This is a genomic window from Fictibacillus fluitans (assembly GCF_030418125.1).
Taxonomy (GTDB): Bacteria; Bacillota; Bacilli; order Bacillales; family Fictibacillaceae; genus Fictibacillus_C; species Fictibacillus_C fluitans.
Window position 1 is genome coordinate 287,847 of record NZ_JAUHTR010000001.1, and the last position, 115,343, is coordinate 403,189.

Below are 115,343 nucleotides of genomic sequence, written 5' to 3' on the forward strand. Positions count from 1 at the left end.
TTCATTGAAAGTCTGGAAACACTGGTGAGGTGTTCTCCAAACCTGTTCCGGCCTTCTCCCGTGAGGACAAAGAAACGCCAGGGATAGGTGCGGTGATGATTTGGCGCGTACATTCCGGCTTCTAAAATTTTTTCAATAAATTCTTGTGGTACGGGTTCATCTTTCACTTTCCCGATACTCCGTCTTGTTTTTATTGCATCAAAAATGTCCATGAAGCTTCACCCTTTTTACTTGAACTTATGTCTTTTTCCATACCATTATAACGCAACACCTCTTTTCCAGGCTAAAGGTGTGCTTTCTTACATCTATCCCATGCCTGTGCAAGCGCATCAATCTCTTTCGCCAAAGCATGTTTCCCCTCAATGTATGAGGTGATGTCCCATGGATATTTTCTGGCGAGCTCTCCTTTAAGCTGGCTATATTCTTCCGCTTTCTGTGGATGACTGATCAAATAATCCCTGAAATTAAGGTGCCGTTCAATTTCGGGATCACCCGATTCATAGATATGTACATGGTGAGTGCGCATATCCCCTCCTTTTTGAAAATAACGCCGGCCTTCGATTCCATTTTCTCCTTTTGGTTCATAACCGATCTCTATAAGCTTTTCGTTATAATCATCCACAAGGGAAAGATCAGTGACAACAGGAAGTAGATCGATGACTGGCTTTGCTGCAAGGCCGCGAACCGAAGTGCTTCCTATATGATGGATATCGATGAGCAAGCGGTCCAATATATCAGCCAGCCTGCTGCTTTCTTTCTTATATTCTGTTTCCCATGATGGTGAGTAGGGCAGAACCTCCACTTTTCTCATGCCATCCCTCCTTATACTATGTATACCGCTTCATTATACTGCAGTAAAATGAATGCACGCACCCATTTTCGGAAACCTTAAATAACGGACAGCGAATCGCTGTTCAACTTTATACGGAGGTGTTGCAGCATGGCAAGAAACAAACTTTTGGTACCGGGTTCTGAAAATGCTTTAGGGCAGATGAAAGAGGAAATTGCCAATGAGTTTGGAGTAAAGCTTGGTGCAGACACAACCTCAAGAGCGAATGGTTCTGTCGGCGGCGAAATGACGAAACGTCTTGTCGCAATGGGAGAACAGCAGCTCAGAAATCAGCCCCGCTAAGGCAGGATTTCAAAAAAAAAGGGACCCTGATGGGTCTCTTTTTAATTATCGGTGATTCATATTGCGTCCAAAATAGATTTCTTCCATTTCTTCCGTAATCCTTGAAGTGATAGCTGTTTTTTCCTCTTCACTAAGTGTTTCACTTTTATAACCGAACAAATAATTGTTCAAGTCAAATTCTTTCAGTTTGCATTTGGTATGAAAAATATTTTCCTGATAGATATTGGAATCAATCATGTCAAATTGTTCTTTATGTTCCTCATCTATAAAATTCTGGATGGAATGGATATCATGGTCGATAAAAAGCTTTCTTCCTTTGAAGTCCCGTGTAAAGCCTCTTACGCGGTAATCGATTGTCATAATGTCTGTATCAAATGAATCAATCAGGTGATTCAGCGCTTTTAACGGGGATATCTCCCCGCAGGTGGATACATCAATATCCGCCCTGAACGTACTGATTCCCTCTTCCGGATGGTATTCCGGATACGTATGAACGGTCAGATGGCTTTTATCGAGCTGCATGACGACAGATTCCGGCATCGCAGCCGGTGTTTCTTCAAGATGTTCGGTTGGCACTTCCACCACCGGTCCCTCTGATACTAATAAAGTAACGCTCGCTCCCTGAGGCACATAATCCTGCTTGGCGATGTTTAACACATGTGCTCCAATCCGGTCGGACACTCCCTGCAGAATGCGGGTTAAACGCTCTGCGCTGTATTCTTCATCAATGTATGCGATGTACGCCTCCCTTTCTTCTCTCGTTTTCGTGTAACAGATATCATACATATTAAAACTTAATGACTTTGTCAGGTTATTGAAACCATGCAATTGTATCCGCTGATTTGGTATTATGCTCATGAAAGATGTCCCCTTATTTTCCGATAGTTTTTGATGAAAGGTCCTTTAAATAGTTTTAAGATACCCTCCATTGTGCATAAAAAAACAGCTTCCTTATTTCAAGGAAGCCGTATCATGGTCAAAACATGCTCAAATCATACTTTTTTGACAGCATTTCAAGTATTTTCACCCCTGCAATGCTGTTTCCCTTATCATCTAGTGCCGCACCAAAAATTCCAATGCCAAACCGGTTGGGAACGGATCCCATAATGCCTCCGGAAACCCCGCTTTTTGCGGGTATTCCCACGCGGACTGCAAACTCCCCGGATGCATTATACATCCCGCATGTCACCATAAACGTTTTGCAGATTCGTGCCACGGAAACCGGAATAAGCTGTTCTTTGGTTAAAGGCTCAAACCCGTCAAGCGCAAACACCAGCCCGATTCGCGCAAGATCCAGGCAGTTCATTTCGATCGCGCATTGTTTCGTGTACAGGTATATGAGATTCTCCACATCTTCATTAATAATGCTGTGCTGCTTCATAAAATAACACAGGGAACGGTTGAGATGTGCAGTCTCGAATTCCGAGGCAGCTATTTCCTCACAATACGAAATGGAGGGATTGCCTGCGAGCTTCCTTACGAAATAAAGCAAACGTTCAATTCTTTCCTGAACGGATTCACCTTTAATCAAATGGGTAACAGCAAGAGCCCCGGCATTGATCATTGGATTAAGGGGTTTGGAAGGTTTGCTGATTTCCAGCTTTATGATCGAATTGAATGGATCCCCCGTTGGCTCGTATCCGACCTTGGAAAACACATGATCTTCTCCCCGGTCCATCAATGCCAAAGCAAGAGCCAGGACTTTTGAAATGCTTTGGAGTGAGAGCTTCATCCTCACATCACCCGCGGAGACACAGTTGCCTTCAGGATGAGAAATGGCAACTGACAAATTGTCAGGATCTGCCTGATTTAAAGCCGGGATATAGTCGGCCACCTTCCCATACTGAGTATAAACTCTTGCTTGCATCATGATCTGCTTCAATTCTTCGCTTGATGTACATGGCATAAACATTTCTCCGTTTCTGTTTCCTGGAATTAGTTTTCACCTGATCGCCTGCTTCATACAGAAAACGGAAGAAATTAATAATAAGAATAGGTTGAACATAAGGTAGTATAAATACAGTGACAGGGATGGCGTAACGATGAATAAATTAATCGCGATCGGCTGCGGAAGCACGTTGATGGGAATCGGAATCAATGGTTTTATTCTGCCTCAGCATATATTGAACGGAGGTTTTATCGGCCTTGCTCTGCTGCTCAAATACACCGCCGGATTTCAGGTGGGCTTCTCGATCATCTGTCTTAGTGCTCCCGTCTTTATCATGGCATTCTTCTATAATAAAATCTATTTTTTGAACAGCCTTATGGGAATGCTTCTCTCCTCGCTGCTGATCGACAGAATGTTTCCTCTGCAGAAACTGTTCCAAGTTCCCATTTGGGGAAGTGCCTGTATCGGCGGGGCGTTAATCGGGGCAGGGGTCGGGATAATGATGAGATATAATACATGCGTCGGAGGACTTGATCTGCTGGCACTCCTGATGTCCAAATGGTTTCGATTCAATCCGGGCCTTCTCATGATTTTCCTGGATGCGATTATCATTACAGCCGGTATGGTTCTCCTGCAGGATCCTTATTTGCTGTTTTCCTTTGTCACCATCCTGATTGCCGGGACCGTAACAGCGCTTTTAACTTCTTATCAATCGGTTGATTTGTTTTTACCATAAAATAACCCCATCACATGCTGACGATGTGATGGGGTTTTCATTACCTTTATTCTACAGCCAATTTCATCTTTGTACCGGATGGATCGGTCACATAATAGCCGGTTTCTGACTGTGCTGAAACATATCCTGCTTGTTCAAGGCGCATGACAGCCTCTCTTCTCGCTTCATTCGTTGGATACACAACCGTGAATTCATGGATACCCACGGCATTGGAAGCAGGAGCAGGTGCTCCTTTTCCACTCCAGATATTCAGTCCCAGATGATGATGATAGTTGCCGGTTGAAATGAAAAGCGCCTGGTTGCCGAGACGCTGGACAACCTCAAACCCGAGTCCGCTGCAATAGAAAGCTTCCGCCTCTTCCAAATCGGCAACATGAAGATGCAGATGGCCCATGATGGTTCCCTTTGGCAAGCCTTCATAATTTGTATCTACACTTTCAGCGAGGAGTCCTTCCGCATCAAGTGGTTCGGTTGTCATTACGACTTGTCCATTGTCCCACTGCCAATCCGCTGAATCACGGTCCCGGTAAATTTCAATCCCGTTGCCGTCCGGGTCAGCTAGATACAACGCTTCACTTACAAGGTGATCGGCTGCTCCCTGAAGAGGATAGCCGATATTGAGCAGATGCCGCAGAACCCTGGCCAATTCCTTCCGGGAGGGAACGAGCAAGGCAAAATGGTATAAGCCGGCAGTGCGCGGCTGTTTCGGCTGGGCATTGTAAGGCTGTTCAATCGTTAAAAGGGAGGTGGTGCCATCAAGTGTAAGATCAATTTTTTTTTCGCTTTTATTCAGGATGGACAACCCCAAAATATCCTGATAAAACGATAATGAACGGTTTAAATCCTCAACCATTAAATGAACGTGCTCAACAAAGGTTTTCGGTGCAGTATGAAAATTCATGAGATTCTCCTTTAACTTTTGTTACATACAAAAAGTAAGTTTGTTACTATATATTATATACACCTTCATTCGAAAAGCAAGAAAAAGTTTTAAAGAAACAGCAAAGCAGACACCGTACACTCACTTTGATACACTTAAAGATAATCGTACATAACTATATTGGCTCTAATTAGAACCTTTTATTGATTGTAGTGGAAGGTGCGAGACTCCAGCAGGAGGTGCGGAAAGCGAGCATCCTGAAACGAAAATCAATGGCTTCCAAAGGCGACGGGTTACGAGCTAAAAAACGGGAGGCTCTTATGAAAGCACTTATTCATCAAAAGCAAAAAGGAATGGAAGGACTTCTTTTTTCGGAAATGGAAACACCCTCACCCAAAGCTGGAGAAGTAAGGGTCAAGCTAAAAACCGCAGGACTGAACCATCGGGATCTGTTTGTTCTTCAAAGACATCAACCCGAAGATCCACCATTGGTCATTGGTTCTGACGGTGCCGGAATTGTGGATGCCGTCGGTGAAAATGTTACAAACGTGCAGGTCGGAGATGAAGTGATCATCAACCCCGGAACTGGCTGGAGAAACACAAGTGACGCACCACCCAAGGGATTTGAAACGCTTGGACTTCCATACCATGGCACATTCGCCGAAAAAATTGTGATTCCTGAGGAAAACGCCCTCCCAAAACCTTCCCACCTGTCATGGGAGGAGGCTGGTGTCTTATCCCTTGCTGCTCTTACTGCCTATCGGGTTTTGTTTACGAGAGCAAAAATCCAGGAAAATCAAAAGGTTTTGATCCCGGGTATTGGCAGCGGAGTTGCAACCTTTTTACTGCAGTTTGCCATAGCGGTTGGAGCTGAAGTCTATGTAACCTCCCGCTCAAAAGAAAAAGGAGAGGCCGCCATCAAACTCGGAGCAGTAAAAGCGATTGACAGCAACGGCGACTGGAACGGCCAGTTGGAGAATCAGAAGATGGATCTCGTGATTGAAAGCGTTGGGGCTGCAACATTTAATAAGTCGCTTGATCAGTTGAGAACCGGAGGAACAATGGTTGCGTTTGGTGCCTCTGCAGGCGACGAAGTGAAGCTAAATATCAGGAAATTCTTTTACGGACAATTCAACTTATTGGGTTCAACCATGGGCAGTGGTGAAGAATACAGAGAAATGCTTCAATTCATTGAGCAATACAACATCAAACCGGTTGTTGATAAAGTGTATGGCCTGTCACAGTTTAAAGAGGCCTTTAACCGTATGGAGAACGCTTCTCAATTTGGGAAAATTGGTTTTAAGATCGTTTGATACACAAAAACATCCCGACAAAACTCGGGATGTTTTTTATAGGGGTGGCAAAGGCGGTGCTGTGAACTCACTTATCAGCTGGCCTTGTGCGTTATACAATACAGCGGCATCTCCGTTGTTGTTCCATACATTAGCAGTCGTCCACTTCAAATATGTCGGCGGGTCATCAATGGCTAAAGCACCGGATGTAACATAAACCGTAGCTCCCGGCTGAAGGATATATCCCGCAGGGAACGTAAATACCTGTCCTCCTCTTGTGCTTCTGATCGTCCAGCCTGTCATATCCACTGGAGCGATACCAAAGTTCTGGATTTGTACATACTCAAGCTGATCCTCCACGCCCCTTTGGCCCAAATTCAAGTTGGTAATCAGAACCCCTGTTGGCACATTGCCAGGGGGCAAATAAACCCCTCCAAGGTCGCCAGTTTCCAATACAACAATGGCACCACCGGATGTCGAAACCGTCAAACAGCCTTTCTTGGGATCAAAAGCAATAAATTGAAAACCCGCCGGTAAAGGTCCCACTCCTATAAGAATGGCCTGAAAATTCGTTCCAGGAGCCATTCGGTTAAAAACATTGCACTTACTAATTCCAGTCTTCATATAATCTGCACTCCTGTTTAGTAGGATGCTATCATGGTATGAAACTGCAATAAATTTAGATTGGATGCTTATCCACAACAAAGCCCCTTTTTGGATCAGTCCAAAAAAGGGGCTTCATTTTTTATTGATTGTCCTCAACAGGGAACCACCCTGGAGCGTTTATAATTGCCTGCCATAGTGGATCCGGTACTACAAGCTCTTGTTGAGCGTCTTTTCTCAACTTCGTTTTTATCTCGGAGGCACGGCCTTCTTCAATTTTTTGAACCCAGTCAGGATCGATGATCAATTCCCTGCCGATCGCAATAAGCGGAACTCCGGTTTGGATTGCCTTAAGGGCATCATCTGCTGAATAGATGGAACCAACACCGATCACGGGAACCTGACTGCCCACTCTTTCCTGGATAATTTCCATGCGTGATCGCGTATCATCCACGCCTCTTCTAGGGACGGACCAGAAATCCATCAATGACACATGCAGGTAATCTAATTTCTTTTTTGCCAGTTCATCCAACAGCAACAACGTTTCATCCATTGTAATTCCCGGAGTTTCTGGCTCTTCCGGTGAAAACCGGTAACCGACCAAAAATGGCTCTTTTGCATGGTTTTTCACTACTCGCTTCACTTCATCAACCACAGCAAGCGGGAACGCCATACGCTGTTCAATCGTTCCTCCCCATCTGTCTGTACGCTGGTTTGAATGCGGAGAAAAGAATTGCTGAATCAGATAGCCGTTGGCTCCATGAATCTCAATTCCATCAAAACCTGCTTCAATGGCCCTTCTGGCCGATTCGCCAAAGTCATTGATAATGGACTGGATCTCTTCATCGGTAAGCTCACGGGGCAGCGGCTGCTCTCCGGTTGGTGTCTGCTGCTCAGGAGCCACAGCACTAGCACTGACTACATCACCGCCTGGCACCAATTCGGGAGGACACATGCGGCCGCCATGAAACACTTGAAGAACGGCTTTAGCACCTTCTTTTTTGATGCTCTCAGCCAGTTTTCTGAGGCTAGGGATCATTTCGTCACTGTGGCTGCCAAATTCACCCGGAAATCCTTTTCCGCTTGGACTTACATATGCACAGGCTGTTATAACCATTCCCGCTCCCTTGGATCTGCGGATGTAATAGTTCACTTCACTGTCAGAAACCGTCCCATCTTCGTTGGAAGCAAAATTGGTCATGGGAGCCATAACCACACGGTTTTTCAAAGAAATCCTATTTTCAAAAGTAAAACCTTCCAATAAAGGCTGATATTGATTTTTCATAGAAAACACTCCTTTTTTTCTCTGTCTGCTTTCCATCATACTTTCATAAAGTAATTTAAGCACGAAAAGTGCTCAACTCTTTTTTTCTTGTCACAACAGTTTAAGCTTCCCATCATGAACCAGAAGTATCACATTGCCAGCACTCTATGTATGGGTTTTTCCAATTGTGAAATACTATGGACGTCTTTAAAGAAAGCATATTTTGAAAGGAGCAGTAACATGAAGCGTTCCCCGATTATTTTGTCAGCCTTTACGATCATTCTTTTACTTGCAGGCTGCAATAATGTCAATAAGGATGAACTTCGCAGCGATGAGAAAAATAAAAAGTCGTTGTCAGGCCAAAAAACGATTAAAACAAGCAATGGTTATCTCACATCGGAAAACCAGCCGTATCGCTCATCAACAGGGCATAAAACAACATCAAAATCAAAAAAAGAAAACATTTCATACAATAATCCTGATACCCAAATGGATACCAATCCGGATATAAACGAGGCCGTTCCGCCAGCTGCCCCTCCTTCCGGCAATCAGGGATACAGCCAGGAAATGATTCAGCAGGTAATCGAACTCACCAACCAGGAACGCCGGAAGCATGGACTTTCGGACCTGAAATACGATCCGCAGCTGACCAATATGGCACAATCCAAAGCAAATGACATGGACAACAATGATTATTTTTCGCACAACAGCCCCACGCAGGGTTCTCCTTTTGACCAAATGGAAAAGATGGACATTGATTATGATTCGGCTGGTGAAAACATCGCCATCGGCCAGCAGTCTCCTGAACAAGTTGTCAATGACTGGATGAACAGCGAGGGACACCGCAAGAACATTCTTAACCCCGATTACACCCATATTGGTATCGGTTATACCGGCAATGATGATTGCTGGACACAGGAATTTATCGAAAAATAAAAAGAAGCCGGAATGACCGGCTTCTTTACTCATTTTTACAGAAGGTTAAATGCATCTGTGAGTACAGGTACAATTTGTTTCTTTCGGGATACAACCCCTTCAAGTACAGCAGTATTGTCCTCCAGCTTAACATTATAAGCCTTTTCCACAACCGCTGCCTTGTTTCCAAGAGCCAGGCCAGTCGAATCATTGGTCAGAATGTCTGTGGCAACGAACAGGAATAAATCAAGGCCTTTTTCCTGTACAACACTGTTGATCGCATCTTCAATCTCTTGTTTTCTTTCAAAAACTTCATCGGTATCCACGGTGTTTACCTGGGCAATTTCAACCTTGCTGTCTCCCATTTGGAATTCTTTCGCATCAAGTGTGATCAGCTGGCTGACTGATTTATCACTGAGATCAGCACCCGCCTTCAGCATTTCCAATCCATAGCTTTCAGCATCCACACCCGCAATTTCAGCAAGCTCTTTCGCTGCAGCAATGTCCTGATCGGTACATGTTGGAGATTTAAACAGCAGGGAATCAGAAATAATGGCGGAAAGCATAAGACCTGCAATGTTCTTTTCCACAGCTACGCCGTTTTCTTTGTACATTTTATTCAGGATCGTTGCCGTACATCCAACCGGCTCCGCACGATAATACAATGGGTCACTTGTTTCAAAGTTAGCGATTCTGTGGTGATCGATCACTTCTAATACTTGTACTGAAGCAATATCGGTAGCACTCTGCTGGAATTCATTGTGGTCGACCAAAATAACCTTGTCCGCTTCGTTGGCAACTGTATCAACAAGACGTGGAGCAGCTGCGCCAAATTGATCAAGAGCATATTGGGTTTCCCCATTTACTTCTCCAAGACGAACTGCCTCTGCTTGAAGGCCAAGCTTAGTTTTCAGATCAGCATAAACAATCGCTGAACAAATTGTGTCTGTATCCGGGTTTTTGTGTCCAAAAATCAATACTTTTTCCATACGTATACTTCTTCTCCTTTGTCCTGTCAAAATGTATGTTCCAGGTAAAACAGTACTAGAACAGATTGCCATCCACTGTTTCACTCATCGTTATTATTTTAGCACTTACTGAAGCTGGGGTAAAACAGAACTTTCGGACATATACTTAACCATACCCTTAATCCAGCAAGCCACACGCATGACCTTAGCCCTCGTTTCTATCGGGAATTAAAGATGCACTAGTCCTATTGTCGCGTTTTCAAAATAATCTATAACAGATATTGACGTTATCGAACTGTTATAATACAATGTGTTTAACAGAAAACAGGAGGTAATGCTGAATGTTGACATTGGAATTTTATCGTAACTTGCCTGAGAAACAATGCCGGGAATGCGGAAAGAAGATGGATGAACAACATGAGTGCTATGTTCAGGAATGCGAACGTTGCACAGCACAGCAAAAAGCCTAGTCGATAACAAGCAAAACAGCCGACATTCACTGTCGGCTGTTTTTTTTATGCAAGCACTGTGCTTCCCATCAGGTATTTATCCACTTCTCTTGCGGCTTCACGGCCTTCCTGGATGGCCCATACAATGAGGCTTTGCCCTCTTCTGGCATCACCTGCCGCAAATACACCATCTACGTTGGTGCGATAATCCCCGTGCTTCGCCTCAATTATTTGATTGGTTGCTTTTACTCCAAATTGATGGAGCAGGGGCTGTTCAGTCCCCTCAAAGCCAATGGCGATGAAGACTAATTGCGCGGGCCACACCTTTTCTGTTCCCGGCACTTCCTTTAGTACAGCCTTTCCTTCTTCATCAGTCGTGAATACAGTCTGCACCGTATGCAGCTCTTTCAGATTCCCTTCCTTATCTGAAACCAGCTTTTTCGTCTGAACTGTATACTGCCTTGGATCCTTGCCAAACTTGGCTTCTGCTTCCTCATAAGCATAGTCCATCGTGAAAATGTTAGGAAGCTCGGGCCACATGTTATCAGGTGTTCTCGCTTCCGGAAGCTTCGGATACTTACCGAATTGAGTAATACTTCTGCAATTCTGGCGGAGAGCAGTAGCCACACAGTCTGCGCCTGTATCTCCTCCTCCGATAACAATCACATCTTTGTCCCTTGCATCGATTTGCTGGTGAGCCGGTACATTTTCGTTCAGAAGACCGCGTGTCGATCCTGTGAGGTAGTCCATAGCGTAATGGACGCCTTTTGCTTCACGGCCTTCCAATACCAAATCTCTTTGCTTCTGGGCACCGACACAGAGGATAACAGAATCATATTGTTCTTTCAGCTGATCAGCGGTAATATCTTTTCCAACTTCAGTAGAGTACACAAAGTCGATGCCTTCCTGTGTCAGCAGTTGAATGCGCCGTTCCACAATCTCTTTTTCAAGCTTCATGTTCGGTATCCCATAGGTTAACAATCCGCCAGCACGTTCTGCTCTTTCATACACGGTAACCGAATGTCCCGCCTGGTTTAACTGGTCGGCAGCCGCCAGTCCGGCAGGACCGGAACCAACGATTGCTATTTTCTTGCCCGTTCGGATTGCAGGGATCCGTGGAGTTATCCATCCATTTTCAAACCCTTTATCAATAATGGCCTGTTCAATATTTTTAATAGTAACCGCCGGTGAAGAAATCTCCACGGTACAAGAACCTTCACATGGTGCAGGGCATACCCGTCCTGTAAATTCAGGAAAATTATTGGTTTTCATCAATCGTTCCAATGCATCTTTCCATTTTCCGCGGTAAACCAGATCATTCCATTCAGGGATCAGGTTATGGATGGGACAACCTGAAGTCATCCCGCCAATATCCATGCCAATGTGGCAAAACGGTGTCGCACAGTCCATGCACCTTGCACTCTGCTCGTGAAGAGTTTTATCATCCATCTGTTCGGTATGCTCTTTCCAGTCGTTTAAGCGAGTGAGAGGATTACGTTCTTTAGCTTCTTCTCTCTCATATTCCAAAAATCCTGTTGTCTTACCCATGTGTCCTCTCCCCTTTCCTAATTAAGAATTAGCTGATTTCTCTTTGCTGAAGGACTTTTTTTTAAAGGTGATGATTCAAGAAAAGCATTCATAACGGCTTCCTCATGGCTTATTCCGGTGTTTTCCTGCTCTGCAATCCTTTGGATCATCTGCTTGTAATCTTTAGGAATGACTTTTACAAACTGGGAAGCATGTTCCTCCCAGTTGCTCAGGATGATGGCTGCCTTTGAACTGAGGGTGTAATGATAATGACTCAGAACCATCTGTCTTACCTCTTCTTCTTCCTCATGTGTGGCAAAGGATTCAAATTCTACACTCTCTTTATTGCAAAGTGATAAGAAGGCTTCTTTATCGGTGGCAAGAATATAAGCCACTCCGCCTGACATGCCTGCTGCAAAGTTCTTTCCGGTTTCCCCAAGCACAACCACTTTTCCGCCTGTCATATATTCGCAACCGTGGTCTCCGATTCCTTCTGTTACAATATTCGCACCGCTGTTTCTGACTGCAAACCGTTCACCGGCTGCCCCATTAATATAGGCTTCTCCGCTTGTTGCGCCGTAAAACGCAACATTTCCGGCAATTACGTTTGTGTCAGATAAAAAGTCGGATTCTTTTGGTGCAGTAACGATAATTTTACCGCCTGACAGACCTTTGCCCACGTAATCGTTGGCATCTCCCGTTAAATACAGGCTCATTCCTTTAGGAATAAAAGCTCCAAAGGATTGACCGGCAGATCCGTTAAATTGAAGATTAATTGTATCTTCAGGAAGACCTTTTTCACCATACCGCTTGGAAACTTCACTTCCGCAAATCGTTCCGGTCACACGGTTTGTGTTATTGAGGCTGTAAGACAGATAAACTCGTTCCTGATCTTCCAGCGCTTGTTCAATCGCCGGAAGGATGGTTGTAATATCAAGCGATTCGTCAATTTTATGATTCTGCGGCGTTTGGAACGTTCTTACTGAACCATCCACTGTATGAATCAAGTTATTTAAGTTTAATTGTTTTGCTTTCCAATGCTGCTTTGTGCGTTCCCCTACCTGTAGAATATCACTGCGCCCTACCATTTCATCCATTGTTCTGAAACCCAGCTCTGCCATAATCTCGCGGACTTCCTGTGCAACAAAGCGCATGAAGTTAACCACATGATCCGGATCTCCCATAAACTTTTTACGCAGTTCAGGGTTTTGTGTAGCGACACCTACCGGACACGTGTCCAAGTGACAGGCGCGCATCATGACACAGCCCAGAACCACAAGCGGTGCAGTTGCAAAACCGTACTCTTCAGCGCCAAGCAAAGCGGCAAGAACCACATCTTTACCTGTCATCAGCTTTCCGTCGGTTTCCAAAACAACCCGGTCACGCAATCCGTTCAGCATTAATGTCTGATGAGCTTCAGCAAGCCCGAGCTCCCATGGCAGTCCGGTATGCTTGATACTGGTTTTAGGTGAAGCGCCGGTTCCTCCGTCATATCCGCTGATCACAATAACATCAGCAGCACCTTTGGCCACACCGGCAGCGATTGTGCCAACGCCCGCTTTGGCCACCAATTTGACAGAAATGCGCGCGTCACGGTTTGAGTTCTTTAAATCATGGATCAATTGCGCCAAATCCTCAATGGAATAAATATCATGGTGAGGTGGCGGTGAGATTAGTCCAACACCAGGAGTTGACCCACGCACATCAGCCACCCAAGGATATACCTTGTTGCCCGGAAGCTGGCCGCCTTCTCCAGGTTTTGCTCCTTGTGCCATTTTAATTTGCAATTCATCAGCATTTACAAGGTAATGGCTTTTAACTCCGAAGCGTCCAGAAGCGATCTGCTTGATGGCACTGCGGCGGAAATCGCCATTTTCATCCGGGATATAACGCAATGCGTCTTCGCCGCCTTCTCCGCTGTTGCTTTTGCCGCCTAAACGGTTCATGGCAATCGCCAGTGCTTCATGAGCTTCACCGCTCAATGAACCAAAAGACATGGCCCCTGTTTTAAACCTCTTGACAATTTCCTCCACCGACTCGACTTCTTCAATCGGAATCGACTGGCCGGAAGGAAACGAAAAGAGATTGCGCAAGAAATTCAGTCGCTCTTCGTTTGCAGCATCGGTATATTGTTTAAACAAATCGTAATCATTTCTTCGGCAAGCCCACTGAAGTGTATGGATTGTTTTCGGGTTAAAGGCGTGATGCTCACCTGATTTCCTCCATTGAAATTCACTTCCGGAATCCAGCGCCTCAGCTTCCCTCTTATTGTAGGCTTCACTATGGCGCTGTAATGCTTCCTGAGCAATGGTCGGCAAATTAATGCCATCGATTTGTGAAGCTGTACCGGTAAAGTAGCGGTCAATTACAGATTCGCCGATTCCCACCGCTTCAAAAATTTGCGCGCCACGGTAACTTTGGATCGTCGAGATTCCCATTTTGGACATAACTTTCACCACGCCGTCTGTAACACCCTTAATATATTTCTTCACGGCGGCATCATAGGACATTTCAAGATGTCCATCAAGAATAGCCTGCTGGTATGTCGCGTAGGCTAGGTATGGATGAATGGCATCTGCTCCATAACCGATAAGAGCGGCATAATGGTGAACTTCCCGCGTTTCTCCTGAATCAACAATCAAGCTTACTTTTGTACGCAGCCCTGCACGCACAAGATGATGGTGAAGGCCGCTTGTAGCGAGCAATACAGGCATCGGTGTTAGTTTTTCATCCATTCCCCGGTCTGTAAGAATGAGGAGAGTATGACCTTCTTCAATTGCTTTCTCTGCTTCGTTAAATAAAGCATTTAATGCTGATTCCAAATCTTCAGAAAATAAAGTGTGAAGTGTTTTGCTTTTGAATTCAGGCAATAAATTTTGTTGCAGCAATTCGAGTGTGCTGCCTGGTAAAATAGGCGTATCAAGCTGGATGCGGCGGCAATTCGACGCTTCCGTTTGAAGGAGGTTGCCTTCTGCTCCCAAGTAACTGACCGTCGATGTAACTACCTGTTCACGTAAGGAATCAATCGGCGGGTTGGTTACTTGTGCAAATAATTGTTTAAAATAGTTGAATAATGATTGGGAACGATCAGATAAAACTGCTAATGGAGTATCATTCCCCATGGATCCGACAGGATCTTTTCCTTCATTTATAATAGGAATCAAATATTTTTGAACATCTTCATATGTGTACCCGAACGCTTTTTGGCGGAGGATAAGGTTATCCACCCTGTCAGGTGCTTCCGGCTGCCCTTCGTCATCAAGACGGATCATACCCTCATCGAGCCATTTGCGGTAAGGGTTAGCCATGGAAAGCTCAGTTTTGATTTCCTTATCAGAAACAATTCTGCCCTTCTCCAAATCAATCAGGAGCATTTTCCCCGGACTAAGACGATCTTTGTATAAAACATTTTCCGGCTCTACATCAATTACCCCGACTTCTGAGGAAAAGATGATATAGTCGTCCTTTGTCACATAATAACGCGCCGGGCGGAGCCCGTTACGATCGAGAATCGCTCCAATCTGACGTCCGTTGGTAAAGGAAATGGCCGTAGGCCCATCCCAAGGCTCCATTAACGTACTGTGGTATTCATAAAAAGCTTTCTTTTCCTCTGTCATATGCGGATTATTCTCAGACCAAGGTTCCGGAATAAGCATCATTGCTGCATGAGCCAGCTCCCTGCCTGCCAGAACAAAAAACTCCAGAGCATTATCGAGTACAGCTGAATCGCTGCCTTCAGTATCGAGAATCGGAAGAAGTTTTGGCAAGTCATCGCCAAATGCTTCTGTAGCAAATTGCTGTTCCCTGGCCTTCATCCAATTGATATTGCCGCGCAATGTATTTATTTCTCCATTATGAATCAAGTACCGGTTTGGATGTGCGCGCTCCCAGCTAGGAAATGTATTTGTACTAAAGCGGGAATGGACTAAAGCAAAAGCCGATACAAAAGCATCATCCTGAAGGTCCACATAGAAAGTATCCACTTGTTCCGGTGTCAGCAGCCCTTTGTATACAATGGTTTCAGATGAAAGACTTGTAAAATAAAAACGCAGTTCTTTTTCCTTGCCCCAGTTTTCCGCTTGTTTACGGATCAAGTATAATTTACGTTCAAAAGGCAAACCGCTTTTCACATCATCAGAAGCCTGAATAAACACTTGATGAATGGATGGACAGCTTTCCTGAGCCAGTATTCCGATTTTTTCGTCAATTACAGGTACACTTCTCCATCCCAATACGATTTGATCTTCCTGTTCAATCAGGCGATTGATTTTATCCTTAATGATTAGCTGTTCTTCTTCGTCCTGCGGCAGGAATATCATCCCGACTCCATAGCTACCTTTTTCGGGTAGAGAAAATCCCTTGCAGTTTTGACGGAAAAACTCGTCTGGCAGTTGAACCATAAGACCGGCGCCGTCACCGGTAAGTGGATCACTTCCCTGTCCTCCTCGATGGTCCAGCTGGCAAAGCATGCTTAAACCTTTCTTCACGATATCATGGGTAGCTAGTCCTTTTATATGGGCGTATAAGCCAATACCGCATGCGTCATGTTCAAATTCGGGACGGTAGAGGCCCTGTCGTTTTGGTAATTGATGAAATGTCATTGTTCGCTCCCCCGTTTCAGTTGTCTTTTTTATAGTGTAGGTTTTATAATTCATCCAAACAATATATAATTTAGATAAGATTGATCTAATTTTGAGAATAATACGAAATTATTACTGGAGGGTTGACAAATGGAGCTGCGCCAATTGCAGTATTTTATAGAGGTGGCAGAACGTGAACATGTATCTGAGGCTGCACAGCATTTACATGTTGCACAGTCTGCCGTCAGCAGGCAGATTGCCAACCTCGAGGCAGAATTAAATGTAGAATTGTTTGAGAGAGAAGGAAGGAATGTTAAATTAACCCCTGTTGGAAAACTTTTTTTAACTCACGCTGCAACTGCGCTTAAGGCCATCGACTATGCAAAAAAGCAGATTGATGAATATTTGGATCCTGAACGCGGCACCATAAAAATTGGATTCCCCACCAGTTTGGCAAGCCACTTGCTCCCGACGATTATTTCGGCATTTAAAGAAGAACATCCAAACATTGCGTTTCATTTGAGGCAAGGATCATACCATTTTTTAATAGACGCTGTAAAAAAGGGAGACATTGACCTGGCTTTTTTGGGTCCGGTTCCAGCTAATCAAACCGATGTGGAAGGGCATATCCTGTTCACGGAAAGAATTTCAGCCCTTTTGCAGGCTGATCACCCTCTTGCTGATAAAAGGAGCCTAATGCTCAGTGATTTAAGAAACGATTCATTTGTCCTATTTCCGAAAGGATATGTGCTGCAAGAGGTGGTTGTTAATGCCTGCAAAGAGGCGGGCTTCACTCCGAAAATATCTTCCGAAGGTGAAGACATGGATGCAATCAAAGGCTTAGTAACCGCCGGAATAGGTGTTACTCTTTTACCCGATAGTTCATTTTATGAAACAACTCCCCGGTACACCGTCAAAAAGCCGATCGAATTCCCCATTGTGCAGCGCACGGTAGGACTAATTAAGCCGAAAAGGCGGGAACTGGCGCCGGCTGAAAATGTATTCTATGATTTTGTTATTGATTTCTTCTCAAAACTTGAGCAATATCAATAAAAAAGCCTTGAAAAAGCACCGGGCACCATGCTTTTTCAAGGCTTTTTATTATGTGGAATCAGGAAGCAGCTCTTTGTTCTTTTTGAAGCAAAGCAACAGCGTACAAAAGCAGATACCTCTCACGGGGAGTGAGCCGAAGCCAGTCTTTTACTTTGTACTTCATGTCAGTTCCTCCTTTTATTTTCCTGACTTTCCTATGAATCATCTATAATTTTACCCTTATTTTTTGAGCGTATCTTTATATTACCACCTCCTAAAATTAGCAAACATAACTAACACATTTACTTTTCTCTTTTGTTCTCTTAAAATCAACAAAAAAATCTCTGATTCTGATTGTCCATTATTAAAAGATAGGTAGTATGCACCATTTCCCTTCTCATTTTGTCGAAAAATGGCGAAGGAAAAACAAAAAAACTCTCCATTATTATGGAGAGCTTTCTTCTTATTTCATTAGCCAAAGGTTTAACCCAGGTTTTTCCCTGTATCACTTCTTTGAACACTAAATTCTTCTGTTTGTCGTTCTTTTGCCTCGGTTTCTTCGCCCATTCCCTTTAAAAAGGACATCAATAGAGTAATCGCCCGATTGATCTCAGGATCCTTCAGCGCACGAACCAGGCTGAAATAACTTGTCTTCTCTTCCGTATCGTTCATCTCTGCCACCCTGGCGACTCCGGCATTCACCTTGAGAAGCAGCGGTTCTATTTGTTTAACATTCAGCGTTCCCAGCACCCCTGTCAATAACAGGAGATTTTTAAGTGTATTTGATGTCTCTGGAGTATCCGCCGTTTTGACCAGTATATTCAGCACTTTGTCACCCTGGCCGAAGAGTCCGTTTAAAAGAGGAAGAACCCCCCGTTCATGCATGTGATTCAAAACACTTAGCGATTCGAGCAGAGCATCTTTATTTTGAATGAGGGCATCCTCTACTTCCCTTAAATCCTTATTGCGCAATTCTTCTTCAGTGAACTCCTGCCGATAGATGGTTTTTGTCGCTTTGGCCATCTTATTTCATCTCCTTTTTCACGAGATCTCCAGGGAATATATAATCTTTTCTTGCCCACTTCTTCTGAACATTAACGCCAATTTGCGGCTGTGGATTACCGTTTCTGTGATTGTTACTTGGCAATGGATCAACGCCCTCATACTGCAAGATTTCCATTTTGGCCATGGTTTCCTTATAGGCCGGCGTATCCGTATCTTTGTCTGCATAACTGCTTGTCAGCAAGTTGATTGCTGCATCCCCGTTATCATTCATCGGCAGATAGACTTCCTTCCCTTGTACACGGTCAGTAATATGGCATTTCACTTTTACATTGCCATACGGTGAAGTCAGACGGACAAGAGATCCATTTTTCAATCCTCTTTCAGATGCGAGCTCAGGAGATACCTCAAGGAAAACACTCGGCGTTTTTGACGTGATTCCTTTTGCTTTATAGGTTAAGTTTCCTTCATGGAAATGTTCAAGCAAACGTCCATTATTTACATGAATGTCATATTCTTCTCCAAAATGTACAGGCTTGGTCCACTGAAGCGGAAACACGATGGCTTTTCCATCAGGAAACGGGAAATCTTCCATGAATAAGTTTGGCGTGTCTGTTCCATCTTCAGCAACTGGCCACTGAAGACTTTTAAAGCCCTCAAGGCGCTCATACGTCACGCCGGCAAATAACGGTGTTAGCTGAGCAGCTTCTTCCATGATTTCGCTTGGATGCTGATAGTCCCAGTTGGCGCCGACAGAATTAGCAACATCCTGGATAATCTGCCAATCCGGCTTAGAGTCCCCAAGTGGCTCGAGTACCTGATAAAGACGTTGAATTCGCCGTTCGGTGTTTGTGAAAGTTCCTTCTTTTTCAAGACTTGGGCTTGCAGGAAGTACAACATCAGCAAATTCTGCCGTTCTTGACAGGAAGATATCCTGAACAACGAAAAAGTCCAGTTTTTCAAATCCGGCATGGACATGGTTAATGTTGGAGTCAACAATTCCCATATCTTCACCTTTCAAGTACATAGCCTTGAGAGTACCGGAGTGCATGCCTTCTACCATTTCATGATTGTTCAAGCCCGGTTTCTCCGGAATTTTCACTCCCCATCCTTGTTCGAAATTTTTACGTACACGTTCTTCTTCAATGTGCTGGTATCCCGGAAGCCTGTTTGGCATGCTGCCAAAATCACTTGCCCCCTGCACATTATTATGTCCGCGAAGCGGATAGGTACCTGCTCCGGGTTTTCCGTAATTTCCAGTAATCAGCATCAGATTTGAAATGGCCGTGCTTGTATCACTTCCCCCGCTATGCTGAGTGACACCCATGGCCCACAGGACACAAACGGTTTTCGCTTCATGAATCATTTCCGCGATGCGAATAAGCTCTTCTTTGGAAAGACCCGTTTCCTGTTCGGCGAATTCCAAAGTAAACGGAGCGAGGCTTTCTACGTAATTGCCGAAGCCATTCACCCGGTTCTGAATAAACTCTTCATCTGCCCAGCCCTGATCGATAATATATTTAGCAACAGCCGAAATCCAGACGAGATCGGACCCTGGTGCTGGCCGAACAAAAAGATCTGCTCTCTGTGCCATTTCATGCTTGCGCAAATCCGCCACGATCAGCTTCTGCCCTCTAAGTTTTTGTGCACGCTTGATTCTTGTAGCAAGTACCGGATGTGATTCCGCTGTATTTGTACCGACCCCAATGACCAAATCCGAGTTTTGAATATCCTTGATGCCGCCGGAATCTCCTCCATGGCCTACCGTTCTAAAAAGGCCAAGCGTAGCCGGGGTCTGACAGTATCTTGAACAGTTGTCAATATTGTTAGTACCAATTATACCTCTGCCGAGCTTCTGCATTAAATAGGCTTCCTCGTTGGTACATTTGGATGAGCTGATAAATCCGAATGCGTCAGGACCATAATTGTTTTTAATTTCACCAAATTTGCGGGCAATCAGCGAAAGAGCTTCATCCCATTCGGCCTCCCTGAAGGCATTTCCTTCGCGAATCAGCGGCTTTGTAAGTCGTTCTTCACTGTTAACAAATTCCCAGCCGAATTTGCCTTTTACACATGTGGAAATACCATTCGCAGGGGCTTCGGCATGTGGTTCCACTTTAAGAATTTCACGGCCCTTCGTCCAGACTTCAAAGCTGCAGCCTACCCCGCAGTATGTGCAGACGGTTTTTGTTTTATCAATCCGTTCATCCCGCATGGCTGACTCCATGTCGGAGATCGCCAGGATGGAACCGTACCCAGTTTCAACGGCTTTTGTAATTTCAATCATGGGACGAAGCGTATCCCTTTCAATTCCGGTCATATACCCCGCTTCACCTTCCATGCCTTTTTCCATCATGGCATTACAAGGACATACAGTTGAACAATGTCCGCAAGATACGCAGGAGGACTCGTTAATAGGTACGTCATTATCCCATATTACCCGCGGGCGTTCTCGGTCCCAGTCAATTGTCAGCGTTTCGGTAACCTGAACATCCTGGCATGCCTCCACACAGCGTCCACACAGGATGCATTGATCCGGATCGTACCGGTAATACGGATGAGATCTGTCGGCTTCATATGGTTTCTTAGGTTCAAAAGGAATGCTCTGGTGATTGACTTTCATTTCCTTGACAGTATTGTGCACTTCGCAATTTCCGTTATTATAATCACAGACGGTGCAATATAATTCATGGTTATGTAATATCCGGTCCATACCGATTACTTGAGCTTTTCTTACCTCTTCGGAAGCCGTTTCAACAACGTCTCCATCTTTCAGGCCTGTAGAACAAGACCGGACAAGATCGCCATTGACACTGACTATACACGTGTCACACGTTTCAATAGCTCCCAGGCTGGGATGATAGCAAACATGGGGAACTTCAAGATCACTTGCTGTCAAATGCTGAAGTACGGATGATTTTTCTGATGCTTCTGTTTCTACACCATTCACTGTTACTCTGATTGACATATACTTCACCGCTTTTCATTAATTTAATCCTCTCTCAAACTCATTCCCTAACCTTTTATCTTTAAACGTATAAATGTGCATTAAAAAAGCAGGCAGCCCTTATAGGGCATACCTGCTGATCGCCTGTGTCATTCAGTTTGGAAAACGGCCGTTTTCCGAATTTAACGCTTCAAGACCTTTTGCAAAGTCCACAGCAGTGGAAATGTTTTTCATCGAGATTCCCATTTCATTCAAAGTAATGGCGACAGAAGGCTGAACACCTGTCAGTACCACCTTCGCCCCCATTAAATCGGACATTCTCACCATGTCCCCAATTACTTTGGCTATAAAGGAATCTACCAAATCCACAAGCGATAAATCAACCACTACCCCGGTAGCGTTTGTTGCCTGAATTTTGTTAAGCAAATCCTCCTGCAAACCAAGAGCTGATTGGTCATCCAATTCCTCTTGTATGGATATAAGCAATGATTGATTGACTTTTAAAATAGGAATACTCATCAGAAAAACCTCCCTGCGTAATAAACTGCTTTTTTTTAATAATTAATGAAGAATTATATTATCTTTTTGTTGCGGATTATATTCCAAATCAATCTGTATAAACTCATCCAGATTTCTCAGAAAATACGTTTTATCATATATGTCTTTGTTTTTTAAATAGGAAGCATGGCTCGGCTTTAACCCTATAACATAGCAGACGACTCCGACCAGGTTCAGACTGTGAATGAGTTCTTTAAGTGATGTCAGTCCATCGGTTGTGAGTTTGCCTAAATTGCTGAAATCGAAGAACACTATGCTGAATTCACCTTTATGAGCCGCGTTTGTCAGCGATAAATGGTTTTCCTGGATAAGCTGTGGTGACAGTTCACCAGTAAGCGGCACTAAACCAGCATGCTCCGATAAGCGGATAAAGTTAGCCGACAGTTCCAATACACGTTTTAATGATTGTTCAAGCTGCTCTTTTTGTTCCAGCAATTCGAAGTCGGTTTCAGCCAGCCTTTTGCACTGCTGCTCCACTTTGCTTTCCAATGCTTTAAGTTTTCCTGTCTGCTCAATACAAACCAGGTGGCCGACACCGTCGTCCCAGTTAATAGAACAACTGAAAAGGGAATAGGGCGAATTTAACGTTTGAAGGACTAGTTCTATTTCATGTGTCAGTTTTTCGGAAACAAGAAGGAAAATGGCTTTCTCCCTGCTTTCCAGATCCACCAGATCCAAAAAGTTTTCTTTGGTGGTGAACGTTTCACACGATTTATCAGAGCGGGACAAAATATTCAATTGCTCGTCAATCTCAAAATACGGTATTGGCATATGTTTAATGCTGGAGCCAAGTATATTTTTCATCATGCACCTCCTAGTCCTTCAAATTTGTAAAAAGGGTATGAAAAAAGCGCGGAATGTTGTGCGCTGTTCCCCGCTGCAAGTCTGTATAACATTTTAATAATAAACTTATACATAAATTATATCACAAATAGTCGTTCTTTTCAATATAATTCCTACGTTTATCCCTTCTAAAACATACAATTCTGACCTGAGCAATATGGTTTAAATCTCATTGATTTTAGTATAAAATAATTAATGGTATAAATTAAATATTCAGGAGTTGATTTGATGGGGATGACAGCAAATGCTCTTCCGAAAAAAACGGAGGCTGTCCCAAATAAAAGTAAGAATGGTTTAGGCTTGCCACAGCGAAAGATAGTAATTGCTGCTATCGTTGCTGCGGTGATCCTTAGTATATTTGCGATCAAGATCGGCGGAATGGAGCAGGGACTTCTGCTTTGGCTGGGACTTCTGCTTGGATTTACGCTCTTTCATGCAAGGTTTGGTTTTACATCTGCCTTCAGAAGGTTTATGGCAGTCGGCAATGGTGAAGCGATCCGGGCACACATGCTGATGCTTGCTGTAGCCAGCACGTTATTCGCTATCATATTTTCCTTAAATACTACGCTGTTCGGCGGCCAGCCTGCTGGAAATGTGTCACCAGTCGGCACAAGCCTCATTGTAGGGGCTTTTCTATTTGGTATTGGCATGCAGCTTGGCGGAGGCTGTGCTTCAGGAACACTGTACGCAGTCGGCGGCGGACGATCAGAAATGTTTTTAACATTATTTGCTTTTATCGCAGGCTCTGTTTTAGGCGCATGGCATTATGGATTTTGGATGAATGATACACCATCCTTTCAGGCATTTTCACTTATTAAAGACAGCGGCCTTGGGCTCTTTGGCGGCTGGGTGCTGCAAATGATTATACTTGGTGCCATCACTATGCTGACCATTGTCGTTGAGAAGCGGAGACGTTCTCCGAAATTGGCAGCACTTCCTACAGCTTCCGGCTGGAAACGAATCTTTTTGGGTTCTTGGCCGCTTATGGCCGCAGCCGTTGTACTTGCGGTTTTGAATGCAGCAACTCTTTATGTAAAAGGATCTCCATGGGGAATCACCTCAGGATTTACTTTGTGGGGTTCAAAAGCAGCGATGGCCCTTGGAATTGATGTGACACAATGGAGCTATTGGGCTGGAGAAAAAGCAGCTCCTCTTCATCAGTCCGTATTTACAGATGCTACCTCAGTGATGAACTTCGGAGTGATTGTTGGTGCTCTTTTGGCTTCCACATTGGGCGGACTCTTTGTAATGAAAAGAATTCCGATGAAGCGTGCGATGGCCGCCATTATTGGTGGTTTACTGATGGGTTATGGTGCACGGCTCGCATTCGGCTGTAACATTGGTGCTTATTTCAGCGGGATTGCCTCCTTCAGCCTTCACGGGTATGTATGGGGAATCATGGCTATGCTTGGCACCTACACAGCATTGTATTTGAGGCCATTGTTCGGAATGTCGGTTCCTAAATCCACTGATCATTTTTGCTAAACCAAATTAAAGGACGCTTTTAATTTAAAAAGGCGTTCTTTTTTTTGCATTTTTTCTCCAATAAAAAAGGAGAGCTTTAAGCTCTCCACTCGATGTAACCCGTCCTGGTCTCGGTGTTTACTTCAATTTCAAAATCATGTTTTTCATAAAAATGAATAAGACGGTCCACATGATCCCAATCCCTCGGTGCAATATCTCCCCGAATAATGGGAATGTTATGATCAACTGCCAGGTCTTTCAAATACTGTATACAGATTGATCCATATCCCTTATTTGAAGGGCCTCTGATATCGCCAATAAAGATACTCTCATCATTGTTATATACCGCATCAATTGAGAAATCCCAAATTCCCTGAAAAGAAGTGGAGCAGTCATTCAGCATGATCTTGCACTGGTGTTTGTTTTCATCCTTGTACACGATGGTTAAGTTTTCTTCCTTCGTTTGTTCAACACCAACAACATCCCACTTTTTCGCAATTTCCCTCATATCGTTTTGCATGCGCAGCACCTGAAATTCCAAACTGTCCCGTCCGGTTCCCTGTTCTGGTCGTTCCAATAAGGTTTGCATCCTGACCCTCCCTTCTGTTCATCCATTTTAAAACCCTCATCTTTCACACAGTTTGCCATTTTACTAGCAATGACGTTTTTTTTCAACCCTTATGGCATAAAAAAAGCCCTGATTTTTTGAATCAGGACTTTTCCATCTTATATTTTCTAATTGCACGTTCCAGCCGGTTCATTCCTTCTTTTAATGTAGCCAAAGGACAGGCGATGTTAATTCGTTCAAATCCTTCGCCTTCTTCTCCAAAAATATATCCTTCATCAAACGCAATCTTCGCTTCATCCTGCATAAAGGCTTCCAGCTTTTTGTGATCCATGTCCAGCTTTTTACAGTCTAACCATACAAGATAGGTTCCCTCTGGTTCAATCACTTTAATTTCGGGGAGCTTTTCAGAAATAAAACGTTTCAGATAAGTAAGGTTTTCATCCAAATAATCCATCAGACCGTCAAGCCACTCTGCGCCATGCTGATAGGCGGCTTCTGCTGCAATTATTCCCATAGATCCCGGAGAAAAGAAGCCGATTTTCGCAAGATAGGTGTTAAATCGATTCCGCAGCCGTTCATTTGGAATGATTATGGTGGAGAACTGCAGGCCCGCAAGGTTGAACGTCTTGCTCGGCGCAATACCGGTAATGGTCCGATTTTGTATTTCATTTGAAAGAGTAGAGATCAAAGTATGCTTATACCTTTTATAAATCAAATCAAAATGAATATCATCGGAAAAAAGAAGAACATCATAGGTAATGCATAGTTCCGCAAGCTTTTCTAATTCTTCTGCCTGCCATACCCGCCCCACGGGATTATGCGGGTTGCATAAAAGCATCAATTTTATATCATCGTTCTTAAACTGATTCTCCAAGTCGTTGAAATCCATTTCATAGTTGCCGTTATGATATAGCAGGGAGTTCTTGTACAGCTTCCGGCCGTTCTTTCTTACCATATCCCCAAACGGATAATAGACCGGGGATTGAATCAGCACCCCGTCTCCCGGTTCGGTATATGTATTAATGGCTGCTGAAATGGCAGGTACGACACCAGGTGTATACACAATCCAATCACTTTCAATCTCCCAATTATGGCGAGTATTCAGCCAATGCTTTACCGTCTCATTTGTTTCTTCCGTTGCTTTGGAATAGCCAAATACCCCGTGGTCAAGGCGTGCTTTCATGGCATCAATAACTTCTTGTGGTGCTTTAAAGTCCATATCTGCCACCCACATGGGCAGCAGATCTTCTTTCCCAAATATCTCTTTTGTATGGTCCCATTTCACGGAATGGGTGTTTAACCGTTCGATCTGTGTATTAAAATCGTTCATTGTTCCCTCCTGCGCAATTCTTTCTGAATCCAGATTGAGGCTTGAACCCCATCTCCCATAGCGATCGTCACCTGTTCAGAATGGGCAGCAACATCTCCGGCCGCCCAGATATTTTTAATATTGGTTTCTTTTGTCCTTGCATTTACTATAATATGCTTCTTCTCCAGTTGTACACCAAGCTGCTCAGCAAGTTCGGTATGCACACGGTTTCCTCCGAAAGCAGCGAATGCGCGTTCACCCTTGATCGTCGTTCCATCCTCTAAAACCACACCCTCAAAAATGGCCTCGTCTTTCACAAGAACCTCGGATATCCCTTTTTGGACATGTTCAATGCCCAGTTTGGAAAGCTCATTCTCTGTGGAATCCTCAAGCTTTTTTTGTTCATGATTGATATATATAATAGAAGGAGTCCAATAGTGCAAGGTGGATGCCATATTAGCACCTGCTTCTCCGGACCCGAGAACAATCACCTTTTTATCCTTCACTTCATAGCCATCGCAATCAGGGCAAATAAACATCGTTGCTCCAAGGCAGGTTTTTATGTTTTTAATTTCGGGGAGGCGGTCCATTACCCCCGTCGCAATCAACAGGGTTTTTCCTATAAGGGTTTCTCTGGCAACGGTCGTTATGGCAAAACCATTGCTCTGATTTTCTGCTTTTATGGCTTTTTGGTTTAAAAACTGCACACCGACACGCTCTGCATGAATCCTCCCTTTTTGCCTGAGGTCTTCACCGCTGATGCCATCGGGCCAGCCTAAAATATTACGGTAATTCCTACAAAGGTTGGATCTTCCCTCATTGGCATCCAGAATAACAGTTTTGCGGTTATATCTCCCAAGCTGTATGCCCGCCTGCAGGCCGGCTATTCCTCCCCCAACAATAATACAATCGAATTCGCGTTCCATTTGGTCTCCCCCGTTTCATGGTGACTATCATTTCTTAATTTTTCACTTTCATTGAGGGTATTAAACCCATTTTCCTGATTTATCCAAAAAAAATAAGGGGAGTAAACAAGACCACAGGAAATTTATTGAGGAATGTCCTCCGCTAAACGAAATCCGCTGAATTGCCACCTTTTTTCCGGCTGAAAAAAGTTTCTGTATGTCGGCCTGATATGAGAGGAAGGCGTTGCACAGGAACCACCGCGAAGCACCATTTGGTTACACATGAATTTGGCGTTGTATTCTCCCAGTGTTCCTTCATAGGGTTTGTTTCCGGGATAGGATACATACGGGCTTTTCGTCCATTCCCATACATCGCCAAAGATCTGCAAAAATGGTTCATCCGTACGCTGTGCGGTTTGCGGATGAAATCTTCCTGTATCGGCCAGGTTTCCTTCGATATTCTGGGTACAGCAGGCATACTCCCACTCTTCTTCGGTGGGAAGGCGTTTTCCAGACCATCTTGCAAAAGCATCCGCTTCATAAAAACTGACATGGCAAACCGGCTCATTTGGATGTAACCGTTGTTCTCCGGCAAGCGTAAAGGTACACCAGCCTTCTTTCCGCTTAAACCAATAAAGGGGAGCTTCCCATTTATTTTTACAAACCGTACTCCATCCGTCACTAAGCCAGTACTGGGGCTTACTGTACCCGCCATCGTCAATGAATGCACAATACTCAGCATTGGTTACAGGCCTTGAAGCCAGCCGGTAGGAATTCAGCCACACTTTATGGACCGGTTTTTCATTATCAAAGCAAAATGACTCACCATTGTTTCCGGTTTCTATAAGTCCGCCCTCGATTTCTATGTATGTGACAGGTTCCGGTTCACGTTCTGTTTCCTTTTTTTCTCTTGTTTGATAGGCAGGCAGAAGCGGGTTTCTCGATAAATTATATTTTATATCGGTAAGCAGGAGCTCCTGGTGCTGCTGCTCATGATTTAATCCAATCTCAATTAGGCTTTTGATTTCTTCTCCCTGATCGTCCATTCTGCCTGAAGTAAGCAATTCTTTTATGTAATGATCAACATGCTTCCGGTAACCAAACACTTCTTCCACAGACGGACGGGTGATCAGCCCCCGCTCAATCCTCGGATGAAACGGTCCTGCTGTTTCATAATAGGAATTAAACAGATAGTCGAATTGAATGTTAAATTCATTGTAGTCTGCCAGATACCCTTTCAATAAAAATCGCTCGAAGAACCATGTGGTATGAGCCAGGTGCCATTTAGGAGGGCTTGCATCTTCCATGGATTGTATGATAAAATCCTCCGGGTTTAAAGGCTTTACCACCTTTTCTGTAAAGGAGCGCACGGCTGCATACTCATTTACCAGCTTTTGTTGATCAATTTTTTGGATGCTCATTATCTTCCCCCTAGAAAGGTTTTCGTTTCTCAGAGACTCTTCCCTAAATCCATTTCATTCTAAACGATTTAAGATTGGACAGGGACAAAATAGTCATTTTTTCGGTAAGCGAGCGCTTCCATAACCGCCAAAAGTTGTCCCCCGCTTTCTACCCGTATGTAGTACCAGGCTGTACGGTTGTTTTTCTTTTCTTCCACAGCTTTTGCCTTTATTGTCGATCCTGCTTTCCCGGCTTCCATATAATTCATGGTGGTCGATAAACCCACTGATGTTTTGCCATACGAATTACAAGCTGCTGCAAACACAAAATCAGCCAACGCAAACAGCACTGCACCATGTGCTGTACCGTGAGAATTCAACATATGTCCTTTAACTTCGATTTCCGCTTCTGCAGTGCCCGCTCCCAAATCTGTCAGCCTGATTCCCAAAAACCTGGCATAAGGTTCATTTTCAAACAGCTCAAAAATTTCTTTTTTATACCGTTCATGCAAATTTTGCTCTGTAAGATTCGGTTTCATATTCTTTCCCCTTTTTGTTTTCCGATTATTTTGAATGATCGATAAATTCATCATAACATATAAAAACAGCCATCTCTTGAATGAGATGACTGTGCTATTCAGCCTTTTACGGATCCTGCCAGCAGCCCTTTTACAAAAAATTTACCTAAAAAGATGTAAACGAGCAAGGTTGGCAGTGCGGCAAGCAAAGCACCTGCCATTTGGACGTTCCATTGCACGATTTGGCTGCCTGACAGATTTTGGAGCGCAACCATGATCGGCTGCTGGGAAGATGTTGTAATGGTTACAGCAAATAAAAACTCATTCCAGATGTTGGTGAACTGCCAAATTCCCACAACCACAAATCCCGTGATGGATAAGGGAATAATGATATGCTGATAGATTTTGAAAATCCCGGCTCCATCAATTTTGGCAGACTCAATCATTTCCTCAGGGATGCTGGCGTAAAAATTTCTGAACATCAGCGTCGTAATGGGAATGCCATACACGACATGAACAAAAATGAGTCCCGGGATGGTATTGTACAGCCCGGCTTCTCTTAAAAATTGGATAAGCGGAATCAAAATACTCTGATATGGAATAAACATCCCGAACAGCAGCGCCGTGAAAATCCAGTCGGACCCGCGGAATTTCCATTTGGAAAGAACATAGCCATTCAAAGAGCCAAGCAATGCGGAAAGCAGGGTGGCTGGAATTACAAGATAGATGCTGTTCATGAAATTTGGTGCAAGCTTTTCAAAAGCCAGCTGATAGCTGCTTAAATCAAGACTGTGCGGAAGCTGCCACATTTCACTCAGCGAAATTTGATCCAACGGCTTAAGGCTCGTGATCAGCATGACATACACCGGCATGAGGTAAAAAAGGCTGAGCGCGATCAGCAGCAAATACAATACGGTCCTTGAAACGGTCCGGATGGCCATCAGGACTCCCCCTTTCTGCTCGAAATCAAGTACGGGACGATAAAGATGGCAACCGACAGCAGCATGATGATGGAAATGGCTGCGCCGTTGGCATAATAGTTGCCCCGGAAGGTTGTCTCAAACATGTAAACACCCGGAACATCGGTGACGAAGTTGGCACCCGGACCTGTCATCGCATAAATCAAATCAAAAATTTTAAGCGATATATGGGCCATAATGATAACCACGCTGACGGTAATCGGAGCAACCATTGGAAAGATGATTTTACGATAAATTTGAAACTCGCCGGCACCGTCCATCCGGGCGGCTTCCCGTATTTCCTCCGGTATCGCACGGAGTCCTGCGAGGTACATGGCGACTGAAAATCCTGTCATCTGCCAGGCTGCAGCTATGACCACGGCAATAACGGCCACCGGGACGCCAAACTGTATTTTGCTCCATTGAATGCCGGGGATTACGGTGACTGACGTGTACCATAGTGAATCAAGCCCGATTTTTTTCAGGAACAGGTTAACTCCGGTCGCCGGATTTAACAGCCATTGCCAGATGACGCCTGTTACGACAAACGATAACGCCATTGGAAAAAAGAAAATGTTCCGGAACAGGCTTTCCCCCCGTATTTTTTGATCGAGAAAGACCGCAAGCATCAGCCCCATAAACAAAACAGCAAGAATAAAAAACAATGTGAAGAAGAGGGTATTCCGCAAATCCGCCTGAAAGCGGAAATCCTTAAACAAAAACAGATAGTTTTTCAGGCCGGCAAACGATAAATCCGGCACTAGCGAGTTCCAATTGGAAAGGGACACATAGCCAGACCAGGCAATAAAGCCGTACACAAATACCGCAACAGCGATGACAGAAGGCAGAATAAAAGCAAATGAGAGCCAGTGATCAACATTCCATTTTCTCCGTTTCTTCGCTGAAACGGCCAATGAAGAGCCGGATTGAAGTGAAGGCAAAACTTTGGGTTCCATTAAAACCGTTCCTCCTTAAGTTTTGATTGGTGATAAGAGAAAAGAGGAAGATTGTTCTCCTCCTCTTTTTCAAGCTTTTACTTTTTCAATTCGCTGCTTGCCTGATTCAAGGAATCGATCAGCTGACCCACGTTTTTCTGGGTAACAAAAATGTTTACTGCCTGGTTCGCTTTCGTTACAAAGCCCTCCGGCGCTGCGGAACCGTGCGCGAGGCTTGGAGCGAGCTTGGCTTCTTTAAATTCTTTCATCGTTTGTTTTCCGTACTCATCATACTTGGATTCATCGGCGTCCGTTCTTGCCGGAATGGACCCTTTCAACGGATTGAATGCATCCTGTCCTTCTACAGAACCAAGCAAAGATAAAAATTGTTTAACGTCTTTTGTGTTTTTTACTCCCTTAGGAAGACCGAATGTATCGGTAATAATCATAAATTGTCCCTCGGAGCCGGGAGTTGCCACCCAGCCAAAATCTTCATTTACTTTCAGCTTCAAATCGTTGACAAAGTAACCTTTCGCCCAGTCACCCATGATGTTCATTGCCGCGTCTCCCTTGGCAACGAGCTGGGAAGCATCCTGCCAGTTTCTTGAGCTGTGGTCATCATTCACATAGGAGAGCATCTTTTTAAATGATTCAGCCGCTTTTTTAACCTTGGGATCATCAAATTTCAAATCACCGGTCCAGAGCTTCTGGTAATCTTCGTTGCCGAGCGTACCAAGAAGAATGTTTTCAAATATCATCGTCGCCGTCCATGGTTCTTTATCTCCAAGGGCAAGAGGAGTGATTCCCTTTGCTTTCAGCTTGTCGGCCACTTTAAAAAATTCATCAAGGGTTTTTGGTGCCTGTAAATTATTATCCGCAAATACTTTTTTGTTGTACCAAAGCACATTGCCGCGGTGAATATCCACGGGAACCGAATAAATTTTTCCGTCTTTAGACACCATATCGATCAATTGTTTTGGAAACTTGTCATTCCATTTTTCTTTATCATACAAGTCATTCAGCGGTTCCATTTTGTCCGCTGCCACCCAGCCGTCGTTCAGCTCTGCACCACCATGAACCTGAAACGTGGCGGGCGGATCATTTCCCTGCATCCTGCTCGCCAGAACAGCTTTTGCATTGGTTCCGGCTCCACCTGCGACTGCCGCATTCTCAACCGGAATGTCTGGATTCTTTTCTTTGAACAATTTAATGAGTGCCTTCAGCCCGTCCTCTTCACCTGCTCCGGTCCACCAGCTGAAGATCTCCAGTTTTCCAGAATTCTTCTTATTGTTCGTGTCGTCGCTTGAGCTCGATTGGCTGCAGGCGGAAAGAAGCAGTGTAAACGCGAGTGCGATAAATAACAAGGCTTTCTTTTTCACATGTACTCCCCCTTTGTTTTGTTAACGCTTACAAATAAAGTATATAAATGAAAGTCATTCATGTGGGGAGCTAATTTCTGTACTTTTTTATCTTTATCTTCACTTTTTTAAGGTGCAGCCCATCCCTTTCTGTACTGGCTGAGCGCTTTCTCTCTGATATACTGCTTCGGTGAGAGCAAAAACTGCTTTTTAAACACACGGCTGAAATAATTAGGATCCTTATACCCCACCATGAAGCAAATCTCTTTCAGGCTGTACTGGTTCTTGTTTAACAGTGTAACCGCCTTATTCAGCCGGACATCTGTTAAAAATTCGATAAAGGTCACATTGGTTTCCTCTTTAAAAAGTTTGGTAAAATAAGTCGGGCTGAGGCCTACCATTTCAGCAATCTGCTCCAGTGAAAGGGGTTCATGCGAATGCTCATCTATATATTTCCTGGCGAGCGCCACCGGATCCTTTGCCCGCCGGACATCCTGTATCATCTGGCACAGTCCATGGATAAGTTCCTCCCATGCCTGTGTGGTCTGTGGAAATTGAAGATGAGCAGTATCTATGCTTTCATGAATAAGCTGTTCTTTCAGCTCAATATAAAGATCTGCTGTTCTTTCCTGATTGATAATCATGCCAAGCATGGCGGAGGCCTCGAAAGGCTGATTATGAAAAATGGCAGAAATAATGTCGCCAAATGGAATTTCACGCGCTGGATCAGCGTCGGAGAACAATGCATAACGAAGGCTGTCCTGTCTTTTCAGATGCATAACTGTATACAGTGCTTCTTCATAGGACCTTCTTACTTTATTTACCTGGGGATATGGCGCTCCGATGCCAATTCTCCATTTTTCAAAACTGGCGGACAACAGTCTTTTCGCAAGAAGAAGGGCATCATCCGAAGGATCATGCTTTTCGCTGATAAATAGGACCACCAGCTGGTTTCCGTGGGGAACAGCGATGAAGGGAGAAGATGAAAGTTCGTTCAACCGCCCTTTAATGTGGTCTGCGGGAAGATCGCCCTCTCCTTCCATCACTGTAATGTACGCATTCACCATGCGGGGATACAGGCGCTGCAGCATTTGACTGGGTTCATCCTGCAGCTCGTGCTGCAGGATTTTCAGCAAAATATTTTCCAATACAACAGAAGTGGACTCGCTAAACAGAAGTTCCCGCTCCTTTTCCTCCGAAATGGACCGGCATACTCTGTGGATGGCCGCTGTTGTTTCATCCTGGGTGCTCGGCTTTAATAAGTATTCTCTTACTCCCAGTTTCATGGCTTCCTTGGCATAATCAAAAGATTCATAGGCGGTGACCATGATAAACTGTGTTTGTGGCAGTTTTTTGTGTATTTTCCTGATCGCTTCAATTCCGTTCATACCCGGCATTTTAATATCTACCGTCATGAGCTCCGGCTGGTGCTTTTCTGCCAGCTCCACCGCCATTTTGCCATTGGCCGCTTCCGCTGCAATCTCGAGCTCGGGGAACCGGCTTTCAATGATTTTTCGTAATGCCTTTCTTTCAATCGATTCATCATCCACAATAATTGCTTTCAAGTGAAGCACCCTCCTCCATGGGAAAGATTAATTTGACACTTGTGCCCTTACCTTTTGCAGAAGAGACCGTTACGAGATTATCAGCTTGATAAAAAAGCTCCATCCTTCTCATTACGTTCTGCAGGCCAATTCCCGTTGAATGGCCGACATGCTGACTGTTTTTTTCCTGATGGTTGGTAATCATGGCAACAAGTTCTTCAGGCATGCCTGCTCCATTATCACTGATCCGGACAACGGCCCTTCCTCTCTCCGCAAAAATAGCCAGCGATATATTCCCGCCTTCCTCCATCCCCTCGACACCGTGGATAAATGCATTTTCCACGATGGGCTGAAGAATCAGACGGGGCACCATAATTTTCATGCACTCTTCCTCGATGTTGACAGTAAAAGTGATACGGTCGGAAAAGCGGGTTTTCTGAATATAAAAGTACTCTGTTACAACCTTTACTTCTTCACGCAAAAGAACCGATTGGTTAATATTGCCCAAGCTGTACCGGAGAAGTGTGGAAACCGCATGGATGAGCTTGGATGTTTCTTCTGCATTCTCAAAATAGGCTGTTCTGGAGATCGTATTCAGGGTATTAAACAAAAAATGAGGATTGATCTGGTTTTGCAGATGTTTCAGCTCCAATTCTTTCAATAGGGAATCCAGCTCTGACTTTTCTTCTATTTCTGAAATATACTGACGGATGTTTTTTCTCATCAGGTTAAATGTTTCTCCCAAAAGTTTAAGTTCATCGTTTGAATCAATATGTATGACATGCCCATCCAATTTTCCGGCTGACACTTCCGAAGCCGCTTTAGACAGGATTTGAACCGGCTTGTTTATTCCTTTTGAAAACCATAGTGCAAAAAACACAGCCAGTAAAACGGTAGTATTGAACAAAAATAAGGCAAACCACAGAAAGGAACCGTTTCTTCGTTCCAAATCATCATAAAAGGATTGGTAATCTGTTAATTTCAAGTCGATCAAGGACATGGTCGTATCCTGAAGGTAGGAAGAAGTATTGCGTGCTTCCTTAATATGCAGGGAATACTGGTCGATGTCATCCCTGATCGCAAATCCGATTGACATTTCGCATTCCTGGATTAAGGTGTCAATCATATGGATATAGGATTTCACCTGAATATTTTCGAGTCCTTTCTCGTTTTGAAGCTGCCCCGTTTTTCCTTTTAATTTCACCCTCAGCTGCTGAAATTCATTCAGTACACCCTGATTCCTGCTGAGCACAAACTGGTTTGCTTTTTCATAAAGCTGATTGGATGTTTGAGAGATCTGATTGAGCAGCAGAAACTGCCGAAAACTGGAATCATATTCCTGGAGGAAGGATCGGCTGCTGAAAAAAATAGAGATGGAAACCACATTAAAAAGGACGACAAAAGCAAAAAAATACAAAAGAAGCTTGCTTCGTATTGTTTTCATCAATGCCCCCCCTTCAAATTTGTTATAATATCGGTTTTTGTATATTGAAGAGGGCCTGGATTTGTCCCTTTCTTCAAGGCGAAAAGGGTTTCAACTGCCCTCTCTCCCATGACAAATGGATACTGCGCGACGGTTGCATCAATCTTATGCTTATTTAGAAGGGTTAAAGTCTCGGGGAGGGTGTCGAAAGCCACAATAAACGGCCTTTTCTTTTGCTGATACAGGGATGCGACCTGGCTGATTCCAAGTCCATCAAGAGCGCTTGTGCCATAAAAGGCAGTAATGTTCCGATGGCTTTTCAGCAATTCATACGTTGCCTGGATCGCACCGCTTTTTGTAATATTGGATTCCCCTATTCCGGCAATCTGGATGCGTGAAACGTGTGATACGGCGTCTTTAAACCCTTTCACGCGAAGCTGCTGATTAGAGGCATCGAACCGTCCGGTCACGATTCCTACTTTTTGCTGTCCCGTGGTTTGCTTGACCATCGTCTCACCCGCAAGTTTTCCTGCAAGGTAATTGTCTGAACCGACATATGCCTGGCGGACACTGTCGGGAGCATCGGTATCGACAGTGATAAGGGGGATGCCTTTTTGAATGGATTTGTTGACGAGGTAACTGAATGTGTCACTCGCAACCCCCTGGGTCATGATGCCATCCACTTTACTCGCGATCGCTTTGTCAATAAACGTAAGCTGTTCTTCGTTGTTCGCCTGCTTTGGCCCCCAATAATCCAGATGAACATTATGTTTTCTTGATGCAGCTTCGGCTCCTTTTTCTACGAGTCGCCAGTACTCATTGTCCACCTCTTCGGAAATCAAAACAAAATGATACGTAGAGCGGGGAGGCTGCTGGGCGTTTGAAGTAACCTGGAATGTTTCCCTGCCAAAATAAAGCATTAAGCCTGCATTCAGCACAAAAAAAGCCAAAAAACAGATAACTCCCACTTTTTTTAACACATGCATTCCCCTTGTAAGCGTTTTTATTCTTATCTTAATGGATTACGTTTCAGTTGAATACCCTGTTTTTACCTAATTCTTCAAAAAGGAGTGCTTCTTTGTTTGATTATGGCGGAAAATAACAGATAAAGAAGATGCAAGCCCAGATAAGAGGCTGAAGTGATAAAGACCGGGTTTAAAAAGATTCGATGGACAGTTGTCATGAACACACGGTGAGTTACGATTATGTCATACACCGTAAGAGAAGCAATGATTGAAAAAGCCAAAAAACTAAAGTAGGCAAGGCATGTAAAAACAGTTGCCATGGGAGCGAACTTCTCTTTAAGTGCGTACATAAAAACCGGCAGGAACAGGATGATAAGGACCATTACAATTTTTAGCATATTTTCTTCCTTTCGTTAACACGTTTTCTTCCATATTTCCCTTCCCCTTCCTTTTATACACCATTTAACTCTTTTTCTGCTCGTTCCCTCGCCTGTCCCATTACCAGTTCAAAAAAAAACCGGCTCCATCTAGAACAGAGCCGGCATATCAAGCGCTTAAATTATTCCTGATCTGAAACAAATACCCGGTGATCCTGGAAGAAGGCACCGAGATCCTTGCCGCTCTCTCTTTCCATAATGCGGATAAAATCTTTTGTTGTGGTTACGCCAAACTTCTTTTCTTTGAAATAGGCTTTCATAGCTGAATAGAACACTTTGTCACCCAGTTTCACCCGCAGATCATTCAAGGTGCGTGAACCATAACCATAGATCATCTGGTAATAGGCATCCACACCTTCATCCCCATAGGCAGTAAAGGCGGAGACAGGTGAAGAAAGATGGAACTCCTTGTTCGCTACTGGAGGAGTCGTCAACTGGTTTAGTTTATTATCATGCAGAGCTGCTGCAAAAGTTGCAAAAGATTCGTCTAGCCACGGCTCATCGTATTCGTTGTCGCCGATAATGCCATAAAACCACTGATGGCCGATTTCATGCGCAGTCACGGATTGAACCCATTCCTGGGAGCGGGCACCCGCAATACTGATCATAACCAGCTGAGGGTATTCCATTCCCCCGAACCATCCTTCCATACCGACAATATCAAGCTCTGGCCATGGATAGGTTCCAAAGTGGTCACTGAAAAGATCGATGCTTTTCAGGCCGGAAGCAAGCATAGAGTCAGCATAAGCGGCTTGTTCTGCGGTATAGTAAACATTAATTTTAACATTGTTGACCATTCCTTTTTTCACTTTATAGGTAGGGTCCATCTCCATCGCAAAATCTCTTACATCATGTGCTTTGTACCTGTGAACGGCCATATTTCCTGCTTTTTGGGGTTTGCCGATTTCTTCCCCTGTTGCTGCGATTACTTGTTTTTTATCTGTTGTCAGCGTTACATCATAGTCGCCGGTTAAGGAATAGAACGATTCACCTGCATTGAAATAAGGATCGACATTCCATCCTTCTTTGTCATAGACAGCCAGAATAGGAAACCAGTTGCCAAGAGAAACAGTATTTTTAAACCAGCCGAACCGGTCCTGCTGGTGAGGTACAGACACAGTGAAATTCATACTTACAGAAGCAGAGCTTCCTTTTTTGATTTTCACCGAAGGAATATGTAACGCCGTTCCGTCCACATTGTAAACAGCCCGTTTACCGTTAACTTTCACATTGCTAACATCTGCGCCACCGCCATTGCCCGCAAAATCTTCGGCATTCGCCCAGACATTAAAATAAAGTTCATTCAGATTCTTTTTCAGGTTGTTTTTAAACTTGACCGTCATTTTTCCCGAGATCTGGTGTTTTTTACTGTCGTAAAAAACATTCATTTTGTAGCTCGGCTTCGATGGTCCCATTACATCCTGGCCGTTTCCCTTTTTAGCCATACCTTGAAACGGTACTTTAGGCACACTGAACGCTTTGCTGGCTGAATGGTAGGCTCCTGGAATCTGGGAAGGCGGGGAATGCTGCCCTTGTGCCGCAGCTGCTGCCGACCCCGTAAATAAACCGGCTGCAATCAGTGCTGCAGTTGATGCTTTTAAGGCTTTGTTTGGTGTTTTTTTCATTACAAATCCTCCTTGATCATCATTGAATTACCTTTACCTATTTCTGGTTAGAATGTTTGACTCCTTGCGCCAAAAGAAGGAAATATTCGACAATTCAGGATAAAAAAGAGGAATATTCACACAGGACTTTGGACTAAAAGAGATGAATCATGTCTAAAATTGCACTTTTCCTGTGTTGAAAAAGGGGATCGGGCGGCACATGACGAAAGTAGTAAAAGCAGTGATGCCAAAATGAATTCGAGGGGGAGATGAAAATAAAAATCAAGTCCAATTATGTGCCAAAAGCCAAAGTAACTTATGTCACCGCAGATACCTCTATTGCTGACAGCCGAAAACAGCTGATTGAATCGGGATACAGGTGCATCCCGGTTCTTGATGAAACTCACCAGACATTCAGGGGCTTGATCTACAAAGAAGCCACGTCCGATTATATAATTGAAGGTAACGGACCGCTCTCTGATCCTGTGAGTATGCTGCTGAAAGATGAAAGTGCCTTTGTCTATGAAAATACTCCCTTCTTTAAAGTTCTTTTTACCATCAGACGCCTTCCTTTTCTTGCCGTCCTTAACCAAAACGGAGAGTTTCAGGGAATTGTCACCCACTCAAAAGTGATGGATATTCTTGAAGACTCGTATGGCATAAAAAAAGGCGGATATTCGCTGACTGTTTCCACAACCGAAGGAAAGGGCTCCCTTAAAAAGTTGTTTTCCTCCATCGGGGAAGAATACAATATTGAAGGAGTGTTTACCCAGGATGCGGGAAAACAGTTTGTGCGAAGAATTATCATCACCCTTAACCGTTCCGTTACGGAAGACCAAATAAAACAGCTCGTCCACAAACTGGAACATAGCGGTTTTAAAGTAGCGGAAGTGGAAGATTTGCGAGAATATGAATCGGCATTATAAATATATAAAGAAGACGCATGGGCTTTCCATGCGTCTTCTTTATTATTTTCGGTTATTCAACGTAACACCAATAGCCGCCCCATTCCGGCTGGAATCGGCCACTCCTTTAAAATATCCCTCTTTGCTGTCGATAAAGATACTTTGAACATTTCCTATTTCATCACCGGGCTGTCCGAAAGCATGCCCTTTATTTTTCAATGCGGAAATGATGTCGGCTGGAATTCCTTTTTCGTATTGATAGTTGTTTACATTATTCGTATAGATCCTCGGTTCTTCCACAGCAGCTTTCAATTCCATATCATACTCAAGAGAGTGGAGAATGGTTTGTAATACTGAAGTGATAATGGTTGGCCCGCCCGGTGAGCCAACTGTCAGATAAGGCTTATCATTTTTGAAGATGATGGTTGGCGTCATGCTGCTGAGCGGCCGCTTATCGGGTTGGACCTCATTGGCTCCCCCAGGAACCGCATCAAAGTCAGTCAGCTCATTATTAAGCATAAATCCATAGCCCGGAACCATGATCCCTGTTCCGAATACCTGCTCGATGGTCGTTGTATACGATACAACATTTCCCCACCGGTCAGCTACTGTAAAATGAGTGGTCTGTCCTGTTTTTTTGTTGTCGTTTTGGTTAACAACCTTATAATTTGGTGTGTCATTTTCATATTTCCACGGGTTTCCGGCTTTAACTGTTTTATTCATGTGATCCAGTCCCATGAGAGCCTGGCGCTCTTTAATATATTCCGGATGCAGCAGCCCTTTAACTGGCACCTTTACAAATTCCGGGTCTCCTGCATATGCCGCACGGTCCGCATATGAAAGGTGCATTGCTTCCGCAAGAAGGTGATACTTTTGCCACGACTTGACGTCATACTGTGATAAATGGTAGCTGTCGAGCACCTTCAGCATCTGCAAGAGGAAAACCCCGCCTGAACTCGGCGGCGGCATGCTGGCTACCCGGTATCCTTTATAATCTCCCCATACCGGCTGATCGACGGTCACGTGATAGTTTTTAAGATCTGCCTGCTTGATAGTTCCTCCTCTTTCCTGCACGGCACGCGCAAGCGCACGTCCGGCTTCGCCGCTGTAAAGCACATCAGGGCCGTCCTTGCGGATCAGGCGGAAGGTTCTGGCCAAATCCTTTTGAACGAGCTTATCTCCTTCTTTCAATGCCTTTCCATGGGGAAGGAACACCTTTTTGGCATCCGACATTGATAGCTTATCTTTGCTTTCCTCAATTGATCTTGCAAGAACTGAATCAACCGGAAAACCATGCTGTGCCAGGCCAATTGCGGGGTTGATAAGCAGGCTCATCGGCTTTGTGCCCCATTTATCCAGTGCTTTTTGCAGTCCGGCCAACGTTCCCGGAACACCAACCGCGGTCCCCTGAGTGACTCTTTTTTCAAAAGGAATTGGTTTTTCATCCGCACCAAGAAACATATCAGGTTTAGCGCCTGCAGGAGCACGTTCCCGGCTGTCAATGATTGATGTTTTTTTGGTCCGGGCATCATAGACCATCATGAAGCCACCTCCACCAATCCCCGACATCATCGGCTCTGTGACGTTAAGGGCAAACTGGACAGCAACGGCTGCGTCAACCGCATTGCCGCCACTTCTCAGCACGTCCGCGCCAATTTTTGAAGCGAGCGGGGTAGCGCTGGCTACCATGCCGTCCTGTCCATAGGCAACTTGTGAATAATTGTCGTTTTTACCTTGGGTCTGTGAAGCCTTCGCTAATCCTGCACCGGGTTGAAATGCAACAAAAAAACTGAGCATCATGATTAAAAAAATTGCAAATTTCCGTTTCATGTGTAACCTCCCTGATTTTTGAATTTTTAGATAATTTACCGATATATGTATACCCTTTGAGTTTGTTTGCAAACGTTCCCTTGCAATTGGGCATACTGGTAGACACCGGCAATCAGGAAGGGAAGATAAATTATGAACGGAAATCTCCCGGTGATCGGGATTACAGTTTCTTCGACCATGCATCAGGACAACCTGAGTTCAATATTAAATACGGCCTACAGCAAAGCCATGATTCAAGCAGGAGGCTTGCCTTTACTAATACCGACCGTAGACGTTGAAGCAGCCCGGAGAACCCTGGATCTTTGTGACGGTCTCCTGCTTCCTGGAGGTGATGACATCGATCCATCCTTTTTTGGTGAAGATCCAATACCTCTCCTTGGAAAAGTAAATCCACTGCAGGACGAATGTGAAATCGGTGTGCTGAAAGCAGCATTAGATAAGAACAAGCCCATTTTAGGCATCTGCCGGGGAATGGGCATTATCAACATCGCACTTGGCGGCACGATGATACAGCATGTGGACATCGAGATCACAAATCCGATCAAACACCATCAAGAGGCGGCCCGAAGTATGCCCACTCATTCGATTACTGTTGAGGAAAATTCCCTGCTGTATGATCTTACAGAGAGAAAGACCGAGTTAAAGGTTAACAGTTTTCACCATCAGGCGGTTAAAAAGGCTCCCTCCAGACTCCGCCCTGTGGCTTATGCCTCCGATGGTGTGATTGAAGCCATCGAATCAATGGAGAAAGGTCAATTTATCCTCGGTGTCCAATGGCATCCAGAAGAACTGAATAGTTTCCTGCCACATACAGCATTGCTGGATAAGTTCATTAATGCCTGCAGGTCCAACAAAAAAAGGCTTCAGTAAGCAAATACTGAAAGCCTTTTTGCATTATTCGTCATTCAATTTTGTCAGCGGATCAACAGCCGGCCCTTCCACAACTTCTCCTTCATAGGAAAACCTTGAACCATGACAAGGACAATCCCACGTCCGTTCGGCGTTGTTCCAGGCCACTTCACAGCCCAAATGAGTGCAGGTGGTATCCACCACATAAAGCTGGCCGCGCTCATCCTTATAGGCACCCGCTCTTTTTCCATTATAGGTAACTGGAGCACCTTCATCCGGTCCAAGCTCTGCCGGCGTACGGTCAGGCATCTCCAATTTTCCTTCTACCAAATGTTTGGCAACGTCAGCATTTTCAACAACAAGCGTTTTCAAGCCTGGATCCGCTTTAAATCTCTGGGGAGTAAAGACTTCCCGGTACGGATTTTCCCGGTCCAAAATTAAATCTCTCACCAGCATTCCTGCGAAAATTCCGTTGGTCATCCCCCATTTTCTGTAGCCTGTGGCAACCAGTATATTGCTATGGACAGAGGTAATGGGCCCGATGTAAGGGATTTTATCCAGCGTTACCAAATCCTGAGCAGACCAGCGGTACGGTATATCAGTGGCTGCCAGCACGTCTTCGCTGAATTTGCGAAGCGCCTCATAGTGTTTTTCAGTATTATCATCCTGTCCGGTCTTATGGCTTTCACCGCCGACAATAAGTAACTTTTCACCGTTACTTTCAGTGTATCTGATTGACCGGGTCGGACTGTCTGCGCTTAAGTACATTCCTCCCGGATACTCCATTGCGGTTTTCACACCAATGGAGTAGGAGCGTTCGGGATGCATTCTCGCAAAGTAAAATCCTGCTCCGTCATAAAATGGGAAGTGGGAAGCAACAACTGCATGGTGGCAACGAACCTTATGCCCTTCTCTTGTAACGACAACCGGCTGTGGTCCGGTTTCGATGTCAGATGCAGTGGTTCCTTCAAATATTCTACCCCCGCTTTTTACAAATTCATCGGCCAGTGCTGCCAAATATTTTACCGGATGAAACTGGCCCTGCTTTTTCATGGAAACGGCGCCAAGAACCGGAATATTCAATGGAATGGAATCCAGATATTCACAATCGATCCCAAGTCTTTGATAAGCATCATATTCTTTTTTCACCTGTTCCAGGTACTGCTCGGATTCTGCATAAATAATGGCATCCTGTTCGGAAAAGTCACAGTCAATTCCATGTTCCTGAATGGTTGATTTAACAAAATTCAGTGCTTCATTATTGGCTTCATAATATTGCCTTGTCACTTCCTCACCAAAGTGCTGAATCAATTCATTATAAATGACACCATGCTGGCTCGTGACTTTTGCTGTTGTATGGCCTGTCGTCCCATTTAACAGCTTTCCTCCTTCAAGCAGGATAACATTTTGTCCCTCTTTGCTTAATAGATAAGCGGTGGTAATTCCGCTAATTCCGCCTCCAATAACAACGACATCCGCTTCGTCGTCAGCTCTCAATTGTTCATATTCCTTCACTGTAAAGGAATCTCTCCAATAGGATTCGGAAAAATGCGGCAGTTTACTGTTTGTCATATTGTTCATTCCCTCCTGTCTTACCTATTTTTCCCTGTTTTTCTTTTTTCATGTCATCATTGCCTTACTTTTACTCATATACCCAATTATCGGGAAAATAAAAAAACCGTGGAACTCATAATGAGTTCCACGGTTTTCCTGATTAGATTCGCTTTGCTCCCAAATAGCGTGCCTTCCAATAACTGTTGTCCATGGAAACAATCGCAACACCATTGGAGGAAGTTGCAGAAATAAACTGATTGCTTCCAACATAAATGCCGACATGTGAAGCACCTGTGGTATAGGTTGTAAAGAAAACAAGATCTCCTGCCTGCAGGGTCGTAACTTTTGTGCCCTGCTTGTACATGTCTGCGGTTGTTCTTGGAAGTGTAATTCCTGCTGATTTGTTAAACACATAATCAACATAGCCACTGCAGTCAAAACCGGATGGTGATGTACCGCCCCATACGTAAGGTACACCTATGTATTGTTTTGCTGTTGAAACAATATGTGAGGCATTGTATGAATTCGTTACGCCCAATGCCTTGAATGTTGCAGGTCCGGCAATTCCATCAGCCGAAAGACCCTTTGCTTTTTGAAAACTCATGACAGCGCTTTGCGTGTAGGTTCCAAAATAGGTAGTCGGTGTTCCGCTGTAGGAAAAATAGCCTTTTGTTTTTAAAGTTTGCTGTAAATCTCTTACTTCAGAATGTGTCATACCGTATTTCAACGTGTGATCTCCGAGTGCAGCTTCTCCAACAATTGGATTTGCAGCTAATATGCCTGCAATTCCTAACCCCATAAGTAATTTTTTCAACTCGTGCTTTCCCCCTAAAATTTTCTTGCAATACCAATAAATCTATCTTATAAAAATTTCTTAACAAAACTATTTTAGTAAGGTTACAGTTATGTTACAAATTTCTACATGTTTCCCCCGTTCCCACCATTTTACTTCATTTCACGTCGAAAAATGCATGAAACTTCTTTGTGAATTTCTGCAGGTTTTAGCCGATTGTAGTATAATTAATCATTGTCTGCTTTCAAAGGCAGCCGTTTTACTCTCTCTTTTTTGGAAAGGAGATTTTATGCTTAATCTTGCACAGCAAATATTAGAACGTCATTTCGGCTATCCTTCCTTTCGTCCTGGACAGGAAGCGGTAATTAAAAGCATTTTTAAAGGAAAGAACACGCTTGGCATCATGCCGACAGGAGGCGGAAAATCACTCTGCTACCAAGTGCCGGCCATGCTGCTCGAAGGCGTTACGCTCGTTATTTCACCTCTGATTTCCCTTATGAAGGACCAGGTGGATTCCCTGGAAAACGCAGGAATACCCTCTACATATATTAATAGTTCATTATCGGATATGGAAATTCAGGAGCGTTTGCAGAATGCTCAAAAAGGCGCATATCAGCTGATTTATGTTGCCCCTGAGCGGCTTGAAGCCCACAGTTTCAGAAGATTAATCGGCCAGATCCGTGTTTCGATGATTGCCATTGATGAAGCCCACTGTATCTCACAATGGGGACATGACTTTCGTCCAAGCTATCTTCGAATTAAAGATATGCTCGGAAGTCTGTATCCCCGCCCTGTCATCGTTGCCCTGACAGCTACGGCAACTAAGGAAGTGACAGAAGATATCTGCTCACAGCTGAATATTGAAGAAACAGTAGTGACCGGCTTTGGAAGGGAAAACCTTACCTTTTCTATTATCAAGGATGAAGTGAAACGCGACTTTCTATTAAAATACATTGAAAAAAATCAATCCAGCCCGGGTATCATTTACGCCGCTACACGAAATGAGGTGGATCAGCTTCACGGACTGCTGATTAAACAAGGGTATCGAACGTCAAAATATCATGCAGGACTGTCTGAAGAGGAACGTGCTGAATCCCAAAACCAGTTTATCTACGATGATACTTCAATCATGGTGGCAACCAATGCATTCGGAATGGGAATTAACAAAACCAATGTCCGGTTTGTCATTCATTACAACCTGCCACGCAATCTCGAAGCCTATTATCAGGAAGCCGGACGTGCGGGAAGGGATGGCGAACCAAGCGAATGTCTGCTGTTCTTCTCACCCCGGGATGTACAGCTCCAAAAGTTTCTGATTGAACAAAGCACACAGGATGAAACGAGAAAAGGCAGCGAATACAAAAAGCTTCAGTTGATGACAGACTATTGCCATACCGAACAATGCCTCCAGCGGTTTATCGTGGAATATTTCGGGGATGAACCCGCCGCGAATTGCGGCAAATGCGGCAACTGTACAGACGAGCGTGATCAAAAGGAGATCACTACGCAGGCGCAGATGGTTTTTTCCTGCGTCAAGCGGATGAATGAACGGTTTGGGAAAACCGCTGTTGCCCAGGTACTCAACGGTTCCCGGACTAAACGGCTGCAGGAGCTTGGACTCACCTCCCTGTCCACCTATGGACTGATGAAGGATGTTTCCCAAAAAGAAATCATGCAGCTGATTGACTATCTAACCGCTGAAGGATTGCTTCAATTATCCGACAGTCAGTATCCAGTGTTAATGCTTACCCAGCAGGCCATACATGTTCTCAAGGGAGAAGAAAAGGTGTACCGGAAGGAAAAGCGGAAGATGGTTGTCAGGGTTGCACAAAACAATGAACTGTTTGAACACCTCAGAGCTTTGCGAAAGGAACTGGCAGATCAGGAAAACGTCCCTCCATATGTTGTATTTGCTGACAGTGCATTGAAAGAAATGAGTGAAAAAATTCCTCAGACGGAAGAGGAAATGCTGACGATCAAAGGGGTCGGCCAGGTCAAATTTGAACGCTATGGTGCCCTCTTTCTTGAAGCGTTAAAAGGACAGGCAGCAGAGAAAGCAGTTACCGAGAAAAGGGCTGAAACAAATCAAAAAAACAGTCATCTCGAATCCTATGCCCTTTTCAATGAAAATCACACCATTGACCGCATTGCGCAAATCAGAAACCTTTCTGAACAGACGGTAGAAAACCATCTGCTGCGATGTGCGGAAGAAGATATGTCCTTCGACTGGAGCCGGATTATCCCCGATGGACAGGAAGAAAAAATACTGAATGCGATTGAAAAGCTGGGGTCTGAAAAATTAAAGCCATTAAAAGATGAACTTGGTGAGGAAACATCCTATTTTGCCATCAAAGCAGTAATGGCAAAACATCGCACACAGCCAATCCATTAAAAAAGGAAGCCATGAAGGCTTCCTTTTGTTATACTTCAACACCTCTTTGTCTCTGGTCCAGATAAAATTTGGTCGCCCAAAGACTAATGAGCAGAATAAGCTCAAAGGCATTGGTTACAGCTGTGCTGTTCAAATTAAGTGGTATGGCGCTGCCTGCCGTCATAATCACCGCTCCGGCGAGCATCCAGATCCAATGCTGCCGTTTTAAAATATAAAAACCGGCTGCCAGCAATGGAATTATGGTAATCAGCACCATAAGCGGCGGACCGCCCGATTCGGCATTCACGTACCGAAGTGCGCCAAATTTTTCTTCCACTTTCAATTTAACATCCTTGGTTTCCGTCACAAATTCCAGTACGATCAGCACGAAGGTGAATACAAGAAAGGAACGCTTGGCATTTTTGGTTTTCGCCCACCTTACCCCGGATTCCCTTATGACATAGTAAGAAAACATAACAAGCATTGGTGTGAAAAGTGCATGGAAAATAAAGCGGTAATAACTTAATTTTTCAAGAAAAGAGCCGCTCCCTATCCATTTTCCAATGGCAATCACTCCATTGTCATACACAAGTCCCAACGTTACAAAAACGAGCAGATTGCCAAGCGTAAATAATCCGGTTTGGTTGGCCCGGTAAAACCCGATCAAAAGCAAAGCCACGTATCCTATTGTAAAAAAAGCATAAATCAAAGAATCCATCCTTTTCTCCCTTCAATGAAAATTTTACTGGCAATGAAAAAAGCAATGAGCACTCCGCTCATTGCACCTCTTGAAAGTAATCTTTATAAAACCCGCCAATCTTGCCTGAATTGTCCAATACAAAATAGAATTCCTCGGTTTCATTTTTCACTTCATAGGTTTTGCCTTCTGTAAGCACACGATTTACCATATACTTTGCAGCGTTCGTATGTACACATTTTACCTTTTTAACGGTTTCCTTGTTATTCCAAGTTTGATGAATCATTTTTCTGCCTCCTTATCTGCTTGCTTATTATTTTAAAGGAATATGTTCTTTTTTTAAAGGGATGCAAACAAAAAGAAAAGCCCGAGGTAAATCAGGCCTTTCTATTCGAAATCATCAGGATTTTTATCTTCTTTTCTTTTTTCAGATTTATCAGGGTCACGTTGAGGATCAATATCCTGATGTCTCGTTTCTTTTTCTTTTTGTTCGACAGACTCATTGTTTGTTTCGTTATTGTTTTCTGGCATGTCCATCCCTCCCTGTCAATAAAATTACTGTACCCTTTTTAACATGATTTAAACGGTTTTAATCTCAGGGAAAACAAACTTATTCAGCAAATAAAAATCGTCTGGCAGACGAACAAAACCGCTTAAAAGATGAGGAAAATCAACGGAGATAGAAAAAAGCGCCTGAGGGCGCTTTTTTATTATGCAGTTTTACTTGCCATTTCGAGATCAAGTACCGCTTGTTCGCTCTGTTTCTCATCGAATTCATTCTCGCTTTTGGAAACCACGATTGTAGCAATCCCATTACCGATCAAGTTTACAATCGCACGGGCTTCACTCATAAAGCGGTCAACTCCAAGAAGCAATGCCAGCCCTTCAACAGGAATGACCTGCATGGCGGAAAGGGTTGACGCCAGGACTATAAATCCTCCTCCTGTTACAGCAGCAGCTCCTTTGGATGTAAGCATAAGCACGGCAATGATGGTTAATTGCTGTGTCAGACTTAAATCTACATTGAAAACTTGAGCCAGAAAAACAACAGCCATGGAAAGGTAGATGGAGGTTCCATCCAGGTTAAACGAATAACCCGTTGGAATGACAAGTCCTACTACTGATTTAGAGCAGCCGAACTTTTCCATTTTGTTCATCATGCGCGGAAGTACAGATTCCGATGAACTTGTTCCAAGAACAATCAGAATTTCATCTTTAATGTATCTCAGGTATTTCCATAAACTAAAGCCATACATCTTACAAATGATATTCAATACAACTACTACGAATAAGAACATGGTGGTATATACTGAAATCATCAATTTTCCTAGCGGCAAAAGAGAAGCAAGTCCGAAGTTGCCGATTGTAAATGCCATCGCGCCAAATGCGCCAATAGGTGCCGCTTTCATAATGTAGCCTACTACATTAAAGAAAACCGTAAGCAGCTTATCAAAGAAATCAATAACAGGTTTTCCTTTGTCTCTCAAGGCTGTCAGCCCCACCCCAAACAGAATGGAAAAGAACAGAACCTGCAGGATATCACCTTTCGCAAACGCATCAACCATATTGCTCGGAACGATATGGGTGAAGAAGTCGAGCCAGTTGATGCCGCCTTCTCCCCCTTCGGATGTGAACTGCGAAACATCCCCTTTTTGCAGCTTATCAAAGTCCAGTCCAGCTCCAGGCTTAATAAGGTTAACAACAATGAGGCCGATCACCAGGGCAAAGGTTGTTACTACTTCAAAATAGATAAAAGCTTTTCCTCCGACTTTCCCTACCTTCTTCATGTCTCCCATTTTTGCAATCCCTAAAACAATGGTAAGAAAAATAATCGGGGCAATGACCATTTTAACGGCATTGATAAATGTATCACCGAGCGGTTTCATTTGCTTGCCCGCATCCGGCCAGATCAGCCCTACTGTAATACCAAGAATAATCGCAATTACGACTTGAAAGGTCAGGTTTTTAAACAATGGTTTCATGGTTTTCCTCCTTATGAAAAACTGAAAGCGTTATCACCGATAAAACGATGATAACGCTTTCTGAAAATTTAGTGAATATTTAGGTGATATTGTCCTTTTTGGTCTTTTTGGTCTTCCTCGCTAATTCTCCCGGTTTTTCATCAAGTAACGGTTAATCGGCCTGCCCACTCCTCCATATTGTACATCGAGCTTAATTTCACCGGTCTTCTCCAGATACTCAAGATACCTTCTGGCGGTTACCCTGGCAATACCGACTCCTTCAGCTACTTCTTCGGATGATCTCCCTCCCGATTGGTCTTTTAAAAATCCGATGATCTGCATGAGTGTGTTTTGGCTCAGCCCTTTTGGTATGTCCTCTTGTTTGCGGTCCGGCACCGCTCCCACTGACAGAAGTGCATCCACCTCTTTTTGGGACATATCCCCCTGCATATAAAGCTGCAGCCGGTATTGCTTGTACCGTTCCAGTGCCTGCTGGATTCTCTCGAATTTGAACGGCTTGATAATATAATCTACCGCGCCCTGCTGCAGCATCGTTTGTATAGTCTGCCTGTCATTTGCAGCGGAAATCACGATGACATCTACTCTAGACTGCTGTTTTCGAATCTCATGGATGGTATGTATTCCGTCGTGCTTAGGCATATAAATATCAAGGACGACAAGATCGGGCTGCAATTTATTGATCTGTTTTATTCCCTCCGCTCCATTTGCGGCCATTCCAGCCACTTTAAAGCCGGGAACCTTTTCAATAAATGCCCGGTTGATTTCCAAAACCATAGGATCATCTTCTATTAACAGTACGTTTATATTATTGTTTCTCATTGCATTTCTCCTTTATTTCATAGGAAATGTGATATAAAAGCTGGTTCCGCCGCCCGGGAAGGATGATAGCGAGATTTCTCCTTTCCCCTTGCTCACGATATCTTTTATGAGATAAAGCCCGAGCCCGAGTCCCTTGTCTCCCTTGGTGGTGATTCCTTTTTCAAAGATAGAAGGAAGAAGATCTTCAGAAATTCCAGGTCCGTTATCTTCAACAAGCAGCGCACATATTTCATGATCCTGTTCGATACTGACGTCGATTCTTTTAGAAAAAGAGTCGGTTTCATTCAGGGCATAAAATGAGTTTTCAATTAAATTTCCCAGAATAATAACGAAATCATGCTCATTCAGATGGGAAGGAAGATACTCCAGATGGCTTTGACTGTCAATATTAACCTCTATTTGCAGTTCTTTTCCTCTGCTGACTTTGCTTAACAGCAAACCGGCAATGCTGTCGTTCCGAATGTTCTTTGTAACCAGCCGGGTTAAGTTTTCCTGCTGTTTCGTAATATCAAAGACATATTGCAGGGCTTGATTTTTTTTGTTCAGCTGAATAAGTCCGGCTATCGTATGCAGTTTATTCAAATGTTCATGATTTTGAATGCGCAGAGCTTCCACAAACGCCTTTACCCCCGTCAGCTCTTCCGCCATTTTCGCCACTTCTGTCCGGTCCTGGAAAATGGCAACCGCTCCAATTACGGATTTTTCCACTTTAATGGGGATCCTGTTACTCATAATAATGTTACCGCTCACATTAATTTCCTGATTAAACACGGCTTTTCCGTATTCAATAATCTCGGGCAAACGGGTATCCGGAATAACGCTCCGTATCGGCCTTCCAAGAAGATGGCCCCTCACATTGAAAATCTCTTTTGCCCTTTCATTAAAAATAGTAATCGTTTCATTCATATCTATGGCAATTACACCCTCATGCATGGCATGAAATGCAGCAGTGCTTTCTTCATACATGCGCACAATCTGATGGGGTTCAAGTTCGAACATCTGCTGTTTAATGTGCCGTGCAAGCATCCATGAACCTAAAAGGCCAAAAAGAAGCGTCAGAAACATAATGAGTGCAATCTGTGTTTTCAATCCCTGGAGTATTTCCAGATAACCTGGCAGAATGCTCCCGACAATGACCACACCAACCTGTTCAAGCTTTTCATTCTTTATCGGCATAAAAGCCCGGACCGCGATTCCAAGGTCTCCTTTCGCTTTTGAAAGATAGGTGTGATCCGCAAAAGCAGGACCTTCGTCCGCACCTGAAGACTCCGTGCCAATTAATCGTTGAACCGGATGTGAGTAGCGGATGCCATCCATGTTTAAAACAACAATATAATCGGTGTTATTGATCACGCGGATGTTTTCGACTATAGGATTGATCACTGCCGCGCCATTCTTTCTTTGAATTTGTTTTTGTACATCCGGCAACTGTGCCACCGTTCTGGCGGTGATCATTCCCCTCTTTCCCAGCTCATCTTCTCTCATATCAACAATTTTTCCGGTAATAATAATCCCGCCAATCAAAAGGGAGAAGAGAACGATTCCAAAAGAGAGAAAAATAATCTTCCACCGGATGGGCAATTTCAGAACATTCATGACCGTCTTCCTTCCGTAAATTCTACAGAACATTGTATCATGGTTTTTAAGATATGCTAGACTGTAAAGAGGAAATAAAAGCCTTATGGAAAACTAAAGGACGCGGAGAATAGAAAAGCATGAAAACGTTTATAGGAATTGCCTTATTTCTTGTCACAGGACTTTTGCTTTCATTTTATATTGGTTTTCACTTTGATTTTTCTGAGCGAAAGCTGGTTTCCGATGATGACCAGGAAGGCATTAAAGAACAGATCGTTATTAAATTCAGTCATGTGGTTGCAGAAAATACGCCGAAAGGGCTGGCTGCCCGAAAATTTGCCGAGCTGGTGGACCAAAAATCGAACCATAAAGTCAAGGTGGAGGTATTTCCAAACGGCAGCCTTTACTCGGACAAAGAAGAACTCCAGGCCCTGCAGGACGGGGACGTCCAAATGATTGCTCCCGCGACATCAAAGCTCGGGAGCATCTCTCCCAAATGGCAGGCCCTTGATCTTCCGTTTGCATTCCCTACCGAAGATGCCATTAATGAAGGGCTGGACGGAACCATTGGAAAAACACTGCTGTCCTCACTCAGCAGCCATAACATTAAAGGGCTGGGATTCTGGGTGAACGGGTTAAAGCAGATTACCAACAAAAACCACGCCATCATCTCTACTGATGATTTTAAAGGACGTAAATTCAGAATTATGTCGAGCTCAGTTCTGGAAAAACAATTCGATCTTCTTGGCAGCCAAAGCGTACCAATGGATTTTAATGAAACGTACAAAGGCTTGGAATCCGGGGAAGTGGATGGAGAGGAAAATACAATTTCCAATATCTATTCCAAAAAATATTACAGGGTGCAAAATCACATGACAATCAGCAACCATGGATTCCTTGGATATGCCATACTGATCAACCACAAGTACTGGAACTCCCTGCCTAGAGATGTGCAAACAATCATCCAGGACGCCATCAAAGAAACGGTAGTGTGGAATCAAAAGCATTATATCTCCATGAATAAAAAACAGCTGAACTCGATCAAAAAGGAATCCGATATTCAGATTCATACGCTGAGTGCGGGAGAGAAACAGAAGTGGACAGAAAAACTCCAGCCTCTTTATCAACAGTATGAACCTGCTGCCGGAAAATCGCTGATCCGAAAAATTGAGCAACTACAGCGCAAATACCAGTAAAAAAACGCCTCTCAAAAGAGGCGTTTTTACTTTTAGAGAACGCCCCTTAAAGGCGTTCTAATTTGGAAGCACCAGTTGTTCCTGCTGCAGAAATTGGATGGTTTCTTTGTCGTTGGAGGTTGGAAGCTGGAATCTTTGCTTGTAGGTTTCCTGCCCCTTCCCTGTAACAAAAACCCAATCGCCGTCCTTCGCTTCTTTCCAGGCGTGTTCTATTGCTTTTGTACGATCAGTAATAATGATCACATTATCCTTCGCATTATCTTCTTTCAACCGTTCCAGTTCACCAATCATTTCTTCCGCCGGGACTTCATTCAAATCATCAAAGGTAAGGATCAGGTGATCGCATTCAGAGGAGCAAAGATCAACAATTTCACGTCGTTTTGTTACATCCCTGTTGCCTCTAAATCCTAAAATATGAATGATCCGCTCTGCGTTCTCCCGTTTGGCGGTCTGATAGCAATACTCAATCGCATCTTTCGTGTGTGCATAATCCACGATAAATGTAGCTCCAAAAGAATGGCTGTATGTTTCAAACCGGCCGGGTACACCAGGGAACTTATCCAATGAAGCAATCACTGTCTCAAGCGGAAGCTTCATTTTCGAAATGGTCAGCAGTGCACCGATTGTATTCCATACATTATGAAGTCCGGGCAGCGGCAATTGAAAGATGTATTCATTCAACTCATGCTTCATTTTAATCACGGGAAAGTATTCAGTACAAACATTGACCAGTTTTAGGTCATCATGATTATTGGTTCCAAACGACGAAACATCATGACCGGATGCTTCAACCTGTTGTATGAGCTTTCTTCCCCATTCGTTATGTGAAGCAATGACAGCTGCTCCATTGTTCTTCATTTGTTTGAAAAGCTTGGATTTCACATTGAAATATTCTTCAAGACTTTCATGATAGTCCAGATGGTCATGGCCGAGGTTGGTAAACAGCGCATAATCGAACAATATTCCTTCCACTCGCTGCTGCTCAATGCCATGTGAAGATACTTCCATAATCACAACTTCATCCCGGCTTTCGGCAAGGAGGGCCTGCAATTCAAGAGGATCAGGTGTTGTATTTTTTGATACAATCTTTTCGTTGTTCACAATGTTATGAACGGTCCCAATCAAAGAGCATGTTTTTCCTGCTTTTTCGATCATGTGCTTTAACAAATAAGCAGTAGTGGTTTTACCGTTTGTTCCTGTAATTCCGATCATTACATGATTTTGATAAGGGTGGCCAAAATACTGGCTTGCGAGATGAGCCAGTGCTTTTCTTGAATCCGGCGTCTGATAGTAAGGAATATCCAGGTCGGCTGGAGGCTGTTCACCGATAACAGCCACAGCACCTTTATCAATCGCCTGCTGGATATACCGGTGACCGTCCGCGGCAAACCCCTTGATTGCTACAAACAGGTCACCGGGACCGATTTTTTTTGAATTAAAATGGATGGCGTTGATCGAAATGGAAGGAAGATGATTTACACGGTCTGTGATGGTTATTTCTTTTAGCAGTTCGTCCAATATCATGCATGTGTGCTCCCCTTTTTTACTGTAGATTGAGCTCTATACATATCATTTCGCTAAAAGGGAGATTTTATCGTACTTCCATTCGACATCTTTCGATTTTGTTTGGATTAATTTACTGTATTCAAGTCGAGCAATTCGTAAGTTAGCTCGGTCTGGCCGTTCTTCCAGGTCATTTCATTTATTTTCGCAATCGCCACCGGCTTTGTTTCTTTTGTTTTACGGATTTCGAGCGGAATATCCAACGGGTACAGGCGGTACCCTTCTTTTGTCAGCGTGTAAAGATTTGAGGATTTCAACCGGATTTCTTTATTCTTTGTCACAATCATCGTATTCAATTCCATCGGCATACCCATTGAAACAGCCCCTTTGTTTTTTATTTTCTCCGTCTTTATTGTAATGCGGGAACAAACTTTTGCCTATATATTTGCAAACAAAAAAGCCGGGGAAATATTTTCCCCGGCCAAATTAAAATCAGCCTTGAAGCAATAGTGATTCAGGATCTTCCAGCATTTCTTTAACTTTTGCAAGGAAGCTTACTGCCTCACGTCCATCCACGATACGGTGATCATAAGAAAGGGCAATATACATCATCGGACGGTTCTCCATTCGCTCTGCATCAATAGCTACAGGGCGTAATTTAATGCCGTGCATTCCAAGAATACCAACTTGCGGGGCATTCAAAATCGGAGTGGACATTAAGGAACCAAAGATTCCGCCGTTTGTAATTGTGAACGTTCCGCCTTGAAGTTCGGAAAGCGTCAATTTATTGTCTCTGGCTTTTTTACCAAGAGAGAGGATTTCTTTTTCGATACCTGCAAATGAAAGCTTGTCAGCATCACGTACTACAGGAACGACAAGACCTTCTTCAGCTCCAACTGCAATTCCGATGTCATAAAACTTTTTAAGAAGAACTTCATCTCCCTGAATTTCAGCGTTAAGAAGCGGGAACTGCTTCAATGCGCCGACAACGGCTTTAGTAAAGAATGACATGAAGCCAAGCTTTACGTCGTTTTGCTGAAGGAAAGCATCTTTTCTGCGTTTGCGGATGTCGTTGATCGCTGTCATGTCGACTTCGTTGAACGTGGTCAGCATTGCAGCCGTTTGCTGTACCTCAACAAGACGCTTGGCAATGGTTTGACGGCGGCGGGAAAGCTTTACCCGTTCTACCGGTTTTCCTGGAACATCCGCAGTTTTTGGAGCACTTGCCGGCTTTTTCTCAGGTGCCTTCGATGCTTTTTGTTCAGGCTGAGCCGCTTTTTCAGAAGCTGCTTTTACATCTTCAGGGCGTACACGTCCGAGCGGGTCACGGGCTTCAACCTTGGAAAGGTCAATGCCGAGCTCACGGGCAAGCTTGCGTGCTGCCGGAGATGCCAAAGGACGGTCTGTTTCTTTGCGCTCTTCAGTCTGCTGGACTTCCTGCGGCTGCTTTTCCTGTGCTGTTCCAATTGGTTCAACTGCAGGCTGTTTTTCTTCCGCTTTGCTTGCAGGTGCTTCTGCCGCTGGAGTTGCTTCTCCGCCGGCTTCGCCATTTTCTTTCAATACAGCAATAACGTCTCCCACTTCAACGGTATCGCCTTCTTCACGAAGAACTTCCTGGATAATACCATCATAGTCAGCGCTGATTTCAATATTAACTTTGTCGGTTTCAAGCTCGACGATATTATCGCCTTTCTTAACATTGTCACCAACATTTTTTAGCCATTGTGCGATTGTGCCTTCTGAGATGGATTCTGCTAATTCTGGTACTTTAATTTCAATCACGTTCATTGCCTCCCTCTTGAGTTACCGATTTTGCTTGCTCAGCTCGCAAAGCGACTGTTACAATACGTTCTTGTTCTTTTTTATGGATTTCAGGATCTCCGCCTGAAGGACTGGACCGGTCGGGACGTCCAATATACTTAACAGTGCCGCCAGCCGGTGTAAGGGCACGCAATTTGGATTCAATGTAGGCCCATGATCCCATGTTTTTCGGCTCTTCCTGTACCCATGCGACTTCCTCAAGATGAGGGTAGCGTTCAAAAATAGCTTTGATATCATTTTTCGGGAACGGATACAGCTGCTCAACTCGCAATACATGCAGGTGATCCAGTTCTTCGGTTTTACCATCTGCTTCTGCAGCAAGGTCAATAGCCACTTTACCCGTTGCCAGCACAATGCGTTTTACCTTATCCGCATTCTTTCCAAGTCCCTCTTGTTCAATAACAGGATTGAACTTGCCGTTGCCAAGAAGCTCTCCATTAGAAGAAGTTCTTGGGTTTCTGAGCAGGCTCTTCGGTGTCATAATGACAAGCGGACGAACCTCTTCTTTACCAAGAATGGCCGCTTGTCGGCGAAGGATGTGGAAATACTGTGCAGCACTTGAAAGGTTTGCTACTGTCCAGTTGTTTTCTGCAGCCAATTGAAGGAAACGTTCAATACGGCCGCTGGAGTGTTCTGGTCCTTGTCCTTCATAACCATGAGGCAGAAGAAGTACAAGTCCTGACTTTTGACCCCATTTAGCTCTTCCTGCAGATACAAACTGGTCGAATAAAACTTGCGCCGCGTTGGCAAAATCGCCATACTGTGCTTCCCAAAGTACAAGCGTTTCCGGAGCAAACACGTTGTATCCGTACTCAAAACCAACAACGGATGCTTCTGAAAGCGGACTGTTATGAATGCCGAAAGATGCTTTTACCTGCGGGATATGGTGAAGCGGTGAAAACAGCTTTCCGTCTTTGCTGTCATGCAATACAAGATGACGCTGTGCAAATGTTCCGCGCTCTGAATCCTGTCCGGTAATCCGGATTGGTGTACCGTCGCTCAGAATGGAAGCAAACGCAAGGGTTTCAGCCAAAGCCCAATCGACCTTGTTGCCTTCATCCAGTGCATTTACCCTTCTTGCCAGAATTCTTTCGAGTTTCGGATAAACAGTAAATCCTTCCGGCCGCTCAAGAAGCGCCTTATTGATCTCTTTCAGCTGATCCAAAGGAACGGCGGTATCAACAGCAGGAATCCCTTTAACGATGGACTCAGGAACCTCTATGTCTTTTACTTCTCCGTCTTTTGACACGCCTTTAACCTTTTCATATTCTGCCTGAAGCTGCTGCTGGACTTCATTATCCATCTCGTCGCCTTTGCCTTCAGGAATAACGCCTTCTGCTTCTAATTGCTTGGCGAACAGGGCACGGACGGTTGGATGGCTGTTTACTTTGGCATATTTCCCAGGCTGGGTAACAGCTGGATCATCCATTTCGTTGTGGCCAAAACGTCTGTAACCAATTAAGTCAATCAGGAAGTCTTTTTGGAACTTCATACGATATTGATAAGCGAGTGCCACAGCTGCCATACAAGCAATTGGATCGTCAGCGTTCACGTGAACAATCGGGATTTCATATCCTTTTGCAAGGTCACTCGAATATTTCGTAGAACGTGAGTCAGCACTCTCTGTTGTAAATCCAATCATATTGTTGGCGATGATATGAACCGAACCGCCTGTTTGGTACCCTCTCAGCCTGCTGAGGTTAAGGGTTTCAGCAACGATTCCCTCACCAGGAAAAGCTGCATCTCCATGAATGGAAATAGCAAATGATTTATTGACATCCTGTTTTGGATAGCCCGGCTCTGTACGGACTTCCTGAGCTGCTCTTGTGTAACCGCAAACAACCGGATTAACAAATTCAAGATGGGATGGGTTATTTGCCAGTGTTAGCGTGGCTGCTGCGCTGGATTCCTCGATGGAACGGTCAGCACCCAGGTGATATTTCACATCTCCGGTCCAGCCAAAGTTAATGCCTCTGGAACCTTCAGAAGGGATAAGCTCTTTATTCGGCGAATGATGAAATTCTGCAAAGATCTTCTCGTACGGCTTCCCTAATGTATGGGCAAGCACATTCAGGCGTCCGCGGTGAGCCATGCCGATCATGACATTGCTGGTGCCGCCCTTCACGCTTTGATGAATCATTTCATCAAGCATAGGTACAAGAATGTCCAGTCCCTCAATGGAGAAACGTTTTTGTCCTACAAATGTTTTGTGCAAAAACTTCTCAAAGCCTTCCACTTCAGTCAGGCGCTGCAATAATTCAATCTTTTCTTCGTTAGTCATTTCAGGATAAATGTATCCTGATTCCACCATATTATTTAACCAGGTTTGTTCTTCCTCTACATGTACATGGCTGAATTCGTATGCCATGGACTTAGTATAGATTTCCTTCAAACGCAGGATGGCTTCAAGGCCATTTTGAACATCTCTTGGTGCTTCCGCCCAGATTAAAGAGGCTGGAATCGTTTTCAAGTCCGCCTCACTCAGTCCATAATTGGATGGATTAAGTAGTTTAATGTCTTTAGACACTTCTTCAAGGGGATGAATTTCAGCTGCCAAATGTCCGTAAATACGGATATTTTCAGCGAGTTTTGAAGCTGCCACGATTTTGCTGATGGAAGTTCCGCTTGGAGCCTGTTGAATGTCGGCAGTTTCTTGATTTGCTTCATCAGAAGATGGTGGCGGACCCCACTCTTCAAACTGTTTTCTTAGTTCCTCGTCAACTGAACCGGGATCAGCAGAATACTGCTCAAACAGCTCAATGACATAACCAAGGTTCGGTCCGTAGAATCCCTGCCAAGGAGAATCCTGGCTTGGACGGTTTGTACTCATCGGTTGATACCCCCTGCTGCATTTTAATTGCAAATTTTAACATCTTAAATAGGAGAACGACAAGAAGTTCTCAAAATGCCTGTTTTTAAACGCAAAAGCAAACCTAATTCATTGAATTACATCCCCTGAATGATCAACAACAAAACGATTTTTTACAAATCTCGGTAAATTTCTCTCTTTTGCATTAAAGCGAAGGTATATGTTGAACTTCTGTATTAAACGTTTTCATGGTTATTTTAGCACAGTCTGAGCGTAGGTCAAAAGTAAAGTTACAAGAAAAATGACCGCTAGTTGCGAATTCCGCCCGAAAATTGTCACATTCCGTATGTTTTCTGCTTATTTTTAGCCTGTAAGCGGGTCAGCCACCTTGTTTTGGAAAATGAAAAGATAATAAGCGCCAGCCATATCAGGACAAAAGAAAAAAGACGGGTTCTCGAAAATTCCTCATGATAAAGGAAAACTCCCAAAATAAGCATGATTGTAGGTGCGATATATTGGAGAAACCCGATCATGGAAAGCGAGATACGTTTCGCTGCCTGAGCAAAGCATAGCAATGGGATTGCTGTTACAACCCCCGCTCCCATTAATAACAGGGTCACTGTGCTGCTTTGTGCGGCAAAGGCTTCTGTACCCCTTTGCTGTGCGAAAAAGATATAGACGAGCGCCAGAGGGGTCACAAACATTGTTTCATACGTCAGGCCGGTGACAGAATCGAAGCTTCCCACCTTTTTGGCCAGTCCGTACAAACCAAAGCTTAATGCAAGCGATAGTGCGACCCATGGAAAACGGCCATACTGAAACGTCAAGAGGCCAACTCCAGCCAGTGCCACAACAAAAGAGACCACCTGCCATGCATTCAGCTTTTCTTTTAAAACGATGATGCCTAAAAGAACGCTGATAAGCGGATTAATATAATACCCAAGGCTTGCCTCAACCACATGATTGGAGTTGACAGCCCAAATGTAAATCAGCCAGTTGGCGCTAATCAGCAGCGAAGAGGCCAGCACGGCAAAGAAATTTTTTTTATCCAAAAACAACCTCCGTAAATTTCCCGTAAATCCAGAGGTTCTTTTCATAAACACAATGATCAGCAGCATAAATGCAAAGGACCAAATAATGCGGTGGGCTAAAACATCCCCTGAACTTGCAGATTGCAGCGGTTTCCAGTATAACGGCAAAAATCCCCACATCAAATAAGAAAGTGCCGCGTACCAGATGCCGGCCGTTTGTTCATTTTGACTTTTCATGGCAGTAACCCCTATTCTCAAACAATTTTCTTATTCAATTATAGTGCTGCAGCACCCAAAGGCAAAATACTTTGCCCAAAACAAAGGAGCCGCTCAAATTGCTTAGCGGCTCCTTGTTGATTTCTATTACACTGTAAGTTTTTCCAGCTGATTTTTGACACTGCGGTTCACGGATTGCCAAAGCTCTTGATCACTCGTCAGTTTTTCTTTAAAGCTTCTGTACATCTCCTGCTGTTTTTGCTCAAATGCAGGATCATCTTTGAAAGGAAGCTTTCCCCTCTCCTGATCAATCAGGGTTTGCACTTCTGGCGATCGTGGCCCCCATACCGCTTTCTCATTTCCGTCCTGATCCATAAAGATAAACTTCGGAATGGCCCGGGAGGTCCCGTTGGTCAAATACTGGTCCATGAGCTCTAGATTTTCGTCCCTGATCAAATACCGCAATTCAATTCCGGCATACTCGGCGATCCGCTCTATGATGGGTACGCAGAGCATGGCATCCCCGCACCAGTCCGCTGTCAGAACAACCGCCTTGAGCTCCAGTACCGGCAGGCTCTGGTAAAAGTCTCTGTCTTCGTCGGAAAGTGTAAAACGGTCATAGATGGACTGCAGTTCCTCCTTATTGACGGTCATGCTGCCCCCATACTCTTCTTTCGTTAAACCATCGTTAAACCAATCGTTTAATCTTTTCATCCTGTTACCACCTTTATTAAAGTTTTATACAGGCTACAAATTCATAAACGTCAGTACGCCCATTACTGCCATCCCAATGGCTATGACAGCACCGAACAGTGTCATCCAAAGGGGATGCTTGTAAGAACCTACGATTTTTTTATTATAAGCTGCAACGAGCATTACTCCAAGAGTAATCGGTAGAATCAGCCCGTTTAATGCGCCGACGAATACAAGTAATTTTACTGGTTTCCCGATTATGATGTTGAGGATCGTGGACAAAAGGATAAATGTCACGATAAGCAGGTTACCATGCTTTTCAAGCTTCGGATGAAAGGTACGGATAAATGAAATTGACGTATAAGCTGCTCCAATAATTGAAGTTACAGCTGCCGACCACATGACAATCCCGAAAATCTTGTAGCCGATATTTCCTGCCGCATACTTAAACACCGATGCTGGTGGATTTCCCGGATCAAGGGTTACGCCGCTTGCGACGACTCCAAGCGCTGCCAGAAAAAGAAATATGCGCATGATTGAAGCGATACCAATGGCAGAGACTGCACTCTTATTCACTTCCCCAAGAGCTTTTTCTCCCTTTACTCCAGCATCCAACAGCCTGTGCCCGCCTGCAAAGGTAATGTACCCCCCAACAGTTCCTCCTACCAGCGTCACAATGGCGGTAAAATCAATTTTATCAGGAGCAAACGTTTTGGCAACCGCCTCACCAACCGGTGGAGACGAAGTTATTGCCACATAAACCGTGAGCGCAACCATGACAAAGCCGGCGACCAGAGAAAAACGGTCCATCGCTTTGCCCGCTTCCTTTACCAGGAAGATGGAGATCGCAATCGCCCCACTGATGGCTGCTCCAGCTTGCGGGGACAATCCGCCAAATATAACGTTTAAACCGAGTCCCGCACCGCCTACATTTCCGATATTAAACGCAAACCCACCGATTACGACAAGAAGGGCGATAAAAAAACCGAGCCCAGGCAAAAGCGTATTCGCAATATCCTGAGCTTTTCGTTCAGAAACGGCAATGATTCTCCATACATTGAGCTGTGCTCCTATATCAAGAAGAATGGATATTAAAATAACAAAACCAAAACTTGCAAGCAATGATTGTGTAAAGACTGTTGTTTGTACTAAAAATCCCGGTCCTATGGCGGACGTTGCCATCAGGAATGCCGCTCCCAACAGGAGCTGCCAATTGCTTTTTTGCTTCATCTGATTTCCTCGTTTCATCCGTAATTTATGCGTTGAATTCCTTCTTTCTCAAATGCCGAATTGATTTTCTCAGCAAACGAAAGTGCGTGCTCACCGTCTCCGTGAATACAAATAGTCTCCGCCTTTATGGAAATATCGCCAGCCGGGGTGTTCACCGTTCCTTGTTTGACCATTGTAATGACCTGGCTCACGGCATCTTCATCGTTTGTCAGCAAGCTGTCAGGCTGACTTCTTGGCGTAAGTGTCCCGTCCGGCTGATAGGTCCTGTCTGCGAACACTTCACTGCATGTCTGAAGCCCCGCTTCATCACCGGCATTAACCAGCTCACTTCCCGCCAGCCCGAAAAGAATGATCTCAGGATTCAGACTGTAAACAGCTTCAGCAATTCCCCTGGCAAGTTCCTTATTCACAGCTGCCATATTATAAAGTGCTCCATGCGGCTTAACATGGCGGATTTTTCCGCCTTCTGCCTGTACAAACGCATGCAATGCGCCTGTCTGGTAAAGTACATAGTCATAGGCTTCCTGCGGTGTAAGGGAAAAATTCCTGCGGCCAAAACCAATCAGGTCCGGGAGACCGGGGTGGGCGCCAACCGCCACGTTATTTTCCAGGGCAAGCCTGACCGTCTCCTTCATGATGGAAGGATCCCCCGCATGAAATCCACACGCAATATTTGCCGAAGAAATATGCTCCATCATTTCTTTATCATGACCAATTTTATAACGGCCAAAACTCTCTCCCATGTCACAGTTTATATCTACCAAAAATTGCATATTCTCACCCTTCTCTGTTTTTAAGACGGATTCCCGTCTGCAAGTAGTTGAGCTGTATTTTTTGAATGATATAGTTTATCTGCGCTTCCTCTTCGGAAATCTCCTGAAACACGACCTTGTCTCCCGGCTTGGCCTGTGCCAGCTTCGGCAAATCCACAAAAGCGGTCTGGGCGATTTTAGGATAACCTCCAGTCGTTTGCCGGTCAGCCATCAATATGATAGGGTTTCCTTCAGCCGGTACCTGTACAGTGCCAAATAAAACGGGTTCTGACAAAATTTCTTCTTTCCGTTCCAATTGAAGGGTTGTCCCTTCTGCACGATAACCCATTCTGTCTGATTTAGTGGTGATGGTAAATTCTTTTTCAAAAAAAGCGTTTTGGCTTTCCGATGTGAAGTAATCGAAATGCCTGCCTTTTACCGCGCGAATACGCCCCATATTTTCATAGACCGTCCGCAAGCCGCGGCTCATCAGCCACTTTAAGGACACAGGCTTAAAGGTTGATGTAAAAGAACCTGTTTTCAGACGGTCTCCTTCTTTAAGTGCCCTTCCCTGATGACCCCCGATGCCTGCACGGAGATATGTGCTTTTGCTTCCCATTACGGGCTCCGTATCAAATCCCCCAGCAACTGCTATATATGCTCTGCAGCCCCATCTGCACTTGCCGAATTCGAGTACATCATTCGGATTAATTTTATATGTCCGCCAGTTTTGAATCGGTTTGCCATTTAAAGAAGGTGTCAGGTCGGCTCCGCCTACCGCGATATACGTTTCGGCTTCGAATGTTAAACGTGGTCCCAAAAGGGTCGCTTCCAGCGTTGCTTCATTTGCCGGATTCCCGACAAGGAGGTTGGCCGCTGTATGGGCGAAAGGGTCCATAGCACCGCTCGCAATTACACCAAATTGCTGATAGGAAAACCTTCCCAGATCCTGAAGGCTTGTCAACATGCCCGGTTTATCAATCGTGATGCTCATGTTCAGCCTCCCATGCATGATATTCTTCTGGTGTAATTTGATAAAATTTCACCTGATCCCCTGCTTGTAACAATACGGGGTGATCCTGATCCGGCGTAAAAAGCTTTGTCGGTGTTCTGCCGATCAACTGCCAGCCCCCCGGAGTTTCAATGGGATAAATGCCGGTCTGCTCTCCTGCAATACCAACGCTTCCTTTAGGAATGGACAGCCGGGGAGATGAAAGTCGCGGAGCAGCAATTTCCTTCGCCATACCTCCCAGAAACGGAAAACCTGGTGCAAAACCAAGCATATACACATAATACGTTTTTTCAGTATGTATTGAGATGACTTCCTGTGGGCTTATCCCGTTTATGCTGGCAACGTTTTCAAGATCCGGGCCAAAATCACCGCCATAACAAACAGGAATTTCAATGGTCCGGCCGACAGAACTGTTTTCGTCCGGCATTGATTCTAACTTATTTCTTATTTGTTCTACTGCCAGTTCAAACGCTGACTTTTTAAAATGGATAAATTTCATAGGATCATATAAGACAGTCAGTGTGGTGTAGGCAGGAACTGTTTCGATAAATCCGTCAAAAGGATGATCATTCAGCCATTTCGCTGTTTTATGAATTTGAAGATTTATCTCTTTGTCCATTACAGAACCAAATTCAAGGAGAATTCCTGCTTCTCCAAAGCTTAAATATTTAATATCTTGAAACATTGCAGCATCCTTTCCCAATCCATTTAAACCACACTATACATAGAAACCGGATAAAAAACAATAGAATTCAGACAATGGGAAATACTTCAATTCTTTCGCTATTATTCCCCGTCCACCGGTTTATTTCATTTTCTGATGGATTATTTCCCACTATTTTTCCCTTTTTATTTTAGAATCAATCCCGAAAAAAACAAAAACGGCCTGAACGGCCGTTTTGTTTATTGATACATGGTTTCTCTTTGCTTTTGTAATTCTGTATTTTCCAGGAATTCATCATACGTCATCTGCTTGTCAAGAAGACCGTTCGGCGTAATTTCAATGATTCGGTTGGCAATCGTCTGCACAAATTGATGGTCATGGGAAGTGAACAATAATGATCCTTTATAATTGATCAGTCCGTTGTTCAGCGCTGTAATGGATTCTAGATCCAGATGGTTGGTCGGATCGTCAAGCAATAGCACATTGCTTCCACTAAGCATCATTTTGGACAGCATGCAGCGTACTTTTTCCCCACCTGACAGAACTTTTGCCTTTTTCATCACTTCTTCGCCGGAAAACAGCATGCGTCCCAAGAAACCACGCAAAAAGCTTTCCGACTGATCAGCCGGCGAATATTGTCGGAGCCAGTCCACAAGATTGAGTTCGTTATTTTCAAAGTAGGAACTGTTGTCCTTCGGGAAAAAGGCTTGCGAGGTCGTTACTCCCCATTTGAAGCTTCCACTGTCTGCTTCCATTTCACCCATCAAAATTTTGAAAAGAACAGTTGCTGCCATTTCATTTTTCCCTGTGAAAGCAATTTTGTCCCCTTTATTCATCGTAAAGCTGACATTATTAAGCACTTGTTCGCCCTCAATGGTCTTACTCAAACCTTCGACACTAAGAAGATCATTTCCGATTTCACGGTCAATCGAAAAATTAACATAAGGATATTTACGGGTTGATGGACGAATGTCATCAAGTGAAATTTTCTCAAGCAATTTCTTTCTGGAAGTGGCTTGTTTAGACTTTGAAGCGTTGGCGCTAAAGCGTGCCACAAAATTTTGCAGTTCCTTGATTTTTTCTTCTTTCTTTTTGTTCTGTTCTTGTGCCATTTTCTGTGCCAGCTGGCTTGATTCATACCAGAAATCATAGTTGCCCACATACAGCTGGATTTTGCCAAAATCAAGGTCCGCCATGTGTGTACAAACCTTGTTCAAGAAGTGACGGTCATGCGAAACAACAATAACGGTGTTCTCAAAATTGATTAAAAACTCTTCTAGCCACTTGATTGCACGAAGATCCAGATGGTTGGTCGGCTCATCCAGTAGAAGGATGTCCGGTTTTCCAAACAAAGCCTGTGCAAGAAGAACTTTTACCTTCTCAGAGCCTGAAAGCTCAGCCAGCTTTTTATAATGAAGGTCTTCTCCAATTCCCAATCCTTTTAGAAGGATGGCAGCTTCTGATTCAGCTTCCCAGCCGTTCAATTCCGCAAACTCTCCCTCAAGCTCTGCGGCTTTAATGCCGTCTTCATCGGAGAAATCGGGTTTCATGTAGATTGCGTCTTTTTCCTGCATGATTTCATACAGGCGGGCATGCCCCATGATGACGGTTTGCAGAACTTCATTTTCTTCGTATTCGAAGTGGTTTTGCTTCAAAACGGCCCGGCGTTCTCCTGGTGTTATATGAACATCACCGGTTTGTGCTTCGATTTCACCGGATAAAATTTTGATAAAGGTGGATTTTCCGGCACCGTTTGCTCCGATTAAACCGTAGCAGTTGCCGGGTGTGAATTTAATATTCACGTCTTCAAATAATTTTCGGTCTCCGTATCTTAGACCAACGTTCGTAACTGTAATCATAAATTTTTATTTCTCCTTCGCTGATTCCATAATCTCAATGATTGTATCATACCATACTCTGCTGTCCACCGTGCAAGTGGATTTCAACAGCTTTTTCCACGAAAAAGAGCGGAGAAGAATTCCACTCCTCCGCAGTTTATGCTGTTCTGAAATTTTTTCTACTATTATATTAGGTTTGATGTAAAATCCATATAGCCGTACTATACTCCGATGTTTTCTTTTTGCAGCTGCTCAAGCTGTTCGAAGAAGTTAGGATAAGAGACGGTAACGGCCTGGCTGTCTGAGAGTGAGGTTTCTCCTTCACTGAGACACGCTGCAATCGCGAGCATCATTCCTATTCTGTGGTCTCCGTGGCTGTGAGTTTCGGCTCCTTGCAGACGGTCCGTTTTCTTGATAATCATCCCGTCTGCTGTAGCGGTAATGTCCGCACCGAACTTTTTCAATTCATTAACGACCGTATCAATGCGGTTCGTCTCTTTTACTTTTAGTTCAGCCGCATCCTTGATTACTGTCGTGCCGGAAGCTTGTGTTGCGGCGAGTGCAATGATTGGAATTTCATCAATCAAGCGCGGTATGATTTCTCCGCCGATTTCAATTCCTTTAAGTTCTGACGTGCGAACCGTAATGTCGGCATATGGTTCTGAGTCCTCTCCTTCAACTGCTGAGATGGTCAGGTCCGCTCCCATTTGCTGAAGAACATCGATGATACCTGTCCTTGTAGAATTCATGCCCACTTTTTTCAAAGTGATTTCACTGTTGGGTATGATTGCCCCGGCTACCAGAAAAAACGCGGCGGAGGAAATATCGCCGGGAACCTCTATATGGGTTCCCTTTAGAGACTGTCCACCCTTCAAACTGGCAGTTTTGCCGCTTACCTGCACCTCGCAGCCGAATGCTCTCAACATACGTTCGGTATGATCCCTGGAGGTATAGGGCTCAGTTACAGAAGTCGTTCCTTCTGCTTTTAAACCGGACAGCAGCACAGCGGACTTTACCTGTGCACTGGCAACGGGCGAGTTGTAATGATAGGTTTGTGTGTTTCCGCCCCGGATGGAGAGCGGAACAAAGTTTCCATCTTCTCTTCCGTCAATGGCCACTCCTCTTTCCCGCAATGGAGCGGTTACCCTTTTCATGGGCCGCTTCGCAATCGAAGCATCTCCAATCAGACACGCATGAAAAGGTGTATTGGCAAGTATGCCAAGCATCAGGCGGATTGTCGTTCCTGAGTTCCCGACATCCAGTATTTCAGAAGGTTCTGTCAGACCATCCAGCCCTTTTCCTTCTATTTTAACTGTATCATCGCTCTGCTCGATGGATACTCCCATTTTCCTGAAGCAGTCAATAGTGCTTAAACAATCATCCCCAGGAAGAAACCCATTAACCGTCGTTGTCCCTTCGGCGATGGATCCGAACATTACTGCACGGTGGGAAATGGATTTATCTCCGGGAACCCTCAGGCTCCCCTGTAAACCTGATACTGCCCGCAATGTTTTCAACATGTTTATACCTCCTTATTCACATGGCAATGTATGTGGTGAATTGCAATTCCTCCAGGCTTTCTTTCGCAGAATCCCTGTCATCCTCTGACTGAAAACTGATCCTGAGCACCCCATAGATATCCTCTCTTGCTTCGATGACACGGATATTGGTAATGCTGAGCTTGTTCTCAGCAAGGATTGAAGTGACACGGGAAATGACACCAATGTCATCAATGATGTCAACATAAAGGTCATAAAAGGAGGTAATTGCCCCTTTTGCTTTAATCGGCAATGCATCGCGATACGTTTTTGCTCCCGAAAAATAATCGTAAAGCCCCTGGTCATTCCCGCTTTTAACCAAATCTTTAACGTGTTCCATTTCATAGGCCCACTCATCAATCAGGTGCAGAATATTCTCTTTATTATGCTTAATGATATCCTTCCACATGGCCGGACTGCTCGAAGCAATCCGGGTAATGTCTTTAAACCCTCCGGCAGCCAAGTCATTGATCTGGGCGTGAGAATGAGCATATTGCTCTACCTGCCGCACGAGACTTGCGGCAACAACATGTGGAAAATGACTGACAACACCTGTAAGCAAATCATGCTTTTCGGCATCCATTACAATAAACTTGGCATGTGTTCCTTTTAGCCATTCCTTCAGTTCATTGATCTGGTCATCTTGTGTTGAAGGTGTCGGGGTAATCATATAGAAAGCATTCTCAAACAGATGAGCCTTCGCACTTCCCGGACCGGACTTATGGGAACCGGCCATCGGGTGGCCGCCAATGAAATGAATGCCCTGGTCCTGCAGCTTTTGGGCTTTCTCCATAATTTTGCTTTTGGTGCTGCCCACATCGGTGATCAGCGCTTTGGGCGGGTTTTCAAAGGAAGCAAACCAATCGAGTAAGCGTTCCGTTTCCTCCACTGGTGTTGCCAGGATAATAAGATCGGCAGCTGCTGCTTCTTTTTCAAGATCGTTGCTGATCTCGTCTACAATCTGCAGCCGCTTGGCCAAATTTTCGTGATCTGGAGATATGTCGTTGCCAACAATTATACATTCGTGTTCTTTTTTAACTGCCATGGCTATGGATCCGCCGATAAGGCCTAATCCGATCAGCAGTACCCGTTTTTTCACCATTATTTCTCCTTGTCTGTCATTAAGAATTTCTTCAGCGCGTTCAGCAAAGTGCAATCCTCCACCTCTTTTACATACGGCTGTCCGATTGCTTCAAGCAGCACCATTTTCACCCGGCCCGATGTTGATTTTTTATCACGCTTCATCGCGCCAAGCAGCCGCTCTGCATCGAGTTTTGATGGAACGGATGGATAATTGAAATGTTTTAGCCAATTGGAGATCTCCTTATAATGAAGGTTTGTGTCTCCAAGCTCCTCGCTCAGCTGCAGTGCAAACCTCATGCCGATCGCCACAGCATCACCGTGCGAGATCGTCCCGTATCCGGATTCACTCTCAATAGCATGGCCAAGTGTATGACCGAAATTTAAAATGGCGCGAAGTCCTTTTTCTTTTTCATCCTGCGATACCACTTTTGCTTTAATCGAAATCCCCTTTTTTAAAATATAGGAAAGCTTTTCCGGCGGGATATCGGATAAATCAGAGATTTCTCCCTTTAAATAATCGTAGAATTCTTCATCCTGAATCAATGCATGTTTGATCACTTCTGCAAAACCGGAACGAATTTCCGGAAGCGGCAAAGAATCCAGAAAATCAATAGAATAAAATACTGCTTCCGGCTGATGAAACACACCAACCATGTTTTTGCCGAGCGGATGATTAATCCCTGTCTTTCCCCCTACCGCACTGTCGTGGGCAAGAAGGGTGGTGGGCAGCTGGATGAAACGGATGCCCCGCATATACGTTCCTGCCACAAATCCTGCCAAATCTCCGATCATACCGCCGCCAAGCGCAACAATGAGCGAATTTCGGTCCAATCCTTTTTCCAGTGCAAACGTAAGACTATTATAATAGTTGGAAAATGATTTTTCGCCATCCCCGCCAGGTACAACAAAGGTGTGCACCGGCTGATTTAACCCTTTAAGAGATTCAACCGCTTTATCCATATAGAGCGCGCCCACCGTTTCGTCCGAAAGGATCAGCACACTTGTTACTGCCGGCTTTAATTCTTCTATTAAAGGAGACAGATCTGTAATGATCTTATTGCCGATGAGAACCGGATATTGCTTTGTATCCGTTTGAACATGCAGCGTTTCCATTTAAAACTCACTCGCCTGCTGGTTATGGCGTGCAATGTTTTCCTTCATGCGCTCGATGTTGTCTGAGCCAAACTGCTCTGCAAGGGCAGCGGCAAGTTCCCAGGCGACAACCGCTTCTGCCACAACGCTAGCAGCAGGAACAGCGCAGCTGTCCGAACGCTCTATGCTTGCCTGGAATGCTTCCTTGGAATCAATATCAACACTTTGCAGTGGTTTATATAATGTAGGAATGGGCTTCATTACGCCTCTCACTACAACCGGCATTCCTGTGGTCATGCCGCCTTCAAATCCTCCGGCATTGTTTGTTTTTCTTGAGTAGCCCTTCTCTTTGTCCCATGTGATTTCATCATGGACAAGGCTGCCGGGTTTATGGGCCGCTTCAAACCCGATACCGATTTCCACTCCTTTAAAAGCATTAATGCTCATCACAGCGGCGGCAAGTTTCGCATCCAGTTTACGGTCATAATGTACATAGCTGCCAACACCGACCGGCATGCCTTCCACAATGACTTCTACAATACCGCCGATTGAATCTCCGTTTTCCTTTGCATCGTCAATGGCTTTCATCATCTTAAGTCCGGCTTCTTCATCAAGACAGCGGACCGGAGATGCTTCCGTTCTTTCCTGAAGATCTTTGAGTGAGTCAAACTCCATTTTTTCAGCAACGATCCCGCCGATCTCGATGACATGACCGCCCACTTGGATACCAAGCTCATTTAAGAGCTGTTTGGCGACAGCCCCTGCTGCCACTCTTACCGTCGTTTCCCTCGCTGAGGAACGCTCCAGTACATTTCTCATGTCACGATGATTGTATTTGATGGCTCCATTTAAATCCGCATGACCCGGACGGGGGCGCGTAATTTGGCGTTTCACTTCTTCACTGTCGTCTTCAAGAGGCTCTGCACCCATAATCTTTGTCCAGTGTTTGAAGTCGCGGTTTTCCACCGTCAGTGTAATCGGCGATCCCAGTGTATAGCCATGGCGAACACCGCTGTTGATAATAGCCTGATCTTTTTCGATCTGCATTCTTCGGCCGCGTCCGTGCCCTTTTTGTCTGCGGGACAGTTCCTCATTGATGACTTGTGCTGGTAAAGATAGTCCTGATGGCACTCCTTCCAAAATAGTGGTTAGCTGTGGTCCGTGTGATTCTCCGGCTGTTAGATATCTCATGTTACATTTCCTCCTGTTTCTCTTATTGAAATATAAAAAAAGCCCCTGCTAAAAAAATAGCAGGGACGAATTTATTCGCGGTACCACCCTCATTGCGGACAACTATCATCCGCCTCTTCATTCAGGATAACGGTAATTAACCGTCCTTTTTACTGATCAGATCAACCAATCATTCAAAAAGGAAGCTCGAGGGTGTAATTCGCATTCTCCTTTGTACTGATTCTCACCGTCCATCAGCTCTCTTTATAACAGGGAGAAGAATACTACTGTTGCCTGTCATTGCATTTCAAGATTGTATTATATCAAGTTTTAACACGGTTGGCGCGGATTGTAAAGGGGATGTGGTGAATTTTTATAATTTTACAGTTTCTCTGAAAAAATCTGAAAATAACACCTTGACAAGATACACTGACATGCTTTAAAGTAGCAAACAATACTCAATAAAATTTATTCGGAGCTGTTTTTTACGGAAGGCCGAAATTGGTATCGGAACAAGAGCCTGGTAATTCCTATTAACAGCCGTGGATTGATTTTCAATTAAGAGGAGGAGCTTAAATGTCTAAAGAACTAGCAGAATTAAGAAGTGAGATTGAAGAGGTCGACGAACAGATTCTGGCTTTACTGAACAACCGTGCGACCATTGTAAAAGAAATCGGAAAACTAAAAGAAATGCAGGGTGTTAAGCGTTTTGATCCAGTCCGTGAACGCAAACTGCTGGATTTGATCGAAGACAGAAATGAAGGACCATTTGAGACCTCTACTCTTCAATATATCTTTAAGCAAATCTTCAAAGCCAGCCTTGAACTGCAGGAAGATGACAACCGTAAGGCACTCTTGGTATCCCGTAAAAAGAAACCGGATGATACAATTATCAATATTAAAGGAGAGCAAATCGGAACAGGCGAACAGCATTTCGTGATGGGACCTTGTGCGGTTGAAAGCTACGAACAAGTGAAGCAAGTGGCAAAAGCACTTAAAGATCAGGGCTTAACGCTTATGCGTGGCGGCGCTTTTAAACCGCGGACCTCTCCATATGATTTCCAGGGTCTTGGAATGGAAGGTCTTAAGATTCTTCGCAGAGTGGCCGATGAGGAAAATTTGGCTGTCATCAGCGAAATCCTGAACCCTAACGATCTTGAAGAAGCACTTGATTATGTTGATGTGGTTCAAATCGGTGCACGCAACATGCAAAACTTCGAACTGCTGAAAGCGGCCGGTTCCATCCGCAAACCAGTGCTTTTAAAACGCGGACTCTCAGCAACCATTGAAGAATTCATGTACGCGGCTGAATACATCCTGGCCCAGGGAAATGACCAAATTATCCTTTGTGAGCGCGGCATTCGCACCTATGAAAAAGCTACTCGCAATACACTTGATATTTCTGCCGTACCAATCTTAAAACAAGAAACACATCTTCCGGTGATGGTTGATGTAACACATTCTACAGGAAGAAAAGATCTCCTGCTTCCTGCAGCAAAAGCAGCGCTTGCTATCGGCGCGGACGGCGTAATGGCCGAGGTTCATCCGGATCCTGCCGTCGCATTGTCAGACTCTGCACAGCAGATGAACATCCCTCAGTTCCATGAATTCATGAATGAAATTAAAAAACACGCAGCTGTATACACAGCGTAACTTAAAAAAGGTGGTCCTTCAAAGGACCATCTTTTTTTGTTGCAAACACCACTGATTCCTTCCTTTTCCTGTGGTATACTTTCCGTATTGCAGTAATTAGGAAAAGGATCTAGCTTATGGAAAAAACTCAAACTCTTCAACAAAAAGCATCACTATTTTGGCGGTTGGTTTTCCCCGTTTTAATCACCCAGCTTGGCATTTATGCCATGAATTTTTTGGATACCGTAATGTCCGGACATTCAGGAGCCTCACAGCTGGCCGGAGTCGCAATCGGATCGAGTATATGGGTACCGGTTTTTACAGGCTTGAGCGGAATTTTAATGGCGTTGACACCGATTGTTTCACAGTTCAACGGCGCTGGAAAAAAGGACAGAGTTCCAGACGCCGTGATACAAAGTCTGTATTTGGGGCTTACGTTGGCAGCTGCCGTCATTCTGGCAGGATATTTTGTTCTTGACCCCATTCTTAACGCCATGCACTTGGATACAACAGTCAGTCATGTGGCCAAAGGTTATTTAATTGCACTGTCAACGGGAATCATACCTCTTTTTTTATACAATGTTCTCAGGTCATTCATTGATGCTCTGGGAAGAACCCGTGTGTCCATGTTCGTGACCCTGGCTGCTCTCCCGGTCAATGCGCTGTTCAATTATCTGCTGATCTTCGGGAAATGGGGATTTCCTGAACTCGGGGGAATCGGTGCTGGTTACGCAACATGTATTACCTATTGGTTCATCGCGATACTAACGTTTACCATTGTTCATAAGATCGAACCCTTTTCGTTATACAACGTCTTTCGCCGATTTCCTGCAGTATCAATCACCGCCTGGAAAGATCAACTGAAAATCGGCATTCCAATCGGCTTTGCCATCTTTTTTGAAACAAGTATCTTCGCAGCGGTTACATTGCTTATGAGCTCTTTCAATACGGCAACAATCGCGGCACATCAATCGGCCATTAACTTTGCCTCATTTCTTTACATGCTGCCACTCAGCATTTCACTGGCCCTTACGATCGCGGTTGGTTATGAGGTTGGTGCCAAGCGCTATGCTGACGCAAAACAATACAGCTATCTCGGGATGGTAACCGCAGTCATATTGGCGCTGGTTTGTGCAGGCGGGCTTTTACTTTTCCGGGAACAGGTTGCCGGACTGTATTCAAATGATCCGGCAGTGATCTCCCTGACCAAGCATTTCCTGTTGTATGCGGTATTCTTTCAGTTATCAGACGCAATTGCCGCACCCATTCAAGGCTCACTGCGCGGTTATAAAGATGTGAATGTCACTCTTGTATTATCTTTGATTTCGTATTGGGTCATCGGTCTTCCAGCAGGCTATATTCTTGCAGTCTTCACCCCGCTTGCTGCATTTGGGTATTGGGTCGGGCTGATCTCCGGGCTCGCAATGGGAGCAATCCTGCTCTATCTCAGAATGGCTTATATTCAAAAAAAGCAAGAGAAAAAGGCCTTGCACCATTAATAATGGCAGATTCCTATATTTCTAAGGAATCTGCCATTCATTTTTCTTTATTCATCTCACACTCTATTTCTTCCAGCCCCTCTTGTATCCAGCTGTTGTTTTTTCTTCGGATCCCCTCCAAAATGTATTGCAAATGATCAAACGTTACAAAAAAAGCGACTTTTTTTAGAATATCATCAATATTTTGTTCACCCATGATGCTGAGAAGACTCTGTAAAAATGATTTGCCGCACTCTTCTAAAATATAACGATATTCAAAATCGGGATCGCTGATCGCAAGGTCGCCAAAGTCAATAACACCCGTAATTCTGAAGGTTTCGGGATCAATTAATAGGTGATCCATAGACAAATCGCCGTGTATAGGAGAAGGTGTATACTCCGCATAGCGGGGATGATGTAAATAGTCTTGAAAACAAGAGGAAATATACTTTTGCAAACTGCTATTCATCAAGGGGAAAATATCTTTCTCCACCTCTTGCTGCAAGCGTGAATAAAAGGAGTGCAAATCCTGTTCCGGAACACCATTTGCTTTTGCCTGCTTTACTGGAAAGGCTCGTAATTCCTTGATAAATTCGGACAAGTGTATAATAAATTCTTTCCTCTCTTTCTCATTAAAAGAATGAATCGAATTCTCCATCAAAATTTCTCCCGGGAGTAACCTGTAACCTGCAAAGGCCAGCCCGTCTTTTTGTCTGCCATAATATTTAAATCGTGGTACCGCCGCAGAAATACAAGAGGAGAGAGAAGGCAATATCCGCGCCTCTTTATCTAAATCATCAGAGGCTCTTTGGTTCTTCGCAAACCGGAATGCCCACTCCTCATTTATCTTCAAGACCATACTCATCCATCCTTCACCAAGCTTATGGACAGTTTCAACGGTCAGATCCTTACATTGTTCTTCAATACTGGTTACATATGCTGAGTATTTATCCTTTTCCATGAATGCCTCCTAAAAGACGTTCTCGGGGTCTATGACAATCTGAACAGCAGCTTCCTGAGTACAGGCACTAAATAACTGACCAGTTCGGCAGCGCTCGGTACGACAACCTGATGGCTTCCATATATATTTTTCATCAGATTTTGAGCTTCCTCCGTCACTTTACCGTTGGAAATGTACATGCCAAGAATCTCGATTCCGAGTTTACGTGTATGGGTCACCGCTTCATGCGTGTCGAGTATTCCATGGTTTTCATAATCAAATGCTGCAGGTTCTCCATCCGAAAAAACGAGCAGGAACTTTTGCTTTTCCTTGCGTTTCAGCAAATCTTCTGCTTTTTTCCGGATCGAATAGCCATCGCGGTTGTCTTCCTGAGGCTCCAGCTGCAGAATTTCCGGACCGTATTGATTTTTCAGCGAGTGGTTGAATGAAATCACTTCTTGAAAATAATTAGGCTGACTGTCTTTTTTGGCATCTGCTGCATCTTCCCAAAAGCCTACAATCGAATGTGGAATCCGCACAGCTTTCAGCGTTTCATGGAACAAGACAATCGCCTGGTGGGTTTCATCCATTTTATCGAACATGGATGCGGAACAATCGACCAGCAAGGTAAAAACAGCATCAAGCTCTTGCGGCGATTCCATTTTTTTATAAAAAAGCCGCGGATTTTTGTCAGTCAACAGCCGTGTCAGTTTCTTGCTCAAACGGCCAAAGTGCAAGTCCTGATTCGGTACGTTCTTTTTATGCTCAATCGTTTTCAAAAAACTTTGTTTCAATAAGCTGATGGAAGGCTGAACAGCTGATTTAATTTCATAATATTTTATCAAATCCTGTGAAGTCGGTAATTTGGTCTCCACCTTTTTTTCGACCGCATACCGGTTCATCTCGCCATAAGGAAATACATCCTTTCCAGGCGCACTTCCCTTTTCGTTCAGACCGGCATCCATTTCTCCGGAAAAATCCTTGCCTTTCGAACGTTTGGCTCCAGCCTGAACGGCACCGAAGGCCTGATCGCCTTCCTCAGCCCTTCTTCCTCCTTCACCCAGCAAATCAGTAGAAGTGCCCTGATCCAGCTCGAATTGCAGAAAGGAATCCGTTGGTGAAGAGGTTTCCTCATGCCAGCTTGGCATTTCTTCATGTTCCGTTTCCTGCCCATCCGTTTCTTCTTCTGTTTCCATGATGTGAGGTGTTTTGACTTCATTCTCCCTTACAAGATCCTTGAATGTAAGTGCACTGGATTCATAAAAAGATAAGTAGGAAGCAGCCATGTCCAAAACATCAAAATCCCGAAGAATGTTCTGAATGACCTGCATGATTTCCGTGATTTCACGAGTGCTTTCCGCCCTGTTCAACCGAAGAAGCGGATCACGCAGTTTATCATAAAATCCGCTCAATGGAGAACTCAACTTTACAAACCGGTGATTGGCCAATAAGAAAATGCTGCAGAAAAAAGCATCAAGCCACTTTCTTTGCTGAAGATGCTGCCGCAGCTGCCGCTGGTAGTAGGTAAGGAGAACCTTTTTTCTCTCTGAAAAGGAAGCCGTCATGCCTGGGCGTCTGGCAATACACTCTTTCTCCAGCCGGTAATCTTCGGAAAAAAGCAGAAGGTGCTTTAAAAACTGATGATGTTCTTCCTTTCTATAGGTGTGTAATGCTTCTTGCAACAAACTCAGATCACTAAAATAAAAGTTGCCTAAGCTTCGCAAATACACTTCACTTTTTAACCCGTGAAGCTGGACAGGTCCGGGATACGTCATCCAAAACTGGCTCACATGGATGACATGGACTGGTTTATTTAAATAAGAATGATATGAAAACTCGAGCTCCAGGCTTGGATCCCGTGATAAGGTTTTGGCCAGGTCCATAAGCTGCATGTGAAGAAAGGCATCAATCTTTGTATCCGCAAATGACAAAAACTTCATGTGGTTACACCTCCTTTGCTTCTATTAATAAGTTTCCACATAAGCCCTTAAAGAAATAGAGTGTCGGCTATATTGTGGATGAGGGTACGTTCCCGCTCGTCCTCCAATTTATCAGTAACCGCCCGTTGAATAGCACGTTTGGGAGGCATGTAGGCGGATAGATCTGCTGCATCCAGCAGCGCGCGGATGGATGCCGCATCCTCCGAGAGCTGGCCGGTACTCGTTTGCTGAATCAGATCAGCAGAAAATTGAACAAATGCTTTTAGCAATTCCTCATCCTTCTGCTCTGACTGGTTAAGGAGCATTTCATACAGGGTATCTCCCTGAATATATGGAACCTCAATCACAACAAACCGGTTCTTTAACGCTTCGTTTAACGGTACCGTGCCGATATAGCCTTCATTGATAGCGGCAATGACATTGAATCCTTCAGCCGCTTTCAGCAATTCTCCGGTAAATGGGTTGGTCACCGATCGCCGATAGTCAAGAATTCCGTTAAGGATCGGCAGAGTTTCCGGCTTGGAAACGTTAATTTCATCAATATACAGAAAGTGGCCATTTACGGCTGCCTTTGTCACCGGGCCGGGGATAAATTCAATTTCGGAATGGCCATTTTCATAGCGGATCGTCTTGTGTCCAAGCAATGCTTCAGCGTCCAGATCTACTGAACAGTTGATCGAGTGGAGAGGCTGCTGAAACAGAAATGACAAATATTCGGCAAGCTTTGTTTTTCCAGAACCGGTCGGCCCCTTTAACAAAACATTCTTGCCCATCAGAAGTGCAATGACTGCATCATTTACGATTTCCTGATTTTCTGAGGTATACCCTTTATTCCCGATCAAATGCTGATAATCCTTTGAATGGTTTCCGGGGTTTCCTCTAAAATCCTTCAGTTTTTCTAATAATCGGTTTGGCAAATTCAAATCATCTATACTCATGGGAAAATTCCTTTCATCCATATAAACTGTAAATACCTATTATATAGTATCTCTCTTCCCATGTCCTTTCAAATACCAAGGTCTCCACCCTGCATTGACATTGCCTGCGAATCTCTTTAGAATTTAGAATTAGTACCAAGTGCTAAATGATAAAAAGGACGTGTTTTTTTGAGAAAAAAAGTAGCTCTGATCACAGGCGGAACACGAGGCATTGGCAAGGCCATCGCTTCTAAATTCGCGGCTGAAGGATACAACCTTGTCTTGAATTTCATGAGAAAAAAGAAAGATGCAGAACAAACGAAGCAAGAATTTGAAGAAAAATACGGAATTACCGTTCATATTGTTAAAGCAAATGTTGGCGACCTCGAGCAAATTAAAGCATTGTTTATGGAAGTTGACCAAACATTCGGGCGATTGGACGTCTTCATCAACAATGCCGCTTCCGGTGTATTGCGGCCACTGATGGAAATCGAAGAATCCCATTGGGACTGGACACAAGATATCAATGCAAAAGCGTACCTGTTTGCTTCCCAGCAAGCAGCACAGCTTATGGAGAAAACCGGTTCAGGAGCGATTGTTGCCCTCTCCAGCCTCGGTTCAATCCGTGCACTTCCCAATTATGTTGCTGTCGGGGTGTCTAAAGCATCTGTTGAAGCCATCACCCGTTATTTGGCGGTAGAACTGGCTTCCAAGAACATTGTCGTTAATGCGGTATCGGGCGGTGCAGTTGATACGGATGCGTTAAGGCACTTCCCAAACCGTGAAGAATTACTGGAAGAAGCCAAACAAAAGAATCCTGCAGGCCGAATTGTTGAGCCGGCAGATCTTGCAGAAACCGTCTATTTTTTATGCACACCTGCGGCAAGCATGATCAGAGGCCAGACCATTATTGTCGATGGCGGGCTGTCCTTATTGGCATAAATCGCTTGAAAAACGCTCCTTTTAAAGAACTGTCACCTGATAGCGTGACAATTCAGGGGGCGTTTTTTCTTTTAAAAATATATTGACTGACCGGTCATATCGGTAATATAATAAGAAAGTGCTATATGTATAAGTTATGTATTCGCCCACTGACCAGTGGGTCATTTTTGTGATGCATTCAATTAATAAAAAGATAGGAGATAACAGATGAACAATGAATTAACCCCCTCTATCAACCGAAACATGGTCCTCCTGGGCCTTATTATCGGTATGTTTTTTAGTGCGATGGAACAAACGGTGGTAGGTACAGCGATGCCGACCATCATCGGAGAACTGAATGGTTTTTCCATATTTGCCTGGGTTACGACCGCTTACCTGATTACGTCAACCACAATCATTCCGATTGTTGGTAAGCTGTCCGATATCTACGGACGACGGCTGCTTTATCTGATTGGTACGGTAATATTCGTTATCGGATCCGCCCTTTGTGCGACCGCCGGTTCCATGGAAGAATTAATTATTTACCGTGGTATTCAAGGTCTTGGCGGCGGTATGATCATGCCGCTTTCCCAAACCATAATTGGGGATATTTTTACTGCCGAGCAGCGTGCAAAATGGCAGGGTGTCTTCGGCGCCATTTTTGGTTTAAGCTCTGTAATTGGTCCATTTATTGGAGGATTCCTGGTGGATACCATCAGCTGGCACTGGATTTTCACGATTAACGTTCCATTTGGTTTGTTATCGGCCATTTTGATCTTTATTGGAATGAAGCATGAAATGGTTCGGCCAAAACATGAGGTCAATATCGACTACTGGGGTATCGTCACGCTGATTCCTGCCATTGTTCTGTTACTGCTTGGCCTTACCTTTGGAGGAGATAAATTTGATTGGGGTTCAATTGAAAGTGCACTGATTTTCGGCTCTTCCATTGTACTGATGATTATTTTCGGATTTGTCGAGAAGAAAGCCAAAGAACCGATACTTGATCTGTCCTTGTTTAAAAATCGTGTATTTGCTGCAACAAATGCGCTGGGGTTTTTGCTTGGTCTTGGAATGTTCGGAGCGATTATGTTCGTTCCCATGTTTATGCAGGGTATTATGGGTGTGACTCCTACACAGGCCGGATCAACCATGACCCCAATGATGATCTCCCTCATCCTTGCCAGTATCGTTGGAGGAAGGCTTTTATTGAAGCTTCCGTACCGGACTGTGTTAACAGCGGGTATGCTTATTACGGCTTTTGGTTTTTACTTGATGAGCACAATGGGAGTGGAATCAAAAGAAATTACGGCTTATGCTTACATGATCATCATGGGATTTGGTATGGGTCTGGTTATGCCTACCCTGATGATTGCCATCCAGAATGAATTTCCGAAGGGCAAACTCGGAGCTGTCACATCGGCTTCCACCTTCTTCCGTTCCATTGGCGGTACGATTGGTATTACTGTTTTGAATGTTGTCATGAACCACTCCCTGGAAAGCAATATGCAAGACGTTGTAAAGGAACAAAGCAATCCCATGCTGCAAGGAATTTTCCAGAAGCTTGCGGATAAAACGGATGCGTTGTTCAGCCTTCTCATTCATCCTGATATGCTTAAACTGCCAGACGCCATCAAAGGTACGGTTATCCATTCCATTCAGACGGCATGGAGCAGTTCATTTACTACCGTCTTTATGACTGGTCTAATCTTTATCGGTGCCGGTATCCTGGTCGCACTTTCTGTAGGCAGCGGGCGGATTAAGAGTGAAACCCGGGCACAGGAAACAAGCGTTCCTTTGGCCGAAAAAGCCGCTGGAGAAATTTATACCAAAAAGACATGAAGCAATTTTTGCTTCATGTCTTTTTTATTTGGAAAAAAATCGCTCCAGGTATGGACCCCATTTTTCGAATTCTGTTAAAAACCCATCATGGCCGAAAATGGTATTCACCTCTTGGAAGAGTGCCTTTTGGCTTTCTTCATTCACACTTTCGGTAAATGTCTTCATCATGGCTGGCGGGTACAACAAGTCCTCGGTAAAACCAAGACAGAGCATTTTCGCCCTGTACCCTTTGCTTGCTTGATGGATTCCTCCTCTTCCTCTGCCGATATCATGGCTGTCCATTGCCTTCAGCAGGGTAAGGTAGCTGTTGGCATCAAACCGCTGGGACAGCTTTTGTGCCTGATAATGAAGATAGGTTTCAACAGAAAACGAGGCTTCGTCTGATATGGAATACCATTCCTCCGTTTGTTCCCGCTGAAATCGCTGATTAAATAATGTACCCGAACGGTAGGTCAGCATACCAATCATTCTTGCGATGCCCAGTCCTTTGGCAGGAGCCGTATCTGATGAATAATTTCCGTCACACCATTCGGGATCACTTACAATTGCCGTTCTCCCTATGGCATTGAATCCTATGGCATAATCACTTAGAGCAGGTGTAACCGCAATGGGAATCAGACGGTCCATCATATCCGGATAGAGCAATCCCCACTCCAGAACCTGCATTCCGCCAAGCGATCCTCCAATAACCGTGTCAAGTGAATGAATGTGAAGTACCTCAAGCAATCGTTTTTGAGCCTTGACCATATCGCGAATTGTGATAACCGGAAAGTGCCCGCCGTATCTCTCCCCTGTCAAAGGGTTGACCGAAAGCGGTCCTGTCGTTCCTTCACAGCCGCCAAGGACATTGGTAGTAATCACCTGGTACTTTTCTGAATCGATATATTGGCCCGGCCCGATGAGTCCCTCCCACCATCCAGGTCCGTTATCCGCCGTTACTGTATATTGATTTCCTGTAAGTGCGTGGCACACCAAAATAGTTGGAGCATCAGCAGCTCCTTTGCGCTGATAGGCAACATGAACATCAGGCAATGTTTTTCCGGATTCCAGAACCAGGTCCCCTATCTCAGCCACTTCATTTTCTATTGCTGCTTGTGCATTTGCCATCAGATATCCCTCCGATTTTCTCAAACAAAAAACACCTCTCTTTTTAGAATCAGAGAGGTGCAATCATCCATTTAAGGGCTGTACCATCTCTTATCTGTCAAAGTGCTTTGCCTTTGCAGGATTTGGCACCAGTACAGAAGTTTCTCTGCAGGTTGCCGGGTATCATCGGGCCAGTCCCTCCACCACTCTTGATAAGAGTTTACTATTCGATTATGAACAACTTTAATACGTTCAAAAATACAGCAGTCTTAAGAATTTGTCAATCAGAATTCCGAAAGATTTTTATTATTTGTCAGTGTGTTTGCCTTTCTTCTATAGCGGGTAAAAGTTAAGTAAAGTATATTCCAAAAGAGGTGAGGGTATGCCTTCCTACCAAAAAATCCTGGTTGGTGTAGATGGTTCCCATTCTTCGGAAGCTGCGTTTTACAGAGCGATTGAAGTGGCAAAAGAATATCATGCCAAGTTGTATATCGTACACATCACCGAAGACCGCCTTCCTGCTGCTCCAATGGATGCCGGAGCCATTGCTATTGAAATGGACAGGGATCAAATGACAGCAGGAACACTTTTGGACGACTATGAAAAATTGGCCAGGAACCATGGATTAAAACATATAACCACTTTATCCAATTCCGGTTCACCGAAAATGGAGATCCTCTCATTTGCCAGTATGCATGAAGCTGACCTGATCGTCTGCGGTGCAACGGGCTTAAATGCAATGGAGCGGATCTTCATCGGAAGTGTTTCCCAATATATTACGCGTCATGCGAATTGCGATGTGCTGATCGCCAGAAACAGTACAAAAATTGAAACTTCAGGATTAAGCATCAAAAGCACGAGCCAACGGTAAAAAAACCCCGTCCTGGAGAGACGGGGTCATGTATTATTTGCTGAATGTATGGTTTCCAATGATTGTAGTTGCAGGTTTGGTATCCAGCCATCTGCTCACAGCTGTCTTTTTATTGTAAAAGAACAGGGAGCCTTTGGTGTTATCATATCCGGATAACGCCTTATCCACAGCCTTTTCCGCTTCCGGGGAAGGCTTTTTCAAATTGTTCTCCATAACCGGCTGGAATTGTCCTTTATCATAGATGACATCATGAATGGAATCAGGAAAGCCGTCATCATCAACGCGATTCAATACAACCGCTGCAACTGCTGCTTTTCCTTCAAAGCTTTCACCCATGGCTTCTGCTTCTACGAGGGAAGCGAGCAATTCTTTATCTTCTGGCGTTGCTTTTATTTGTTCTGGCGCAGGTGCAGGTTTTTCAACGCTTACTCCCTTAACCGGCTGCACTTCTAAATTTTGTCCCGGATAGATCAAGTTGCCGGTAAGACCATTCTCCTTTTTGATCTCCTGAAACGGCACGTTATAGGATTGTCCAAGCTTCCAAAGCGTGTCCCCTTCTTTGACCGTATGTGCACTGGCTCCTGTTCCTCCAGCTATAGACAGCCCAATGGCTGCAACTCCTGTAATGATACTTATCTTTTTAAACATGTATCGTTCCCCCTTGAATCGTTTTTATTTTTCGCCTGTTATGAAAAGACGATTCCGGACAAAACGCGGACGTTTTTTACCTAACGCAGTCCCTAGGAGGTAGGTTTCGGGCATTAACCTTATTTTGTGACCATTGACTTACAGATTATCTGGTTATTGAACAAAAGGTCCCCCTCATAAAATAAAATAATAAGTACTCAGAAAGGATGAAGAGCGTGACCTTTCAAGAACGCATTGCCATGTTGTTTGGTTCCTTGCTTAAACCCTCTTCCCGACAGCTTTTCACTGCCCTGAAACAATTAGATGCCCGGCTCGAAGATGTGTTTCCTTTCCTGAAAGAACCTGATAATAAACCCTATGGAAGACAAATGATTTATCAAAATGACCATTTAGAAATTCTTTTAATGCAATGGTCTTCATCCATGGATTGTTCACCTCATGATCATGGCCAGTCCTATGGCTGGGTCCAGGTTATTTCCGGCAGTTCTGACCATTCTATTTACGAAATTCCCTCTGACAGTCTTCCGCGGGAGAGAGTAAAACGGAAGGAAAAAAGCGGTTCTTTTTTAAATGTCGGAAAAGGAATGATTCATAAAATGGGGTCAGCCGGAGAAGAGCCCCTGATTACGCTGCACGTGTATTCACCGCCAATCAGCGGAATGAAGGTTTATGATTTAAATAAGTGTGCAGTCTGCATCGTCTCAGAAGATTGCGGTGCCTGGTGGCCGGAGGAACAAAAGCAGATGCTGAAAACACTGCAGCTGAAAGGGTCTTGAACTACAAACCATTAAATCCTTCCATATTCTAAGATTTAACTCCATTTAACATCCTGTACAAAAACCAGTCATGATTTACTGGCGTATGATTCCTTTTTTACCCTCTATTCCACTGGTCCCTCCTTAAGGGTTGAAACTCTTTTTCATCATGTTATGATAAGAACTTATATGACGAAATTGACTACACGGCAATAAGGAGAGGTTGCATGTTAGAAACAAAGAAAGTGCTTTTTATTGGAGCAGGTTCAATGGCAGAAGCAATTGCTGCCGGAATGGTCACACAGGATAAGGTGCCTGCAGGCAATATTATGATGACTAACAAACAAAATGAAGACCGACGAATTGAACTCAAGAAAAAATACGGGATAGGAGCATTGCCCTACCATAAAGCTAAAATTGATGAAGCGGACGTCGTTATTTTGGCCATGAAGCCAAAAGATGCAGAAAGTGCATTATTGGAGCTTGCTCCTCATGTAAAAACAAATCAAATCATTATGTCGGTACTAGCAGGGATTTCGACTTCTTATATGGAAGAAATTCTTCCAGAAGGACAGCCCGTGATCCGGGTGATGCCTAATACCTCTAGTACGATCGGAGAATCGATTACGGCGATCACTGGCGGCCATTCGGTATCAATGGAGCATATTGAACTGGCCAAAGCATTATTCACTGCGATCGGAAGAGTAAAAGTAATTGAAGAAGAACAAATGGACGTTTTCACAGGAATTGCGGGAAGCGGACCGGCTTATATTTACTACATTCTTGAGCATATTGAAAAAACAGCGGTAGCTGAAGGTTTGGATGAAGACATGGCAAGAGAAATTGCCGCTCAAACCGTATTTGGCGCCAGCAAGATGGTGCTTGATACCAACGCTGACCCTGAAACGTTAAGAAAAAAAGTAACATCCCCAAATGGGACTACTGCCGCCGGACTCGATGCCCTTCGTGAAAATCATGCGGGACAGGCATTTTCCGAAGCCATTTTGAGCGCCAAGAAACGATCTGCTGAAATTCGTGAGCAATTTGAAAAAGTTTCAGTTTAAACCAACAAAACCATCACCCCCTTTCATTACAGGGTGATGGTTTTTAGTTTGAAGTAATAACAGGTATAGCCTTCCCTTCTCTTCTTCATACTGTTAAAGAGAAAGTGAAGGAGCTGTCACATCATGCCTCGTTTTAAAATCATTGACTTTATTCTCTTAGCAATCATTGCTGCTGTTTTTATATGGTCGGCGATTCAACCCCAGGATTATTTTACCTGGGTTCTTGAGGTTTCACCCGCTGTGGTGCTGCTTATCATTCTCGTGATCACGTACCATCGCTTTCAGCTTACTGCCCTCTCCTACATCATCCTCACTGTTTTAATGGTCTTGATGTTCATTGGAGGACATTATACTTATGATGATGTTCCTTTGTTTGAAGGCATCCAAAAAGCCGGCCACTTCAAACGGAATGAGTATGACCGGTTTGGCCATTTTTTAAAGGGGCTCGCAATTCTGCCCATACGGGAAGTAATCCTTCGTTCATCTGGTGTAAAAAGCAAAGGTTGGGCAGACGCCTTTAGCTTAGGCTTTATCATGACAATTGCTGCTCTCTATGAAATCGCTGAATGGTTGACTGCAAAAATCGCCGGCACTCCGGCAAAAGACTTTTTGGGAACACAGGGAGATATATGGGATTCCCAATGGGACATGAGTCTTGCCTTTTTGGGAGCTCTTCTGTGTTTACTTCTGTTTTCCCGCTATCATAACAAAATGATGGCCGTATCAGGATTGAAACCGGAGTAAAGTCCTGTCAACCGAAGGACCATACCCTTCCCCAAATAAATTTAAATGTACAAGAAGGTAAAAGAGCTGATACAATTCTTTCCGCTCTTCATAGTCTTGTCCCAGCGGACGATAGTATGTATATGCCTCATAAAAGGATGAAGAATACCCTCCAAAGACCTCGGTAAATGCAATATCCATTTCACTGTGTCCGTAAAAAATGGCAGGATCAATTAAAACAGGTTCTCCCTTTGAATCACTCATCCAATTTCCTCCCCACAAATCTCCATGAAGCAAAGAAACTTCCGGGTATGATGGTATCCATTGTTTCATATCATTCATCAGCCGTAAGAGATTTTAATGCCGACTGCCATGTATGGTTTTACCCTCCACTCCCAATTTTACCTGAGGCTTTATTCTTTTGTTGATAAAATAGTCGCCCCATGAATCATGCCATCCGTTTTCCTGAGTCAGGGTGCCAATATAATTATCATCATCAAGTCCGTAGGTTGCCGGTCCGCTGCAACTGTGGAGCTTCGCCAATTTCTCTCCCAAACGCCTTTCTGTGTCCTGTCCTTTAACTTGCCCGATCCATTCAGTAAGCAAAATGCTCGGTGTTCCTTTTATTTGTGAATCATGGCAGAAATAAGCCTCCGGCACTTTTATGGTTTTCGTTTCTCTGATAATATTGAGCCCTTTTGCTTCGGAGGCGAAAAAATGAGGGCGGTATTGTTCTTGAACCTTCATAAAATAGATGTTCTTTTCGGTACTCACCCTGTACGCTTGATTTATGCTGCCGCCGGCTACTTTCATTAAGGAAATATTCTCACCTGTATCGCCACGTTCTTTTAAATACGGAGAAATACACTGAATCAGCTTGTCTTGAATCATAAACCACACCACCTGTTTCATATAGTTTGAAGATCATGCATTTAAAACGAATGGAGCAGAAGGTGAAATGGATGCAAACGTTCATCGGATTAAAAGAAGGTATTGATTCGAGGCGCAATATGCTGCTTTCCATGCAGCAGGAGGATGGTTCTTTTCGGTTTTGCTTTGAAAACCCGGTCACCACGGACGCTTATTTATTGGTGCTGCTTGTTCTCTTTAATTGGAAGGATTATCATCTGAAAGAGGTGCTCGTGCGGCGGATTCTCTCCAAACAATCTTCCGATGGCACATGGAGAGTTTACCCGGATGAGAAGAAAGGCAACCTTTCAGTCACCATAGAAGCATATTGTGCGCTTTGCTATTATGGGATGGATGTTCATGACAAAAGCATGCAGCAGGCAAGAAGCTTTATTCTGTCTGAAGGAGGACTGAATAAAGCCAATATATTGACCAAAGCCTTTTTGGCCATGAATGGGATCCTTCCCTGGCCCCGCCTTCCGTTTGATCCCGGCCTCTTAATTGATCTGCCGGCGATATCCCCGCTTCAGCTTTTTGACTTGAGCAGCTTCGCCCGCATTCACTTTGTACCCATGATTGCTGCCATGAGAAACCAGTTTTCGATCTTGCATCCTGCCAAAGATCATCTTTCCGGCTTAGCACCCTCGCGTGATAACTTGGGCTGCTGGGAGGAATTTGAGATCCCTGCCCTTATCCGTTTTTTTACAGAGCACGGCTTATCCTCAGACTCAATAGATGAAAAGCTCGAAAAGTACATGCTGAACCGTATCGAGAAGGACGGAACTCTGCTCAGCTATGCCATTTCCACTGTTTTTATGGTATATGGACTTCTCGCTTTGGGGTACTCCATGGATTCCCCAGTGATTCAAAAAGCAATTTACGGCATTACTTCTCTTCTATGCTACAATGGGCAGCAGTACATCGTTCAAAATTCGCCCTCCGCGATTTGGGATACTTCCCTCAGCTTATACGCGCTGCTGGAATCAGGAATGTCACCCCTGGATCCGCGGATGCAAAACGGGATCCACTTCTTACTGAAACACCAGCATACCGTTAAAGGCGACTGGCAGTATCACTGCCCGGAAACTGCTCCCGGTGGATGGGGATTCTCGGAAAGCAACTCCCTTCATCCCGATCCTGATGATACGCAGGCGGCGTTGCGGCCGCTTTCTGTCCTTTCACAGTATTCAGGACATGTTTTGCATTCCTGGCAAAAAGGAATCAACTGGCTTTTAGCCATGCAAAACGATGACGGAGGCTGGGCATCCTTCGAAAAAAACACGAATAAAGCATGGCTTGGGGAACTTCCCATTGACCATGCCTATGACGCATTAATTGATGCTTCGTTTCCTGATATGACAGGAAGAATCCTGGAATTTCTCGGCACCTGCAGCCCGCTTACCCTAAATGATGCTTCCATTCAAAGAGCAGTCAGCTGGCTGCAGCAAAACCAGGAAGCTGATGGCTCATGGCGGGGACGCTGGGGAGTTTGTTATCTTTACGGGACATGGGCCGCAGTAACCGGAATGGGCGCAGCCGGTTTTTCTCTCCATGAAGATTGCCATTTGCAAAAAGCAGAGAAGTGGATACGTGATATCCAGCACGAAGATGGCAGCTGGGGAGAATCCTGCTCAAGTGACATACATCAAACCTATACACCTTTGTCCTATGGAACACTTGTCCAAACATCGTGGGCACTGGACAGCCTCACCTGTCTGCATTCCGTGCCTACCCCCGAAATTGAAAAAGCGGTCCGTTACCTTCTTCATTCACAAGCTCTGCCAGTTACACAGCCTTACCCTACAGGCATCGGACTCCCTGGCTATAATTACGTGATCTACTACAGCTACAGCCATATCTATCCGTTACTGGCTCTAAGCCATGTATACACGAAATATGTCAGTCATGGTGGGGGCTGAGCACTCCGTAACCGGTGTCATAAACGGCTTGGGCAATGACACGATGCCCGATGCTGTTTGGATGAATGCTGTCCCAGGACAAAAGCTCTTTTTCACGTCCGACGAATAAGGAATAAATATCTGCCACCTTTACGTTCGGCATGGTTTGAAATTTCTCCATATGGCGGTTGAAGAGTCTGACCCATTTGTAGGCGATGTCCCACCGGTGATAAGGATTATAAATATTCGTCAGCCGGATAATATAGCTGCTCCTTCCTTTTTCTTTGAGTTCAATAATTTCTTTTAAAATACGGCTCATATTTTTTTTGCACTCTTTTAATGTCATGTGCAGTTCCGACTCTTGTTTGTTTAGCAGGTATCTTTTCCCTGCTTTTATCAGGTCGTTTCCGCCGGCAGTAATGGTAATAATCTCTGACCTCTGCAGTGCCCTTCTCACTTTTGGCTCCTCAATGGAGGTCAAAACATCCCGGGTCGTATAGCCGTTTGTTGAGTAATTATGAAGGTCATATGTCTTTAGCAAAGCATGCTCGGTCAACAGGTTATACCTGCGGGCAAAGCTTCCCCATTCATCGGAAGCACCGATTCCCACGGAAATGGAATCACCCAATGCAGTATAGTGAGAATGTATTTTCCATGATAAGCCCATCGTGCTCGCACCTTTCGCACTCAATTATTTATAAATATGAAGAAAGAGAGAAAGGTGTACGATATTTCTGGATAAATTTTCTTGCCATTTATTTTGGCGGGATGATATATTTTAATTAGTCAACGGGATGTGGCGCAGCTTGGTAGCGCGCATGCATGGGGTGCATGAGGCCGCAGGTTCAAATCCTGTCATCCCGACCAGAGTAAAAAAGTCCAATAGTATCAAGGGTACTGACGCAACGACCTTCTTATGGAATGGGTTGTGGTTAGCCCCTGACACTATTTGGTTTGCAAAGACCACTACTGTATAAAAACTTTAGGAGGTCTTTTTGTTATGCATTTGAAGTTTGCTATTCAAGAATTTTATCAGGAGAAAAGGTTTGAGAATGTAACTGAAAACACATTCAAAGGGTACGAGTATTTATTTAAGATTTTTGAAGCTTACTGCGAAGAGTATGGAGTGGAAAGAATCGAGGATATAAGTTCACGAGTAATAAAAAGCTTTATTGTGCATTGTAAGAATGAGCGTGGCAATAATCCAGTAACCTTGAATGATCGATTGAATCAGCTAAAAACTTTTTTCAATTGGCTAACAAAAGAGAAAATAATAAAAGAAAATCCCGCAAAGGAAATTAAGAAGCTTAAAGAAGATGTGCGTATTCATACGTTTACCGATGATCAAGTACACCAGATGTTATCTTACTTTAGAAGGCAAAAACGAAGGGAAAACTCATTTCATTCAATTAGAAATTACACCATTATTCTAACTTTATTAGGTACAGGGATTAGAGTTGGAGAACTTGAGGATTTAAAATGGGATGACATAGACTTTAAAGCAGGATCGATACGGGTATTTGGTAAGTCCAGAAAAGACTCCACTGTACCACTTTCCAGTGTTCTATCGAAGGAACTTGCGTTGTATAGAGTGTATTGTGAAAAACAATTCGACAGGCCTTCACCATACGTATTCGTCGATTTAAAGAATGAGTCCATTTCAAGTAATGCAGTCAAGTGCGTGTTCAAGCGAATGGCTAAAGTATTAAACTTTAAGGATACGCGCTGTTCCCCACATTCTTGTAGACATTATTATGCTAAGAAATATATTCAATCAGGCGGTGACATCGTTTCCCTTGCGAGAATTTTAAGACATACAAATATAAAAACTACAGAGCGGTATCTTCATTTCTTTGGTAATGATCTTAAAGAAAGTAACGAAAAATATAATCCTTTAAATAACTTAAATATCTAATGCATAAAAAGCCCCTACTATCCAAGTGGGGGCTTCATTAATTACCTATTGTCTCCTTGATCTTGTGGGAAAGTTAAAGTTCTTTACAATGATATCTGTAACAAGTTTGACCGAAATAAAAGAACCAACACCCATTAATGAAAAAAATATGAACCAAATTCCTACTCCGATTGAAGACAGATATTTACTTGGTGAAGGTGGCAATAAATTAATTATAATGGATATAAGAACAACCAACAGTCCAAAATTAATTTGATTTCTCAAGCTAACATAAAGCCGGTGCTGAAAATCCGGAAAAATTTCCTTTAGTCTAACAAATGCTGGACTTTCCTGGAGTGTAATAATTAATGTTAAAAAAACACCATTTACTCCTATCACTATTGAAGCAAATGTTACAATATTACCTGTAACAGATCGAATGTTAACTAAATAACCTCTGTAATAAAGATATCCAATTACAATCCCGGCTAAGACTGATAAATATAAAGAGTTCTTCTCCCAGGTTTTTTCCAAAAAATCATAAACCTTGTTTATCATAACATCACTCCGGTTGAATTGGCATTAATACCCTTCTAATATCAGGTCTTCTGTTATCATATATATCCAAAAACGTATGATATAAGTACTCATGTGCTACTGTTGTTCTAGGTGCTACCTCGATGCCAAAACGATCAGTCATCCTTGGTTCGAGTAAGTTAACGGTTTCAACCTCTGCTTCTTCATTTTCTAAAGCAGTTAATTCAATTTGTGGTCGTTGTTCTTCAGGTAAAGCGTTGTATACTTCAATGAGTTCTCTAATTCTAATGTCATTCAAAGAAGCCGTCCTTTCCGCTCTTCCTATTGATATAGTTAAATCAATTTTAACTCCAGCCACTTCGTTCAATAATTGCCGTGCATCACCAAGTAAGCTACCTTGATGAAGTTGTGCATCCATCATTACATTTGAACCTCTTACCCTTACCTTCTTGTAGTAATCAGCTTGAATTACTCTTTCTATTTTTGAGCGGTCAATAATCGGAGCCAACCTTACTACTAAAGGAATTTCATCTGCTCCACCAATAATATCAAGGTATCTGAACCTCAATTGAGTCAAAACATGTTCTGTTTGCTTTGCTGAAAGACCATATAAATTGGATTGTAACGCAACCGAATTATATCGATTATCATACAAAACAGAAACAAACTCACCGATAAATTCATCTTGTTCTAACAATATCTCTTCCTTTATTTCTCCAAATCGTTTTTTTGATGGTATGTTTTTATCTCTAAGTTTAGAAAGCTGAAAACTATATAAATCTCTACCTCGATCATATGTATATGAATCAGATTCTATTTCAGAGTACTCATCACCAAGTTCAACATTGGTATCAAAGGTTTGATGATTGGCCATTAAGTAATCTAAAAATGCCGACATATCCCAAATATCCGCTACATCCTCTTCAATAAATGCGTCCTCATTTAATTCTTCTCTTAACGCAATTGGAGCAGGTACTAGTTGTACCTCAAAATAGTTAAACCTTACATATTTCCTTGGCATTTAGACATCTCCTTTAATTCGATAAAAAATTAACCATTTCCTTCTATTTTTATAATATTACTAATTAGAGTTTTTTTCCATATTTAATTAATCTTGCAAGTTATAAAAACCATTTCTTACACTGGAATAAAAGGAGATGATACTTTGACTAAACGTAAGCGAAAAACAACTTTCAAAAAATGTATATTTGTTGGTGAGGGACAAGAAGACATCAGAGATATTTTAAGAAGGCAATTTGTTAAAGAGTTTAACAGGCGAAATTTTGGTCGCGATATAGCTCTACAAGATGAACAAAACTCGAAGAAGAGAAAGTAAAAAAAGACCTGGCAAGGGATGAAGGAGTCCCAAGCTAGGTCTTTTTCTTGTAACTATACATTATTGACCAGGCGAATGGTCTTTGCCTCAAACGAGTTCTTTCTCAATTCAGTTTTACTCCTACGCTGATAAGAGCTTTTTGTGCGTTTACATAACGGAAATATCCACTTAAAAGTTTAGTCGAAGAATAGAAACAAAACGCGGCGCTTTTATTTTTTTTATTTTTTTGGGGTAAGACTTCGACTATCCCCACTTGCTACTGGCCTTCATCCGACCGAATCCAGCCAGTTTATTACTTACCTACGTATATAAATTTCTTATTTTCACTTAATGAAGAGTTAGGGGTTACGACTTTGATACCGAAATCACCTAATCTGTCGAGATTCTTCTCTAGGATATTGGCGAGCTCGTACCTGGATACTCCGAAATCTATAAATCCTCTGCCCATATGATGATGAACAATCGGTTGAAAGATATCTATATCTAAAGTTTCGCGCCTTTTTACGATATCGGCCAGTTTTTCCAGGACTTCTTTCTCCAGGCTGTTAAATTGACCGGCTACACTTTCATCTTGTTCATCGTATAGATTGAAGAATTTTCCTGTATCTCTTACGATAAGACCGAATGACTCCAGGTATCCGATGAACTTTCGCTTTCTGTCCAAGTCTGATACGATCCTTCTCATGTCTTTTGAGTTCAAAGTAGTATCAGAAAAGAAGTGAAGAAGATTCTTGTTAAGGTTGTAAACCATGTCCAAGTTCTCCCATTTTCCTTTTAGATAATCCTTATGCTCTCGCATAAAGTTTGCCATTGCTTTAGCGATCTTCTTATCGTTTGGTTTCCCATCTGTTCTAAAATCGTGCTCCAATAGTTTGTTATACCATTTGTTCTCCATCATAATAATCATTCTCCTTTAGAATTGTTTTATTTGAGTCCATCAAGCCAGTTTGTTTTATTACTTGCTTCTCTTAAACGTTCTACAGGGTTTTTGTAATCGTTCCCTAGAAGTCGTTTCATCTCTTTATCGTGCTGTTCACGTTCTCTACGCATCTTGTTTTGCAATGCATCAAGATGTTTACCTGATTTATCATCCATCCACGATGCGTTTTCTTTACCTTCTCCTAATCCTTCCAGGAAATTGTTTTCTGAAGGGGTAGAAGATTTGGTATCGAGCTTAGTTGAATTAGATTTGATCGACAGCTCGCCTTTTTGCTGTTCATTCATCTTGTTTATGGCTTTTTCACGGATATCTGAAATCGTGTACTTCTTCAATGGCCCGGAATGACCTAATTCGAATGGCATTTACTTTCGCCTCCTTTCAAAGTATTGTTGGCCATTGCCAGATAAAAGGTTAAGGGATTAGTTGACCCCCTCGCCTTTCACTTGGATCAGGCTTTCAATACCTTTATTCTTCATGAATTTATTTTCATCGATCTTAAATGAATGGCCGGTGAATCCATTTTCAACCATTTCCACTCCAAGATAATTTAGCTCCTTCAAGAAGAATTCATCGCTGTAATAATATCTAAGTGCTTGCCTTGTAATGTTGAATAGATTTCTAAGCTCGTAAGAAGATGTCTCTTCGTCTTTGGTTATCTTCTTGAAAAATACTTCTTTAGCTACTTCTCTTGCGAACATTCGTTTGTTATTTATCGCATTAATCTGTTTTTTGTTCATCCTATAACCTCCTTTTCGTTAGATAAAGAGAAGGTAAAGGAACAAACCGATAAGGACGATACCTTGTCCTCTATCTACTCTTGAATCTAATTTGTATTCAAGCTCTCTCCATTGTCGTTCCATCGACATTTCACTCCTTCCATAGAGTATGGATTCTGATAAACTATTTAATTCTGTTTGACCTTATCTTTACAACGTGTTCTACAAAGCCATATTCTTTCGTGAATAAACGAGCATCGATTTTCAATGATCCTCTATTAAACTCCTTTATTACTTCCTGGACATCATTACTTAACTCTTCGGAGAATTTTACCTCCAGAGTTACGACGATATCCTCTTGTTCCTTCATAGCCCTTACCGCTCCTAACCTTGCCCCTTTTATAGTTGCCAGGATGCATGCCGCCAACTTCTTGTCCGTTGTCGTTATCGTTGTCACGTTTCCACCATCCTTCCTCCTTGTCTTCAGGGTAGATAGATAATTTCGCTAGAAGCTCCTTCACCCTATCAACATGCTTTTCATCATAAATAACCTGGAAAAATGTTTTGCCGTCTATATGATGAGTTTTGGAAACTGATCCTGGAATGTTCTTCGTTATTGCCTTAACCGAAAGAATATTTGTAGTTAATAAGTACTTTTGTTTTACCTCCTTTAGTTGTCGTTAAAATCCTTATGTATCAAGCGTTTGAGTTTGTTTTGTTGTCGTTTATATTGTCTCTTTTTAACTCCTAAAAAAATGGGGTGGACTAGACCCCGATTTGATGGAGTTGATATTAACATGGAACATATACCAGTGTTACGCCCATAAAAAATTAAAAGGAGGGGCCAGTGAAGCCCCGATGAATTTCGTCCACCTGGCAAGCAGACAACAGAAGAATCAGTAAGAAGTGAGCATCAGGGTAGGCGGCCCGTATCTCTCCTTCTCTAGTACCATTAATACCGGCCAACTCCGATTTTTTCTCACCTTTAGTTGTCGCGTTAGTTGTCACCTTTAAAAATAAAAAAAGAGAAGGGAAATTCCCCTCTCTCAATGGTTTTTAGCTTCGTCCTTCTTCTTCGTCGATCATATCTTTCAAATACATAGCCAATTCTTTGAGCTCCGACTGACTAGCAAGTGAAACTCCAGTGTTAACGATGTATTGTACATTCTTCACTGTGGTAGTATTAGCTTCGTAAAGCTGTGAATCGGACGATGAAGATGGTTCTGTTGTTCCAATAGAGCTTGAAGCCTGGTTAACTGAAGAAATTCCCTGTTTAACCCGGTTGAACGTATCAATGATCGTTTGACCTTGAGCGTTAACCATTGCTACAGTACCTTCAGCATCGCGGAGAATGTTACCCCAAACATCGGTATATTCCCTTCGATTCTTAGCACTTTCAAGTTGACTTTGAAGGTCCTTATACTCTTGAGCTAACTTCTCCATTTCGCTCTGATTCTTGTTGATCTGTGAGCTACTTTCTTTCATGACCTTGTTTAAGTAATCATACTCTTCCTTAATCTCGGCCAGTCGATCCCTTAACGGCTCTTGTGCTTCAGCAATCAACTTGCTATCAGATACCCCTTTACCCTTCATATCGTCAGAAGTCTTTTTGATACGGGCATTTAAGCTATCCATGAGGCTTTGTAGCTCATTCAAACGCTTCGTATCATCATTTGTCTTCAATCGATATTCGAGTAAAGCTGATTCTTCAGCTCTCACTTTGATCTTGTTTTGAATATCTTCGATCTTCTGTTGGACCTTTTCAGCTTCCGTAAGACCTTCGAAGTCCAATCCAAGAGCACTCAAGATGCTACTTGATTTGCTGTTCACGAAATCATTTTTCTTCTCTTCAAGCTGTCGATCTTTCATACCTTCGTAAGCATCCATCAAAACTTTTACGTTTTCAGTCGCTTCTTTGACTTTCTTATTGAACATGTCCATCCAGATATTGTTGCGATCCATCTGATAGTTCTGGACATTTTGGCTTACGCTTTCAGTGATACCCTTCCAAGCGGATTGCTTTTGCTTGGTTGATAGACTCATGAAACCTGCTTCGTCGAATCGGGCCTTGGCATACTTGAGATTGTCATACTGTTGAAGTGCTGTGATGATTGTCTTGTTGTACTCAAGTTGCTTTTCCTTACCCGCATTTTTGAAAATGTCTCTGTTGTCCATCATCTTCCAAACATCGTAAGAAGGTTTGTCATAACCAGAATCACCGATCTCCTTCATCTTGCTCATGTAAGAGAAAATCCAATCGACCTTATTATCGTACCACTCTTGTTCATGGGCCGGTTTCTTTGGTGTGGACTTCTTAGCAGGAGAAGAACCGTAGTATCCTGGAGAAACGTATGATCCGTCTTCGGTTTTGATCAACTTACTCAATTTCAAGATAGCACCCGCAAAAATCTTGTTGGCGTTCTTGATTTGAGGGTTAACCTGCATCAAGTGATAAATGCTAGTGTTAAACTTGTTGGCGAGTTCTCCGAGAGTATCACCCTTCTTGATCTTGTAATCCCCGACAATACCACCGTTCGCATAAGCTCTGACACCCAACATTTTGCCTGTTTGCTCGTAAAGCTCCATGGCTCTACTTCGGCGTTCTGAAGAAAGGGGGATAATCATTTCTGGCCCTGCTTCTCCGACAAGTCCCATATGAGGCTTATCGATCATACCGCCGTTCGCGTAAGGTTTGTAACCTCCACCCTTCATCATTGACTTGATACCAGGATGACCCCAAACTCCACCGTATCGACCATCCATGTATCGAATAGCCGCGACAGCAGAAGCGACAGGATTTGTTTGTCCACCCAAACCAGGCAATGCCCATCTTCTGAATGTTGACCCTATCACCTGGAATAAACCAATGGAAGGATCGCCACGTTTGGCATTAATATCCCAATTATTGGTAGCTCTAGGATTAAAGCCTGACTCGTGTTTCGCGATGTTCATCAAAGGAGATAACCAAGACATCGGTTTACCAGTGATCTTCAGAGCTTGCAGGATGGCCGCCTGTGCCATTTTAGCACCGCCCCCTACAAAGTTACCTAAAGAACCGATAGCTTTGTCCATGAGGCCTTGAATCGCGTTCACAGCCATTCCACCGATAGCCTTTACAGGACTTCCGCTTCCTTTTCTGAACCAATCAGGAATTAAGCTGTCTGTCAGACCGAACTTACTTGTCGCAGATTCCCAAACAGCCTTTGGCCCTTTAGTGATTGCATCGAAGAAGTCACCGACTCCACCCGCATATCCAGGGAAACCATAAGATTTAAGGAGCTGTTCAGTGTGCTTGTTTGGAAGTACAGAAGAACCTTTAGGGAGATCGCCGATCAATTCAGGCCCACGAGCTCCGACAACAGTAGTTCCGACTCCAGGGATGTGTGCCAATTCAGGCCCTTCTTCACCCACGATAGCCGGGCCACCTTTATGTCCAGACCTGGAAGTACCTACCGCATAACCGGCAATTTGAGGCCCGCCTTGTCGAACGTGAGGCGTTGATTTGCTAGATGACTTAATACCGAAAATTCCTTTGATCCATCCCCAAATCTTGCTTACAGTATTCCACAAAGAATTCCAACCACCAGTAACACTTTTCATCTCATCGTCGTTTGCTTTCTTATGTCCTGCGGCTTGTTCTTTGGACATTTGAATGACAAAACTAGATTTGTCTTTAGAAGACTTCTGAACCTTTTTAGAACCGTCCATCCAATTCTTTACAGTATCGTCGGTCTTCTTTTTCTCTTTGTCCATTTGATCGTTAGTCTTCTTTGTTGTGGTCTGGGCCGACTTAACCTTGTCCCACATGGAAGCTCCTGTCTTTTTAGCGTTGGTGTTATAGGCCTTGGAGTTTTGTTCTATGTGCTTGTCGTTCTCCTTGGTGCTCTTATTTAATTTTTCGTTATAGCCCATGACGCGTTTCATTTTCTTTTCGTAAGCATCAGCAGAAGCTTTTTCCATTCTCTCGCGAGCTTGCTTTTCTCTCCTGGAAGTATCTTCAGCATTTTGAGCAGATAGAAGTTGTTGGGCTCGCCTTTTATCTTCCGCTTTAGCTGTTCCATCGGCCATTTTACCGGTTAATTCATCGAGCTCTTTCTTCTTTTTAATTTCCTTGTCGATGACTTTAGGATTTTTAGCGATTTCCTCTCTCGATCTTCCTGTAGCTTCAGCTAATTTATCTAAAATCTCGTTGTAAATCTGCGTTTGTAAAGAATCTTTGTTTTTGACTCCGGAAAGAAGTTCGACAACGGCTTTTTGTTCCTTCAGCTCTTTTACCAACTTGTCACCAAAACCAATTACGTTCTCTATCAGAGATAGATTTTCATCAATTTTTTCATTGTAATCGTTGTAAGCTTCAGTATTAGGCGCTAAACCTTTAAGCCTTTGTTCTTCCATTACTTTTTGCGCCTTTTCAACGCTTCCGGAAAGTTCATTCTGTCGATCCTTAACTTTCTTGACGGCCTCTGCCATGGATATAGTCGCTACGTTCTTGATACCCATTTGCGCTAATTGGTCCAATTCGGCTTTCTTTAGAACGTCTGCTGCTTTTGTTTCCTTACCGTAAGCTTTGATAAGCTCGTCCTTACTCATCTTCACGCCTTGGATAAGTCGGCCATATTCATCATACTGACCCATTTGAACAGCAATCGTACTGTAGTTTTTGCTGATATCCTTGTTCAATTTTTGTTCTGTTTTCCCAAGAAGCTCGACCTGTTGTTGGTACTTGTCAATATTGTAAGTATCAACAGAACCATCTTTGATCATGTCTAAGAATGCTTTGTACTCTTTCCCTGCTGTCTTAGCTGTTTCATTTAGCTCTTTCTGCTCTTGCTTGACCTTTTGGAAATGTCCGAAAAGCATTGTAGCGCCCGTGATAGCGAGAGAAATCCATCCGAAAGGATTTAATAGAGTAGCCGCCGCGAGTCCCTTCATGGCCGTTCCTATACGTCCTACGGCTAGAGACATGGTAGTAGCTGTCTTAGTGCTTGCTCCCATAGCCATCGCGAAAGCTTGAGTCCTGGTAGATGCTGTCGCCATGGATGCTTCAGCTAATTCTGCATTTGTTCTCATCTTTTGGAAGTTGTAAGAAACAGTCAATAAACCGGCCGCAAATGCTCCGATAGCCCATGTCCAACCGCCAAATTTATCGAACATAGCAGTTAGTCCGCCCATCAAATCATTTACAGCTATGAGGATTAGACCAAACGCCTGTTTGATACCGTTATCTCCCAAAGTTTTAGACAACTTCTCAAATGAAGTTTTAGTCATGTTGATTTTTGCTTCAAGAGACTTCATGTATCTTTCATTCTCTTTTTGTGCTGATCCCCATGACTTCGTAGCTGTTTTAGTTGCATCTATGGCCGTTTCGTACTTATTCATCAAACCTAAGAATCTCGAAACCTGGTACCGGCCGGCCACCTTGATAGCGATGTTCTGTTTCTCTTTGTTCGTAAGTCCATCCCATTTACCATGCAAGTCGCCCAAAATATCAGAAACTTTACGCGCATCCCCGGTTACAGGATCAAACACGTTAACCCCTATACCTTCGAGTGATTTCATAGCTCCAGAAACAGTCGTTACACGAGAGTAGATTGTTTTTAATGAGTTCCCCACAATAGAACCGCTTTCCCTTGTAGCTGTCGTTATCGCGGTTATGAAACCTTCGTTTTCTTCCATCGATACTCCGAATGCTTGAGCTACACCTGTAGATTTCTGGAGAGCAGTAGATAGGTTATTTACATCAATCGCGTAATTGTTCGTTACGGAGTTCATTCTATCTACTAATCCTGCTGTTTCGGTGATTCCTTTATCGTATACATTCATCAATGAAGAGATCGTCGCTTGAGCTTGTGTAACGTCAATATCACCAACGTTAGCAAGCAAGGCTGTAGCATCGACCAAACCTTTAATCTTGTCCTGGCCGAATCCTTCTTGAGCAAATGCAATCCCGATTTTGTTGATTTCGGTTAATTTGCGGCCAAACTTATCCGCTGAATCACCCATATCATCGAAAAGATTGTTGTAATTGGTTCCATCATCCATTACTTTCTGGAAGTCTACCAATTGAGAATCGAGCTCGACAATAGTATTAATTACCGCTCTAATCGCTCTCGTAGTTCCAAAAATAGCCGCCGCGCCAACTGTCCATTGGATCATACGTTCACCGGCAATTTTTGTAGCTTCAGCGAATGAAAGTGTGTAGCGATTAAGCCCCTTCATGCTTCGGTGAGCTCCTTGGATTCGGTTATCGAAGTTTCTAAATCCAGAGGCACCGGCGTTAATGGCTTTCGCGTTAACTCCACTGTTTACAGCTCTTTGGAATTCCTTAACGCTTTTGGTTGCTTGTTTGTTTGCTGTTTGAACCTTTTCTAATGTTCTTACATAGGCATTTTGAGAGCTTTCGGATCGTTTTGCTGAAGTCGATACTCTATCGAAGCTACTTGAGACAACATTACTCGTCTTCTTCAGCTTATCCATATTCGAATTCAGTCGGTCCATAGTACGTATTGCTTTTTCTAAACCTTTGAGAGCAGACGTATTTACATCAAACTGAATGCCTATTCTTCGATTATCTGACATGTCCTTTCTTCCTTTTTTGTTTAGAGGCCCATCTTACCGCCTCATTTTGCCTGTCCTGTCCGTTTATATTGCTCCCTGTCCTAAACCATTCCCAATATGTAAAGCTCCTAATTTCGCCTTACAAGCCCCCTATTCTCGAACTTATTTGGTGATTTGATTGTTCGAAATCAAAATATACAACCTTACCCTTTTTGAACTTCTTGATTCCGTACTCTTCTAATTTTTTAGCTATTACTTCATCCTTTGTATTTGTTGAAATGAGCGACTTACTTACGTCCATTCTTTTAGCCAGCTCTGCCAGGTTTATAGCTTGCTTATATACCGCTTTATGCCCGGCTGTAGCTACTAAGAATTTATCGATAAAATTTTCTAAAGTCGTCTTTTTCATGGATCATCCACCTCCCTTCGTTATTACTAGTAGTACCTTCCGTAAAGAAAAAAAGATCAAGCCGATTGTTTAAAGTGTATAACCCCTTGATACATAAGAATTTCTCTGAATAGAAGACAATTTAGAACAAATAAAAAAAGACACCCGTTTACCGGATGTCATCATTCTTATTGGACTGCTTTATTTAAGGCTTCATGTTTTACAAAGCTATACCTAGATACTTCATCTATTAGTAAGTCAGAAATACGATCTCTATCATGGTACTCACTTTCATGAATTGAAAGGTATTCCATACAAAGCAACATTAATTCCATTTCAAAAGTTCCCTCACAGAAATTTACTGCAAAATTCGAGAATTGTTCACTTACCCATTCAACCCAAAATACTCCTTTTGGTGATATTCCATATGCCAATAATGCTTGATCCACTAACCAGTCAAATTCTTCTTCGTCTCCTGCATGGTAAGCATCATACAAATCTTCTAAAATCGCGATGACATTTTTGTTGTTCTCCATTGTTAACTTCCTCCTATATCCGCACATTAAGCGGAATTATTTATTTATATTGTCATTTACTTCACTCTTGAGACTCCGTATAGCCTTGACCAACGATAAGGAAAGGAAGTATGAAGGGAGTCAGCATTTTCGCCGGCCCGAATTTCGGTGATTGAAATTTGCTACCCCTGGAAGTCCTCTCCCCTTATCCTTGGAATAGGCATGTACAAAACTTATTCTCCTAGAAAATTACCGGTCTTCTCATAGTTTTCTAACATCGTATTACTTACTATAGAAGCATGTCCGACAGCATCTATTACGTCCTGATTAATGAAGTAATAAGCGATCCCTTTTTCGGTTTTGTTCGGTAACACACCTGAAATTGCAAGTATCTCCACAGCTAATAAATCTATTACAACTAAAAAATTCCCATCAATTTGCATTGGTTCCATAATAACTTTTCCCCTTTATAATTTTTTCGAGTACTCCGTTATACTCGTATTCGTTGTAATAATCACGAGATTTCATATCCCGGACTTTTCTTATAGGTTTGATGTCCGATTTTTCGATTTTTGAAGTTAATTCATAGTTGTATATCCTGATCGTTTCATCTGTAATGTGATAATCCATATATCTTCCTCCAGTATTGGCGAGCTTTAGCGAGTCCTATTTACGCTTTTACTTCCGAAAGTTTCAGTTTCCTGATCGTTCAATAAGATAAAGAATCAATCCATCCACATAAACGGCCGTATCCCTTGGCGCTCTAAGGATTAAGGGAGTTTTTAAAGGGTTACCTTTTCCCCCCCTATCTCCGTATAAAAGGTTACCTTTTCCCCCCCTTTTTTAAAAGGATTATAACGAGATGACTTAAACATTGATTTTAAGGTATCGTCAGGGAACCCTTTCTTGCGATAAAAGATGTAAGGATTTACGTAATATTTTCTATTTCTTGTATCTCGCTCGCTTAACGCTTCAGCGATTACACCTATCTTTCTTAGTTTTGTTATGAAAGCTTTAACTTCTTTGTGTTCAAGTCCTAACAACTTGCCTATAGAAGCTTGATTTAAGAAAAATAATTTTTCGGGATTCTTTTCAAATGGATCAGAACAAATCAGATTAGTTCCATAATGTACATATGGAAGAAGCTTATAGATGTAACCTAATTCAGCCGGTTTCAAGTCTTTAGAAAGCTTTTCGAGAGTTGTATTGAATAGCTTTATTAGTTCTTTTCCATTCGTGGCACCGTTAATATGGACGTTTGGGTTAAGTTTAAATCCGTTTTCATCTTGAGCTAATACACTAGCAGTCTTTAAAGCTTCGATAATACTATTACGAGAACTTACCTTTTTTACTCCTAATGCATTTCCTAAATCTGTTTTACTCTTCATTAACTTTCCATCCTTCCGCTTTAGATACCCTGTTGACCTCTCCATATAAGGGAGTAATCTTAATATGTATCCACATTTTTTAGAATCCAATTCCTTTGAAACTTCCTTCATCTTTTCCATTTTTCCGAAAGAGAATCTTCGTTTATCACGTTTGATCAATTCTGTTTGTTTTTCTGCTTCCAATTTCTTTTTAAAAGCTTCTGACCGTTCTTTTGAGATGATTTTATCTCCACTTCGAAGCTCTTTGATTAATTCTCCTGTTTCTGTGTCAATAATTGCGTACTTATTTGGATCTTCCATGTCAGTTTTATTCCTTTCACAGTTTGAATCCGTTCCTCCCGTTTGAATATTTGTAGTCCCTATCCGTCCATTTGTTATTACTTACTATTATTATTACCATCCAGTAAGTGGATTAATCGATTTTGATTCTCCACTTGGTCACATAGATTATTTAGCTGATGAGCCAAAGTGAAATTTTAGACAGACCAGGAATTGGCATTACTTAAAGTTAGATCAATTAGGAAACTTCTAACCTGTCAATTTAACCGGATGGATTTTCTTTAGCCCTTATTTTGGCCAGGCCTACCCATAGAAATAAGGATCGAAAACTAACTCGACCCCACCTTCCATCTATTACAATCTCGATTCCAATTCTTTAAGGCGAGCTGTAAACTCTTCCTTCAATGCTTCATCTTCTAAGTATCGATCCATGTACTCATACACGCTTATTACTCTCACATTCCCTGAAGCTTTCTTCTTGCTACCTTCCAGGTAAATGATCGTAAGTACATCGGCCTCGTCTTTATATTTCTTTATGGTGCCTGAAGTTGAATAGCTATCGAACCTCAATTTAGCATCGATATAGTGACCCTGGAATGAATTCAAGGTGAAGTCCGGTATAAAACTCCCGATCTTCTTATTCCTTTCGATATCCAGGTCAATCGCGAATAGGATTTCTTCTAAAATAGCTTCGAATTCAAGTCCTATTCTTATAGCATTCCTCGTATCATCCTTTACATCATCGTAGTTAATTCCTGCTTCAGTTATTGCCTTTTTCCATGATCCGAATATATAAATCGCGGTACCGTACAGGCCGCCATGGTTAATATTCATGTATGTGTTGTTCAATTTCTCGCCTGATTTGTAACGTTGCTGAATAGTTTCGATGATCAATTCTTTCGGCCAATTATTTCGCGGTACGTAGTTAGGATTAGCGAGTTCCATTTTCTTTTTATTTCTGATCCTGGACTTTAAGCTGATTTCTTCTTTGTTCTTTTCATAGTATCTCTGCGTAGCTTCATACATTTTATCTTTATTCTGCTTCTGATATTTCTTGATGCATGCCTTACATATAGAACGTTTGCCGCCTAAACCACTCTTACTCGCGTGATATTCCTCCAGGAGTTTTAATTCCTCGCATCCTGTACACTCTTTCGCTTGGAATACTTGTCCCTCTACAGTTACTTCTACTAACTCGATCTTCTTGCTCGCCATTGGTGAACATCTCCTTTAGATTTTTGTGTTTTGTGTGTTCAATATAGTAGTATCATCGGTGATAACTTTTTTCTCATATAACTACTAAAGGAGTAGAAAAAGTTGACATCAAAGGGTTTTTAAAGTTGATATATTAGAAAGAGAAAGTTTATACCCATATGGAAGGAAACCTTATGTACCATAGCCACTATAAACATTCATTAAGTATAAAATGCTTTAGCATATAGTAAGAAAGTACCTTTATAAAGAATAATTTTAAAAAAACGTTTCATATATAGAACGTAGGGAACACACCTATTGTTGTCATTCCCTTTTACTTACATAAAATGTACATCTTGCCAGGAATTCAACATAATACAATTTAGGAGGATTTAAAATTATGAAAAAGGGAATCAAAACAGGTGTAGGAACATTGATTTTGTCAGCGAGTTTGGTCAGTCCATACTTTTCTACTTCAGCGTCAGCGGTAGAAGTGCCGTATAATGGAACTGATAAGCCGCCTACTCAATGTTATGATTGTGTTGCAGGACGAACTCCAGGGAATGTTATGACCGATCCGGTACAGAAAGCTCGATGGTTAAGTAATATGGATAAAGTTAATGAATTCCTAAGAGTTAATTCTGAAGGAAAACTAGCTTTAACCGGTACAGCCGTGCAAATAGGAGTATCGCAAGAATATTATGATCGTATAGCGAAAGCGCTAGAAGGCGAAAATAGCATGATATCCAGGGGCTTGTATGATTTTGAATATGATAAAGACGGGATGATTACAAAGCTCGCTACGAATGATGCTTGGAATGCTAATTATCTACTGATTAGACAAAGAGAAGAAAAGGCCGGCGGCGGTGTACCTCAATACATGGAGCGAGATTGGCATTGGTACGGTTACGGAATTACATTGACCCACGCTGAAACAAGTGAGCTGTTAGCGCATATGGCAGTAATAGGAGCAGGAGCAGGAGCGGCCGCGTTATTCTTGGCTGAAATGGGAGTTACCATTCCCGCAAGTTTAGGTGTAGGACTTGTTGGAGCGATGTACGGATTAAGCATGGCACTTATCGCGGACTTGGATAATGGCAAAGGTATCACCATCGGAGTAAGCTACATTGGACATGTCTTCTATTACTCAAACTGATCAATAATCAGGAAGGAGGATTCGATGAAAAGATTATTATTTCTAGGGATAATTGTATTGATAATAACGTTGTTAAATTCAATCGGATATTTTCAGGGACAATTGAAAACTACAATGTTAATAATCACAATGATAATAAGTCTTATCCTTCTGATTGATCTCGTTGTTTTAAGAAAGAAATACCTAAAGAAAACAAACGCATCTATGTTATTCTTTATATTCGCTTGTTTCTTATCAGTAACCATATCTTCAATAGCGTTATTGCTGATATAAAAAAGAGCTGTCCTTTAATCGGGGCGGCTCCTTCTATTTTTCTCCGTATATCCATTTCCTTCTTGTGGGATACTGAAAAATGTTTCGAAAAGTTCCCTAGGAAAGATTATTTCCTAGGAGTGAGAGTGGAACAGTTAGCGCCCCCACCCCTCAATCGGCTTTCAGACTTCGTAAAACACCGCCCTACCTTCTCCTATCACACTCCTGATACATTTACGTCATGTCCCTTCAATCATTCCATACCAGGCCTTCAAACGACTTACAAACTATACAAATCAATCGATTATTGACCAGTTCCTTCATATTAAACTGTCAGTTGATGAACTAACGCTCAATGTACATTAAAGATTGATGATATTCACGATCAAATAGTTACCTACACTATAGATTCTTGACACTTTCCACCTGGATCAAGCGTTATTTATTTGGATAATGGCCGATTAATCAATCAAAGTAACAGGATCATTCATTGATTTATGCATGTTTCTATTCATTAAAATGTTTACAGTATTCATATCTAGTTAACGTAATGCCAGTTATAGGAAGCAAGCATGTTTAACAATCGCTGATATAGCAACGATTCACAAAGTCTTCATACACCATCAATATACATTAGTTTATACATCGCTTATGGTTACTGGCTTTATTACTGTATGAGTAGTTTGTGAATGGACATTAGATTGCATAAGTTTAACTAATATAAATGTATGTATTGTTAACTAAATTACCTTGATTACTATGTTTGTGTGTGTTAGATGAGATCAAATACAGTACGTGAAATTATACTTTATTGGAGTAAAGGATTGGTTGATTTAGGACCAGGTACTAATAGTAGTTCATAAATATATTAACAGAAGAGAGAGATCAGCACTTATCCACAGCTTTTCAATAACATATACACAAATATTACACAAATACTATACAAACCACATCAACTCACTCACACTCACCATTCCCATTAACCTGTTTCCTTCCCTCTAAATTTCCTGGTCGGGACTACTTCCTACTATATATATGTGTAAGCTAAACCGGTACAACTTGCGCAATACTTTAACAAACATTCCTCGTTTTCATTTATAACTCCCCTACTTTCGATCTCTAACTCCCTATTCGCGATTTCTCTCATTTCGAACCTCGATAACCCCTAAAATAACGCTCGAAAAACACTCGACAATTTTATCGAGTGAACTTTAGTCAAAAACATTGTCTTGGTTAAAAATTCCTAATTTGGTATATTTAAAACAAGGAGGAAAACCAATGCATAGAAATAGGCTCTTTTTATTTTTTTTAGTCATCTTGTACATTAATGTCGCCGTATACCCAAGTTTTGTCTTTGCTCAAGATAATACTAATTCCCCAAATTACATCACAAAAAAAGAATTAGACATTTTATTAAAAAAAACACCTCAAAATCTTACAAAAGAAGATTTAAATGAGATGCTATTAAAGAGCAATGAGGCCTTACTTGAAAGTAGAAAAGATAAAATCGATTTGTTAGAAGGTAACATAAGTTCCATTCTTACCTTGCTTGGAATAATATTAGCTGTGCTTGCACTATTATTTACCGGCTTTGGATTCTGGTTAAAGGGGAATTTTACAGAAAAGTTAAACCAAGTTAACCAAATGAAAGAAGAAGTTGAAAAGAATAAGAAGTTGGTCGATGAGAATTTGCAAAAATCAAATGGGCTGAATGATAAGTTGGATATAGCAATTGGGAAATTAAAGCATAGTAAAGATGAATTTGACAGAGAAACTAAATACATAAAATCCGAGCTCGAAAAATTACACTTTCTTAAGAATCATATGCAAAGGCTAGAAGAGTATGTAAATTTCCATTTTGAAAATATAAAAATTATGCATGATTTCAATAAGATAAATATGGAAACTCCCATTATTTTAAAAGAGATTGAGGATTTACTGAATTTAGACTTGGATGATGCTCCCATCTATGATGTAATAACTGAAGACATAAAGAATATTTTAGATTACCACACCCATGAAGAAGTTTCACTCAAAAACTACTTAGTTGAAGCTTACAATTATAATAAAAATTATTTAAAAGAAGCAGAAGAAGATGTAAAAAAACGCTATGAGGAAATGTTTTCAGCCTCGAAAGATATAATAAATGATGATAATATTGAAGACTTTTATCACGATGAACTAAAAGATTCATACGAAGAATGGAGCAATTTGCTAACAGATACAAAGAATATCCAAAGTGTATTAAAAGAATTGTATAACAAGATATTGGATTATCAAAAAAACCACCAAGAATAGGTGGTCTTTTTTAATGCTTCTTGTCTTTTGGAGGATACGGATCATTTCCGTAACTGTCTGAATCCCTGAACCTACCGTTCTTCCCCTGAATTTTTAATTCTGAATGCTGGTTTTTTGCAATGCTTCTTCCATAATCAATTGCTTGTTTTTGCGTGTTAAAGGATTTGGTTAACTTACTGTTACCTTCGCCCCTAACTCCCCAACCATCACCATTTTTAACAACGTACTGATTCTTTTTAGCCATAAGCCACCTCCTTTTTTTTTACAATATTCGTCATTAATGGAGGATATTCCTCCTGTATGCCGAAGATTATATTAGGAGGTGAACAGGACAATGGTACTAAAAAGCACAGACTACTGTGACATTTTAAAAGAGGCTAGGATCCATTCGGAAGATATAATGCCGGCAATTGAATTAATTAAAGTAAAAGAACTGGACAGAGAAGAAATTCGCTTCGTTTATTACAAAGAAAATAAGGACGGTAAAATTAATCTTGTCCCAAGACCATTGGATTTAGAACCAAATGTTCTTTTAAAATTGTTAGAATTGGCTTTCGAGAGGGAAATTTTTGATGATCAGTTTAAAGGAGCTTTAAAAAATTTTTTGTAAGAGGATGTTTTTGATTATAAAAAAGAGGAATACACATATGATTTAAATACAATAGGTAAAGTAACGATCGAATTAATAAAGCAAAATAATCCAATTAGTTTATAGGAGGTATTCCAGTGACTAACTATAAATATTTAGGCGAAAAAGAAAAGAATAATACAACAGTCTACAAAGGTAGCGCAATAGTAGGACAAACATTTTATTATTGGGAAACACCCTCATTAAAAGGTGAAGTTGATGCAAAAAATACATTAGTAACAAAGAAAAGCTTTTACAAAAAAAACAAACTTAAACATAATGCAAAAGTAAACATAATTCATAGCCCCTTGGACCCTAGTCTTATAGAAAAAACTATAAACAGAAATTTAATTAAACAATTCATATAAAAAAACGATCCTTATTAGGAACACTTCATTAGAGTGATTCTTAATAAGGATCATTTTATTTTTATAAAACACAGAGTGCTTTTAATTGTTAATTCGTATAAATCCTCTTGAAATTTGTAGCAATTTCTGAACGTCTTCATTCAAATTTAGAGCATGCATTTTCCTATGGCAATTCGCACACAACGCTACTGTATTTTCTGGCGTGTCTTCCCCACCTTGAGATAACCATATAATATGATGGTTCTCTAAATACGGATTTCCTTTCCTATCTGTAAATGGAGCAGGTTGATCACAAAGTTGGCAAACACCTTCTGCCCTTCTCTTGGCTAATTCTGCAACATAAGCATTTCTTTCATATACTTTTGAGACAACATTCCGTGATCCAGGCTTTTCAGGCGCATACCTTGCCCTTTCCATAACTAAATCATCCGAAAGCTTATACACCGCTTTATCCTGGACGCTTGCTTTATATAAAAGATCACTTTCTCTAACAACAGGTTCCTTTTGCCCTGGTTTAAGTTTTAATGGGAATATCCATGCCAAACGTCTTACCCCTTCTACATCTGGTTGAGGCTCCTGGAAAGGTTCATTATATAAGAAGACTTCACCTTGAAAAATGTAATGATTAGGCATAAACACTTCGAATAAATAAACCGTTACTCCCGTTTCATTTGAAAAGTTCAATGTTTTATTTTGTGCGAAATCAATACTTTGATCCCCTTTTTGTCCCATTCCAGTGTAATGAAACACATCTCCAACCCATCTATCATCATATAAGGGGTTTGTGTGATCCGATATCAAAACCAAAAGATCATTCTTGGTTGACCTTCTCATTCCACCTGAAGCGGAAACACTAAATCGATCAATAAGCTCTCGATGAGTTATTACATCAGAAGTTTCTAGTTTATGTGAAAACACCATTCTTATTCCTCCCTCCTTTTTATAAATTGTACCATTAATTGAAAATTATGTATAATATATCATTAAGACCGCTTTTCTTTAGTTCTTGACTACATATTACGCTTGTGGTTAAACTGAATTTAGGTAGTGGTCGATGCTTTTTCAACATAGATGGTTACAGGGTTTTTAAATAATCTGCATTCGCGCATGCATGGGGTGCATGAGGCCGCAGGTTCAAATCCTGTCATCCCGACCAGTAACCTAATAAAGAACAAAGACCACTAGTGAAGAGCTCATTAGAGGTCTTTTTTTGCTTTCCTATTCCCCGGACTTTCAAGCAAATTTTCCTTGTTTTTTGTCAACTGCTCTAATGAAACGCTTACATGCCAATCTCCCGTCTACAATTCTTGACGGCTTATTATGCTTGTGGTTAAACTGAATTCAGGTAAGGGAAACGCCTTATGGGGTCCGGCCCTCATATGTGTAAACTGCATGGGTGCAGGTCATGAATCCAGTTTCCCGGCCGGGGTACATAATTAATAAACAGCAGCGGTGGCTGCTGTTTTTATGTCTTAGGGGGAATACTTTATAGGTGAATGTTTTTAAATTGTAAAGACTTTGTAAATGTTTTATTTCAAATTGTAAAAGATGTTTATCTTTGCAAACATTAAAGTTATAATTACGAATGGTTTGGGTTAACAAAAAATTTAGGGTAAATTTACTTTTTCTTAACAAACGGAGGTTTTAGTCAATGATTTTTGGATCAAAAAAGGATTTGTTTCTGGACTTACTATCTAGCATCGCAGAGAACGTACGCGACTCCGCTCAGTACTTTGTGGATTTTAAAATTGATTCCGAAGCAGATTTGAAAGAATTTGCAAGAAAAATGAAGGAATACGAAAATAAGGGCGACGATTTTATTCATGAGCTCATCATCGGTTTAAATAAAACCTTTATTACTCCCCTAGAACGTGAAGACATTTTGGAACTTGCGAATAAAATGGATGACATCCTGGACGGCATGGAACAATGTGCTTCCCGCTTCGAAATGTATAACATTGTTAAACCTGACCAATACATGGTAAAGTTCGCTGGGCACATTCTTGAGGCAACGTATGAAGTTGCTGAATCAGCCAAGTTGCTTCACAAGAAAAAACTTATGGAAATCCGTCCTCATGCAATTAAATTGAATGATCTTGAATCCGTAGTGGACGAACTTCTTCGTGTAAGTATCAAAAACTTGTTCGCCACGGAAAAGGACCCTATTAAAATTATTCAGTATAAAGAGCTTTATGAACTTCTTGAAGCGATTTCTGACAGCACAGAAGACGTGGCTGATACTCTAGAAACCATCATCATGCGAAATGCCTAAGGAGTGATTGGCTATGGATATGTTATTTATTCTGATTGTTTTGGTCGTTATTTTTGCACTGGCATTTGATTTTATCAACGGTTTTCATGATACAGCCAATGCTATTGCGACCTCTGTGTCAACAAAGGCTCTTCCTCCAAAGGTAGCAATTGCGATGGCGGCAACGATGAACTTTGTCGGTGCCCTTACCTTTACAGGAGTTGCAAAAAGTGTAAGTAAAGACATTGTTGATCCTTTTCAGTTCAACGATGAAAAAATCGGTCTGATGATCGTGCTGGCAGCCCTTCTTTCTGGTATTGCCTGGAACTTGATTACGTGGTACTACGGTATTCCTTCCAGTTCCTCGCATGCCATTATCGGATCCATTGCCGGAGCAGCGATTTCTGCTGCAGGGTTCGGTGTTTTAAATTATGAAGGCTTCCTGAAAATCGTTAAGGCTTTGATTATATCGCCCTTTGTCGCTTTGGCTGTCGGCTTCATCATCATGAGCATCTTTGCAGCTGTTTTCAAAAATTTCAACAAGACAAAAACCAACAAGGGATTCCGTACCTTCCAGATCTTCACGGCGGCACTTCAATCCTTCTCACACGGAACGAATGACGCGCAAAAAGCAATGGGTATCATTACTCTTGCTTTGATTGCCGGTGGCTATCATACAACAGAAGGCATTCCGATGTGGGTAAGGGTCGCTGCGGCGCTTTCCATGGGTATCGGGACTTCGGTTGGGGGATGGAAGATCATCAAAACTGTTGGCGGTAAAATTATGAAACTTCAGCCGGTAAACGGTGCGGCAGCTGATTTATCTTCTGCTCTTATCATCTTTACATTTACAGCGTTAAAGCTGCCGGTCAGTACTACCCATGTTATTTCATCAGCAATCATGGGGGTTGGTTCTGCCAAACGGGTAAAAGGTGTTAAATGGGGTGTGGCACGGCGTATTGTCATGACATGGATCATTACGCTTCCTGTCTCAGCCATTATCGCTGCCATTGTCTATCAAATTTTGAATCTATTTATTTAATAAACCAAGCTTCAGGTGTATACCTGAGGCTTTTTTCTTTGTCCATCCGCTGACTTCCTGGACCCTTGTCTATACGAGTTTTCCCGAACAAGCATATACATAGGAAGAAAACCAATTTGAGGTGAAAAAATGTCCAGATGCAGAAAAAATAATCAATCTCTGCGCTTTTTTCCATATGGGGGATATGATCCTTTTCACAAAGAATCAGTCTCCCACCATCCTGAACTGATTGAACCTTCTCCACCGCGTCCTCCATTTTCAGCAGCTCCTCAGGGATTTGGTCCTGAAGCGGCAATGGGTGCCTTTCCTCCAGCCCCTGGACCGGGAGCTTTTATGAATCCTCAAATGCTACCGCCCCGGCCGCCCTATCCATATATTCCTTACTATGCCCCACAGGGCGGAAACGGAATGGGTTTTCCAGGCAAACAACAGAATTCACAAGCTTCAAAACTCCCTTCCCTGCCCAGTGGGTTCCCCTTTGGAAATGGAGGCTACCCTGGCGGCCAGCAGTTTCCCTTCAATCAGCAGCAGCCCTTCCAAAATCCCGGAGGCCAATTCAGCTGGGGAAAGACATTTAACGGCATTAACTCGGCCATGGGCATGATGCAGCAATTGGGTTCGATTATTTCTCTCTTCAAATAAAAAAAGAGACTCAAGTTTTTGAGTCTTTTTTTTATGTAAACAGCTGCTTCGCCAGTACAGCCCCCTCCAGGTGATGAAGATCAATCCAATATGCACGGTCGATGAACAGCGGTTTCTCTTGAAAAAGATCATCGAACAACGGCGGTAAAGCTGTCCCGGAAAACCAATCCTCCTTATGATGAGAACTGCAATAAAAGACGTCCCAGCATGACAGGAGCTCGGGACTATAAAAACGGAAAGCTTTTCTTTTCAGTGAAAACAAACGAATTCTTTCTTTTTTATAGTGAGGCAAAAAAACCTTCGGATCCTGACTGAATACATGTCCCCAATAGTCTGCTCTCGATCCTGTATGCCTTTGCCGGTCGGCAAATTGCAAAACTCCTGAAAAAATTTTTTCTTGGAAGAGCAGGCGATACAAGCGCTTTCCCATTTTTATCCGTTTGGCAAGGTCATGGAAACCTGTAACAGATAGTCCTGCCATTCTGGACTTCTCACCGAACACCGGAAAAAGGATTTTGGTGAGCTGAAACAGATTTTGCAGCTGAAAAGGGAGACTTTTAAAAACTTCTTTATGGATGTCCTTTTGGACCACTTCCCTTTCAATCACATTCTGTTCATTGATGATCAAAGCCAGCGTGATCAGCCGGCTGTCTTTCTTCCATAAAAAATGCTCCCAAACATGACGCATGAAAGCAGAAACATTAAATCCGTTAAGCAGGTGAAATAAGCTCTTCCCCACTCTCTTGCTTTGCTCATACAGCAGCAATTGGGGATAAACGTCCTGAAATATTAAACTATTTGCTATTTCGAGCGTCCAGTAGATTTTTTTTCTTTGTTCAGTGGTAAGCAGTCTTTTCAGAAATTCCCCCTGCAGGTCAGTCATATGGTAGCCTGCGTTTCGCGACACCATATGTGCAAGAAAAGCCCAATGCAGTTCCTGATGCTGCTTAAAATATCGATAATATGCCTTGGTGCGGGTTATATTATTTTGGTTGCATTGACTGGTTTCTCGCAGGATTCTTTCGATGATCTTCTTTTCATCGCCAATATATACTGGCACTGACCCATCACAATCATTCATTTTAATCCGGGACGACAGCCAGTTTTTATCCTCTGGGGACATTTTCCAAAAACATTCTTCAGCAGATGGTTTAAATCGTTTAAAAAAGCGGGCTGTGAGAGCGGAAGGAATAAGAAAGGCTTTGGAAAGCGTCCGGTTAAGACGTCGGTTTTTCATAAGGCACCTCCTTCAACACCGTTTTGTTAAAAGGTATGAACGGAGAGACAAAAATAAACCATCATCCATGCCTATTGCATGAATGATGGCTAACAAGTCAGGACTTGGAGGCAACCCCGCCTGAAAGTATGAATTTCATGGCATCTTCCGCTTTGATGTCAAGAACCGTAACCTCGTTTTTGGGTACCAGAAAGATAAACCCCGCGATTTGGAAGGTTTGCGGAATGTAGACGGCAACATATCCGGAAAGATTATCTCCCAGAATTGCCAAATCGTCAGCAGTGATAAATCCAATGCTTTTTAAACCGGTAGCTGGAATCTCGACAAGAACTACGGTCGAAAACGACTTCTTCTCACCAAGCAAAGACTGAAATGTGTCCTTAATGACAGTATACAGTGTTTTAACCAAAGGAATTCGTTCCAGGGCAGAATCCAGCAGGAAGATGATCTGACCGCTGATCACCTGGGACGAGAGCCAGCCGAGAAGCGTCAAAAGAATAACCGTGGCCAGAATGCCAATGCCTGGTATATAGCCGCCTTTCATATAGCTTCTAAGCGTATCTCCAAGAATTCCATCCAGAAAATCGAACACTTTGACAAGAACATAAAAGACAAGGATGATCGGAAGAGCTGTAAGAATTCCGTTCATAAAATACTTGGCAACGGTTTTCACTATTCTTCTCTCCTATTGATGCACACGGTTCTGCTTAATTTTGTCTTTCAGCTTTTTCTGAAGTGCTCGTGTTACAGAACCAATCGGATAAGTTGCCTGCACATCTCCCTCAACAGAAATAACCGGCGCAATCTCCATGGTTGTACTTGAGATAAATACTTCATCAGCAGCTTGAAGCTCTTCGGTTGAAAAGGGAGCTTCTTTAACCGTAATTCCCTGTTCCCCGGCAATTTGAAGAATATGCTGCCTCGTAATTCCATTCAAGATAAGATTGTTCGCCGGATGTGTGTGCACTTCGTTATTTTTAACAATAAAGAGATTGGAAGAAGAACCCTCAGTACAAATGCCATCCCTGTGCTGGAGGGCTTCACCGCAAGCGTGATCGGCCGCGATTCGCTT

The 115,343-nt window shown here is 43.0% G+C and carries 104 protein-coding genes, 1 tRNA gene, 1 pseudogene, 1 riboswitch and 1 other annotated feature (2 of these 108 cut by a window edge); of the genes and pseudogenes, 30 read left to right on the forward strand and 76 right to left on the reverse strand.

Features of this window, described 5'->3' with window-relative positions; all coding sequences use genetic code 11:
- Together QYB97_RS01335 and QYB97_RS01340 are read right to left on the reverse strand one after the other, a co-directional pair.
- Nucleotides 1-212, reverse strand: the beginning of a protein-coding gene (locus tag QYB97_RS01335) for a nitroreductase family protein (RefSeq protein WP_301164158.1). Its footprint begins 358 nt before the window's first position; only the first 212 of its 570 coding nucleotides appear in the window; its start codon is at nucleotides 210-212; the stop codon falls past the left edge of the window.
- A gap of 71 nt (nucleotides 213-283) precedes the next feature.
- Nucleotides 284-811: a GrpB family protein gene (locus QYB97_RS01340; protein WP_301164159.1), complete on the reverse strand. Its 528-nt coding sequence runs from the start codon at nucleotides 809-811 to the stop codon at nucleotides 284-286.
- 129 nt (nucleotides 812-940) lie between these two features.
- Between QYB97_RS01340 and QYB97_RS01345 the strand changes: the two genes are divergently transcribed.
- Nucleotides 941-1,132 (forward strand): alpha/beta-type small acid-soluble spore protein, encoded by a 192-nt coding sequence (locus QYB97_RS01345; RefSeq protein WP_061970103.1) that lies wholly within the window; start codon nucleotides 941-943, stop codon nucleotides 1,130-1,132.
- Nucleotides 1,133-1,177: 45 nt separating this feature from the next.
- Here the strand turns inward: QYB97_RS01345 and speD are convergent, their stop codons facing one another.
- Nucleotides 1,178-1,990 (reverse strand): adenosylmethionine decarboxylase, encoded by an 813-nt coding sequence (gene speD / locus QYB97_RS01350; protein ID WP_301164160.1) that lies wholly within the window; start codon nucleotides 1,988-1,990, stop codon nucleotides 1,178-1,180.
- Nucleotides 1,991-2,108: 118 nt separating this feature from the next.
- Entirely contained in the window at nucleotides 2,109-3,038 is a 930-nt protein-coding gene (glsA, locus tag QYB97_RS01355; RefSeq protein WP_301164161.1) for a glutaminase A, read from the reverse strand.
- Nucleotides 3,039-3,174: 136 nt separating this feature from the next.
- On the opposite strand from glsA, the gene QYB97_RS01360 reads away from it, so the two are divergent.
- A complete protein-coding gene (locus QYB97_RS01360; RefSeq protein WP_301164162.1) occupies nucleotides 3,175-3,756 on the forward strand; it encodes a YitT family protein in 582 nt (193 codons plus the stop codon).
- A 46-nt stretch (nucleotides 3,757-3,802) separates the two neighbouring features.
- On the opposite strand, the gene QYB97_RS01365 is transcribed toward QYB97_RS01360, so the two are convergent.
- Complete coding sequence (locus QYB97_RS01365) at nucleotides 3,803-4,657, reverse strand: VOC family protein (protein ID WP_301164163.1); 855 nt, start codon at nucleotides 4,655-4,657, stop codon at nucleotides 3,803-3,805.
- Between the two features lie 299 nt (nucleotides 4,658-4,956).
- Here QYB97_RS01365 and QYB97_RS01370 point away from each other — a divergent pair, with 299 nt between their 5' ends.
- On the forward strand, nucleotides 4,957-5,949 hold the full coding sequence (locus QYB97_RS01370) for a zinc-binding dehydrogenase (protein ID WP_301164164.1): 993 nt from the start codon (nucleotides 4,957-4,959) through the stop codon (nucleotides 5,947-5,949).
- Nucleotides 5,950-5,985: 36 nt separating this feature from the next.
- Here QYB97_RS01370 and QYB97_RS01375 read toward each other — a convergent pair whose 3' ends face one another.
- Together QYB97_RS01375 and QYB97_RS01380 are read right to left on the reverse strand one after the other, a co-directional pair.
- Nucleotides 5,986-6,552 (reverse strand): lamin tail domain-containing protein, encoded by a 567-nt coding sequence (locus QYB97_RS01375; RefSeq protein WP_301164165.1) that lies wholly within the window; start codon nucleotides 6,550-6,552, stop codon nucleotides 5,986-5,988.
- A gap of 121 nt (nucleotides 6,553-6,673) precedes the next feature.
- The gene (locus tag QYB97_RS01380; protein ID WP_301164166.1) at nucleotides 6,674-7,816 is read right to left on the reverse strand and encodes an NADH-dependent flavin oxidoreductase; all 1,143 of its coding nucleotides are present in this window, start codon (nucleotides 7,814-7,816) and stop codon (nucleotides 6,674-6,676) included.
- A gap of 219 nt (nucleotides 7,817-8,035) precedes the next feature.
- Here QYB97_RS01380 and QYB97_RS01385 point away from each other — a divergent pair, with 219 nt between their 5' ends.
- Complete coding sequence (locus tag QYB97_RS01385; RefSeq protein WP_301164167.1) at nucleotides 8,036-8,731, forward strand: CAP domain-containing protein; 696 nt, start codon at nucleotides 8,036-8,038, stop codon at nucleotides 8,729-8,731.
- A 35-nt stretch (nucleotides 8,732-8,766) separates the two neighbouring features.
- On the opposite strand, the gene QYB97_RS01390 is transcribed toward QYB97_RS01385, so the two are convergent.
- On the reverse strand, nucleotides 8,767-9,699 hold the full coding sequence (locus tag QYB97_RS01390) for a manganese-dependent inorganic pyrophosphatase (RefSeq protein ID WP_301164168.1): 933 nt from the start codon (nucleotides 9,697-9,699) through the stop codon (nucleotides 8,767-8,769).
- Between the two features lie 320 nt (nucleotides 9,700-10,019).
- Here QYB97_RS01390 and yhfH point away from each other — a divergent pair, with 320 nt between their 5' ends.
- Entirely contained in the window at nucleotides 10,020-10,148 is a 129-nt protein-coding gene (gene yhfH / locus QYB97_RS01395; RefSeq protein ID WP_301164169.1) for a protein YhfH, read from the forward strand.
- Nucleotides 10,149-10,193: 45 nt separating this feature from the next.
- Here the strand turns inward: yhfH and QYB97_RS01400 are convergent, their stop codons facing one another.
- Both QYB97_RS01400 and gltB read right to left on the reverse strand, forming a co-directional pair.
- Complete coding sequence (locus QYB97_RS01400; protein ID WP_301164170.1) at nucleotides 10,194-11,675, reverse strand: glutamate synthase subunit beta; 1,482 nt, start codon at nucleotides 11,673-11,675, stop codon at nucleotides 10,194-10,196.
- Between the two features lie 17 nt (nucleotides 11,676-11,692).
- On the reverse strand, nucleotides 11,693-16,255 hold the full coding sequence (gene gltB, locus QYB97_RS01405; RefSeq protein ID WP_301164171.1) for a glutamate synthase large subunit: 4,563 nt from the start codon (nucleotides 16,253-16,255) through the stop codon (nucleotides 11,693-11,695).
- Nucleotides 16,256-16,384: 129 nt separating this feature from the next.
- Here gltB and gltC point away from each other — a divergent pair, with 129 nt between their 5' ends.
- A complete protein-coding gene (gene gltC / locus QYB97_RS01410) occupies nucleotides 16,385-17,287 on the forward strand; it encodes a glutamate biosynthesis transcriptional regulator GltC (RefSeq protein WP_301164172.1) in 903 nt (300 codons plus the stop codon).
- A gap of 462 nt (nucleotides 17,288-17,749) precedes the next feature.
- Here gltC and QYB97_RS01415 read toward each other — a convergent pair whose 3' ends face one another.
- From QYB97_RS01415 to QYB97_RS01430, 4 genes are all read right to left on the reverse strand, one after another.
- A complete protein-coding gene (locus tag QYB97_RS01415) occupies nucleotides 17,750-18,289 on the reverse strand; it encodes a helical membrane plugin domain-containing protein (protein ID WP_301164173.1) in 540 nt (179 codons plus the stop codon).
- Between the two features lies 1 nt (nucleotide 18,290).
- A complete protein-coding gene (fdhF, locus tag QYB97_RS01420; RefSeq protein WP_301164174.1) occupies nucleotides 18,291-21,236 on the reverse strand; it encodes a formate dehydrogenase subunit alpha in 2,946 nt (981 codons plus the stop codon).
- A gap of 132 nt (nucleotides 21,237-21,368) precedes the next feature.
- Nucleotides 21,369-21,734, reverse strand: coding sequence for an STAS domain-containing protein (locus QYB97_RS01425; RefSeq protein WP_301164175.1), 366 nt, complete (start codon nucleotides 21,732-21,734; stop codon nucleotides 21,369-21,371).
- Between the two features lie 42 nt (nucleotides 21,735-21,776).
- Entirely contained in the window at nucleotides 21,777-22,580 is an 804-nt protein-coding gene (locus QYB97_RS01430) for an STAS domain-containing protein (protein WP_301164176.1), read from the reverse strand.
- A gap of 270 nt (nucleotides 22,581-22,850) precedes the next feature.
- Between QYB97_RS01430 and QYB97_RS01435 the strand changes: the two genes are divergently transcribed.
- Nucleotides 22,851-24,101 carry a YeeE/YedE family protein gene (locus QYB97_RS01435; RefSeq protein WP_425589762.1) on the forward strand — a complete coding sequence of 417 codons (1,251 nt, stop codon included), beginning with the start codon at nucleotides 22,851-22,853 and terminating at the stop codon, nucleotides 24,099-24,101.
- A gap of 76 nt (nucleotides 24,102-24,177) precedes the next feature.
- Here the strand turns inward: QYB97_RS01435 and QYB97_RS01440 are convergent, their stop codons facing one another.
- The 13 genes from QYB97_RS01440 to QYB97_RS01500 form a co-directional block, all read right to left on the reverse strand.
- A complete protein-coding gene (locus QYB97_RS01440; protein WP_301164178.1) occupies nucleotides 24,178-24,669 on the reverse strand; it encodes a hypothetical protein in 492 nt (163 codons plus the stop codon).
- Nucleotides 24,670-24,790: 121 nt separating this feature from the next.
- The gene (locus QYB97_RS01445) at nucleotides 24,791-25,978 is read right to left on the reverse strand and encodes a MalY/PatB family protein (RefSeq protein ID WP_301164179.1); all 1,188 of its coding nucleotides are present in this window, start codon (nucleotides 25,976-25,978) and stop codon (nucleotides 24,791-24,793) included.
- Nucleotides 25,975-26,883 carry an NAD(P)/FAD-dependent oxidoreductase gene (locus QYB97_RS01450; protein WP_301164180.1) on the reverse strand — a complete coding sequence of 303 codons (909 nt, stop codon included), beginning with the start codon at nucleotides 26,881-26,883 and terminating at the stop codon, nucleotides 25,975-25,977. Before QYB97_RS01450 ends, QYB97_RS01445 begins: the two co-directional genes overlap by 4 nt.
- Nucleotides 26,884-27,005: 122 nt before the next feature.
- Nucleotides 27,006-28,283, reverse strand: a complete 1,278-nt coding sequence (gene egtB, locus QYB97_RS01455; protein ID WP_301164181.1) for an ergothioneine biosynthesis protein EgtB — start codon at nucleotides 28,281-28,283, stop codon at nucleotides 27,006-27,008.
- Nucleotides 28,284-28,351: 68 nt separating this feature from the next.
- Complete coding sequence (locus QYB97_RS01460; protein WP_301164182.1) at nucleotides 28,352-28,801, reverse strand: hotdog fold thioesterase; 450 nt, start codon at nucleotides 28,799-28,801, stop codon at nucleotides 28,352-28,354.
- Nucleotides 28,802-28,899: 98 nt separating this feature from the next.
- On the reverse strand, nucleotides 28,900-29,721 hold the full coding sequence (locus tag QYB97_RS01465) for a carbohydrate ABC transporter permease (protein WP_301164183.1): 822 nt from the start codon (nucleotides 29,719-29,721) through the stop codon (nucleotides 28,900-28,902).
- Nucleotides 29,721-30,695, reverse strand: coding sequence for a carbohydrate ABC transporter permease (locus QYB97_RS01470; protein ID WP_301164184.1), 975 nt, complete (start codon nucleotides 30,693-30,695; stop codon nucleotides 29,721-29,723). Before QYB97_RS01470 ends, QYB97_RS01465 begins: the two co-directional genes overlap by 1 nt.
- Before the next feature lie 77 nt (nucleotides 30,696-30,772).
- On the reverse strand, nucleotides 30,773-32,053 hold the full coding sequence (locus tag QYB97_RS01475; RefSeq protein WP_301164185.1) for an ABC transporter substrate-binding protein: 1,281 nt from the start codon (nucleotides 32,051-32,053) through the stop codon (nucleotides 30,773-30,775).
- Between the two features lie 107 nt (nucleotides 32,054-32,160).
- Nucleotides 32,161-33,597: a response regulator gene (locus QYB97_RS01480; RefSeq protein ID WP_301164186.1), complete on the reverse strand. Its 1,437-nt coding sequence runs from the start codon at nucleotides 33,595-33,597 to the stop codon at nucleotides 32,161-32,163.
- Nucleotides 33,575-35,020, reverse strand: coding sequence for a sensor histidine kinase (locus tag QYB97_RS01485; protein ID WP_301164187.1), 1,446 nt, complete (start codon nucleotides 35,018-35,020; stop codon nucleotides 33,575-33,577). The genes QYB97_RS01480 and QYB97_RS01485 overlap by 23 nt, the downstream gene beginning before the upstream one ends.
- Nucleotides 35,020-35,979 (reverse strand): sugar-binding protein, encoded by a 960-nt coding sequence (locus QYB97_RS01490; RefSeq protein ID WP_425589748.1) that lies wholly within the window; start codon nucleotides 35,977-35,979, stop codon nucleotides 35,020-35,022. Before QYB97_RS01490 ends, QYB97_RS01485 begins: the two co-directional genes overlap by 1 nt.
- 80 nt (nucleotides 35,980-36,059) lie before the next feature.
- Nucleotides 36,060-36,362, reverse strand: a complete 303-nt coding sequence (locus QYB97_RS01495; RefSeq protein WP_301164189.1) for a transposase — start codon at nucleotides 36,360-36,362, stop codon at nucleotides 36,060-36,062.
- Nucleotides 36,363-36,523: 161 nt separating this feature from the next.
- Nucleotides 36,524-38,026: a M1 family metallopeptidase gene (locus QYB97_RS01500; RefSeq protein ID WP_301164190.1), complete on the reverse strand. Its 1,503-nt coding sequence runs from the start codon at nucleotides 38,024-38,026 to the stop codon at nucleotides 36,524-36,526.
- 248 nt (nucleotides 38,027-38,274) lie between these two features.
- Between QYB97_RS01500 and cbpA the strand changes: the two genes are divergently transcribed.
- A complete protein-coding gene (gene cbpA / locus QYB97_RS01505) occupies nucleotides 38,275-38,931 on the forward strand; it encodes a cyclic di-AMP binding protein CbpA (protein WP_301164191.1) in 657 nt (218 codons plus the stop codon).
- 42 nt (nucleotides 38,932-38,973) lie between these two features.
- On the opposite strand, the gene ggt is transcribed toward cbpA, so the two are convergent.
- Entirely contained in the window at nucleotides 38,974-40,740 is a 1,767-nt protein-coding gene (gene ggt, locus QYB97_RS01510; RefSeq protein ID WP_301164192.1) for a gamma-glutamyltransferase, read from the reverse strand.
- Nucleotides 40,741-40,872: 132 nt separating this feature from the next.
- On the opposite strand from ggt, the gene QYB97_RS01515 reads away from it, so the two are divergent.
- Complete coding sequence (locus QYB97_RS01515; protein ID WP_301164193.1) at nucleotides 40,873-41,610, forward strand: gamma-glutamyl-gamma-aminobutyrate hydrolase family protein; 738 nt, start codon at nucleotides 40,873-40,875, stop codon at nucleotides 41,608-41,610.
- 24 nt (nucleotides 41,611-41,634) lie between these two features.
- On the opposite strand, the gene QYB97_RS01520 is transcribed toward QYB97_RS01515, so the two are convergent.
- Complete coding sequence (locus QYB97_RS01520; protein WP_301164194.1) at nucleotides 41,635-43,161, reverse strand: FAD-dependent oxidoreductase; 1,527 nt, start codon at nucleotides 43,159-43,161, stop codon at nucleotides 41,635-41,637.
- 142 nt (nucleotides 43,162-43,303) lie between these two features.
- A complete protein-coding gene (locus tag QYB97_RS01525) occupies nucleotides 43,304-43,957 on the reverse strand; it encodes a C40 family peptidase (RefSeq protein WP_301164195.1) in 654 nt (217 codons plus the stop codon).
- A 268-nt stretch (nucleotides 43,958-44,225) separates the two neighbouring features.
- On the opposite strand from QYB97_RS01525, the gene recQ reads away from it, so the two are divergent.
- Nucleotides 44,226-46,328 carry a DNA helicase RecQ gene (gene recQ / locus QYB97_RS01530; RefSeq protein WP_301164196.1) on the forward strand — a complete coding sequence of 701 codons (2,103 nt, stop codon included), beginning with the start codon at nucleotides 44,226-44,228 and terminating at the stop codon, nucleotides 46,326-46,328.
- Between the two features lie 28 nt (nucleotides 46,329-46,356).
- Here recQ and QYB97_RS01535 read toward each other — a convergent pair whose 3' ends face one another.
- From QYB97_RS01535 to QYB97_RS01560, 6 genes are all read right to left on the reverse strand, one after another.
- Nucleotides 46,357-47,025, reverse strand: coding sequence for a hypothetical protein (locus QYB97_RS01535; protein WP_301164197.1), 669 nt, complete (start codon nucleotides 47,023-47,025; stop codon nucleotides 46,357-46,359).
- Nucleotides 47,026-47,083: 58 nt separating this feature from the next.
- Nucleotides 47,084-47,290: a DUF6501 family protein gene (locus QYB97_RS01540; protein ID WP_301164198.1), complete on the reverse strand. Its 207-nt coding sequence runs from the start codon at nucleotides 47,288-47,290 to the stop codon at nucleotides 47,084-47,086.
- 101 nt (nucleotides 47,291-47,391) lie between these two features.
- The gene (locus QYB97_RS01545; protein ID WP_301164199.1) at nucleotides 47,392-47,535 is read right to left on the reverse strand and encodes a 3-methyladenine DNA glycosylase; all 144 of its coding nucleotides are present in this window, start codon (nucleotides 47,533-47,535) and stop codon (nucleotides 47,392-47,394) included.
- Nucleotides 47,536-47,714: 179 nt separating this feature from the next.
- Complete coding sequence (gene dctP, locus QYB97_RS01550; RefSeq protein ID WP_301164200.1) at nucleotides 47,715-48,986, reverse strand: C4-dicarboxylate transporter DctP; 1,272 nt, start codon at nucleotides 48,984-48,986, stop codon at nucleotides 47,715-47,717.
- A gap of 120 nt (nucleotides 48,987-49,106) precedes the next feature.
- On the reverse strand, nucleotides 49,107-49,805 hold the full coding sequence (locus QYB97_RS01555; RefSeq protein ID WP_301164201.1) for a response regulator: 699 nt from the start codon (nucleotides 49,803-49,805) through the stop codon (nucleotides 49,107-49,109).
- A gap of 12 nt (nucleotides 49,806-49,817) precedes the next feature.
- Complete coding sequence (locus QYB97_RS01560; RefSeq protein ID WP_301164202.1) at nucleotides 49,818-51,401, reverse strand: ATP-binding protein; 1,584 nt, start codon at nucleotides 51,399-51,401, stop codon at nucleotides 49,818-49,820.
- Between the two features lie 119 nt (nucleotides 51,402-51,520).
- Here QYB97_RS01560 and QYB97_RS01565 point away from each other — a divergent pair, with 119 nt between their 5' ends.
- A complete protein-coding gene (locus tag QYB97_RS01565) occupies nucleotides 51,521-52,576 on the forward strand; it encodes a TRAP transporter substrate-binding protein (protein ID WP_301164203.1) in 1,056 nt (351 codons plus the stop codon).
- A gap of 57 nt (nucleotides 52,577-52,633) precedes the next feature.
- Here QYB97_RS01565 and QYB97_RS01570 read toward each other — a convergent pair whose 3' ends face one another.
- The 15 genes from QYB97_RS01570 to aroC all read right to left on the reverse strand — a co-directional run bounded on the left by QYB97_RS01570 (nucleotide 52,634) and on the right by aroC (nucleotide 71,049).
- Nucleotides 52,634-54,100, reverse strand: a complete 1,467-nt coding sequence (locus tag QYB97_RS01570) for a UDP-N-acetylmuramoyl-L-alanyl-D-glutamate--2,6-diaminopimelate ligase (protein ID WP_301164204.1) — start codon at nucleotides 54,098-54,100, stop codon at nucleotides 52,634-52,636.
- Nucleotides 54,101-54,207: 107 nt separating this feature from the next.
- Nucleotides 54,208-54,453: a DUF2584 domain-containing protein gene (locus QYB97_RS01575; protein ID WP_283895119.1), complete on the reverse strand. Its 246-nt coding sequence runs from the start codon at nucleotides 54,451-54,453 to the stop codon at nucleotides 54,208-54,210.
- 118 nt (nucleotides 54,454-54,571) lie between these two features.
- Nucleotides 54,572-55,861 (reverse strand): 2-oxoglutarate dehydrogenase complex dihydrolipoyllysine-residue succinyltransferase, encoded by a 1,290-nt coding sequence (gene odhB / locus QYB97_RS01580; protein WP_301164205.1) that lies wholly within the window; start codon nucleotides 55,859-55,861, stop codon nucleotides 54,572-54,574.
- Nucleotides 55,854-58,730: a 2-oxoglutarate dehydrogenase E1 component gene (locus QYB97_RS01585; protein ID WP_301164206.1), complete on the reverse strand. Its 2,877-nt coding sequence runs from the start codon at nucleotides 58,728-58,730 to the stop codon at nucleotides 55,854-55,856. Before QYB97_RS01585 ends, odhB begins: the two co-directional genes overlap by 8 nt.
- A 314-nt stretch (nucleotides 58,731-59,044) precedes the next feature.
- Nucleotides 59,045-59,977 (reverse strand): EamA family transporter RarD, encoded by a 933-nt coding sequence (rarD, locus tag QYB97_RS01590; RefSeq protein ID WP_301164207.1) that lies wholly within the window; start codon nucleotides 59,975-59,977, stop codon nucleotides 59,045-59,047.
- Between the two features lie 126 nt (nucleotides 59,978-60,103).
- Nucleotides 60,104-60,670 (reverse strand): thioredoxin family protein, encoded by a 567-nt coding sequence (locus QYB97_RS01595; protein WP_301164208.1) that lies wholly within the window; start codon nucleotides 60,668-60,670, stop codon nucleotides 60,104-60,106.
- 33 nt (nucleotides 60,671-60,703) lie between these two features.
- A complete protein-coding gene (locus QYB97_RS01600; RefSeq protein ID WP_301164209.1) occupies nucleotides 60,704-61,879 on the reverse strand; it encodes an NRAMP family divalent metal transporter in 1,176 nt (391 codons plus the stop codon).
- Nucleotides 61,880-61,893: 14 nt separating this feature from the next.
- Complete coding sequence (locus QYB97_RS01605) at nucleotides 61,894-62,652, reverse strand: 5-oxoprolinase subunit PxpA (RefSeq protein WP_301164210.1); 759 nt, start codon at nucleotides 62,650-62,652, stop codon at nucleotides 61,894-61,896.
- Between the two features lie 4 nt (nucleotides 62,653-62,656).
- Nucleotides 62,657-63,625, reverse strand: coding sequence for a 5-oxoprolinase subunit C family protein (locus QYB97_RS01610; RefSeq protein WP_301164211.1), 969 nt, complete (start codon nucleotides 63,623-63,625; stop codon nucleotides 62,657-62,659).
- Nucleotides 63,609-64,328 carry a 5-oxoprolinase subunit PxpB gene (pxpB, locus tag QYB97_RS01615; protein WP_301164212.1) on the reverse strand — a complete coding sequence of 240 codons (720 nt, stop codon included), beginning with the start codon at nucleotides 64,326-64,328 and terminating at the stop codon, nucleotides 63,609-63,611. The genes QYB97_RS01610 and pxpB overlap by 17 nt, the downstream gene beginning before the upstream one ends.
- Nucleotides 64,329-64,546: 218 nt before the next feature.
- On the reverse strand, nucleotides 64,547-66,166 hold the full coding sequence (locus tag QYB97_RS01620; RefSeq protein ID WP_301164213.1) for an ABC-F family ATP-binding cassette domain-containing protein: 1,620 nt from the start codon (nucleotides 66,164-66,166) through the stop codon (nucleotides 64,547-64,549).
- Nucleotides 66,167-66,366: 200 nt separating this feature from the next.
- The gene (gene aroA, locus QYB97_RS01625; protein WP_301164214.1) at nucleotides 66,367-67,665 is read right to left on the reverse strand and encodes a 3-phosphoshikimate 1-carboxyvinyltransferase; all 1,299 of its coding nucleotides are present in this window, start codon (nucleotides 67,663-67,665) and stop codon (nucleotides 66,367-66,369) included.
- 16 nt (nucleotides 67,666-67,681) lie between these two features.
- On the reverse strand, nucleotides 67,682-68,785 hold the full coding sequence (locus QYB97_RS01630) for a prephenate dehydrogenase (RefSeq protein WP_425589749.1): 1,104 nt from the start codon (nucleotides 68,783-68,785) through the stop codon (nucleotides 67,682-67,684).
- Nucleotides 68,785-69,879, reverse strand: coding sequence for a 3-dehydroquinate synthase (gene aroB, locus QYB97_RS01635; RefSeq protein ID WP_301164215.1), 1,095 nt, complete (start codon nucleotides 69,877-69,879; stop codon nucleotides 68,785-68,787). Before aroB ends, QYB97_RS01630 begins: the two co-directional genes overlap by 1 nt.
- Nucleotides 69,880-71,049, reverse strand: coding sequence for a chorismate synthase (gene aroC, locus QYB97_RS01640; RefSeq protein WP_301164216.1), 1,170 nt, complete (start codon nucleotides 71,047-71,049; stop codon nucleotides 69,880-69,882).
- A 58-nt stretch (nucleotides 71,050-71,107) separates the two neighbouring features.
- Nucleotides 71,108-71,338, reverse strand: a binding site (T-box leader).
- A gap of 266 nt (nucleotides 71,339-71,604) precedes the next feature.
- Here aroC and QYB97_RS01645 point away from each other — a divergent pair.
- Both QYB97_RS01645 and QYB97_RS01650 read left to right on the forward strand, forming a co-directional pair.
- A complete protein-coding gene (locus QYB97_RS01645) occupies nucleotides 71,605-72,681 on the forward strand; it encodes a bifunctional 3-deoxy-7-phosphoheptulonate synthase/chorismate mutase (RefSeq protein ID WP_301164217.1) in 1,077 nt (358 codons plus the stop codon).
- 116 nt (nucleotides 72,682-72,797) lie between these two features.
- The gene (locus tag QYB97_RS01650) at nucleotides 72,798-74,159 is read left to right on the forward strand and encodes an MATE family efflux transporter (protein ID WP_301164218.1); all 1,362 of its coding nucleotides are present in this window, start codon (nucleotides 72,798-72,800) and stop codon (nucleotides 74,157-74,159) included.
- A gap of 37 nt (nucleotides 74,160-74,196) precedes the next feature.
- Here QYB97_RS01650 and QYB97_RS01655 read toward each other — a convergent pair whose 3' ends face one another.
- From QYB97_RS01655 to QYB97_RS01665, 3 genes are read right to left on the reverse strand one after another with little or no spacing between them, the layout of a single operon-like run.
- Nucleotides 74,197-75,099: a phosphotransferase family protein gene (locus QYB97_RS01655; RefSeq protein ID WP_301164219.1), complete on the reverse strand. Its 903-nt coding sequence runs from the start codon at nucleotides 75,097-75,099 to the stop codon at nucleotides 74,197-74,199.
- 29 nt (nucleotides 75,100-75,128) lie between these two features.
- Nucleotides 75,129-77,018 (reverse strand): vWA domain-containing protein, encoded by a 1,890-nt coding sequence (locus QYB97_RS01660; protein ID WP_301164220.1) that lies wholly within the window; start codon nucleotides 77,016-77,018, stop codon nucleotides 75,129-75,131.
- Between the two features lie 47 nt (nucleotides 77,019-77,065).
- Entirely contained in the window at nucleotides 77,066-77,956 is an 891-nt protein-coding gene (locus QYB97_RS01665) for an ATP-binding protein (RefSeq protein ID WP_425589750.1), read from the reverse strand.
- A 168-nt stretch (nucleotides 77,957-78,124) separates the two neighbouring features.
- Here QYB97_RS01665 and fabL point away from each other — a divergent pair, with 168 nt between their 5' ends.
- Nucleotides 78,125-78,877, forward strand: a complete 753-nt coding sequence (gene fabL, locus QYB97_RS01670) for an enoyl-[acyl-carrier-protein] reductase FabL (RefSeq protein WP_301164222.1) — start codon at nucleotides 78,125-78,127, stop codon at nucleotides 78,875-78,877.
- 207 nt (nucleotides 78,878-79,084) lie between these two features.
- On the forward strand, nucleotides 79,085-80,698 hold the full coding sequence (locus QYB97_RS01675) for an MDR family MFS transporter (protein ID WP_301164223.1): 1,614 nt from the start codon (nucleotides 79,085-79,087) through the stop codon (nucleotides 80,696-80,698).
- A 24-nt stretch (nucleotides 80,699-80,722) separates the two neighbouring features.
- Here QYB97_RS01675 and metX read toward each other — a convergent pair whose 3' ends face one another.
- A complete protein-coding gene (gene metX / locus QYB97_RS01680) occupies nucleotides 80,723-81,805 on the reverse strand; it encodes a homoserine O-acetyltransferase MetX (protein WP_301164224.1) in 1,083 nt (360 codons plus the stop codon).
- An 87-nt stretch (nucleotides 81,806-81,892) separates the two neighbouring features.
- Nucleotides 81,893-82,003, reverse strand: a riboswitch (SAM riboswitch).
- 163 nt (nucleotides 82,004-82,166) lie between these two features.
- Between metX and QYB97_RS01685 the strand changes: the two genes are divergently transcribed.
- Nucleotides 82,167-82,655 (forward strand): universal stress protein, encoded by a 489-nt coding sequence (locus tag QYB97_RS01685; protein WP_301164225.1) that lies wholly within the window; start codon nucleotides 82,167-82,169, stop codon nucleotides 82,653-82,655.
- Between the two features lie 33 nt (nucleotides 82,656-82,688).
- Here QYB97_RS01685 and QYB97_RS01690 read toward each other — a convergent pair whose 3' ends face one another.
- The gene (locus QYB97_RS01690; RefSeq protein ID WP_301164226.1) at nucleotides 82,689-83,303 is read right to left on the reverse strand and encodes a cell wall hydrolase; all 615 of its coding nucleotides are present in this window, start codon (nucleotides 83,301-83,303) and stop codon (nucleotides 82,689-82,691) included.
- A 215-nt stretch (nucleotides 83,304-83,518) separates the two neighbouring features.
- Between QYB97_RS01690 and QYB97_RS01695 the strand changes: the two genes are divergently transcribed.
- From QYB97_RS01695 to QYB97_RS01705, 3 genes are all read left to right on the forward strand, one after another.
- Nucleotides 83,519-84,079 carry a cysteine dioxygenase gene (locus QYB97_RS01695; RefSeq protein ID WP_301164227.1) on the forward strand — a complete coding sequence of 187 codons (561 nt, stop codon included), beginning with the start codon at nucleotides 83,519-83,521 and terminating at the stop codon, nucleotides 84,077-84,079.
- Between the two features lie 206 nt (nucleotides 84,080-84,285).
- Nucleotides 84,286-85,122 (forward strand): pyrroline-5-carboxylate reductase, encoded by an 837-nt coding sequence (proC, locus tag QYB97_RS01700; RefSeq protein ID WP_301164228.1) that lies wholly within the window; start codon nucleotides 84,286-84,288, stop codon nucleotides 85,120-85,122.
- A 123-nt stretch (nucleotides 85,123-85,245) separates the two neighbouring features.
- Nucleotides 85,246-85,866, forward strand: coding sequence for a DUF2238 domain-containing protein (locus tag QYB97_RS01705; protein WP_301164229.1), 621 nt, complete (start codon nucleotides 85,246-85,248; stop codon nucleotides 85,864-85,866).
- Here QYB97_RS01705 and QYB97_RS01710 read toward each other — a convergent pair.
- A pseudogene (locus tag QYB97_RS01710) lies at nucleotides 85,846-86,757 on the reverse strand (fructosamine kinase family protein). The gene QYB97_RS01705 and the pseudogene QYB97_RS01710 overlap by 21 nt on opposite strands.
- Nucleotides 86,758-86,807: 50 nt before the next feature.
- Between QYB97_RS01710 and QYB97_RS01715 the strand changes: the two are divergent.
- A complete protein-coding gene (locus tag QYB97_RS01715) occupies nucleotides 86,808-88,673 on the forward strand; it encodes a prenyltransferase/squalene oxidase repeat-containing protein (protein ID WP_301164230.1) in 1,866 nt (621 codons plus the stop codon).
- On the opposite strand, the gene QYB97_RS01720 is transcribed toward QYB97_RS01715, so the two are convergent.
- Nucleotides 88,654-89,319, reverse strand: a complete 666-nt coding sequence (locus QYB97_RS01720; protein WP_301164231.1) for a GDSL-type esterase/lipase family protein — start codon at nucleotides 89,317-89,319, stop codon at nucleotides 88,654-88,656. The two genes, QYB97_RS01715 and QYB97_RS01720, sit on opposite strands and share 20 nt — an antisense overlap.
- A 123-nt stretch (nucleotides 89,320-89,442) precedes the next feature.
- Between QYB97_RS01720 and QYB97_RS01725 the strand changes: the two genes are divergently transcribed.
- Both QYB97_RS01725 and QYB97_RS01730 read left to right on the forward strand, forming a co-directional pair.
- Nucleotides 89,443-89,519: transfer RNA gene (locus QYB97_RS01725), tRNA-Pro, on the forward strand.
- Nucleotides 89,520-89,652: 133 nt separating this feature from the next.
- Nucleotides 89,653-90,567, forward strand: coding sequence for a tyrosine-type recombinase/integrase (locus QYB97_RS01730; RefSeq protein WP_301164232.1), 915 nt, complete (start codon nucleotides 89,653-89,655; stop codon nucleotides 90,565-90,567).
- Between the two features lie 45 nt (nucleotides 90,568-90,612).
- Here the strand turns inward: QYB97_RS01730 and QYB97_RS01735 are convergent, their stop codons facing one another.
- Nucleotides 90,613-91,104 (reverse strand): hypothetical protein, encoded by a 492-nt coding sequence (locus QYB97_RS01735; RefSeq protein WP_301164233.1) that lies wholly within the window; start codon nucleotides 91,102-91,104, stop codon nucleotides 90,613-90,615.
- Between the two features lie 4 nt (nucleotides 91,105-91,108).
- Nucleotides 91,109-92,104 carry a DUF6731 family protein gene (locus tag QYB97_RS01740; RefSeq protein WP_301164234.1) on the reverse strand — a complete coding sequence of 332 codons (996 nt, stop codon included), beginning with the start codon at nucleotides 92,102-92,104 and terminating at the stop codon, nucleotides 91,109-91,111.
- A 144-nt stretch (nucleotides 92,105-92,248) separates the two neighbouring features.
- Between QYB97_RS01740 and QYB97_RS01745 the strand changes: the two genes are divergently transcribed.
- Entirely contained in the window at nucleotides 92,249-92,419 is a 171-nt protein-coding gene (locus tag QYB97_RS01745) for a hypothetical protein (protein ID WP_301164235.1), read from the forward strand.
- 292 nt (nucleotides 92,420-92,711) lie between these two features.
- On the opposite strand, the gene QYB97_RS01750 is transcribed toward QYB97_RS01745, so the two are convergent.
- The 11 genes from QYB97_RS01750 to QYB97_RS01800 all read right to left on the reverse strand — a co-directional run bounded on the left by QYB97_RS01750 (nucleotide 92,712) and on the right by QYB97_RS01800 (nucleotide 104,418).
- The gene (locus QYB97_RS01750) at nucleotides 92,712-93,317 is read right to left on the reverse strand and encodes a hypothetical protein (RefSeq protein ID WP_301164236.1); all 606 of its coding nucleotides are present in this window, start codon (nucleotides 93,315-93,317) and stop codon (nucleotides 92,712-92,714) included.
- A 26-nt stretch (nucleotides 93,318-93,343) separates the two neighbouring features.
- Nucleotides 93,344-93,721, reverse strand: coding sequence for a hypothetical protein (locus tag QYB97_RS01755; protein ID WP_301164237.1), 378 nt, complete (start codon nucleotides 93,719-93,721; stop codon nucleotides 93,344-93,346).
- Nucleotides 93,722-93,778: 57 nt separating this feature from the next.
- A complete protein-coding gene (locus tag QYB97_RS01760; protein WP_301164238.1) occupies nucleotides 93,779-94,096 on the reverse strand; it encodes a hypothetical protein in 318 nt (105 codons plus the stop codon).
- Nucleotides 94,097-94,259: 163 nt separating this feature from the next.
- Nucleotides 94,260-94,532 (reverse strand): hypothetical protein, encoded by a 273-nt coding sequence (locus QYB97_RS01765; protein ID WP_301164239.1) that lies wholly within the window; start codon nucleotides 94,530-94,532, stop codon nucleotides 94,260-94,262.
- Between the two features lie 599 nt (nucleotides 94,533-95,131).
- A complete protein-coding gene (locus QYB97_RS01770; protein ID WP_301164240.1) occupies nucleotides 95,132-100,654 on the reverse strand; it encodes a phage tail tape measure protein in 5,523 nt (1,840 codons plus the stop codon).
- A gap of 118 nt (nucleotides 100,655-100,772) precedes the next feature.
- Complete coding sequence (locus QYB97_RS01775; protein WP_301164241.1) at nucleotides 100,773-101,042, reverse strand: hypothetical protein; 270 nt, start codon at nucleotides 101,040-101,042, stop codon at nucleotides 100,773-100,775.
- Nucleotides 101,043-101,209: 167 nt separating this feature from the next.
- Nucleotides 101,210-101,557, reverse strand: coding sequence for a hypothetical protein (locus QYB97_RS01780; protein WP_301164242.1), 348 nt, complete (start codon nucleotides 101,555-101,557; stop codon nucleotides 101,210-101,212).
- 212 nt (nucleotides 101,558-101,769) lie between these two features.
- A complete protein-coding gene (locus QYB97_RS01785; RefSeq protein WP_301164243.1) occupies nucleotides 101,770-101,988 on the reverse strand; it encodes a hypothetical protein in 219 nt (72 codons plus the stop codon).
- Nucleotides 101,969-102,166, reverse strand: a complete 198-nt coding sequence (locus tag QYB97_RS01790; protein WP_301164244.1) for a hypothetical protein — start codon at nucleotides 102,164-102,166, stop codon at nucleotides 101,969-101,971. The genes QYB97_RS01785 and QYB97_RS01790 overlap by 20 nt, the downstream gene beginning before the upstream one ends.
- Before the next feature lie 152 nt (nucleotides 102,167-102,318).
- A complete protein-coding gene (locus tag QYB97_RS01795) occupies nucleotides 102,319-103,224 on the reverse strand; it encodes a hypothetical protein (RefSeq protein ID WP_301164245.1) in 906 nt (301 codons plus the stop codon).
- Nucleotides 103,225-103,557: 333 nt separating this feature from the next.
- A complete protein-coding gene (locus QYB97_RS01800; RefSeq protein ID WP_301164246.1) occupies nucleotides 103,558-104,418 on the reverse strand; it encodes a hypothetical protein in 861 nt (286 codons plus the stop codon).
- Between the two features lie 379 nt (nucleotides 104,419-104,797).
- Here QYB97_RS01800 and QYB97_RS01805 point away from each other — a divergent pair, with 379 nt between their 5' ends.
- Together QYB97_RS01805 and QYB97_RS01810 are read left to right on the forward strand one after the other, a co-directional pair.
- Nucleotides 104,798-105,553, forward strand: a complete 756-nt coding sequence (locus QYB97_RS01805; RefSeq protein WP_301164247.1) for a hypothetical protein — start codon at nucleotides 104,798-104,800, stop codon at nucleotides 105,551-105,553.
- 1,530 nt (nucleotides 105,554-107,083) lie between these two features.
- On the forward strand, nucleotides 107,084-108,103 hold the full coding sequence (locus QYB97_RS01810; protein ID WP_301164248.1) for a hypothetical protein: 1,020 nt from the start codon (nucleotides 107,084-107,086) through the stop codon (nucleotides 108,101-108,103).
- A gap of 10 nt (nucleotides 108,104-108,113) precedes the next feature.
- Here QYB97_RS01810 and QYB97_RS01815 read toward each other — a convergent pair whose 3' ends face one another.
- Nucleotides 108,114-108,347: a DUF2188 domain-containing protein gene (locus QYB97_RS01815; RefSeq protein ID WP_301164249.1), complete on the reverse strand. Its 234-nt coding sequence runs from the start codon at nucleotides 108,345-108,347 to the stop codon at nucleotides 108,114-108,116.
- A 90-nt stretch (nucleotides 108,348-108,437) separates the two neighbouring features.
- On the opposite strand from QYB97_RS01815, the gene QYB97_RS01820 reads away from it, so the two are divergent.
- Together QYB97_RS01820 and QYB97_RS01825 are read left to right on the forward strand one after the other, a co-directional pair.
- Nucleotides 108,438-108,713, forward strand: coding sequence for a hypothetical protein (locus QYB97_RS01820; RefSeq protein ID WP_301164250.1), 276 nt, complete (start codon nucleotides 108,438-108,440; stop codon nucleotides 108,711-108,713).
- Between the two features lie 116 nt (nucleotides 108,714-108,829).
- The gene (locus QYB97_RS01825) at nucleotides 108,830-109,099 is read left to right on the forward strand and encodes a hypothetical protein (protein ID WP_301164251.1); all 270 of its coding nucleotides are present in this window, start codon (nucleotides 108,830-108,832) and stop codon (nucleotides 109,097-109,099) included.
- An 81-nt stretch (nucleotides 109,100-109,180) separates the two neighbouring features.
- On the opposite strand, the gene QYB97_RS01830 is transcribed toward QYB97_RS01825, so the two are convergent.
- Entirely contained in the window at nucleotides 109,181-110,020 is an 840-nt protein-coding gene (locus QYB97_RS01830) for an HNH endonuclease (protein ID WP_301164252.1), read from the reverse strand.
- A 730-nt stretch (nucleotides 110,021-110,750) separates the two neighbouring features.
- Between QYB97_RS01830 and QYB97_RS01835 the strand changes: the two genes are divergently transcribed.
- From QYB97_RS01835 to QYB97_RS01845, 3 genes are all read left to right on the forward strand, one after another.
- Nucleotides 110,751-111,371 (forward strand): DUF47 domain-containing protein, encoded by a 621-nt coding sequence (locus tag QYB97_RS01835; RefSeq protein WP_301164253.1) that lies wholly within the window; start codon nucleotides 110,751-110,753, stop codon nucleotides 111,369-111,371.
- 13 nt (nucleotides 111,372-111,384) lie between these two features.
- Nucleotides 111,385-112,392 (forward strand): inorganic phosphate transporter, encoded by a 1,008-nt coding sequence (locus QYB97_RS01840; protein ID WP_301164254.1) that lies wholly within the window; start codon nucleotides 111,385-111,387, stop codon nucleotides 112,390-112,392.
- Nucleotides 112,393-112,521: 129 nt separating this feature from the next.
- Nucleotides 112,522-113,034 (forward strand): hypothetical protein, encoded by a 513-nt coding sequence (locus QYB97_RS01845; RefSeq protein WP_301164255.1) that lies wholly within the window; start codon nucleotides 112,522-112,524, stop codon nucleotides 113,032-113,034.
- Nucleotides 113,035-113,065: 31 nt separating this feature from the next.
- Here the strand turns inward: QYB97_RS01845 and QYB97_RS01850 are convergent, their stop codons facing one another.
- The 3 genes from QYB97_RS01850 to dat form a co-directional block, all read right to left on the reverse strand.
- Nucleotides 113,066-114,271 carry a DUF2515 family protein gene (locus QYB97_RS01850; RefSeq protein WP_301164256.1) on the reverse strand — a complete coding sequence of 402 codons (1,206 nt, stop codon included), beginning with the start codon at nucleotides 114,269-114,271 and terminating at the stop codon, nucleotides 113,066-113,068.
- A 97-nt stretch (nucleotides 114,272-114,368) separates the two neighbouring features.
- Complete coding sequence (locus QYB97_RS01855; protein ID WP_301164257.1) at nucleotides 114,369-114,944, reverse strand: DUF502 domain-containing protein; 576 nt, start codon at nucleotides 114,942-114,944, stop codon at nucleotides 114,369-114,371.
- A gap of 12 nt (nucleotides 114,945-114,956) precedes the next feature.
- Nucleotides 114,957-115,343, reverse strand: the final stretch of a protein-coding gene (gene dat / locus QYB97_RS01860; RefSeq protein ID WP_301164258.1) for a D-amino-acid transaminase. Its footprint extends 471 nt past the window's final position; only the last 387 of its 858 coding nucleotides appear in the window; the start codon falls outside the window, past its right edge — the gene reads right to left on this strand; it ends in the stop codon at nucleotides 114,957-114,959.

Bases quoted from the DNA above. Each gene is read 5' to 3' on its own strand.
- QYB97_RS01535 (WP_301164197.1), bottom strand. From the start codon at position 47,025: ATGGATTCTTTGATTTATGCTTTTTTTACAATAGGATACGTGGCTTTG.
- gltC (WP_301164172.1), top strand. From the start codon at position 16,385: ATGGAGCTGCGCCAATTGCAGTATTTTATAGAGGTGGCAGAACGTGAA.
- pxpB (WP_301164212.1), bottom strand. From the start codon at position 64,328: ATGTTTCAAGATATTAAATATTTAAGCTTTGGAGAAGCAGGAATTCTC.
- QYB97_RS01415 (WP_301164173.1), bottom strand. From the start codon at position 18,289: ATGGCCAAAGCGACAAAAACCATCTATCGGCAGGAGTTCACTGAAGAA.
- QYB97_RS01840 (WP_301164254.1), top strand. From the start codon at position 111,385: ATGGATATGTTATTTATTCTGATTGTTTTGGTCGTTATTTTTGCACTG.
- QYB97_RS01495 (WP_301164189.1), bottom strand. From the start codon at position 36,362: ATGCTAAAAATTGTAATGGTCCTTATCATCCTGTTCCTGCCGGTTTTT.
- fdhF (WP_301164174.1), bottom strand. From the start codon at position 21,236: ATGTCAATCAGAGTAACAGTGAATGGTGTAGAAACAGAAGCATCAGAA.
- QYB97_RS01540 (WP_301164198.1), bottom strand. From the start codon at position 47,290: ATGATTCATCAAACTTGGAATAACAAGGAAACCGTTAAAAAGGTAAAA.
- QYB97_RS01500 (WP_301164190.1), bottom strand. From the start codon at position 38,026: ATGAAAAAAACACCAAACAAAGCCTTAAAAGCATCAACTGCAGCACTG.
- QYB97_RS01690 (WP_301164226.1), bottom strand. From the start codon at position 83,303: ATGTTTAAAAAGATAAGTATCATTACAGGAGTTGCAGCCATTGGGCTG.
- QYB97_RS01585 (WP_301164206.1), bottom strand. From the start codon at position 58,730: ATGAGTACAAACCGTCCAAGCCAGGATTCTCCTTGGCAGGGATTCTAC.
- aroA (WP_301164214.1), bottom strand. From the start codon at position 67,665: ATGTTGAAAACATTGCGGGCAGTATCAGGTTTACAGGGGAGCCTGAGG.
- QYB97_RS01755 (WP_301164237.1), bottom strand. From the start codon at position 93,721: ATGCCATTCGAATTAGGTCATTCCGGGCCATTGAAGAAGTACACGATT.
- QYB97_RS01465 (WP_301164183.1), bottom strand. From the start codon at position 29,721: ATGGCCATCCGGACCGTTTCAAGGACCGTATTGTATTTGCTGCTGATC.
- QYB97_RS01665 (WP_425589750.1), bottom strand. From the start codon at position 77,956: ATGAGTATAGATGATTTGAATTTGCCAAACCGATTATTAGAAAAACTG.
- QYB97_RS01760 (WP_301164238.1), bottom strand. From the start codon at position 94,096: ATGAACAAAAAACAGATTAATGCGATAAATAACAAACGAATGTTCGCA.
- QYB97_RS01730 (WP_301164232.1), top strand. From the start codon at position 89,653: ATGCATTTGAAGTTTGCTATTCAAGAATTTTATCAGGAGAAAAGGTTT.
- QYB97_RS01370 (WP_301164164.1), top strand. From the start codon at position 4,957: ATGAAAGCACTTATTCATCAAAAGCAAAAAGGAATGGAAGGACTTCTT.
- QYB97_RS01520 (WP_301164194.1), bottom strand. From the start codon at position 43,161: ATGACAAACAGTAAACTGCCGCATTTTTCCGAATCCTATTGGAGAGAT.
- rarD (WP_301164207.1), bottom strand. From the start codon at position 59,977: ATGAAAAGTCAAAATGAACAAACGGCCGGCATCTGGTACGCGGCACTT.
- QYB97_RS01425 (WP_301164175.1), bottom strand. From the start codon at position 21,734: ATGAGTATTCCTATTTTAAAAGTCAATCAATCATTGCTTATATCCATA.
- QYB97_RS01605 (WP_301164210.1), bottom strand. From the start codon at position 62,652: ATGCAATTTTTGGTAGATATAAACTGTGACATGGGAGAGAGTTTTGGC.
- QYB97_RS01810 (WP_301164248.1), top strand. From the start codon at position 107,084: ATGCATAGAAATAGGCTCTTTTTATTTTTTTTAGTCATCTTGTACATT.
- recQ (WP_301164196.1), top strand. From the start codon at position 44,226: ATGCTTAATCTTGCACAGCAAATATTAGAACGTCATTTCGGCTATCCT.
- QYB97_RS01620 (WP_301164213.1), bottom strand. From the start codon at position 66,166: ATGATTACAGTTACGAACGTTGGTCTAAGATACGGAGACCGAAAATTA.
- QYB97_RS01450 (WP_301164180.1), bottom strand. From the start codon at position 26,883: ATGGAACGCGAATTCGATTGTATTATTGTTGGGGGAGGAATAGCCGGC.
- QYB97_RS01850 (WP_301164256.1), bottom strand. From the start codon at position 114,271: ATGAAAAACCGACGTCTTAACCGGACGCTTTCCAAAGCCTTTCTTATT.
- QYB97_RS01780 (WP_301164242.1), bottom strand. From the start codon at position 101,557: ATGGAGAACAACAAAAATGTCATCGCGATTTTAGAAGATTTGTATGAT.
- QYB97_RS01770 (WP_301164240.1), bottom strand. From the start codon at position 100,654: ATGTCAGATAATCGAAGAATAGGCATTCAGTTTGATGTAAATACGTCT.
- QYB97_RS01435 (WP_425589762.1), top strand. From the start codon at position 22,851: ATGACAGCAAATGCTCTTCCGAAAAAAACGGAGGCTGTCCCAAATAAA.
- dctP (WP_301164200.1), bottom strand. From the start codon at position 48,986: ATGAAACCATTGTTTAAAAACCTGACCTTTCAAGTCGTAATTGCGATT.
- QYB97_RS01340 (WP_301164159.1), bottom strand. From the start codon at position 811: ATGAGAAAAGTGGAGGTTCTGCCCTACTCACCATCATGGGAAACAGAA.
- QYB97_RS01655 (WP_301164219.1), bottom strand. From the start codon at position 75,099: ATGGAAAAGGATAAATACTCAGCATATGTAACCAGTATTGAAGAACAA.
- QYB97_RS01365 (WP_301164163.1), bottom strand. From the start codon at position 4,657: ATGAATTTTCATACTGCACCGAAAACCTTTGTTGAGCACGTTCATTTA.
- QYB97_RS01400 (WP_301164170.1), bottom strand. From the start codon at position 11,675: ATGGGTAAGACAACAGGATTTTTGGAATATGAGAGAGAAGAAGCTAAA.
- QYB97_RS01555 (WP_301164201.1), bottom strand. From the start codon at position 49,805: ATGAGAAACAATAATATAAACGTACTGTTAATAGAAGATGATCCTATG.
- QYB97_RS01785 (WP_301164243.1), bottom strand. From the start codon at position 101,988: ATGGAACCAATGCAAATTGATGGGAATTTTTTAGTTGTAATAGATTTA.
- QYB97_RS01805 (WP_301164247.1), top strand. From the start codon at position 104,798: ATGAAAAAGGGAATCAAAACAGGTGTAGGAACATTGATTTTGTCAGCG.
- QYB97_RS01515 (WP_301164193.1), top strand. From the start codon at position 40,873: ATGAACGGAAATCTCCCGGTGATCGGGATTACAGTTTCTTCGACCATG.
- QYB97_RS01820 (WP_301164250.1), top strand. From the start codon at position 108,438: ATGGTACTAAAAAGCACAGACTACTGTGACATTTTAAAAGAGGCTAGG.
- yhfH (WP_301164169.1), top strand. From the start codon at position 10,020: ATGTTGACATTGGAATTTTATCGTAACTTGCCTGAGAAACAATGCCGG.
- QYB97_RS01600 (WP_301164209.1), bottom strand. From the start codon at position 61,879: ATGAAGCAAAAAAGCAATTGGCAGCTCCTGTTGGGAGCGGCATTCCTG.
- metX (WP_301164224.1), bottom strand. From the start codon at position 81,805: ATGGCAAATGCACAAGCAGCAATAGAAAATGAAGTGGCTGAGATAGGG.
- QYB97_RS01845 (WP_301164255.1), top strand. From the start codon at position 112,522: ATGTCCAGATGCAGAAAAAATAATCAATCTCTGCGCTTTTTTCCATAT.
- ggt (WP_301164192.1), bottom strand. From the start codon at position 40,740: ATGAAACGGAAATTTGCAATTTTTTTAATCATGATGCTCAGTTTTTTT.
- QYB97_RS01375 (WP_301164165.1), bottom strand. From the start codon at position 6,552: ATGAAGACTGGAATTAGTAAGTGCAATGTTTTTAACCGAATGGCTCCT.
- QYB97_RS01735 (WP_301164233.1), bottom strand. From the start codon at position 91,104: ATGATAAACAAGGTTTATGATTTTTTGGAAAAAACCTGGGAGAAGAAC.
- QYB97_RS01750 (WP_301164236.1), bottom strand. From the start codon at position 93,317: ATGATGGAGAACAAATGGTATAACAAACTATTGGAGCACGATTTTAGA.
- QYB97_RS01380 (WP_301164166.1), bottom strand. From the start codon at position 7,816: ATGAAAAATCAATATCAGCCTTTATTGGAAGGTTTTACTTTTGAAAAT.
- QYB97_RS01835 (WP_301164253.1), top strand. From the start codon at position 110,751: ATGATTTTTGGATCAAAAAAGGATTTGTTTCTGGACTTACTATCTAGC.
- aroB (WP_301164215.1), bottom strand. From the start codon at position 69,879: ATGGAAACGCTGCATGTTCAAACGGATACAAAGCAATATCCGGTTCTC.
- cbpA (WP_301164191.1), top strand. From the start codon at position 38,275: ATGAAAATAAAAATCAAGTCCAATTATGTGCCAAAAGCCAAAGTAACT.
- QYB97_RS01715 (WP_301164230.1), top strand. From the start codon at position 86,808: ATGCAAACGTTCATCGGATTAAAAGAAGGTATTGATTCGAGGCGCAAT.
- QYB97_RS01815 (WP_301164249.1), bottom strand. From the start codon at position 108,347: ATGGCTAAAAAGAATCAGTACGTTGTTAAAAATGGTGATGGTTGGGGA.
- QYB97_RS01595 (WP_301164208.1), bottom strand. From the start codon at position 60,670: ATGAAAAGATTAAACGATTGGTTTAACGATGGTTTAACGAAAGAAGAG.
- QYB97_RS01430 (WP_301164176.1), bottom strand. From the start codon at position 22,580: ATGATGAAAAATATACTTGGCTCCAGCATTAAACATATGCCAATACCG.
- proC (WP_301164228.1), top strand. From the start codon at position 84,286: ATGTTAGAAACAAAGAAAGTGCTTTTTATTGGAGCAGGTTCAATGGCA.
- QYB97_RS01800 (WP_301164246.1), bottom strand. From the start codon at position 104,418: ATGGCGAGCAAGAAGATCGAGTTAGTAGAAGTAACTGTAGAGGGACAA.
- glsA (WP_301164161.1), bottom strand. From the start codon at position 3,038: ATGCCATGTACATCAAGCGAAGAATTGAAGCAGATCATGATGCAAGCA.
- QYB97_RS01545 (WP_301164199.1), bottom strand. From the start codon at position 47,535: ATGCCAGAAAACAATAACGAAACAAACAATGAGTCTGTCGAACAAAAA.
- QYB97_RS01790 (WP_301164244.1), bottom strand. From the start codon at position 102,166: ATGGATTATCACATTACAGATGAAACGATCAGGATATACAACTATGAA.
- QYB97_RS01775 (WP_301164241.1), bottom strand. From the start codon at position 101,042: ATGAAAAAGACGACTTTAGAAAATTTTATCGATAAATTCTTAGTAGCT.
- QYB97_RS01385 (WP_301164167.1), top strand. From the start codon at position 8,036: ATGAAGCGTTCCCCGATTATTTTGTCAGCCTTTACGATCATTCTTTTA.
- QYB97_RS01440 (WP_301164178.1), bottom strand. From the start codon at position 24,669: ATGCAAACCTTATTGGAACGACCAGAACAGGGAACCGGACGGGACAGT.
- QYB97_RS01720 (WP_301164231.1), bottom strand. From the start codon at position 89,319: ATGGGCTTATCATGGAAAATACATTCTCACTATACTGCATTGGGTGAT.
- egtB (WP_301164181.1), bottom strand. From the start codon at position 28,283: ATGAGCATCCAAAAAATTGATCAACAAAAGCTGGTAAATGAGTATGCA.
- QYB97_RS01470 (WP_301164184.1), bottom strand. From the start codon at position 30,695: ATGGAACCCAAAGTTTTGCCTTCACTTCAATCCGGCTCTTCATTGGCC.
- QYB97_RS01360 (WP_301164162.1), top strand. From the start codon at position 3,175: ATGAATAAATTAATCGCGATCGGCTGCGGAAGCACGTTGATGGGAATC.
- gltB (WP_301164171.1), bottom strand. From the start codon at position 16,255: ATGACATTTCATCAATTACCAAAACGACAGGGCCTCTACCGTCCCGAA.
- QYB97_RS01830 (WP_301164252.1), bottom strand. From the start codon at position 110,020: ATGGTGTTTTCACATAAACTAGAAACTTCTGATGTAATAACTCATCGA.
- QYB97_RS01705 (WP_301164229.1), top strand. From the start codon at position 85,246: ATGCCTCGTTTTAAAATCATTGACTTTATTCTCTTAGCAATCATTGCT.
- QYB97_RS01345 (WP_061970103.1), top strand. From the start codon at position 941: ATGGCAAGAAACAAACTTTTGGTACCGGGTTCTGAAAATGCTTTAGGG.
- QYB97_RS01650 (WP_301164218.1), top strand. From the start codon at position 72,798: ATGGAAAAAACTCAAACTCTTCAACAAAAAGCATCACTATTTTGGCGG.
- QYB97_RS01660 (WP_301164220.1), bottom strand. From the start codon at position 77,018: ATGAAGTTTTTGTCATTTGCGGATACAAAGATTGATGCCTTTCTTCAC.
- QYB97_RS01685 (WP_301164225.1), top strand. From the start codon at position 82,167: ATGCCTTCCTACCAAAAAATCCTGGTTGGTGTAGATGGTTCCCATTCT.
- aroC (WP_301164216.1), bottom strand. From the start codon at position 71,049: ATGAGATATCTAACAGCCGGAGAATCACACGGACCACAGCTAACCACT.
- QYB97_RS01570 (WP_301164204.1), bottom strand. From the start codon at position 54,100: ATGATATTGGACGAACTGCTAAAAGAAATAACCATCACAGACCGTGTA.
- QYB97_RS01630 (WP_425589749.1), bottom strand. From the start codon at position 68,785: ATGGTGAAAAAACGGGTACTGCTGATCGGATTAGGCCTTATCGGCGGA.
- QYB97_RS01565 (WP_301164203.1), top strand. From the start codon at position 51,521: ATGAAAACGTTTATAGGAATTGCCTTATTTCTTGTCACAGGACTTTTG.
- speD (WP_301164160.1), bottom strand. From the start codon at position 1,990: ATGAGCATAATACCAAATCAGCGGATACAATTGCATGGTTTCAATAAC.
- QYB97_RS01740 (WP_301164234.1), bottom strand. From the start codon at position 92,104: ATGCCAAGGAAATATGTAAGGTTTAACTATTTTGAGGTACAACTAGTA.
- QYB97_RS01575 (WP_283895119.1), bottom strand. From the start codon at position 54,453: ATGGGTATGCCGATGGAATTGAATACGATGATTGTGACAAAGAATAAA.
- QYB97_RS01560 (WP_301164202.1), bottom strand. From the start codon at position 51,401: ATGAATGTTCTGAAATTGCCCATCCGGTGGAAGATTATTTTTCTCTCT.
- QYB97_RS01485 (WP_301164187.1), bottom strand. From the start codon at position 35,020: ATGAAAACAATACGAAGCAAGCTTCTTTTGTATTTTTTTGCTTTTGTC.
- QYB97_RS01645 (WP_301164217.1), top strand. From the start codon at position 71,605: ATGTCTAAAGAACTAGCAGAATTAAGAAGTGAGATTGAAGAGGTCGAC.
- QYB97_RS01460 (WP_301164182.1), bottom strand. From the start codon at position 28,801: ATGAAACCGAATCTTACAGAGCAAAATTTGCATGAACGGTATAAAAAA.
- QYB97_RS01390 (WP_301164168.1), bottom strand. From the start codon at position 9,699: ATGGAAAAAGTATTGATTTTTGGACACAAAAACCCGGATACAGACACA.
- QYB97_RS01675 (WP_301164223.1), top strand. From the start codon at position 79,085: ATGAACAATGAATTAACCCCCTCTATCAACCGAAACATGGTCCTCCTG.
- QYB97_RS01795 (WP_301164245.1), bottom strand. From the start codon at position 103,224: ATGGAAGATCCAAATAAGTACGCAATTATTGACACAGAAACAGGAGAA.
- QYB97_RS01610 (WP_301164211.1), bottom strand. From the start codon at position 63,625: ATGAGCATCACGATTGATAAACCGGGCATGTTGACAAGCCTTCAGGAT.
- QYB97_RS01445 (WP_301164179.1), bottom strand. From the start codon at position 25,978: ATGAACGATTTTAATACACAGATCGAACGGTTAAACACCCATTCCGTG.